This is a genomic window from Caldicellulosiruptor sp. DIB 104C, from assembly GCF_028198085.1.
Taxonomy (GTDB): Bacteria; Bacillota; Thermoanaerobacteria; order Caldicellulosiruptorales; family Caldicellulosiruptoraceae; genus Caldicellulosiruptor; species Caldicellulosiruptor saccharolyticus.
In genome coordinates this window covers 220411-335753 of the sequence record NZ_CP116337.1, presented here as the reverse complement: position 1 = coordinate 335753, position 115343 = coordinate 220411, and the positions used below count along the sequence as shown (strand labels likewise).

Sequence of the window (115343 nt, the reverse complement as noted above, 5' to 3'; positions counted from 1 at the left end):
ATTTGGATTTTTAATGGCACCTATCAATGCCCTGGTATGGTCCAAAATTGTCCCGGGTGGGATACAAACATCATGCAAGCTTGCAATTACAAAATCAAGCCTATTTAGGGCACTTTCTGGAAGGTCAACACTACCTTCATAGTCAATAATATTTGCTTCGCAACCTCTAAATACCATTATACCATCAATCTTTCTTGGCACAACAACTAAATTGTAAAAATATAAACTACTGCACGACCCTGGCATCTCAGGGCCGTGGTCAGTAATACAAATGCCTTTTAAACCTTTATTTTGGGCTTCAATGACCATTTCTTCTAAGGTATTGTAAGCATGGCCACTTGCGATTGTATGGCAGTGCGTCTCTACTTCTAAAAACATCTCTAATCAGCTCTCAGCTAAAAATTTTTTCAAAAGGCTTTTTTAGTCCTTTATCTCTGCAAGCTTGTTCTTTAAAATATCAATCTTTTTAACAGGAGTTGGATCGTTTTGATAAAGTGTTGCAAGATAGAGTGATACATAATCTCCAAGATAAATCAGTGAAAACATCCTTGCAAGTCTTGAATTTCCTATTGAATATATATCATTTACACCTGATACAATACCTTTTACTAAATCCTTTGTGATGTCCATTCTAATTGCATTTCTCTTGTGATCCTCAACATCATGAAGCATTACAATCTCAAAAAGCCCTAAGATGTGCTTTGGCGACTCTGTTCCAACTATCTCATTGTGGTTCAGTTCAGAAAAGACATTGAAATATGCAGGTGATTTTGAGTTCTCACATATCTGTCCTTTCCATCTCTCTGCAATAACCTCTGTTGTACCGCTAATTCCGTATATAATTGGTAGTTTATTCCAGAGTTTTAATGTAAGCCTTTTTGCCAAATTCTTTTCTTCTGGTACCTCTGGTTTGTACCTTTCTCTGAGATCGCTCAGAACTTTTATTGTCTCTTCAATCTGGTCATCGACAGGAGGAATAAGCCCAATTTTTACAAAAAGCATCAAAAGCGGGATAAACGAATATCCAAGCGCTGCTCGTGGTTGAAGCCCACCAGGAATTGTAATTACATAATATCCATCTTTTTCAGCCATCTCTTTTAGCTTTCCGCCTGTTGTGATAGCCACAATCTTTGCACCTTTTGCCTTTGCATCCTGGTAAGCAGAAAGTGTCTCTTCTGTATTTCCTGAATAGCTTGATGCAATCACAAGTGTCTTAGAGTCGACATATGCAGGCAGCACATAGTCTCTGTTAACAATTACAGGTACCTTGCACTGGTCTAAGACAAATACTCTTACGAGATTCCCGCCTATTGCAGAACCGCCAAGTCCAGTGATTACAACTTTATCTATATCCTCTGCCTTGATATCAACGCTGATATTTTTCCCTATCTCATAAGCCTTTTGAATCTGCTCAGGAAGATTATAAACCGCCTGAAACATACCGCTTGGGTCGTTTTGTGCAATCATCTCTAAGTTATCAAGCATAGCTCTTCATTTCTCCTTTCTTTAAATTTTCCTATTTCATAATATAATAATTTTTCAGTTTTTTCAACTTTAAAAGCCAAAACAAATGTGTTACAATATATAAAATATTCTCATTTGAACACCTCATCAACATCTATCAAAAGACCTTCAAATAAAGTGGTAGATATAATATTGCCTTTTTCATATATTATAGCTTTCCCAAACTTACCCTCACTTTCTTTTCTAAAAACAATTATTTTTTCTTCATCAGGGCTTACAATCCAGTACTCTTTAACACTATATCTTTCATAAATATTGTATTTGAGTACAAAATCAGCTGTCACACTCGACGGTGATAAAACCTCTATAACAAAATCAGGTGCACCTTTGCAATACCTTTTGCTATCTAACTTGCTCTTATCACAAACAACAAAAATGTCTGGCTGCAAAACTGTCTTGACATCAAGCTCTTCTTCCTCACCAAATAAAACATCAAAAGGTGCGATGTATACATTACAAGGCTTGTCCCTAAAAAACTGCCACAAAAGACCAAATAGGTTACCTACAACCCTCTGAAACGAACTAATATTGATATTCCCTATTGGTATTAACCCTCTCACCTCCACTCGGTCATGGTATACGTGAACGGTAATATGGAGCTTATCAAATAGCTGACGTGTTGCAATCTTGCCACCTCCGTGTATTGCAAAAGTCAATAATTCTTCCTGTTCTTGAACTTGTTTACCAGCTTCGCTAAAATCAATAGTAACTTTCTTTTCCTGTCTGGGAGTGGTAACAACTACCTCCCCTGTTTTATTGTCAATGGTTAGAGCAGTATCCCACATCATTTTTAATTCGCTTTGTAGTGCTTCGTACTCTACTTTCCAGTAACCGTTCTCAAGAGCCTGCTTGATGAAGTCTAAGTCCTTTTCGAGCTTCTGCAGGTGGCGAAGTTCATTCGTCTGGTGTTTATGCTGTTCACGAAGTTCAGCTATCTTCTTATCCAGCGTAGAAGCTTCCTTCTCGTATTCTGATACCGATATTCTTCCTTTGCGGAAGAGGTAGTTCAACCTTTCCTGCTCATCCTGCAATTCCTTCATCTGTTTTACTGAAGGCCCAACTATAAGCTCCAGTTCCCGTTTTCTTCGCTCCCAGCTTTCTAAGTGAGCCATAATCGCTTCTTTCATCTGCTCTGGTTTCTGCAAAGCTTCAAATACCTTCAGCACAACCTGTTGGTCAAGCCAGTCGGCAGGAATTCTTGGCGAATCGCATGTAGGACTCCCATCTCTGTGGTAGCGTTTAAGCCTGCCGTAACAGGAGTAAACTGCTGTTTTCCCGTGGTCATAGGTTCCTCTAAATTGCAACCCGCATATTCCACAGTGAATAATCCCAGTAAGCAAAGGCGTTTCGTGCTTTCTCTGCCAGAACTTTGCTCTGTTTCTTCTTTCTTGTGCTAACTGATAGGTGTACTCGTCTACGATGGGTGGGAATGGAATAACAATCCAGTCATCTTCAACCTTGTCTGGTTCGGCATTCTTACCATTCCTACCAAAGTAGTTTTTACCTATGTATGCCTGATGAGTAAGTATCTGTCTGACAGTAGCGTTTGACCAGTGTTTGACGTATTCACCTTTTTGACCTCTCTTACCTCTTACTCCTACCCGAACTCCACGGACAGCGGAAGGAGGAAGAACACCCATCTTCGTTAACTTATCAGCGATAGCTTCCATTCCCAGTGGCTTACCTGTCTCATCACCGTACACGTACCAGTGATAGATGAGCCTGACAATTCTCGCTTCTTCCTCGTTAATCTCGAACTCTCCGGTTAGTGGGTTTTTCCGGTAACCGTATAAGATGTGACCACCTGGGAACTGACCCATTCGTGCCTTCTGGTATTTTCCCATCTTCATCCTTTCGGTAATCATTTCTCTCTCGTGCTGTGCGAAAGCAGCGAGAATTGTGGTAAACATCTTTGATGTTGGGTCTTTAGTATTAACGAACGGTTCCTGTACACTGACAAAAGTGATACTGTTTTTCTCGAAGACATCTTCTAATAAGTATAAGGTATCTTTCGGACTTCGACTTAACCTATCAAGCTTCCACGATACAACAGTGTCAAAAGAGCGCAGGGGAATATCCGCAATCAATTGTTGAAGTGCAGGTCTGTCTAGTGAACTTGCACTGTAGCCATCATCTCGATAAATTTTGATTAATTCCCATCTCATTGCCTTACAGTAATTACTGATAGATTCTGCTTGAGCCTCAAGAGAATAACCGTGTTGCGCTTGTTCTTCCGTACTTACTCTAATGTAACCTACAGCTTTAGTCACAATGGGACACCTTCTTCCACAGCTTGCCCTCTAATTCTGGCTTTGTGCTGGAGCATATTGAAAATAGCCAACCCAGCGCAGTAGAGGGCAACGTCTTCCCGTCTGATGAACCAGCGGTCAATCCCGTCATCACCTCGTTTCTTGATACCCGGCAGTTTCTTATCCCGAAGGAGATTGGCGACCGCAATGGGCGATATTCCGAGGATTTCAGCCGTTTCATTGGTAGTAAGTAGCTCGTTCACCAGATTTCACCTCCTATGTTATTATTATAGGATGTATGCTAGCAACTTAAAAGATGGCTTCCAAAAAATCTCACAAGTTTCGACACGCCCAGCTTAGGCAATAGCTACTCTTACCGGCTGAACATTTAATGAATTACTCGTTTGCGGAACCCTCCCCCAAGTACCTCGTGAACATTTTCTATGGCTACGAAAGCGCTATCGTCAATTTCTCGGATAATAGATTTTAGTTTAGCCAATTCTAGGCGAGAAACAATGCAATAAAGAATCTCTTATCTTAGGCTACTCCAGCAGAGCTATCAAGTGCTCTTTATCTTCCTGGTAGGTCAGGATAAATAAGATATCTCCCTCCTGGATCTCCGTGTCACCCCTGGGAGGTACTATATCGTCATGTCTTACAATGGCAGTAACCAGCGTGGTCTTTGGTAGAGGGATATGCTCCAAACGCTTACCGATCAAAGAAGACCCTTTTTCCACTTCAAACTCCAACAACTCGCATTTGGTATTTTCCGTGGAGATTAACTCCAGGGAATGGGGAGAAGTCTTTTTGGTTCCAGCAAATAACTTAAGCTTGTGGGCTAAAATGTCGAGGGATGCCCCCTGGATTAAGGCTGTTAGTAAAACGATGAAGAACACGACGTTAAAAAAATAGTTGCTGTGGTCGACTCCTGCAACGTAGGGGTAAGTGGCCAGTACAATGGGGACTGCGCCCCTTATACCTCCCCAACAGAGGAATAATTTTTCCTTGAGGTTGTAATCCCAGAACAGTGTCGTTAAAAAGACCGCTGTCGGCCGTGCCACTAGCATTAGCAGCAGAGCAATAAACACCCCCTCCTTGATAAAGGCGGGAAGTTGCGAAGGAAAGACCAGCAGCCCCAGCATTAGAAAGAGAATGATGTTGCAGAAAGTGGAGGTGCCTTCTAGGAAGCGGGCTATTCCCTGCTTGTAGACGAACTTGCTGTTCCCCAGCAAATAACCAGCTATGAATACAGCGAGGAAGCCGTTGGCTTTGATTATCTCCGCTACTCCGAAGCTCAAATAGCAGAAACCGAGACTCAAAACATAGTAATAACCACCCGATTCAAGGCGGGCCCGGTTAAAGAGATAGGGTCCAAGCTTACCGAACAAGTACCCCACACCAATTCCGGCCACAATCTGCCACATTAAGTGAGCGATAAAGGGAAAAAGGTTGAAATTTGTATTCTTCATATAGTCGAGCAGAGCTATGGTCAGGATAATGGCCATTGGATCGTTGGAGGCAGATTCGGCTTTCAGGGTGGTGGCCAGTTTGGGCTGAATGCTCTTATTGCGAAAAATAGAAAAAACTGCTGCAGCATCGGTGGAAGAAACGATGGCCCCTACCAGTAGGGAGGCCTCGAGGCTGAGCCCAACGATGTAGTGGGTGGCCAGTCCTAGAGTTACAGCGGTAATAAAGACACCTACCGTCGCCAAGGTAAAAGCTGGTTTGAAGGACGACTGTAATTCCTCTCTTTTGGTATTAAAGCCACCTTCAAAAAGGATAATAATGAGGGCTACATTGGCTATCCGCTGGGCTAGTAAAGGGTCATCAAAATATATTAGGTTAAGGCCATCGCTCCCGAAAAGCATTCCCAAGCCCAAAAAAATCACTAAACCGGGAACGCCGAATCGAGAGATCAGTTTGGTCGAAAAAGTGGCCAGAAGTAACAAAATAGATAATAACAGGATCAACTATCTTCCCTCTCTTTCCATAAAAACCAAACTAAAACACCTAGTGTTCCAAAATACGTCTCCACACCCTTCTAATAGGGAAGAGCAGCTACACCTTTGTCAAAACGATAAACCAGCAACTACTTAGCTTCTTTATCGATATAAATTGGTATTTTCAATGTGTCTAGCGCCTTGATAAAGTGAGGGTCGGTAATGTTGTTAAGTTTCAAAACCTGTTTGGCATACCATTCATAATTCATTCTGAAATGCTCATTCATAAAGTACGGGTTGATAATGTCAACCAACGTATCTCCTGATTGAATGGTTATCTCCCGTACCTCTTTTAGCTCCCATACATCATTAGGTCGCTCTGAGATGTTGATACCTTCAGGTATGACTACTTCTTTAGGGAAATATTCTTCGGGTGGTATTACCTTATATCCGTCCTTAACGATATACCAAACACCGGTAGTTTTGTTAGTATACCGTCCAGTTTGTTCATCATAAATGTATCCTTCAACTACTTCCTGAACCTGATTATTTTTTGCTGGCTGTTTTGTTATCTCAGGCTTGGAAAAAATCAAGTATCCACTGGCAACAACGGCAACTATCACTACCGGGATAACAAATTTATACCAACTTTTCATCATCTACTTTCTCCTTCCCGAATTCTTCTCCGCTTGGAAGCAGGTCCACCTCTCTAAGGTACTTTATCGCAGCCCACCGGACAAGGGCAGCCAGACTACGGTCGGTCATCAACGCTGCCTTCTTAACGGCTTCGTATTCGTTTTCGGTAAAGGTAACGCTTACTAATTTAGTACGTGGTTCCGCTTTCTTAGGAGCCATGTAACCCACCTCAATCAACTTGATGTATTCTGATAGAAATTATATCAAAGTCTATCACGAAAGTCAACTACGGAAAGTAAATCGAGGTGGGTTGGGCTACTTATAGATAAAGCTGATACTTTAATGCACCAGAATTCTTCCAACGGTTGTAGTGACAGACGTAATTGCCACCGTAAGTAGCTGCTGTCTTTTCTGTAGCCTGTTTGGTAGAGGGGTTAACGAAACCCACCCGGCAGCGGGAAAGCTCTCTACTGTAGAGAGGGCAGGTCTTGCAGGTACGTATTTTCGTCATGGTATCACCTCCCAAGAAAGTTGCTAATAACCGTAGGAGTATAAAAATATTGATGAAAAAAGTTCCGTAGGGCATAGAGTCGTATAATTGGTTTGCAAGAGAGAAAAACCAGAAGGCGCCACGCTTTTCTTTACGCAACGCCTTCCTTTTTGGCTTTTTCTTGTTCAGGTTCCGGTTCTTTCTTTTCCGCTTTACGCTTGAGATAGTATCGCTGGATTTCCTGTTCTACTTCGGCAATCTTTTTTGAGTACCAGTCAACCCGTAGCCTTTGTTCCAGCATCTTCAGTTCTGCCAGTTCGTCGCCAGCTTCAAACTTCTTGCGGTAAACTTCCTCCTGCCTGATAGCGTACTGGAGGTTAGCACGGAAAGCATCTCTTTTTGACCGTAATGCTTGCAATTCCGGTGGGGTATTACCTGCTGGGATTACTAAAGACTGCCTGGGTTCAACCGGCTCGCTCTTGGTTCTTGGTGCCACGGTAATCACCTCCCCTCGTTATGTAGGAGTCGTTTCAGTCGGTTCAGGACAGTGCCTACGTCCTCTCCGGAGTGGATAAGCTGGCTGTGAATGCAGGAAAGCTCATAAACGAGAGAAGCTGGAGCCTCTTTCACGAGCATCTCCAGCTTCTTTGCAGCTACCACAGAACAGGTATCTGTAGGTAGGGTTTGTTGGTGTTCCAGACATCGGATGATGTCACGTACTCTTTTGAGTGTTTCTCGTTTGGTCATAGAATCATCTCCTTTCCTTGTTGGAAAATTTTAACATTTTATGATTATATTATAGTATAGGTCAGTCATGAATAAAAGAGGGGAACCAGATTTTTTGTCGGATAATGTCGAAAACTTTACAAGAAAAAAGAGCCTGTTTTTAAGGCTCACCGTCAGAAAACAATACCGGATAAGGAAGAGGAGGTTACTTACGAGGACGGAATTCCATCAATTTAGCTTCGATACGCTGCTGAGCTTTACGGTTTTTCAGCCAACGGATACTTGAATGGTAGCATAAACCGGAGCGGTAAGAATAGTAAAAATGGAAGAACGAGGTATGTTTTTATCCACCCACTTCAAAATGTCTTCCAGAAGGAAGCTATAGTCTTCCTGTTCTGATGGGTCACTCCAGTTACTGTATAAGAATCTTGCCTTCGTAGGTGTAATGTCAACACAGGCAAGCCATCCGTGACGCTTGCTAATTCTTTCCAGAGCCTTCATCTCGGATGGGAGAAATTTTAGTCCGGTGGATGAGAGGTCAAGGGTAACTTCGCAGTAGTTGTGTTCCGTCTGGAAATCTACAATAATCATTGGAAGACTGTTTTTGTAACATACTTGCTTGTATGTTTCAAACCTTTGATAAGAGGTAGAGTCGCAGTCGCTTATTTTAAGAACAGGGTAGGGCATAGTAATCACCTCCACAAATTCTATGTTGTACGCTCAGGCGGTTTCTTTGAGTAGTTACACTCATAGGCGTCTCTCATATCTTCGGCTGTTTCATAAAACACCCACCGCTTTGATGGACTGTGCAGAGGCTCGGCCATCTCACTGATGTGCACTACTGAAATATTAGAGGGAGCTCCCATTAGAAAATCGTAGTACTGAATGACGTAATATCCGTCACCAAGATAACTAAGAACATGCCCTTGGCGGTCAACTGTATAACAATCTTCGTCAAGGATATGGAACCACTTTCCTTCAAGACTCTTCCACTTCTCCATCCAACGTTTGAGTGCTTCTTCAGCTTTCTTGCGTTGAACATCATTACTCGTCAAGCTCATTTAATCAATCACCTACCATTTACTGTTAATGATTAAATTATAAATGGCTTGACAGGAACTTTATAGGGAGGAACTTTTTTACTTCGGAAGAGGTGGAAGTAGCAGCATTTCAGAAGAGCTTATTGTTAGCTTTGCTAGCTTAGGGCTAGCACCCGCTAGCTCGAAGCTAACAACGGCAAATATACTATTTGCAAGTATTTTACGATTCGCGCCTAGCTATATTAGGTTTTTGGGTATATCTCTATATATAGTTTTTATAAACACCTCTCTTAAAAAATTCCATATAAAGAGATATGCTAAAAAAGCTAAAAAAGCTAGCAAAAACGCTGCAAACTATTGATTTTATTGGATTTTCGATTGCTAGCTTCGTGCTAGCTTAGCTAGCTTCGATGCTAGCTAAGCTAGGTGTGAGAACCAACAGAAAAGCCCAGCCAAGCATTATCGCTTAGCTGAGCTTAAACGAGAGAACGTTTTTAGCAGGTATAATAGGTAGTGTTCTGGTCTCTTCGGTGAACTCGAATTCCAGTAACTTCTGCTACCAGCTCCTCCTGCTCCCGAATGTAACCAGCGAGTTCCTGCGGATTATGGAAGGGATAAGGTATGGTGCTTGGGCCATTGGAGTTAGCGAGTACCCAATCAGTAATTTCTCTAAGCTGGAAGATAGGTTTCTTTTGTCCTGCTTCTACTTCCTGCCTTCTTCGTACTGCAAATTCTCTCAGCACCATCAATGCGTTATCGGCTTGGTATTGTGTTTCCCGTATCACCTGTGGCAGCTTATCAACCACTGATTCCATTGTGGAAAGTAGCTGCCTGCTTTCATCAAGAGCTTCTGCCATAAGCAGCAACGCTCTCTCAAAGCCTTCAAGACGTATACTCTTACGTCGGTAGGCTTCAAATTTCGTGTCCACAAGCTGGAAGAAACGTTGAGCGGCAACGAGCATATCGGAGAGCAAGGCTTCTCTTCCCGGCGTATCATAAAGAACCTTCCACTCCCAGTCATCTACTTTTTGTCCTTCCGGTATCTTTTTGAATCGAAAAACCAACGACCTCTCCATCAAATCTGAAGCGTGGATAGGTAAACGGGTAGCAGTAATAGCGAAAGTGCAGTCTGTCTTAATTGTCACATCCGTGTTAGAGTAGAGCGGACGATATTGGATTTTCTTAAGCGTAACCGCCCTTGCGATTTCCTCTTCAAACTGTTCCCGGTAATTTCTCAGGCTACCTGGTCTGACGTTATCAAAAACGTAAATCCCACGAGCACTGGCAAGGAAAGTTCGCAACTCTTGAATATCCCTTGGAGTGACTCCGACGCCTATCTCTCCAACAAGAACTCCTGTCCGAACATAGTAAAAACGAGATTTACCTGAACCAGCTTCACCAATAGCCATTTCAACTGGCAACTCCAATCCTCTCCAGTCCCGGAAAAGAGGGGAGAGGTAACAAAGGACTTCAAGCAGTGCTCTTTGTTCTTCGTCCGTAAAAATAGAATGATTGTCAAGATTGAGAGTGTTCACTACCTGACGCCATAACCGTTTTGGTCGTGATGGCAGGTTTTGGAAGTCTATCTTAACCGGCTTAACAATTCCTTTCTTAAACAGCACTCCGTCAACGCCATTATCCTCCAAAGTGATAGCATCTTTAGTTACCTTTGCAACTGCCGAATCGCTAAGCTGAACGTATAAGGCATCCGTTGATACTTTTGGTGGTTCGCTTACGTATGAGACCCTGCGAGTCCTCACACGAGGGCAGCCCTGTATGAAAGCTGTTGACAGACGATTTATGACTTCTCTATCAGCGGTTCCAATACCGTATTTAGCTGTGATTAACTCCGCAAACTCTCCAACCCGGAAAGCATTCGCATTTTCAGTCCAGTCTACTTCGTAAAGAAGTTTATCTTTCCCGTCAAAATAGTAGAATTTTCTGTTATCCGCTTCATCACGATAACGTCGTCCTTCATAATCAAGGTCGGCTACTATTGCCGTAGCTGCCATTTCGTAATCGTCCCGGTTTAGACCTCGTTTTCTTAGGTGCCTTTGCAACCAGCTTCGCAGTTGCGGTTGTATCGGAAAACGAGCCTGTTTAGCCAATTCCCAAAAATCATCAGCGGTGTGAGTCAGCAAGAAGTCATCCAGTCCAATCTTTTCTCCTTCCTTTTCCGGATGAGGTAGAATTACCTGTTTTACATCAGCACCACGTTTGAACAACCAGAAGGCGAAATCAAAGGCTGCTTGCTGAACTTGCTCTTTGACTGGAAAGCCACTTGCTGAATCGCTGTCAAAGACGATGTATACTGTCCGCTGTCTCCAGTCAAACTCAAGAAGTTCTGGAGCCACATTTTCTTCCAGCAACTGGATAGCATCAGCATCCTTTATCGTAAAAGTGATAAAGCCTCTTTTGCTTTCTTCAATTTCGTTAGGCTTAATTCTGTACTTACCGTGCTTGACATTATTAACACCGCCAAGAGCAATAGCGGGAATGCCTTCCTGTACTGCTTTAGCAGCCTTTTTTCGCCCTCCACTATAACAAGCGGTTTAGATGTATCTTTGGCTATCTTCCATATTTCCGGTAGTACATAAACGTGAACTCCAGTATCCTTTGGTTGAGCGTATTTAATCTGTTTTCCTTCTGAATTGACCGGCGGTTGATGGTAGCGAATACGGAAGAAGGGTATTTCTTCTTTCTCACCAGTAACAAGCCGGTCATAAATGGCACTTCCATCTTTGTTGAGGTAAGGAATAACGTAACCTGTGCTTTGCGGGAATGGAGTCAAGTTCCTTTCAACGTCTGTGGCATCCCTAACGTTCATCTTCTTAATGGTTTCTTCATTTAGTCCGCTTCGTTTCAGGTCTTCCATTGATAGTGGTGAAAGTAGCTGCAGCAAGTTATCCTGAACGTTACATTCCAACGCCCTCGCTGTGTTCATTTTGACCAGCCTCCTTCTTCAATGTCTCTCGTTTAATGTAGTTAATGCGGTCTCCTAACTCTCGCATCGCTCTCACGTATTCAAATAGGTTGACGGTCAGGTTTTTATCACCCTCAAACTTCGTCCGCAAGTCCCGAAGGGTGGAGAAGTCAGCATCTGGGTAAAGGAATATCGCCCTTCTTGCCTTAAAGTATGGAATTTTGATTTCTGGTTCATAACCGTTTAACATTAAGTAAGCAGCGAAGTGCAAGTCCTTTGTATAGAAGGGCTCTCGTTGCATAGTTATCGAACCTCCTTAAATTAAGTTGGTTTTTCTTTTCACGTATAAAAATAGTTGATGAAAAAAGTTCCTAGGTGCATAGAGGCTTATAAACGTTAATCCAACGATATTTTCATGTGCTAAAATACGATTTTGTTTCTTTTCAAATAAAGATAGCCGATTCCGATTACAGATAGAGTTATCAGTGACCATATCAGCCAGAACATTCTTTATCACCATCCCTAGGTGGTCTGCCAATACGTTTTGAGCTTTTTCGCATTCCTTCAGAAATGCGTTTCCTGCGTTCTTGGTTAGCTTCTGGGTCACGGAGGTAGTTCAGATACTTTTCTCTAATCTCCGGATTTTCCCAAGCTCGCTTTACGCCCTCGATTTGTCGTGATTTTATATCCGGGTCGTTCAACGCTGCTTTTACCCCGCGACTTACTTTTTTCCGGAATTCTTCCGACTGACAAGCGCGACGAATTTTTGAGTTAGGGTCTTGCCATTGCGCTTTCAAAAAATGGCGTTTTTTCTCTCTATATTCATCGGACTGCAATTTTTGACGTAATTTTGAGTTAGGGTCTTGCCAGAGGCTCCTTACTACTTGACTTGTCTTTTTTCGCCACTCTTCATAGGCTGGAGAATTACGCCATGCTTCATATTCAGGTGTTCCTCTTTTAGGTAGAGGCATTATCTCACCTCCTTAGCTTCTTTTAATGGATAAAATTTTAGGTTATACCAACGGAACTTTATAGAGAGCAACTTTTTTTCTTCGGAGGAGAAAGTCTTATCCAGCATATTCCAGTTGCTTTTTTATATGTTGAGGTACTAACTCGTAATGGTAAGTTGCTTCGCAGCATTGCATTCCCAATGGACAGTGACGTAAAGCTTGCCATTCGTTATCTCCAAAGGCGCAGAGAAAGTCATACCCGAAATTTCCAAAACAGGTTTGAGACAACTTCTCAGCCAGTTCATCTTTCATAAGGTCATTCCACTTAATCCAGTAGAAAATGGGTAGCATCATATTCATCTCCTTTCGGTTACTCGTTAAAGATTTTTTGGTTAATCAGCCTGTTGAGTTCGTGAGAAGGTGGTAATGCTCTAAAAACACCGCTCCAGAAACCGCTATCGTCACGCTTTTCAATATCCGGTTGAAGGTTGTTAGGATACTGCCAGCGTGCCACGTTGGACAAAATTTTCAAGTCTCCGGAGAGGTAACTTCTTTCGGACTTCTCCTTTTCTACGGAAGCCTGAACTCTCTTAACGAAGGTGTACCAATTGCTGGCAAGCTCTTGGCCTCTCTTGAAGAACTCTTCCATCTCCATCTGCGTGTATGTGGCACTGTCACGTTTTCGGGTGGGCGTAGAAACCTTATCGACTGTGGCATCATCCAAAGTATCTACGGTCATCAGCATGGAGAGAATATCGGTTAGCTGTTTAGCAATCCTTTCCTTTGCGGTGGAGGTGAGTTGGTCACGATAGCTGAGAGCGTTTGGTAATTCCTTCAACCATTGGCTTAACCGTCCTTGCAAATCTTTTGCTTGCAGCGTTACTGCGCGACACATACTTGACGGGTAGGGTTCGTAATGTTCCTTATTGTCCTTAGACAGTCTTGCAAAATCATCAGGAGTAAACGGTGGACGTTTTATCCCGTAGGTATCTTCGAGGAAACGGCCGATGCGCTCCAAATCGTAGCTTCCTTCTTCAACCTCTCGCTGCAAAGCGGTAGCTCGCCTGAAATTTTTCTGGACAACATCCTTCTTAACAGAATCTAAGAGTCCCTGAAGGATTTCATCGTCTGAAAGGGCAAAGGATGTCCCTTTAACAACAGATTTCGCTACTTCGTAGTTACGGAGAACTACTTCCACGTAGCTTTCCAGAGAGTTTTTGCTGCCTCTCAATGCCTGCCATTGTTTTGCAACCTTGTCAACTTTCTTGCGGAATATCTCATCGGTTTCGTAACGCTTTCTTATCTCATTTCGCATATTTGACCCCTCCTTTTGAGATTTTGAAACAGTAACCGTGCTTGCGGTTTTAGTGATAAAATGTTGAGAGAGAAGGCGCATCAAATTGTCAATGCGTTCCACTGTTTGAGCTTCTTCTAAACTGCTTTTAACGTATTGAACGAAGGCATCTTCCTGCGGGAATTGGTTCAGTTGTTCCCGTGCTAGTTTTCGAGCGATTTCTACCTCATTGGTGGTATTTTTCTTGATTGTGCGTTTCGCAAGCGGGTCAATAAACGACTTGCCAATCTGCTCTCCGTGTGGAGCGAAAAAGGCAGTCTCGCCTGTTACTGAATTAAATCGCTTAATTGCTGGGCCGAATTCGGTATTGACTTTTTCTTCGACCCAATCAACGAACGACATCTTGAAAACACCTCCCTTGCAATGAATGATTAGGCTGCTTTAATGGTAATCAGGAAACCGATACTTGAGGGAAATTCAAGATTAGTTCGTTGATGAATTTCAGAGGGTGATGCTAAAAGATAAAGTTCACCATTTATGAGTTCATACCTTTTCCTGTCATTCAATGACACATAGTCCCTGTAAGTATAACCCTTGTTCAGTTCTGCTTCCATAAAAAACACCTGCCATATTTTTTGCTACTTTTATTCATTCCCGTTTCTACTCATCTGGCTCTGGAGCCTCTCTGTCAGAGCTTTTGCAGCGTTATAACCCATCTTCTTTTGCCTATTGTTCATCGCAGCAACCTCAACAATTATTGCCAAATTCCTCCCTGGCCGAACTGGTATCACAAGGGTAGGCACTTTTATCCCCAATATCTCTATGTATTGGTCATGAAGACCAAGTCGTTCATATTCTTTGTCAGTCTTCCAGGTTTCCAGTTGTATTACAAGGTCGATTCTCTCAGAGTCTTTTACACAACCAACGCCAAAAAGGTTTTTCACATCCAAAATGCCAATTCCTCTTATCTCTATCAAGTGCCTGATAATCTCTGGAGCTTCGCCAACAAGGGTCTTTTCAGAGACTTTTCTTATCTCAACTGCATCGTCTGCAACCAAAATATGACCTCTTTTTACAAGTTCCAAAGCAGTCTCGCTCTTTCCAACACCGCTTTCCCCAAGCATCAAAACACCCTCACCATACACATTTACAAGTGTGCCATGACGAGTTATCCTTGGTGCAAGCTCATGTGTCAAGAACGTGCTGAGGTTTGTCATAAACCTGGTTGTAACCTCACTTGTTCTCAAAAGAGGAATTCCATACTTCTTAGAAAATTCTAAAAACTCATCAAATGGCTCCTGGTTTGATGTAATTATCACACAGGGGATGTCTCTTTGAAAAAGTTTCTCAATTGCGTTTCTTCTCTGTGTTTTTGTCATTGTCTTCAAATATGCCATCTCAGAGATACCTATAATTTGAACACGTTGCTCATCAAAATATTCAAAAAATCCCATAAGCTGAAGAGCTGGACGGTTTAGGTTCATGTCCTTAATCTTTCTCTCTTCTATATTAGGTATCTCTGTCAAACACTCTAAATTTAGTTCCTTTATTATCTTCCCAACTGTTGTGTAGAACAACTTTTCATCTCATCCTTTCATTTCAGTTAGTTTTTATCCTTTTCAAAATAGTTTTTAAATGCCAATCTTTTCTTTTATCTTTAGTGCAACATCATACGGAATATCAGCAGCCTTCACAATCTCTTCTATGCTTGCCTTTCTCAGATTATCTATAGAACCAAATGTTCTGAAAAGCTTGAGTTTTCTCTTTTCGCCAATCCCTTCAATCTCGTCAAGTATAGACTCATAAAGGTGTTTTTTCCTCAGTTCTCTGTGATATTTCACTGCAAACCTGTGAGTCTCTTCTTGGATTGTAGAAATTAATTTGAAAACAAGACCATCTTTTTGGATACTAAGCTCTTGACCATTATAAATTAAATCCCTTGTCTTGTGCCTGTCATCTTTAACCATACCAGCAACTGGAATATTAAAACCTAAAGACCTCAAAACCTCAACTGCAGCATTTACCTGGTTTTGTCCACCATCTATTAAAATGAGGTCTGGTAAGCGGCCATGTTTCTCAAGGTTTGTAAATCTTCTTGTCAAAACCTCTTTCACGCTTCTTATATCATCCTGACCTTCAAAGCTCTTTATCTTAAACTTTCTGTAAAGGTCCTTGTTAAATTTACCTTCCTCAAATACAACAAGTGTTCCAACATTGTCAGCCCCCGCAAGATTAGAGATGTCATAACTTTCTATCTTTTCTATGTCATGCTCTATATTGAGCATGTTTTTGAGGCGCAAAAGAGCTTCAATGTAATAGTTTTCTATCCTCTGTTTATTGACAAGCGAAATCTCTGCGTTCTTTTTTGCCATCTCAAGAAGCTGTTTTTTCTCACCTTGTTTTGGAACAACAATTTTAGCTTTAAAACCGTATAGCTTTTCAATCATCTTTTCTATATTCTCGCCATTTCCAACCTCGTGTGGAAGTATAATCTCTTTTGGGACAGCCACAACATCTGAGTAGTACTGCTCTAAAAACCTTTCAAATACCTCTTCATCATTTTTTAAAACAAATTCCTCTTTATTGATTAGCTTTCCATTTCTGATTATCAAAACAACTATGCAAATGTTGGAAGAATCCTCTGCATAGTTTATCACATCCTCGCTTCTATCATCAGCATAAATAACCTTCTGTTTTGTAATAATCTGCTCAAGGCTTGTAATCTTGTTCTTTATCTCTTGAGCCTTTTCAAACATGAGATTGTCTGCATACTCAAACATCTTCTTTTTCAGCTCTTCAACAATCTCATCACCTTTACCACTTAGCACTTTTACTGCCTTTTCAACAAGTTTTTGATATTCTTCTTCAGGAATATCCCCTTTGCAAACCCCAAGACACCTTTCTATATAAAAATTCAAGCAAGGTCTGCCCTTGCCAAGCTGGTCAGGAAACTTTCTTTTGCAGGTCCTCAGCATAAAAAGGCTTTTTAAAAGCTCAATTGTCTGCTTAACAGAATAGCCGCTTACATATGGTCCAAAATACTTTGCGCCGTCTTTTTCAACCTTTCTTGTTGTGACAAGTCTTGGAAACATCTCATTCGTAATTTTAATATACTGATAGTTCTTGTCATCTCGCAAAAGCACATTGTATTTTGGCCTGTATTCTTTGATTAGATTGCACTCTAAAATCAAAGCTTCAACCTCTGTGTCTGTAACAATATACTCAAAGTCTTTAATTTTTTTTACCATAAGCCTTGTTTTGGGCGTCATGTCGGAGTTTTGAAAATACTGTCTTACCCTGTTTCGCAAGTTGACTGCCTTGCCCACATATATAACCTTTCCATTCTCATCTTTCATTATATAAACGCCTGGAGTTGTCGGAAGGTTTGCAAGTTTTTCCTGCAATGTCAGCATCTTTTGCCCTCTCCTTCTCTGTCTTTAAAAAACTCTTTATTGAATCATTTAACCAGAATAATCTACTGGGTTTGGTTTTTCTCTGTTATTATCACCTTTATGTAAGAAAGAGATACCTCTACATCCTCAATATTGTTCGGATTTTCAAGCACAAGTGGCAAGCTATAATTGCCTTGTGTTAAATTCGAAACATCAACATATGCTTTAAATGAGGAAAAATCAATCGAACTTTGATTGCTCTGGGAATACTTTATCTTAAGCGTCACCTTATCAGGGTTTAGCTGGGCTAAATACTGGTTGCTTAAACCTCTCACCTCAACCGGGACGGTAATTGATTTCTGGACAATTGAATCAGTATAGATTGTTATTACAACTTGCTTGACATTGTCCAAAGCTTTAATATTTTTTGGAACATTAAAATCAAACTGGAATGTTGAAATATTTTCTAACATTCGTGTGTCAATTGTTCCCACAACAATTTCATTCAAAGAATTTATATCCTCTTCTTTCCCCGCAACATTAATTGTTGACGGTTTTAGTACAATCTTTGATATAACCTTATTTGGCGGAAGCTGACCTTTGAACTTTACAGTAAGCGGTACCTGTTTTGTCTTTAAGATGTCTACATACACATCTATACTTTTTTGAGACAGATCAAAAAGTGATGTTATATCCTTGCCGTTTGAGTCTAAAATTTTAACAGGAACAGAAGCCTTAAACGACCTGTCATTAAGGCTTAAGTTTAGCTGAGCAATACACTTTGAAATCTCTTTTATATCACTCTCAGCACCTTTTATGCTTATGACGTTTGGCTCTTCTTGATAGCCATTTATTATGTACCCTTTCTTAGGATTTCCGTTTATTTCAACTGTGACATCTTTTTGGATTGTTACAAGATTGTCAATGCTTACTACTACACTTTTTGGATAAATACTCTCTATATTAATTCTATGGTAAGGATTATTTATATTTATTGGAAGTTTCATTTCACCTGTCTGTCTTACATTAGTAAAATCAACCACTGCTTGAATATTCTTCTCATCAACCTTGCTGAGCTCATCCTGAGTTCCGCTAACAACTATCCTTACTTCTTTTGTATCAGACTCTGTCATAACAAGCCCTTTTGATAAAGTGGAAATATTATAGCGTATTGGCACAATTATCTCTCTTTTCTTTATAGGATTTATGATGCTATTTATATAAAACCACAAAATGATAGCAATAAAAACTGACAAGACCTTCAGCCAGAAAGTGTCATCTTTGGGTTTTCTAAGCTCAATCTTCTTCAAATCTTAACGCCTCCACCTAAATATATTAAGACCGTTCTTCTCTTTCTCAACTTTCAAAGGCCTGAGCAGTATCTTTCTCAAAGCCTCAGGACCTAAGTTTCGTGTAAGTCCTCCGTTATACGCAACAGATATAATCCCTGTTTCCTCTGACACAACTATTGCAGTTGCATCAGAGTTTTCTGAAATACCAAGTGCCGCTCTGTGACGCGTACCAAGTTCTTTGCTTATGTACCTGTTCTCTGAAAGAGGCAAAAAACATGCAGCAGCTTTTATCTTTCCATCTCTTATAATCACTGCACCGTCGTGCAATGGTGTGTTCGGAATGAAGATATTAATAAGAAGCTGGGACGATATCTCTGAGTCAATTATTATCCCTGTGTTGATTATATCACCTATCTTTGTCTGCCCTTCAATCACAATCAATGCGCCAATTTTATTTTTTGAAAGATACATCACAGCTTTTATAATCTCCTCAACACTATTTTGCCACTTTAAAAGTGTCTCTTCGTCAGACCCAACCCAAAAAAACTTTCCCCAAATTTTGCTCCTTCCAATCTCCTCTAAAGCGCGTCTTAGCTCTGGTTGGAAGACTATCAAAAGCGCCAAAACACCGTATGAGAGCGTATTCGTCAAAAGCCAGTTTATAACATTCAGGTTCAGCCATTTGCTAACCTGAGTTATAATTATTAAAATCACAATTCCTTTTATGAGCTGATACGCTCTTGTGTCCTTTATCCACACAATTATTTTGTATATCACAAATGACACAATTGCAATGTCAATAATATCAAACGGTGTTATCCTGATAAGAGATATATTTCTTAAAAACTCCTGAATATAAAAAGAAAAGTCTTTCAACAAATCAAATTCCCCCACTGCTTTTTTAGATATTTCCTAAATATACATACATCAAATATTTCTTTGCAATTTCTCTGAGTTTAAATAACGTCTCTTTTGGCGTTGGTGGCAAAGTCATTTTATATCTCGGGAAATACCTGGTCAAATGCAAAGGAATCCTATCGTCAATTGAAGAAAGCCACTTTGCAAGATTTTCTATCCCTTCTTCAGAATCGTTTAAGGTTGGAATTATAAGCGTTGTTATCTCAATGTGAATCTTTTGGCTACAGATTTCAATAAACCTCTTGACACTTTCCAAATCGCCACTGCACACCTTCTTGTAAAACTCATCATTGAAGGCCTTCAAATCGATATTTGCAGCATCAATGACCTCAAGAAGTTCCAAAAGTGGCTCTTCATTTAAATACCCATTTGTGACAAGGACAGTTTTAAACCCCTCTTCTTTAAACTTCTTTGCAACATCTAAGACATATTCAAACCAAATTGTCGGTTCATTGTAAGTAAATGCAATGCCAATACAGTCTTTGTCTTTCTTTGCAAGCTCAATTAAACGCTCTGTATCAACTTCAAATACATTGGGAATAAGCTGGGAAATCTCAAAGTTTTGGCAGTGCTGGCACCTAAACGAACACCCAAATGTCCCTATTGAAAGTATACTTGAACCAGGGTAAAAGTGATAAAGAGGCTTTTTCTCTATTGGGTCAAACGCAATTGAAGATATATATCCATAGTTTAATGAGTAGAGCTTGCCATCAACATTTTGTCTTGCCCTGCAAAAACCAGTATTGCCAGGCAAAATCACACACCCATGCGGACAGAGCTTACACCTTACCTTTTTATTTTCCAATTTTTCATAATACCTTGCTTCTACCATTTCTCATACTTCTCCTTACTTGTGCCTTTCAACTGTAAACCTTTCTATCTCAAAATCTTCTCTGTCATAGTCAATCCCTGCTTTTCTGCAGGCTATCTTGAGCTGCTCTTCAACTGTGTCAACACCTTCTAAATCAGGAAGCAAAAGCCCTTGCCTTGCACCTTTTCGTACAATCACACCATACTTTTTGGGATCAAGTTCTGAAATTGAAGTTACCTTCTCAGGCGTGCTCAATATATCTACATCATAAACCAAGGAATCAAGCTCTTCTTCTGTGACCTCTTCGAACCTTGGATCATGAAAACCTGCCGCAACAGCGTTTCTGATTATCTCTTTTGCAATGTTTTCTTGAGTAGGATAAATTGTACCTATACATCCTCTCAAATTTCCATCCTTTTTAATTGACACAAAAACCCCTGCTCTTTCTTTTAGCATCCGTTCTGTAACATAATCTGGTATGTGGTCTAAGTACCTGCGGTGTCTTACATAGTACTCTAAGCTTTCTCTTGCAAGTCTTATATACTCATCTTCATTTTCTCTGATTTTTTTGAGTCTTTGTTCTTTTTTAATAGCTATCTCATCAAGAAGGGATGTTGTAGAACCTTTTTGGTAAAATCCGGCAACACAGTATCCTACTCCAAACGGTCCTTCATAAGAGTAAACTTTCGATTCTACCTCATAGCCGTCAAATGCCCCAATTAACACCTTTATTGACCTAAAACCACACTCTGCAGCTCTTTCATAAAATTCAGGTTCTATATCATAAAGACCCTTTATGTCACTTTTTTGCAAAAGATCAACCAATAGCTTGTCAAATTCAACACCTTCTTTAGCAAATCCATAAGGGCCATCTTCTTTTAGCTTGTGTGAAAGGTCACCAGAAGCAATAATTAAACTTCTTTTTCCATGCTTTTCAAGAGCTTTTCTTATTATCATTCCATACCTATACAGTTTTATATCATCAACCATACAGTACGCTGTGTGAATGAGTTCAAAGTCTCTATATTTTTTGGTTACAAAATACAGTGGGACCATTGCACCATGGTCAAGCTCACGTGAAATTCCATATCTTCTCTCAATCTTGTCTGTCACAAATCCAACGCTCAAACCCTCTTCTTTGCTCATCTTTGCTATATCTTCAACTATTTTGAGGTTATTGTGGAACTTAAATTCAACTCCCCGCACACCCCATCTTGTAAGGCTACCTTCAATGGTAGGCTTGTCATTTAAAAAGAAGACATCTGAAAAGATAGGCGCATGCGGTGATATAACAACAACTACATCAGGCTTGTACTCTAAAATCTCGTCTGTCACTTTTTCCAATGCTTCTAAAGTTTCCTGACATTTTTTCTCTTCTCCGTTTCCAATTTTGTCAATTAGAATTGGTGGATGTGGCAACAAATATCCTACCATTTTTGACTGCCCCTTACTTTGATTTTTTTCAAGTTTTCATATATAATATTTTACCCTTTTTTTGTGTCTGCTTCTACTATTCAAATGTTAAAAAGTTGTTACAAATTGCAAAACAAAAAGGCCAGCTTCGAAATTGATTAAAAGCCGGCCTTTATTTAAAAATTGATGTTGGATAATATTTAAATTTTATCAAGTACTCCCTTCAAATACTCAAACCCAAGCCTCAATCCCTCTTTTACTTTTTCTTCAGTCCCCTCAAATTCTGGGTCTTCATGTTCTATGCTTACAACAAAGCTATAGCCGTTTTGTTTTAGCTCTTTCAAAAATGCTTTCCAGTCAATCTCGCCACGACCTGGCATTCTGTACACCCAATATCCCATATCCCATTCATTTTTCCTTTGAATCTGGCTACCAAAAATGGAATATTTATTGAGCTTGTCTTTCAAAATCTGAGTATCCTTTGCATGGACATGGAATATTTTGTCTTTGAACTCTTTTATGACCGAAACAGGGTTAATACCAAGCCAAAGAAGGTGTGACGGGTCAAGGTTCAAACCAAAGTTGTCGTAAGGTAGCCTTGAAAACATCTCTTCCCAAAGTTCAGGTGAGTATGATATTGTCCCCATCCATCCACCATTTGGGTTCCAGCCTGGCATTGGGCAGTTTTCTATTATAATAGAAACTCCTTTTTCCTTTGCATACTCCAAAATCTCTTTAAACACAATCTCAAACTCATCAAAGTTTTCCTTGATTGTCTTGTTATAGTTTCTCCCAACAAAGGTCCCGACATACTTGACACCAAGAAGATTTGCTGCATCAATCACCTTTTTTAAATGATCATGGTAAGATTTTCTTATCACAAGGTCAGGGTGCAGGTTGTTGTCATAGTATGCAAGAGAAGAAATTTGCATATTGTTCTGCTCAAAAAGTCTTTTGATTCTTTCTGCTTCATCTTTTGTAAGGTTTGCAACATCTAAGGTTGTGCTCGAGTAGTCTCTTGTGTTTTTCACAGGCCAGCATGCAACCTCTAACATTTCAAATCCAACACCTTTTGCCCATATAACCAAATCATCTAACTTCATATTTGGAAGGCACGCTGTCAAAAATCCAAGTTTCATATTTCAAAACTCTCCTTTCACATTCAAAAGATTTATCAGCTACTAATAATCAATCTTAACAACTTTGCCAGTTTTAGCTGACTCAAAACATGCAAAAACAACCTTCATTGTCTTAAGTCCCTCTTCACCAGAAATTTTTGGCGGGGTGTTCGTCAAAATAGAGTTTATAAACTCATCCATAACACCTGACTTTGTCTGCTTCTCGTTTGTCTGCATTGTGTCAAGTTCAAAGTATGCTTTCTGTCCATTTGCATACCTTATTATCATCGAAAACTTCGGGTCACCATAAAGAGTGATTGACCCTTTTTCGCAGTATATAATTGTTGAATTGTCTTCACTCCCTGGATATGTCCAAGAAGCTGTCACAGTCCCAATTGCACCACTTTGAGTTTTTAAGATGCAAACAGCATTGTCATCAACGTCTATTAGCTCTCCGTTTGGATACCGCTTTGCAAGCGTTGTGACTAACGCAGCTGCTTCAACAAACTCTTCACCAAGTAAGAACCTCATCAAGTCAATCTTGTGAACACCCAAATCTCCCATGCTGCCAAATGTAGCTTTCTCTTTGTGGAAAAACCATGTATCGGGTTTGTCTGAACTCCAGCTCTCAGGTCCACCATGACCGAAGGTAGTTTTAAAGCTTAAAACTCTGCCAAGCTCACCACTTTGAATAATCTGCTTTGCTTTTATATGAGCTTTATTGAACCTCTGGTTGTGAGCTATCATCAAAAACTTTCCTGTCTCCTTTGCTGTATCCACCATCTTCTTACACTCGTCAATAGTTGTTGCCATTGGTTTTTCACAAAGAACGTGTGCCCCTGCTTTCAAAGCCTTTATTGTAGCATCTGCATGAATATAGTTAGGTGCAGCAACAACAACAGCATCAGGTTTTTCTTCTTTTAACATTGTCTCATAGTCAGCATACACTTTTGGTACATCAAACATCTTTGCTACTTTTTCTGCATTTATCAAATTATTATCACAAACAGCAACAAGATCAACATTTTCATTAGACTTTGCCTCAGGTGCGTGTCTGTGCTTTGTAATTGAACCACAGCCAATTATCCCAAGCCTTACTTTTAACATCTCAGCATTCCTCCCCTGCTTGTGTAAATGATTACACAATAATTATATTACAAAATGTAATCAATTACAATGAGTTTAAAAACAAAAAGTGCTTCATGCCGATTCTCTTGTTTTTATCTCATGGGGAAGAATAAACTTTTCTTTTGAAAAGCTATTTGGATTTTCTAAGCTATTTATTAAAATCTCTGCTGCCTTTTCTCCAATGTCATACATTGGCTGAGCAACTGTTGTTATGCTTGGCTCATAAAGCCTTGAAATCATAATATTGTCAAACCCTGTCACTGCAAACTCATCTGGTATTTTAAGTCCTACTGCCTTTGCTGCCTTTATTGCTCCCACTGCCATAAGGTCAGATGAACACGCTACTGCGTCATACTTTTTTGTGCAAAGAAGAGTTTTTAGCCTTTCATAAATCTCTGCCCAGCCATAGCTGCACCTTATGACATTTTCTTCTTTAAACTCTATACCATTTTTCTCAAGCGCTTGCCTGTAGCCTTCTTTTCTCTCATTTTCTGAAGGAATTCCCTCATTTCCTATTGCACAAAGGATATTCTTTTTTCCTTTTTTTATGAGATAATCTACAATGTCAAAAAAGGCCTTCTTATGGTCTATAAGTACGCATGATGTGTCTAAAAATTGGTAAAATTCGCAGGCTTGAACAATCTTTTTCGGGTCAATCTCAAGGACTGCATCTTTGTCAATCTTCGCAGAAGCAATTATTGCCCCGTCAACCTGTTTTCTTTCTATGAGCTTCAGATACTCTGAAGCAACCTCAGGACTGTTCCCTGTTGTGCAAAGAAGTATTCCATAATCGTACTTTCTTGCAGTGTCTTCAACCCCTTTTACCACACGGGCAAAATATGCATTGGCTATAGTAGGTAAAATAACTAATATCAGGTTTGATTTGTCCTTTCGGAAGTTTCTTGCAAGAAGGTTGGGCTTAAAGCCAAGCTCTTCTATAGCCTTAAGTACTCTTTGGCGTGTCTCTTCTGAGACTTTATTTGAATTGTTCAAAACCCTCGAGACTGTTGCAACAGAAACTCCTGCCTTTTTTGCAACATCCTTTACAGTTGGCATTTTACACCCCCAAAAATTTATATTACTGTCTCTATTTTATACCTTTCAAACCATCTATTCAATATCTGTTATTCTATTCCTAAAAATCATGGCTCTCTTTTGAAGAAAAATTCTTTTTTCTTCTGATCTTCTGGTAAATCAAGATTATGCAGAGCAAAGTAAAGAATGTAGCAAGCACAAAGGGAAGCAGTTTTGAAAAGCTATAACACTGCCCTGCAATTGCTCCAACTGGCATTGAAAAAAGAGATATTAAAAACATTGAAATTGAAAGAACATGTGCCCTTCTTTGGTCATCAACAGAGTTTGCAAGGATTGCATCCACAAATGAGTAATAAATTGCAGCCCCAATCGCCCCAATGATTGTGACAACTATCATGAGGAAAAAGCCAAAAGCTCCAGGCTTTGTTACTAAAATTAGAGCATTTGAAACGGTTATAAAAAGCATACCCCACAACAATATTGTATCGTGATTTTTCTCTTTCAGTTTTGGTATGAGAAAGATTATAAAAATAAGTGTGACAATACTCCACAGAGTCGGAAATAGAGAGATAATATCATCTGGGTAATTGAGCCCTTCGCTAAGATATATGTTCTTATAAGTATCTCTAAATATAAGTGCCACGTTTCCAAATATAACAACCAGAACTATTAAAAGAAGGTCTTTGTTTTTTATCATGTATTTTACGCTTTCAAGCCATTCAGAAAACTTGTGACTATCACCATTGTTGTTCTCCTCAACAAGCTTTTGTCCAACTGAGCTCTCAAGGGTTATAAGGTGTCTTACAACTATCAATATATTTACTAAAATTCCAAATACAAGCACAGTGCCTTTTGTTGCTGCAATCAACCCATATTTTGCAACAAGCACACCCATCAAAGGTGCAAAAAGGTTCCCCATGTTCCATACAAAAACGGTGACAGAGTATATTGCAACCCTTTCATTCTCTGTTGCATCTTCCATTAACAAAAGTCGCCAAGCAAGTTCAGAGATTCTCATAAGACCGTTGAAGATTGTAGCTATCAAAAACCACACAAAGCTTTTGGCAAAGAAGAAGATATAGGCATACACGCACCATGCTAAAAAATCACCTATGAGAAGGACTTTTTTTCGTCCAAACCTATTCACAAGTATACCAGCAAATGGTGAGGTAACAAGCATTACTAAGTTCAAAATTGTAGAAAGAAGGCCTATCTGATAGTCCTTTACCCCAAGCCTTGTCATGTAAAGAGAAGAGTAGATGATAAACATAGCGTAGGGAATAGTGAATATTGGCTCAAACAGCAAAATTTTTTTGGCATTTGGATTTATTTCTTTAAAAGCTGCAATTAACTGCTCTATCTGTGCCTTGATTTTTACCATAACAACCACCCCAAAAATACAAAAACACTATAGCTGGCTATTGCCTTTATCAAAGCTCTCCACTAATTTTAATATTATTAATTCCCTCTCTTTTCGCACGATTATAAATTTGGTGTAAATATTCCATTTCTAAATCCTGTATACCGCAAAGTTTGCTATCTAAAACATCAGGTGTGTATTTGTAAGGCTTTATAACATAGAGCTTTGCGTTTTTAAGCCACCTTGCAATCTCCAAGATATCCTCAATGGTATGAAGATTTTTGTTGACGGTTGTTCTAAATTCATAGTCTATTTGAGAGTTTATTAGAAGATTAACTGATTCCTCAATTTTTTTAATATCTTTAAATCCTGTAAGCTCAGGGTATTTTCTGAGTGGTGCTTTTATGTCCATTGCTACATAGTCTAAAAGATTTTCTTTCAAAAGTTTCTGTAAAACCTCTGGTCTTGAACCGTTTGTGTCAAGTTTGACAAGAAGATCTCTTTGCTTTATTTTTTTTATAAACTCTGTCAGATACTCTTCATTCAAAGTTGGCTCTCCACCTGTGATGCACACAGCGTCAACTATGCCTTTTCTTTTGTCTAAATACTCAAAAAATATACTGTCATCCATAAAATTTCCTTTGAAGTTTACAAGTTGGGAGTTGTAGCAAAATGGACACGAAAAATTGCAGCCACCAAAAAAACAAGTAGCTGCAATCTTTTTTGGATAGTCAACAGTTGATATTTTCATAAAATCAACAAGCATGGCGATTTTCTCCTTTTTGTATATTTCTAAACTTTGCACCAAAAATGCGCATATTTTATTTTAACCTTTAAACTTGAAAATTTGCAAACCTCTTAATTGGTTAAAAAAGAAAAAAAGAAGATTTATTCAAGTTTTTTTCTGACCAAAATCATGTTTTGCTCATCTTTGCAGTAAAATTCAAAATCACAGCCTGTGCAATCTTTTTTCACTATAGACTCTTCAATTAACTTTAAAACATCCTCTTTTGTCTTGATACTTCGTATTTCATCAATTGTCTTCAGAACATCCTCAAGATGCTGAGTTGCCATTTTGTATTCAAACATCTTGCCTTCTCTTAACCAACATATGGATGAATGTATATCTTTTTTCGGCTCTCTTTCTAACACTGCCTTTGTGTAAATAAATAACTGTGGAATGTACATTTCAAATTTATTGTGGTCAAAATGCAAGTTTGTTTTAAAGTCAAGAAGATAAATCTTGTCAGGAAGATGATAAATTTTATCAATTATACCGTATATTATTTGGTCACCCAGCTTTAAATAAAAAGGCGCTTCACTTTCTTCCTTTACTACCTTATTTTTGATTGAATTTACGAATGGACTTTCAAAAAAGTTGTAAACAAGATTCCTGATTAAGTTTTCATCTTCAAATCCATTTTCTGCCATTGCCAAGGCTATGTTTTGAGCAAGAGTATGTAACTTGTCAAGCGATGTAAGTTCAAGTACTCTGTGGACGGTCGTACCAAGCAGTTTTGCATTGCAAGAGAGCTCAAGTTTTGTATTTGCCTCATCAAAAATGGGCAAGCCCATTATATACTTGAAAGCAAAAAGTGCCCTGCAGTTTTTAAAATCTATTATGTGCGTAGGTGATAGATACCTGAATCTGTTTTCAAATTTATCTTTCATGATTGTGGTTGGAAGGTAAGATTTGGTATGAACCTCAAAGCTTTTGCAAAAATCTTTTTCCAATTTTTCGTTATCTTTTAAATCAATCTTCTCATATTCAATGCCTATTTCTTTTGCTGCTTCAATAATTTTGGAAAATTCAATCTCATCAGCAAATGACTTTGAGCCACCTCTTTTTTTGCCAACAGGTTTTACGGTTGAATTTACTATAAAAAGTCCTGCCATTGGCCTTGTTATTGCAACATAAAAAAGTCTTTTTAGTTCTTGTTTGTCCTGAACACTTGCAATGTCCTTTACCTCCTTATACTTATCCTTCATCCATATAGGGGCTATTACATATTCCTTGGATTGAACATTATAGCTACCCTTTAGCTTCGGATTTCTCATAACTGGCCCTTGCGTACTCTCACCAAGCCCGATTAAAAACACAATTGGAAAGCTCAATCCTTTTGCTGAATGAATGCTCATCAAAATACTACTATCACTCAAACTTTTACCAAACTGAAACCTTTCGTTCTCAAGATTTATAAATTTCTCCAGATCATCAACCGAAAAGCTTTCGCTCTCTTCTACCAGATCATAAAATAATCTGACATTTTCATATGCCGGTTTGCCAAAGATGTTGTAGACTTTGCAACTGTACTCAAAAAGTTCTTCAAACTCGTGTAGAATCTCAGACAGTTTTTTAATATAAAGGTTTTCCCGTATCTTTGAGATGAAATCTTTTAAATCATCAGGAACAAGGTTTTGTAGCTGCTCTATAGTGCTAAAAAGCGCTTGATGTTGATTTACACCAAAAATTGGGTTTAAAAGTAGTTGCATATAAGCTGATTTTTTATAAGGGTTTTGAAGCACATTCAACAGTCCCCAAAGAGGTACAACTTCTCTTTGTTGCAAAAGCCCTCTTTTGAAGTTTATCTCAAGTGGAATGTTATACTTTTCAAAAACCTCTTTGTAAATGTGCGCAATACTCTGAATTTTTCTTGAAAGAATTGCAAAATCAGAGTATTTAACCTTTCTTTTTGGTGCGCCACCAATGCTTATCTCAAATCCATTTTCCACCATTTCTTTTATTGTCTTTGCTACAAAGTGGGCTTCATTTGTAGCTCTATTCTCACTTGTTGGATTCAAAATTTCAACAATCTTCAAAAAACCATCTGCACTGTAAAAATATTTAAGAGGTTTGTAATCAGGAAAAAGGATTTTGCTGATTGCATCAATCTTTTGACCTAAAGCTGAATTTGTTCTGTAGTTTGTGTCAAGCTCATAAATTATGTTTGATGTTTGAGCTGCCTCATCAAAAACAACAGGTTCTGCACCTTGAAAACGATAAATAGACTGTTTCTTGTCACCAACATAGATTATGTTCTCACAAATATTTTCAAAGATTTCTTTTTGCAAAAAGTTTGAGTCCTGAAACTCATCAACAATGAGGTATTTAAATTTAGAATTTATATCGGCTTTGACCTCAGGAATTTGCACAAGCTTTGCAGCTTTCTCTAAAATTAGGTCGTAAGTTATTTCTCTCAAAAATTCCCTGTCCAACATTTCAGCTATGTGGTCAAAGATATAGGTAACCTCTGGGTCTAAAGGAATTGTCTTTTGAATGTACTTTGCTGAATTCGAATACTCTTCAATCAAGCCCTGAAGAAGATGAAAATATTCTTCAATAAAAAACTTTTCTAATGGTAATTTATCCAAAACAATTGGAACAACCGAAAGATAATTGTCTATGAATTTGTAATAAAGTGCATTCAGTTCAGGCACTATTTTGAAGTTTGCATCAACTTTTGCTCTCATCCAGTAAAACCTCAAAAGATAAATACAAAAAGAATGTATTGTTTTTATATGTGAACTTTGAATCTTTGAAATTGTCATGATGTCAATGTTTCTTTGGCGTGCTTTTGAGATTATCCTGCCTTTTAGCTCTCTTGCAGCCTTTTCTGTATATGTTATTGCCACTATCTGCTGTGGCAGGGCTTTGTCTTGCTTTATCAAATCTACGTACAAATTTGCTATTCTCTCTGTTTTACCACAACCGGCAGAGGCAGTATACATTGATACCTTTGGCATTTTAATCACTTTCCCCTTTTTATGTTCTTCAGAATTTTCAATATAAAATGCACACATGATTGTACTCACATCTAAAACAATTTTTTACTGGAAGGTTTTTTTGGTAAAGTTCAGGGTCATTAAGCCTTTGAAGCAGGTCTTTTAAAGTCTCCAGACACTCCTGCGATTGTCTGTCAATCCCTTCTTGAGAGCTATTTTCATATATCACAAACCTTGGCGATTCATAAAGAAATATTGCTGCAACCTTTTCCAAATTAAAAACATTCTTAGCAAGCCAGAGCTTGTCTATTTCGTTCCATTTATTTGAATGTTTTGCTTTTACAAATCCGAAAATCTCTTCATCACCTACTTTTATAGCAAAGTTTGGGAAAAGCTGAACCTCAAACCCTTCAAAGTTTTGTCTTATTAAAAGATTGTGCTGTCCAATGTTTTGTGGAATAAACTCTTTTACGCCATTTTTGAACATTCCTTCAGCTATCTCAATTGCTATCTCCAATATATTTTCTGCAGATTTCCTTTTTACAACATCATTTGCGGTATATCTTAAGTTTCGAAGAATAAAATCATAAGTTTCTTGTGGCTGAGCAAAAGACAATATTTTCTGGATACTCATATATAGCACTCTCAAGTTTGAAGAAAAGAAAGAATCATCTTCTTTTATCTGGTCAACTGAGAATTTTTTGAATGCAAATTTCAAAGGACACTCATAAAGATAAATAAGCTCTCTGTCTTTGATTTGGACAATTTCTGGCACATGTATCCTCTTTTCATCTTGACTTTTTGAAACCTTGTTTGCATTTTTAATTAGCTTATACTCTTTATGAGTAACAATTTCACGGTCTGGTAAATAGTTGTTTTCAATTCCAACAATATCAATTCCTTCTAATTCCAAAAACGGACTTTTGCCAAGATCTTGCTGATAAAAGCGTGGGTATGACATATAAACCTCATAGGAATTAAGAATACTTCTGAAACTTACTAATTCCTTTTGAAAGTTGTAATCAAAATCCTTTATCTCATCAAGGCCAAGCTCAAGCTTTATCTGATTATTCATCAAAAAATCCTCAAGCTTTGCCCTTGGGAAAATATCATCCGAAAGTCCTATAAAATATACCTTTTCATAGTCAGAACCTATCGCGTCCTGTGGCAGAAGAATGTCTATCCCATTTAAAATCTTAATAGAAACATCTACCATCTTCTGTGAAAGGACTGTCTTAAATATATCAAGAAACTCCTCAAATGTATAGTCAAATTGAAACTCGCTGCTACTTTTACAGCCATTTTCAAAAACCTCATTCAAGGCATAAAATGCCTTTAAAAACTCAATATCGTTTACAAATTCAGCAGTTTTTGTTATCCCAAGCCTTTCAAAAACTTTTTTGGTTTGCAAAAGCCATGAACTATATGGTTTTGGCGATGTTTCATAATCCTTTTTTATTCTTCTTATTCGATTATAAACTCTCTGGATTTTAACAAGATTTTCTCTTTCTTCATCAAAAGAAAATATACTAAGTAAAAACTCAAGCTCCTCCAGTACATTTCCTATTTGATCAAAATCCATAATATAAATGTCTTTAATTTTTTCAAACAAAATCTCAAAGTCTGCTTCTTCTTTGTTCAAAAATCTGTGAGTAACAAGACTTTCAAATTTCTTTTTATCAAATTCAGAACCCAAAAATTCTATCAGGTCCAAGACAAACTTGATAAATCCAAACTCTAAAAGACTTTTTTGATAGTCAAGGTTTATGGGCAAAAGTTCTTCCTGAAAGCTCTTTGCTAAAATATCTTTGTATCTGTTTATGTTTGGCACAACAACTGCTGCCTTGCTAAAGTCAATTCTGCCTTCAATACAGTCCTTTTTTAACTCTTTTACAAGAGCATTCACCTCAAGACTAATATTGCCATATGAAAAAGCTTTTAAAAAGTTCTTATTTGAATCATACGTATTTTTTGCAATGTCTAACACAGAAGTAGATGGAAAGCCAAAGATAATATCAAATCCAAGAGCTTCAAGAAATTCAACATTTTCTTGGCAAAGTTCAACGTCATCAAAATAGGGAAGGAAAATCTCTATGCTGGAAAGTTTTCTCGAAAGTAGTTTTAAAAGCCTTTTTTGATCACTTCTAAAATCAACAAAAAATGCAATCTTTGCACTATCGTATTTTTTAAGCTCAATCTTTTCCTCTTCATAAAGCCGAATTGCTAAATCCTGAAGATATGAAAAGTTAACAAGATTATTTTTATCAAGGTATTCTTTATATCTTGCAAAAAGAAGTTTTAACCAGTCATACTTTTCAAAAGAAATTGAAGATGGTAAAGAAGGATATTCTTTTGACTCCAAAAACATAAGATTTAAAAGATACAAAACCTGGCTTACAAATTCATACGTCAACACATTTTCAAAGTCTTTTTGTCCTTTGAAGATTTGTTTTAAAAGGTTAAAAACTATCAATATTTCCTGCTCTCTTGAAATAAATTTTCTCTCTTTTAAAATTTCGTTTTTTGGCGCGTTTAGCAAATCGTCAAATGTGAATATGTCAATGTCAAACAAAACTCCATTTTTTTCAACAACCCTTTCTCTTAGCTTTTTTATGCTAAAGCGTCGTGGAAGGATTATGAGCTGATTAGGTTTTACGTTCTCCAAAAGGCTTAAACTTAGATTTTTGAGAAGGTAGGTTTTTTTCATAGGTAATTCTCCTTTCCCATTATTTCTCATTATAAAATTGGAAATATTCAAGCTTGGCTCTTTTTGGTACCAAATCTGCAAAAGCTTATATTCTTTATCGATAGGTATGGAGAAAAAGTTTTGATACAAAGTACTTGCTATTATTATTTATGAAATATTATAACCCACATTTTTTATACAAATTTGTCGAACAAAGTCGATTATCAATTATTTCTTTTTATCTTTTGCCTTCTTTAATATCTTATCTCTCATAAACTAAAAAATAAAAAAGCCCAGACCATCTGTCTGAGCATTTTTTATCTCAAACGACCATCCCAATCTTCTGCTTCAAAATCTTTATGTCCACGTCATGCTCACCGTAAAGTTGTTTTGTGGCTTTGCTTGTTTCAATTAAATCTTCTATCTTCTTTTTAGCATCATCTTTAAAAGCTGTCATCTCTTCTTTGAAATTTAACATCTGGGTTCTAAATTCTACTAAAAAAGCAAGGCCATTGTAAAGTGTGTTTATGCTGTTGGTATTCTCTTGGACTGTCTGGCGCAGAGCATAAACTTCTTTGTCAAGCAGCTCAACCTGTTTTTCTAACTCTTCAACCCTCTCTTCAAGCCTACTTACCTTTTCTTCCAGCCTACTTACCCTCTCTTCAAGCCTGTCGACCCTTGCTTCAAGTCTGTCAAGCCTCTCTTCAACTCTGTCAAGCCTCTCTTCAACTCTGTCAAGCCTCTCTTCAACTCTGTCAAGCCTCTCTTCAACTCTGTCAAGTCTTAATTTGACCTCACTCACCTCAGTCTTTATCTCTCCAATACCTTCCAATATCTTTTCTAACATTTCTCTTTCTGACATCATAAAAACCCCCATTAAATTATCCTCGCATTATTCTATCAAATTGGTTTAAACATAACGATAGAATAATTTCAATATTATTCCACAATTATAACAACCCTTTTCAAGTCCTAAACCTCTTTATAATCTTTGCTGCCATCTCATATTTTTCAAAAGGTGGCATTATATAGATCCCTGAGACCATCCCTTTTATTCTATCAACAATCTCGCAAGCAATCTCTATTCCCTCTTTTACAGGGTCTTTTGAGTTCTTCATCCTCTCACGGATTTTATCTGGTATTGTTATCCCCGGCACCTCGTTGTGCAAAAACTCAGCATGTCTTGATGACCTGAGAGGCAAAACACCCCCTAAAATTGGCGGCAGTTTAAAATCCACCTTTTCAAAAAACCTCTCTAAGCTCTCCACCTCATAAATTGGCTGAGTTTCTATAAAATGCGCCCCATTTTCTATTTTTCGTTTGAGTCTCTCAATCTCCTTGTTCAAATCATCTGCGTTAAGGTTTAATGCAACGCCAATTGTAAAGTTTGTCGCCTTGCCAATTGGATTCCCCATGTAGTCTGTCCCGCTGTTGAGCTTGTTCAAAATGAGTACAAGTCCTTCAGAGTTAACATCAAAAACAGGTTTTGCCTGTGGATGATCGCCAATTGATGGTGGGTCACCTGTCAGTGCCAAAACATTTTTAACACCCAATGCTGCTGCACCTAAAAGTTCTGATTGAAGAGAAATAAGATTTCTATCTCTGCATGTAAAGTGAAGTATTGATTCCACCCCAAGCTCTTCTTTTAATATATGCGCAAGTGCAATCGGTGAGATTCTCACTCTTGCCATTGGTGAATCTGCAATATTTACCGTGTCTGCCCCCGCCTCTTTTAAAAGTCTTACACCTTCTTTTGTCTTTTCAAGCTCTATTCCCTTTGGTGGACTTATCTCAACTGTAAAGATAAACTTTTTACCAAGTTTTTGTGAAAGCTCAGAAGGTGTGTCTTTCAAAATACTCTTTTGTTCTTCTTTTTTTTCAATAACCTCAATTTCTATACTTTTGCTAATTGTCTTTATCCTCTCTTTTATAGCCTTTATATGCTCAGGTGTTGTTCCGCAGCACCCACCTATTATCTTTGCCCCATATTTTACATACTCATCTACAAACGAAGCAAAATAATTTGCAGAAGTTGAATATACAAGCCTTCCTTGCAAAAGCTGAGGATAGCCTGCATTTGGCTGGACTGAAAATGGTCCTTTTAAATGCTGGGAAAATATCTTCAAAGCCTCTAATGTCTGGTGTGGACCATTGCCACAGTTAAGGCCAACCACATCTGCATCAAGGTTTTTTAAGAACTCTATAACCCTGTAAATGTCCTCACCGTACACTGTAGTTAGCTCTCTTGAGAATGAAAACTGGACAATGTATGGAAAGTTACTGTCAAGCTCTTTTAAAGCTTCAATCGCAATAAAAACTTCATGTGTGGATGCAGCTGTCTCAAACAGAATAGCATCCACACCTTCATCTAAAAGAAAATAAAGCTGCCTTTTATAAACCTCTTTTGCTTTTTTGTCGTCTATCTCAAATCCACTGCCAACCGGCTTTCCAAGAGGTCCAACACTTCCAATAACATATGCTGTTTGCCCTGCTACCTCTTTTGCAAGCTTTACAGCGCTTCTGTTTACTTTCTCAACTTGCCCTTCAAAACCGTAAAGTTTTAGTTTGCACTCATTTGCACCAAATGTATTTGTCTCTATACACTGGCTTCCTGCTAAAATGTAGTCGTTGTGAATGTTTTTTACAAGATCTGGGTTTGAGATGTTTGCCCACTCAAGTGGAAAATCTTTGTTATAACCTCTGTTCAAAAGTTCTGTACCCATTGCACCGTCAAAAAGTACAATATCCTGCTGACTCAAAAACTCTCTAAAGCTCTTCAATCCAGCCCCTCCTCATCTTCTCTCTCAAATCTCCACTTTGATTCCGCTGCTGCCACAAAGGCTCGATACTGAACCATACACACCAAAATAGTATCTGTCAATTAAATCTGCTTGCTCTTTTGTCTTGATATTAAATATATAAGGCTTTTTTGAAAAGTCCTGTGATTCAACCAAGAAGCTTTTCAAGACATCTATCTCTACACCTTCGTTAATGTCAACAAGTATACTATCTTCTTCAATGCCAACAAGCTCAAAGACACTTTCTTGTGAAAAGTCATTTGTGAGTTTGAATTCATAAACACTAAATTTAGATGACACATCTAAAATTGAATATATTGAAGTTATAAACCTCTTTTCTGCCATGCTTTCAAACAAGATATTTTTGCCTTTTACAAGCTTTGCAATTGCCTTTATATACTCAGGATTTGTACCGCAACAACCACCATAAAGTCTAACACCGCTTTGGATAAATTCCTCTGTTGAAGATTCAAAATCAGCTATACAATCCTCGTATATAACCTTTCCATCAATCATTTTAGGGAGTCCTGCGTTTGGCTTCGTGGACAGTGGTACAAATGAAAATCCGTTCATAGACTTTATAACATCTAAAAGCTGTTTTGCCCCGCCTGAGCAGTTTGCACCAACAAGGTCTGCACCAATAAAACTAAAAAAGTAAGCTGCAACCTCAGGTGGCGTGCCCATAAGTAGTCTTTTGTTCTCTTCAAAAGTCAAAGAAACCAAACAAGCAACATCTTTGTTTGCATTTTCTTTTGCCTTTTTGTACGCCAAAAATGCAGCCTTTGCCTCTTTTATGTCAGACATCGTCTCAATAGAAACAAAATCAGCTCCCGCTTCAATTCCTGCTAAAAGTTGCTCATAAAATACAGCCTCTGCCTCATCAAAGTCCAAGTCACCAGATGGCCTCATCAGCCTTCCCGTGGGCCCAACAGAAAGTCCAACATACCCTTCATACTCTTTCGCAACATCTTTTGCAAGCAAAATGGCAGCTTTGTTTATCTTCTCAACCTCATTTTCAAGCCCGTACTTTTTTAGCTTTTCTCTGTTTGCACCAAATGTGTTTGTTTCAACACAGTCAGACCCTGCTTCAAAATAGTCTCTGTGTATCTTTGCTATAACATCCGGCTTTGTCAAAGACCACAGGTCTGGACATTCATCTCCTTTTAGCCCGTTTTGAATAAGCTGAGTGCCCATTGCACCGTCAAAAACTAAAACCTTTTTGTAAACATCATTTTTAAACAAAATGGCATCCCATCCTCTCTCTTTTTCAAAATTTTAAAAAAAGCTGCTTAAAAAAAAACACTTTTAAGCAGCCTCTGATAATCCATATCTCACTTTATTTTTCTTGTGTAATTTCTTTTGCAACCTCTTCACTAAAGTCAGAGTTTATAAGCATAACAACGGCATCTAACGCCTCTTTTTCATCTTCGCCTTCTGTAATAATTGTTATATCATCTCCATAGTTTACCATGAGCGACATCAGACCCATGATACTCTTTGCATTAGCCCTTTTTTCATCCTTTTCTATCCAAATGATGGACTTGAACTTGCTTGCAACCTGAACCAAAAGCGCTGCACCTCTGGATGAGATACCCTGAGAATTTTCAACTTTCATCTGAAGGCTTTGCATACAATATTCCTCCTTTTCTAAGTTCCTCGGCAATTTTGTCTATCTTTCTCAGTCTGTGATTGACACCAGATTTGCCAAGGGGGTTTTTGAGCATACTGCCAAGCTCTTTTAGTGAGGCATCTTTGTATTTTATCCTAAGCCTTGCAATCTCGCGCAAGTTTTCCGGAAGACTGTCAATACCAATGGTCTTTTCAATAAATTCAATATTCTCAATATGTCTCATTGAGGCATTTATAGTCTTCTCTAAATTGGCAGTCTCACAATTGACAAGACGATTGACATTGTTTCTCAGCTCTTTGACAATCCTAATATTTTCAAGCTCTAAAAGAGCTGCATGTGCACCAATTATATTTAAAAAATCTACTATTTGTTCACCTTCCTTTAAGTATACTACATAATGGGACTTTCTTTCAACAATTTTTGCCTCAAACTCAAACGATCTTAAAATCTTTTGCAAAAATTCAGCATCTTCTTTTGTTTTCATGTCAAACTCTAAATGATACATCTTCTCAGGGTTGGTAATTGAACCGCATGACAAAAACGTTGCCTGCAGGAATGCTTTTTTACAACATTTTTTTTTAACAAGCTCTTCTTTGAGAGAAAAACTTAAAACGTGCTCTTTTGAAGTCTTCTTCACAAAGTGCAGCTCTTTTAAAACCTGCAAGTTGTCAGTACTTGGTGGTAAAATTATGGTGTAAACATAGTTTTTATTAAGCTTACTGTTCTTCTTTATTGTAACTTCGCAGTGCTTGGAAAATCCATTTTTCATAAGAAGAAAAAATGCTCTTGCTGTCTGGGCATTTTCAAATGAAGCCTTAAAAGAAAATATGCCTTCTGACTGATATATTACTCCTGCAAACTTCAAAAAGGCAGCAATAGCAGCTTTTCTACAGCAAGAAGCCTGCATTAGCTTCTTTGAGACCTCTGCCTTTGCAGACGACGAAAACGACATCTTTTCTTCTCCCCCAAAAAAGCGACTTGAGAAAAAGTTAAGTTCAGCCTCTAAAAGGCTTGCTAAGATTTTTCAGTCTAAAATAACCTAACTTATACTCATGAATGACGTCTTTCCCATAGATAAGGTTGCTAATAACCCTTGCCAATTTTGCTGAGTTGTGACGAATTAGTCCATTTGATATATTCAAAAGTCCTTCTTCGATTAATACATACCCATCCTCTTTTGTCTTTTTGTCAGCGTAGACTGGCTTTGCACCGTCTTCTTCATAGCGCTGAAGCACATCAAGTGGTATTGGCTGGTTGTTTAAAATTACAATGTCAAAAATCCTGCCTTTGCAGTGGTCCTCTATTGCACGAATATGGTCATAAAGGGTATAATCGTCTGTCTCGCCAGGCTGTGTCATGATGTTTGCAATGTAAATCTTTTTTGCGTGGCTCCTCTTTATACTCTCAACCACCTCGTTAAAGAGTAGATTTGGCATTATGCTTGTATAAAGACTTCCCGGTCCGATTATTATAACATCTGCCTTTTCAATTTCTTCTAAAACCTCTGCGTTTGGCTTTGCATCAGAAGGTGTGATAAAGACTCTCTTGATTGCACTTCTTGTTTGTTTTACAACATCAGGTATTCTTGACTCACCAACAATAACCTGCCCATTTTCAAGCTCAGCACAAAGATTTATGTTATCAAGCGTAACTGGCAAGACCTTTCCTCTTACTGCCAAGACCTCGCTCATAAGTTTTACTGCCTTTTCAAAGCTTCCCGCAATGCCTGTCATTGCAGCTAAAAAGAGGTTGCCAAAACTCTGACCTTTCAGGCTTCCTTCCTTGAACCTGTAGTTTAAAAGCTCTTGCATTATCTCCTCTGTGTTTGCCAAGGCTAAAATACAGTTTCTGATATCACCGGGCGGTAGCATACCTAAATCTTCTCTGAGCTTTCCTGAACCACCACCGTCGTCTGCAACTGTGACAATAGCCGTGATATTAGCAGTAAGATTTTTTATACCTCTTAGCATTGTCGAAAGACCTGTTCCACCACCAATCGCAACAATTCTTGGTCCTTTTTCTAAAAAACCTTTTGAATAGATAGCATCAAAGATTGTCTTTTGACTTATACGATAAGGAAGACTTCTATTCAAAAGCCTGATAAAACCTCTTATCAACCCCATCAGTGAAAGGAAAAATAGTAAAATTCCAACTATAAACAAAGCAATCCTGAGGGATAGGTGAAGCTCTAAGGTAAAATTAAAGATTTCAACGTATCTATTCAATGACGCTGAAATCAATAAAATGCACAAAACCATAAGCAAAATCCATCTTTTTATATATATCCCTGGTTTTAGAAAATCAAATATCATGACTGTCACCCTTTTATATCTTTCTCTATATCTCTATGAAAAATGGACGCTTTATATCCATTATTTTTGATAAGCTCAAAAAGTTCTTCAGCAATCGTAACAGATCGATGCTTCCCACCAGTGCAGCCAATTGCAATTACAAGTTGTGCTTTCCCTTCTTCTGCATAATTTGGTATTAAGAATAAAATTAAATCAAAAAACTTTTTTAAAAATTCCTTTGTCACATCCCACTTTAGCACATATTCTTTGACCTCTTTTTCCTTTCCCGTCTTGTGTTTTAGCTCTTCTATATAAAAAGGATTAGGAATGAATCTCACATCGAATACCAGGTCGGCATCCAAAGGAAGTCCATATTTGAAACCAAAAGACATAACTGTTATTAACATAGTTTCCCGAGATTTTTGGGCAGAAAAAATCTCAAAAAGTTTTTCTTTTAAATCCCTCGGCGAAAGAGTAGAGGTATCGATGATAAAATCTGCATATCTTTTTATATCCTCAAGCTTTTCTCTTTCTTTTTGGATGGCCTCTAAAATGCTGCCGTCACTCTCAAAACTAAGAGGATGTTTTCGCCTTGTTTCTTTATATCTTTGGACCAATACATTATCATGCGCGTCTAAAAAGAGAACTTTGAAGTTGTATGTCCCTTTTTTGAGATCATTTAAAACATCCTTGAAATCATCAAAGAGCTCTCCACCGCGGATGTCAATAACTGCTGCAATCCTTGAAATCTTGTCATTGCTTGCACTTGCAAGCTCAGCAATCTTGGGCAAAAACTGTGGAGGAAGGTTGTCTATACAAAAAAATCCCATGTCTTCAAATGCCCTAATTGCCAAGCTCTTACCAGCACCAGACATTCCGGTTATTATCACTGTCTCCAACAAGATCACCCTTTTTGTTTTCTATTTTATGGGTATCTCAAAAAGTGGCGTTTCAAACTCGCCTATAAACTCTATTTCAGGTTCTAAAAGTACCCCAAACTTTTCATACACAGTCTTTTGTGTATGGTAAATAAGTTTTCTTACATCCTCTGCTAAGGCATCACCTAAGTTTACTATAAAACCTGCATGCTTTTCAGAAATAGAAGCATTGCCAACTCTATATCCTTTCAAGCCTGCATCTTCTATAAGCTTTCCTGCAAAATTCCCTGGTGGACGTTTGAAAATGGAGCCTGCACTTGGATACTGCAGCGGCTGTTTTTTTCTTCTTCTCTGGTTGTATTCATTTGCTTTTTCTATGGGCGGGACATCTTCCTCCCCCGCATATTGCAGGCGAAAAGTTGCTTTCAGCAAAATCAGCTTTTCTTCTTTTAGTCTGCTGTATCTATATGAAAATTTCATATCTGACTTTCCAAGTTTAAGGATGTTTAGATTTTCATCCAAAACCTCCGCACATTCAAACACATCTTTTATCTCACCATCGTATGCGCCTGCGTTCATATATACAGCACCGCCAACTGTACCAGGAATGCCTACTGCAAACTCCAAGCCCTTCAAGCCATTTTCGCATGCTTTTCTTGCAACCTGAGAAATCATACACCCACATTCTGCCTCAATCAAATTTTTTTCTGTTTTAAAAAAATCCATCTTAGTTGTGGTAATTATGGCACCATCAAAACCTTTGTCTGAAACAAGGACATTGGAGCAATTTCCAACTATGCGCCAACTAATTCCATTTTCTTTGGCAAGCTGTATAATTTTAATTAGCTCATCTATATTCTTCGGAAAAACAATATATCTTGCTTTCCCGCCGATTTTAAATGTTGTGAAGTCTTTTAAGAGCTTGTCTTTTGAAAATTCAATATTGAGTTTTTCAAGGCCTATTTCAAACTTCACATCAATCACCTGAATACTATCTTTTCAACATTTATTATATTATATTTAGACAAAAATTTTAATTCCTTATTTGAAAAGAGGCAAATTTTTAATCACCTATTTAGGAAATTGGTGGTATAATAATAGTTATTAGTAATTATCCTGCCTTTGAGTTTGCAGAAAACTTTTGAGGAGTGTACAAAAATGATTTTTGAAGTATTGGTAGTATCAATAATAGCTGGATTTATTGGCTCACTTTTGGGAATTGGCGGCGGGCTTATTGTAATTCCTTTTTTGTCAATTGTATTTAAACTTAACATGCACCAGGCAGCAGCAGCTGGGCTTGTGTCTGTCATTGCAACGTCATCTGGTGCTGCCTCTGCGTATGTAAAAGATAAGCTCACGCATCTTAGAATTGGAATGTTTTTGCAGCTTGCAACAGTCATTGGCGGTGTACTTGGAGCAATTTTAAGCGGTTTTTTACCCACAAAGATTTTGTCTGTAATATTTGGAATACTTCTTCTTTACAACTCTTTTTTAATGATAAAAAACAGAACGTCTGATGAAAAGCCAAGAGAATATAGCCAAGCAACAAAATGGACAAAGATTTTAAAGCTCTATGGAAGCTACTATGACAAAATTTTGAACAGAGAAATAACCTATAGCGCCCAAAACACCTTCTGGGGCTTTTTGATGATGACATTTGCAGGGCTTTTGTCTGGTCTTTTGGGAATTGGAAGTGGAATATTTAAAGTTCTGGCTCTTGATACAATAATGAAACTTCCTTTTAAGGTCTCAACTGCAACAAGCAATTTCATGATGGGCGTGACAGCCTTAGCAAGTATTAGCATATATCTTGCAAGAGGGGATATAGTCTATGACATTTGTGGTGCTGTTGCAGTAGGGGTTTTAGGCGGCTCTTTAATTGGCGCAAAGGTCATGCCGTACATAAAGTCAAAATACCTAAAAGTTGCATTTGCCATCATCCTAATTTACACATCAATTGAGATGATAAAAAAGGGGTTGTTATAAAATGGAAAGTAAAAAAAGCTTGGACATAGAAAAGGTAATAAGCTTGATTTTAAGGGTTGGGGTTGTACTTAGCATTGCTGTAATCTCTTTTGGACTTTTAGCACACATTTTAGTTAATGCTAAGGTTGCAAGTTTAATAATAAAGGTGGGGCTCTATATACTCTTTTTAACCCCATTTGCAAGATTGGTGGTCTCTCTCTTTATGTTCCTTCTTGAAAAGGATTTGATTTACTTTGTAATTACCTTAGCTATAATTGTCATTATCGTTTTGAGCAATATGATGGTTTCTTTGAGGTTTTAAAAAAAAGACCACTTCCCAAAAAAGGCGATGGTCTTTTTTATTTAACTTAATATTTTACTACCTTTTTTGAAAACAATATATTCACCGCACCTCAGCTCAAATTCCTCAGGTAGTTCAAAATTATTCAAATCAATGTTTGAAATAATTTCTGGCTTTCTGTCCCATTCACCCCAATAACAGCTATAAACTTCTATTATTTCTCCTTCAGATAAATTAGAAGAAATATAATCAAAAAGCAAATTTATCGCTTTTTTATGAGCCTTATATTTTTCATAATTAATTCTCTTTAGCCTTTCTGAAATATAAAAGTTCCCAAATATTCTGTAAACAAATTTGTTTTTAAAATGCTTTCTCACCTCTTCCTCCTCCTTGGTTATCTCTTCAACATATATCCCTGTTGCATCTTCCCATGTATCATAAACCTCAATTTCATCTTCACTTACATTTGTTAAATCAATTAGTTCAAATATTGTCCCTTTTGGTTTATTTTTTGCTTCCTCAAAAAACTTCTCAAGCCACTTTTTTCTTTTTTCACCTTCACTTTGTTTTAATCCAAAACTCCCAAGTTTCAGCTCTTTGCCAGCTGCTATGTAATGAAAAAGGCTCATTTGAAAATCTCCCCCTTTGAGCATTTATAGTTAATTGATAATAATTTTATCACAATTTAACAAGAGTTAAAAGCATGTTTAAAAATGCTCTTAGAGCAAGACAATCACAAAATGAAAATTTCAACTCCAACAGCCTAATTCTAACTTGTTCGAAAAGCTTTTCATTGACCACATTCTTCAATGTTATGACAATATTGAACATCCACACTATCAGCAAAATCCAAACAAAGGCTTTGCAAAAGGATATCTATAAAATCTGGAAGTTGAGGCTTGTGTTTATCTTGAAGCTTTCCAGTACAAATATTCCAACTGAAAATATATATGCCCAGTATGCATGGCTAAATGGAAGCTTTTTTAGCAAGTACATAAAGAGCAAAACTATCAGAGCTATTAAAATCCACGCACCAAATCCCTATAGGAAATATGACAAAACATTGAAAACAGAGACATTATTTAAAGTACCTACTGTTTTTTTTAAGCTCTGTGCCAAACTTTTTGAGCCACAATTGACACTCCAACTAACGCAAACAAAATGAATATTGTTGGAAAGCAGCCTTTTTCAATTGATCCTTGTAAAAGAAACCTTCCCTTTATTATCGACAAGTATGTTAAAAATAGCATAAATCCAATTCCAAATCCAGCTAAATTCACAAAAACTATCAAAGTAGACTGATTAGCCTGAGCATGAGATAGCTCTGTTTTGTTTATAATCTCATTTCCAAGTATTGTAACAACAAAGTTTTCCACTGGTGGCATAAAGTGAGCAAAGTTTAAAACCAAAGAGATGGACAATAAATGTCATTATGGAAAACACTGTCATCAAGAGTGTACCAACAGTGTATTTAGATATCTTCACAAAGCCCGTTGTAAAACTCATACCAAAGTATTCCTTGTTAACAAGCACATTTAGCTTTAAACTCAAAAGAAAAATTGGCATTGCTACAAAGTAATTCGATAAAAGAGAATTTTTATGTTCTTAACAACATTGTCAAACGTAACATGTCATTTTTAGATAAAAGCTTTCTACACTATCTTTTATTAGTTTCTATACGCTCTTAATAACTTTATAAATAAAATTGTGCTTTGCAAATTTCTATTTTAATGGTATTATAATGTTGTATAGAGGGGTAAAGTGGTAAAAGGGTGAAAGCGGATTCATGATACCATTGTGGGAAAAAGATGTTCCACTTTTTGACCCCCAAAATGGATTTGTACCATATTTAGAACCCTACATACTTGAAAATGGTAAGCAAAACTCATGTATAATTGTCTTTCCAGGTGGGGGATACACACACAGGGCATCACATGAAGCCGAACCTGTTGCAAAGTGGTTAAACAGTATTGGAATTTCAGCTTTTGTGCTTCATTACAGGGTATCACCTTACAAACATCCTGTTCCGCTTTTTGATGCCAAAAGAGCTGTAAGGCTTGTGAGATACAATGCAAAAAAATGGAACATAGACCCAAAAAAAATTGGGGTTTTGGGATTTTCGGCAGGTGGGCACTTGGCATCAACAGTAGGTACTCTCTTTGACCAGGGTGACAAGAAAAGCAATGACCCTGTTGAAAGGGTGTCATGTCGGCCAGATTGCATGATTTTGTGCTATCCTGTTATTAGCATGGCAGAGTTTACACATGATGGCTCAAAAAAGGCCTTGTTAGGTGACTCTCCTGACCCTGTTTTGGTTTGGACATTATCTTCCCAGAACATGGTGACTGAAAGAACACCACCAACTTTTTTGTGGCACACAAGTGACGACAGTTCAGTTAGAGTTGAAAATTCTCTTTTGTTCGCAATGGCGCTAAAAAAACACAACGTACCTTTTGAACTTCACATCTTCCCACATGGAAGACATGGCCTTGGACTTGCTAAAGACACGCCTCATATTGAGGCTTGGACAAAGCTTTGTGAAATGTGGCTTGAGAGCATTGGATTTATTGAAAAAGCACTTTGAAATTCGGCAGTAATTTAAAATTCATAATAGATTAAAGGAGGTTTTTGAGTATGCTTGAAAACACAAGCTATCAGATGAAAAGAAGAAGCGTTGATGAGCTGATTCAGCACCTTAAGACATTTGAGCTTGACCTTAAATTTTCTGTTGGTATCTGGTATTTTTCAGACCATCCAAGCAGATTCCATGCACCACTTGGCGAACCAAAAACAATTGAAGAAAGACTTGAAATCATAGCAAAGCTTAAAGACTATGGAGTTTGCGCTTTAGAGGCTCATTATCCAAACGAAATTAACGAAGACAACTTAGAGCTTTACAAAAAGTTTTCAAGAGATACAGGAATAAAGATTTTATCAGTAATTCCTAATTTGTTCTATGAAAACGATTTCGAATTTTCATCACTCGCCTCACCCATTGAAGAAGTAAGAAAAAAGGCTATCGAGAGACTTAAAACGTCTTTGATGCTAAACAAAGAGCTTGACTGCGAATTTTGTATCATCTGGCCCGGTGGAGATGGATACGAAAACCAATTTGGAATTGACTTTATAAGAATGAGAGACAGGTTTGCTGAAGGTATTGCTGAGGCAATGGATGCTGTGCCAGGTGTAAAGGTTGCAATTGAGCCAAAACCATATGAGCCAAGAGGAAGAATAATTTACGGGCTGACTGGCGAAGGTATACTTCTTGCACAAAAGGTTGAAAAATTGCTGCAAAACCCTGAAAACAAAAAGATTTTAGAGGACGACTCTTTAGTGGGTCTTAATCCTGAGGTTGGACATGTTTTGATGGGATTTGAGGATTTGGCGTATGCATTTTCACTTGCACTTGAGTATGGAAAGCTCTATCATACACACTGGAACAGCCAACCACTTGGAAATTATGACCAAGATTTAAACGTCGGTGTTATCTCACCTGAACAGGCAGAAGCAGCACTTTATGTCATGAAGATGTATGGCTACAGGGGATATTTTGGAATTGACATAAATCCAGAGAGAATGCCAGTTGAGCGAGCTGTTATAAACTCAATTGATGCGATAAAAGCAATGAATGACAGAATTAATAACCTGCCACATGAGGATATAATCGCATGCACAGAAAAGCCACACAAGAATAGAGGCTTACTTGAGGCAATTTTGATAAGAGCAAGGGCAAATAACACTTCAATCTTATCACCTATGCCAAAGGTGGAAAGGTAAAACTCAATTAAAATCAGAGCTTAAAAATTCGGCTGCAAGAGAAAAATTCTTCTTGCAGCCTTTCTTGTTAAAAATTGTATATTCCTTCCAAAATGACACTATTAAAGTTATTGAAACAATTTGAGATTTTTTAAATACCACCTTTCTGTTTTTGCATTATCTACATCTAATTTTTTGTCTGAACTAAATACATAAAAACCCTTTAAACCTTTATCATCCTCTACAATGGCAATACCTTCTGAAATCTTTGAAAAGTGATTTGGCTTTTTAATCTTTGCCTTTACTCTATCCTTCTGTCTTGCCACAGTCATATAAAAGAGTCGATTCATCTTACACCGATTTACTTATGTCTTTGGTTGCCAATAGTTACTCTGAAAGTTTGCTAATCCAAACCCTTAAAAACCTTGACTTACCTTACTCAGAGGAGGAAATATCTAAAATCAAAAATGACCTTAAAAACGAATTCCAGCTCTTTAAATAACGTGAGTTGCCCGAAAATGTCTTCGCTACTTTAAATTGATGGCTACCACTGTGAAATCAGGGACAATTCAAAAGTCAAACAGGCTACCTGCTATGTTGTTCTCGGCATCGATTTTAGATAGCAAAAAAGATATCTTTGGCATTTACACCTTCTTTGGCAAAGAAAACAAAACTGATAGGATGAAAGTCTTTAAAGATTTAATCAACAAGAGGTCCTAAAAAAGTCTTAATAATTGTAAGCGATGACTTCCCTATCAATAAATAGATGCTGTCAAAATCGCTTGCTCTTGAGCTGAGCTTAAGTTTGCTTTTGCCCACCTGCAACGTAATGTAAAACGACATATGACAAAAGAGGATAGTTCAAAATTCAATAAAGAATTAGATAAAATAAGATTATCTTCTTCTGATGTTGATGAAGCTGTCTCTGGATTCAATCAACTTTGCAATGAATACCTTCCTAAATATCCTCGCTTTTTAAAAGGACTTTTAGAAAAAGCTGAGTTTTACTTTGTTCATATAAATTATCCTGAGGAGATTAGAAAGCATATTTACACAACTGAGGCAGTAGAGAGCATAAATAGTATAATTGAAAAGATAAGAATGAAATCGGGCGGATATTTTCAATCAACAGAGATTCTTGAGATTAATATTTATTTTCAAAGAGAGAACTTTAAGCGAGGTAAATGGAAAAATGGAGTACCTCTTATTAGACACCACACTTACGAAATCTTACAACTCTTCAAATTACGCTATGAATTGGATATACAAAATTCTCGACAAGTCTCGACATTCCCATCACTCATTTAAAAACTTCCATTATCATACTTGCAGCATCCCTTCTCATCTAACATCTTCTTTATCTCTTCTATCTCCTTTTTACTCACATTAGTAGTTTCCAAAAAAGTTGCAATTACATTTCTAAAAGACCCACCAAACATCCTCTGTAAAATATCTCTTGCTTCTTCCTTTTTATAGTCCTCCTCAGTTATACTTGCCGTGTAAAAATTGAACTTCCCTTTCTTTTCTACTTTTAGAGCACCTTTTTTAGCTAAGCGATCAATTAAAGTGAATATGGTATTCTTATGCCACTTCTTGTTTGTCTCCATCACTTTTGTTACAATCTCCCTGCCACTCAAAACTCTATTTTCTTTCCATACCACTTTCATTACCTCTAACTCTGCTTTCGAAATCTTTGGAAATGATTTTTCTTTCATAATTTTTGTATACTCCTTTTTTACATGTGTAGTTTATGTTTTTATTTTACACTTGTTAATTATAATTGTCAAGTATTTTAAACAAAAATTTTTATATGTTTGTTGTAAAATTAAATGCAACAAGGTAAGAAATATTGAAGCCATAGCTTCAAACTGTGTATGATAGCAGTATAAAAAGACAAAACCATACACAGGAGGTTTGAAGTTATGACCTATGATAATCATACCACAAAGAGAAGAAGATTTAAACACCTAAGTTAAGCAGAAAGAGAAATTATAGAAAAGTTATTAGAAATTGGGATATGGCATAAGAGAGATAACAAAGGAGCTTCATAAAAAGTGCAAGTACAATTTTACGTGAAGTAAAACAAAGAATAACCACTCAAATGAGAAACTGACACAAGTAACATTTGAAAAATACTTTGCTCAAACAGGTAAAGTTGTGTATGAGATATTAAGAAGCAAAGCGTAACAGGAAAAACAAACTTTTAGAGGTGGAAAAACTTTTGAAGTTTGTAGAATAAAAGATACTGAAAGATAAATGGAATGTTATTACAGTTGTTGAATATTGTAGGCAAAAGCTTGGATTTAGCAAAGATAAGATGGGAGAGAAATTCAATAGAGTGTTCAAAAGTGTAACAAGCGACAATGGTAGTGAAGCAAGTAGGCTTGGAAAAGTCTTAAATGAATTAGGGTCGGAAGGATATTATACACACCCATATTCACATATGTGAGAGGAACAAACGAGCGGGCAAATAGAATTGATAAGGCGTTTTTTACCCAAAGGAAAAGAAATAAGCAAAATATCAAAAGAAGCTATAAAGAGGAGTTGAAGATTTTTGCAATAGACTTCCCAGAAGGATGTTTAACTACAAAAGTAGCATAGAAAAGTTTCTAGAGGAAATGAAGGGAATATGTGAAGCAGATACATTAGAGAAGTTTTTGTAGGTGGTATAGGAGATACCATCCAAATAGGAGAATATATAACACAAAATGACAGCTTTCTTCTTTCCTGCTGGGAAGCAGGCATATATTCGCAACTATTATCATACACAGTTTGTCGAGTTAATCATATTACAATTTTCGGTTCATTTTAAAAAAGTGTTGCATTAATATTGCAATTTAGAAAATTGAATTACGTACCTTGGAATTAGCAAATCTTTGCTTATATTTTTACAAACAATTTAAGAAACTAATAAATGGGGAGGTGAAATTTATGAGAAAAACATTAGCAGTTTTAAGCATTATAGTTCTTTTATCATTTTCAACAGCATTTGCACAAACAAAAACTTATACAGTTCAAGCAGGGGATACTATCTGGAGTATTGCTGTTAAAAACCAAATTGGAATAAGCGAACTTTTGAAAGCAAATCCTCAAATTAAAAATCCTAACCTTATATACCCTGGGCAAAAGATAAATATTCCAAATAGCAACAATTTAAATGTCTTAGAAAATGAAGTAATTAAACTGACAAATCAAGAGAGGGCAAAGGTAGGACTTCCTGCTTTGAAGACAAACTGGCAGCTTTGTCGCGTAGCAAGGTTTAAATCTCAAGACATGGCAAACAAAAACTATTTTTCGCACTACTCTCCTACTTACGGTTCACCTTTTAAAATGATGGAAAGTTTTGGACTAAAGTTCATGGCTGCTGGTGAAAATATTGCATACGGGCAAAGGAGTGCTCAAGAAGTTGTAAGAGCATGGATGTCTTCCCCTGGTCACAGGGCAAATATACTAAGCCCTTCTTTTACTGAGATTGGTGTTGGGGTTGCAAAAAAGAGTAATGGAGTTTTGTATTGGACACAGATGTTTATGAGACCATATTAATAGTTGATAATCTACAACATAAAGATACCGAAAACTAATAACTGGGGACCAAAAAGAGCATTTTTAAAAATGGTCCCCTGTTTTTTATTTTACATTTATTTCTACTCGTTCTATCTTGCTATTCGATATGTTAATCGTATGCGCTCCCACAATATTACTTTTTGCATTTGCATTATACATACTTTTGTACACAAGCCTGCCATTTGCGTCAAAACCATTTACTTGAATTTTTATATTTTTGTCATTTCCATAATTTGTAATAATAATATACAATTTTCTTCGCTCTCTGTCGAATAACTTTTCCTGAATCTTAACACCATCCTGCTCAGGCAAAATTGATACATTAACTTTTTTAACATATGCAGGAATATTATTTACGATACAAGTGTCAATTGTTCCTTTTCGGACTCTAAAGTTTCTCGAACCCACCCAAATTTTTTGCCCTTTTTGGTCATAGCCTTCTATCTTTACCCACAGGTTATCATCTCTTTCAGAATTATTTATGCCAACTATATACAAATTACCTTGCTTGTTCAAACACCAGTCAACAACAAATGAAGGCATAGATTTGTTTTGTACAATTTCAACCTGAATATTTTTCAAATAAGTAGGCACACCTGAAATAACACTTGTGTCAATAGTCTGCGGTTTTAACCGGACATTTCTTGAGCTTAAAAATATCTTGTTATTTCTGTCGTCGTACCCTCTTATTACTAAAAACTGCATATCCTTTTTTGTATTATTCACAGTTACAATGTATAAATTCCCTGCTTTATCTAAGCACCAGTCCACAACGTATGAAGAATCAGCCTTATTTTCGATGATTTTGACCTTTACATCCTTTATATCCGAAGGAATACCTGATATCACAGTTGTATCAATTGTTTTACTCTGAATCTGCATATTTCTTGTTGTTAAAAATACTTTATTTGATTTATCACCATATCCTTCTATTACTAAATAAAGCATATTAGCAGCAGTATTGTTCACCGCCACAACATACAAATTCCTATTTTTACTTAAACACCAATCTACAATATATGAAGAGTCAGCCTTATCCGGAACAACTTCAACTTTAACACTTCTCACATCTGGAGGAATATTTGAAATTATAGCTGTATCAATAATTCCTCGTTGAATCTGCATATTTCTGGAGCTTAAAAACACTTTATTCTGCTTTTCATCATATCCTTTTATGGCCAAAAACAGCTTATTTTCAGACGTAAAGTTAGTAGCAACTATAAATAAATCTCCTGTTTCTCTATTCAAAACCCAGTCAAGAAGATTAATAGCTTTTTCACTTGTGAAACACTCAACTTCCCACTTTTCAGGCACAACAGTTTCTGGTAAGTTAAGTTGTGCAATACATGTATCAATAGCATAACCTTCTGTACTGATTAGTTTCTTAATATCAAAAACCATGTTTCGTGAACTCAAAGCTATTTTTTTACCATTTAAGTCATACCCACTAAGTTTCAAATATAGATAGCGGTCAAACATTTGATTCCTATCTATGATAGCCTTTTTTTGTGAAATATTTTCAAAATGCGGCTCATAATATGTTGCCGTGATATACACTCTTCTTTCAATCTTGTCACAAGCCCAATCAACCACCCGAGTTGACTTAATGGTTGCATATTCAAGGTATGCTTCAATATATGCAAGATCAGAAGGTGTATCTGTTTCTATATCCAGCCTTTCCTTTCCTTCTGAAAGATTTCTAATATTCATTGATGAAACATAGCACAGCTCATTGTTTTGATTATATCCACGGACAACTATGAACGCAGGACTTATATTTGACTTTGGTTCTTTGTAAACATCAACAAAAACGGAATTTTGTAGCCACGTAACTTCTGTTATTGAAATACCGATTTTTTTATTTAAAGGATAAGCTTCCACTTTATTGACATTATTACCATCTATCTTGTACCTAAATGTTTGATTATTAACTTGGTAGAGTGTTAAATAATAATCCTCGGTGGTTTTATTTTTTCGGTAAATTCTTATCTTAATATCAATACTTTTCTTTAAAAAATCTTGTGGAAGTTTGATGTAAGCATAATTTTTGTCAAAATAACATTGAAGTTTTTTATCAACTTTTAACTCATAAAGTTTTTTGACAGGTGTATTAGTCTGCTGAGTTACGTTTTCTCCTTTTGCAATATCATTTACAATGCAGAATCTAACAATAATTACTAAAAATAGAGTTACAAAACTAATAATTAATTTCTTTGCATTAATATTTGTCACTTTTGTATCCCTCCCATTTGCGGTTTAGTAAGAGAGACTTTATTAAAGAAGGTTGTTACTATCTGGGCAATCTTTACTTTACGTTGTTATTTAGTAAATCTTTGTGTCCTTTACATGCTTTATATATTCTCTCATAAATTTTCTTTTACCAACCCTGTCAATATTATAACACATATTTCTTGAAAACGTTGCTTTTATACTGAAAAAATCATTTATTAGAATTAATAATATAATATTTTGCCAAAAAATTGAGAGAATGCATTTATTTTTTTTGTTTAATCTTACAATTGTAGTATTTGTACATGTGTGGTATAATATATTAAAAAATAAATTACTCAAGAGGTGATTAGAAAATGTTTGAAAATTAGTGGGTAAAACCTTAAGAGGGATTATAATTTTTTAATCTAAGAAAGGAGTTGATTTGTAATGCAAATTAAAAAAATGACCAATTGTAAAATTCTGAAAGCAACAATATTAATTTTATTTTTGCTTTTAGTTCCTATTTTGTACAAGTTGAATATTGTTGTTGCTGAAAGTAGATCTGAGAACAACAAAAGCGATATAGTAATTTTGAAAACAGAAGTTATTCCATCTCAAAATGGTGATAAGATAAGAAAAAATTATTTTTCAAATGGTGGTTATGAAGAAATTTGTATCGACAAAAATGGCAAAACCAAAAAATGGGTATCATATGATAAAAACGGCAATTTATTGATAGAAATAATTTATGATGATTATGGTGGTGAAATTATTCATTTACCTGATTGGTCCGTTGAATCTCTGAAAGAAAAAGGACTTTATATTGATCCTTCACAAAACAAATCTCTTTCAGATGAACCCGATGATGTTAAAATTGAATCTCAAATCCAACAAAATAAAAAAGAACAGAGTCCTGATTTTTCAACCTCTGCTATAGCAAATCCCGGAGCCTACTATGATGTAGAAACAAATCCTATTCTTTACAGAATCGAATACGTAAACGGCAAAGAAGTGAAAATTTATGCACGACATACTTTGGGTTCAAAACATGATGATAATTATTTATTGACTTATGGCGATATTTCCAGTTATCAAGGAACATCAAGTAAGAATGTGGCTTTGCCATATCGTTGGGAAGATGTCTCATATGGTACAAAAGTAGAAGTACGCAACCTACAAAATAACAAAAAACTGGTATTATATAGAAATGATTTTGGACCTAATCAAATACCAAATACTGATTTAGTCTATCGAATAATGGACATATCCTATAACTACATGAAAGAGTTGAGCGGCCAAGAAAATAATTTAGTTTATGGCCGAACATGGCTTCAGGTTAAACAATTCTTTAACTAAATACGTGGACGAAGGAGTTTAAAAAATGAAAAATAAATTAACTATAATTTTAATTATAGCCATATGCTTCCTTGTGGTAACAATTTCACCTATTAATTGCGCCAATAGAAAAAATGATTTGATTCTTTCCTGCACATGGTTAAAATCATCATTTGGAGTAAATCAAGATGCAATATTTGTTTGGGATATTAAAGAACTCTTAAGTGGTAAAAAACCTACTCTGCATCTTGTCTGGAAGGGTGGAAGAGGTACAAACCCTGAAGCAGCAATTTCACCTGATGGTAAATATATGGCAATTTCTACGTGGAATCAACAAAGAGATGCACAAAATATCATACTTTTAGACCTTAAAACAAAAAAAGAAGATTGGCTTACAAAGGATTTCAGTGAACAATTTTTTATACATTGGATAAATAACAATCTTTTGCTTATTTATAATATTCCACATAAAACAAACGGTAAGTTTAGTGTCCAGATATGGAACATTAAAAGCAAAAAAATGATAAAAGAAATTGATACCCAAAGTCTTATCAGTCCACCTAAAAATGCACAATTTGATTTAATTAATATTGCTCCATCAGAATTAGATAATCAGCTTATTTTCATAAACTGGATTCAAGAGAAGAAATTTAAAGAATATATTCACAACAACGAAAAAACTCTCTATCTTCCTATTTATCCATACCAAATTACATGGTTCGAGAAAAATAATTTTAAAATAGTAAAAAGAATTTCTTATCCTGCTATAAATAATTTGCCATATCCACCAAAACAACATTTTGATATATCACCAAATGGAACTTTTGCTTTTATAACAGATATTCTATCTACCAAAGAAGCATCCTATCCAGAAAAAAATTTAATCAGAATTATGAAATTAGAAAACAATGAAAAAACTTTTAAAACTTTATTCACCATACTACCTACAAATAATATTGTTCAATATGATTCAGTTAAATTTTTTGATAACAATTACCTCATCTTCAGTGAAAAAGAAATCAAAAACAATAAAACAAAATATTACGTGGCTGTGTACGATATTAATAATAAAAAAATGTGGAGATTTGAACCAACTTGGAATGGAAAAAATATAGCACTTGTTAATCACAAAGTAGTACCAAGAGCATTTTCTATAAATTCGTTTTTGAAAAGCAAATAAAGGACTCTTTAAAAACTTAATTTTCCATATTGCTTTCTTACTATATAGAATTCAGAAACAAAACACTAAAGTTAAGGGGCTGTCCCAAAACAATAATTTTCAATAGCCAAAACCAAGCATCTGATAGTATTAAATGTTAATATTGAACTATGAAGTAAAAAAACAAGAGGGTTGGCTGACAATTTTGCCCCAACCCTCTATTATTATCTTCGCTAACCTTTCCATGTTATAAGCAATACAAACCAAACTCTACTTTAGCTTCACGCCCTTCAAGCCCCTGAGCAGGAAACTCCTAAATCCTTTATTGTTCTTTATTATCCCAAATACTGTCTCAACTTCTATCTTCCTTCTGCTGTAAATTTCTTTGCCTTCTTTGCTCAAAAGTCTTTCTCTTACTTCATTCTTTAACCTCTTAAACCTCGGCCTTATCCTAAATCTCTTTTTCCATCTCTTGCCTCTGTAACGCTTATCCTTGTGCTCACATCCATTGCATGTATCCTCACATTCGTATATCTTCTCCCAACTTACAAATCCCCTCTCATTTACATCTACCCTCGGATATAAGTATTTCACCTTCTTACCAGCAGGACAAATATATGCATCTTCAGAGGCAATATACTCCCAATTCCTGCTATTGAACTTGTCCTTCTTAAATTTCCTTGGCTGCTCTAAGTTAAATGTGTTATACTTAAATAGAACTATTGATGCCACGTTTTTTCAAATGAAGGTAGTTTCAATCAAGCCCATAGCCACTGTCTGCTACAATGTTCTTTGGCTTGTGAGCTGTTATCTTTTCCACAAGCTCAAGATGTTCTTTTAAACACATGTAGCCGTGGGGCTTTGGTGGATGCTAAAACCTATGACAAATCGGTTCTGTGTGCCGATTTGTACATTATACCCGGCTTTTAATTCCCGTTTTTCATACGGTCATCCTTCAGCCTCATAAACGTGGCATCATTGTCTGTTTTAGAAAAACTGTTCCTGCCATTTAAAATTGCCTCATTAATTTTCATACTTTTTGAGCCTGAAAACACAATCATTTTTCAATACCTTTACCAGCTTCTTTACTCTTTTCTCTTGCTTTTAAACTCAGCCTACTCAAGTTTTTGGTTTATTTGCTCAATCTTTTCTTCTAACTGCTTGCTATCACGTCAATTTCTAACTTTACTCCCAAATCTTTCAATGCTTGTCTTCCTCTTCATTTATTTTTTCAATCTCTTCAATTATGTTTTTCACTTTCTCTCTTAACTTCTTTTCGAAAGTTCTTGTACTTTTAGCCCAAACAAATGAATGCTTGTTTGCATTAGCTTCAGGTTTTGTCCTATCAAGATAGTAATAATCGAAGTTTACATATCCTAACTGTACAAGAAGTTTAACCACCTGAGCAAAAATATTTTCAATTGTCTCTCCTAAAATTTCTTTTTTAAATCTGTTGATAGTTCTAAAATCAGGGACTTGATACTTTGAGAGCCACATAAAAGTAATATTTTCTTGTAAAGCCTGAGCTATTTTTCTTGATGAATAAATACCTTGTATGTAAGGCGTATATTAAAACTTTTAATAACATTAGTGGATGGTAACTACTTGTACCACCGCCTTTGTACCTTTCTATTGTGGTGGATATATCTATCTTATCAATGATTTTATCAATTACTCTGACCAGATGATTTTGAGGTATAAAAGCTTCTGGGTCGATAGGCGTCAAATTATGGACTGTAATTTTTGAAGACAACTTTATCATGTTTAAGAGCTATGGGTTATTACCTCATGTTATCACTTTTGATATATTATATCATAAATATATCATAATATCAATATATCAAAATTAAAGGGGCTGTCCAGTTATCTTTTTGGACAGCTCCTGAATTGCGGTTGATAAATATTCAGTTTAGGGATATAATAAAACTGGTGATGATTATAAAATTCGATTCAAATAAACATTCAGTATTTCTTCTATACTATCATTTGATTTTAGTAACGAAATATAGAAGAGATGTAATAGATGAGAAAATTTCAAAAAGACTAAAAGAAATTTTTGAGTACATTCAACCCAATTACAATATAACTCTGCTTGAGTGGAATTATGATAAAGACTATGTGCACATTTTGTTCAAGGCAACTCCTACAACACCACTTTCCAAGTTTATAAATGCTTATAAAAGTGCCTCTTCAAGACTCATAAAAAAGGAATTTCCCCAAATTAAGCAAAAATTGTGGAAGGAATATTTTTGGTCAAGAAGTTATTGTTTGCTGACAAGTGGTGGCGCTCCAGTTGAAATGATTAGAAGATACATTGAAAGTCAAGGTGAGAAAGGAAGAAGGAAGGTTCTAAAAGTTGGGAGAAAGCAATAGAAAGACTTACAAAAGAGCATGAGTATTTAAAGAATGCAAGGGAAGATTTTTTGCACAAGCTTTCCAAGGCCATCATAGACGAGAGCCAAGTCGTGGTGGTCGAAAGTATAAATATAAAGGGGCCATCAAGGGGAAACTTGGCAAAACACATTTTAGACAGTTCATGGTCGAAGTTTTTAGGATACCTTTCATACAAAGCAGATTGGTATGACAGAACAGTTGTTGTGGTAGATAGGACATTCCTAACGTCAAAAATATGCAGTAGATGTGGATATATTTACAGAAATCTCAAGTTATCGGAGCGGGTATGGGAATGTCCTGTATGTAAAGCTGTTCATGACAGGGATGAGAATGCAGCTACAAACCTGCGAAATTATGTTGCTGTTTGTGTAAATAGTCAGTAGGGTAGGGACTACCCGAATTTACGCCTGTTAAGACCTGAACCTCTACTGCTGGGAAATACTTTCCCAGCAGCAAGTCCGGTCGATGAAACAGAAAACCACCACCTCTTCAGGTGGGTGGTAGTTCACTAATGTATAAACAATCATTTGAACCTTAAAAAGGAGGCACACCATGAAAAGAAGCAAAGTTATTAAAACAAGTTTTATTTTTATTACTATCCTCATAATAGCTTTTGGTACCACATTTATACCAACATTACAACTAAAAACAAAAAATATGAAGGTAAAAATAGGAAGGTGGGCAGATGTATATTACAAAAAAGAGGAAGCAGCTGCTTTAGATTGTTTTAATTTAGCAGAACAGAGAGCAAAATATCTTATGGACAAATTAGGTATTAAAGAAAAATCTAAAATAAAAATATTTATTTATGACAAACAATCCACGTTCCAAACTAAAAAATACGGATTAATAACTCTTCTTTTTAACCTTGACTGGTATATTGGCGACAACATAGGTTCAACAGTTATATTAACCTCACCTACAAATCCAGGAAGATTACATAACTACGAAAGTATTAAACAAGCTCTTCTGCATGAAATGGTGCATACTTATCAGTATTTGATTAATCCAAAAATGAAAAAATGGCTGAAAGAGGGTGTTGCCTTATATTTAACCAACGGCGGACAACTGAAAAGAGGGGAACTGCAAAACATAAAAATCCCTTCATTCGAAGATATCCAGACAGAAAATCCAATTAAATTTGCAAACATAGGTGGATATATTTTCGCAGATACTTACATCGAATACTTAGACAAAAATTATGGCTGGTACAAGGTGTTACAATTACTAAAAACTAACAATTTCAAGAAAACCTTTGGAAAGACAGAAAAAGAAATATATGAGGAATGGGTGAATTATATCAAAACAGCTTATTGAAGAAACTTGAAAATTTTCAAAAAAGCAAGGGACTGTCAAGAATTATTTGAGATGGACAGCCCCCGCTTTATTTATTTCCCCACTTTTTCTTTGCAGAGTTTATACTCAAGCGAATCCACAAGTGCAATCCAGCTTGCATTTACAATGTCTGTTGAAACACCTACAGTTGTCCATGTGTCTTTTCCGTCTGTTGACTCAATCAGAACTCGAACCTTTGCAGCAGTTGCAGTCTCTGCATTCAGCACCCGCACTTTATAGTCAACAAGATGAACCTCTTTTAGCTCGGGATAGAACTTTTCCAAAGCTTTTCTCAAAGCATTATCTAAAGCATGTACAGGACCGTCACCTTCTGCAGCAGTGATTGCTGTAACCCCATCTACCGCAATCTTTACAATTGCAGATGAGCTGTACTCTACTGCCGGTTCATTAATGAGAACTTTAAATTCTTTGAGAGTAAAGAACGGCTGGTAAAGTCCCAGCTTTTTCCTAATTAACATCTCAAATGAAGCCTCTGCAGACTCAAACTGATACCCTTCATTCTCAAGGCGCTTTAGCTCATCAATAATCTCTTTTGTCACAGGTGAGTCTTTTGTAACTGTCGGGTCAACCTCGCGAATCTTGTCAAGAATTGTAGATCTTCCTGCAACCTCAGACAGTACTATTCTTCTTGTGTTTCCAACAACTTCTGGGTTTATATGCTCAAAAGATGCCGGGTTTTTCTTAACAGCGTCAATGTGCATACCAGCCTTATGTGTAAACGCATAAGCTCCAACATATGGTGCTCGCTCGTTTGGAACCATATTGGCAATCTCAGCAACGTACCTTGAAAGAGATGTCAGGTGTTTTATGTTCTCATCTGGTACACATTTAAAACCAAGCTTTAGCTGAAGATTTGGAATGAGCGTGATAAGGTCTGCGTTTCCACATCTCTCACCATATCCGTTGATGGTCCCCTGTACTTGACGTGCTCCTGCCAAAACTGCCATGATTGAGTTTGCAACAGCCATACCTGTGTCGTTGTGACAGTGAATTCCAATCAATGTCCCAGGAAACATCTCAACAACTTCTTTTGTGATGTTGTAAATATCCATTGGGAAGGTGCCACCGTTTGTATCGCACAGGTCCAAAGAATCTGCTCCTGCTTCCTTTGCAACCTTTAAAGTCTCCAAAGCGTATTTTCTGTTATTCTTGTACCCATCAAAAAAAGTGCTCTGCGTCAAATACAACATACTTGCCCAAAGACTTTAAATATTTTATTGTGTCATAAATCATCTGAAGATTTTCGTCCTCTGTTGTTTTCAAGACCTCTTTGACATGAAAATCCCACGACTTACCAAAGATTGCAACAGCTTCGGTGTCAGCTGCAATTAGTGACTGAATGTTAATATCATCTTTCACTTTAATCCCGACTCGTCTTGTTGAACCAAAGGCAATAAGCGTTGCATTTTTCAATTTCATCTTTTTAACCCTTGTGAAAAACTCCTGATCTTTGATGTTAGAGCCGGGATTGCCTGCTTCGATAAATTTCACACCAAATTTGTCAAGCCTCTCTACAATCTTGAGCTTATCTTCCAAAGTATATGAAATTCCCCCAGCCTGAGCACCGTCTCTTAAGGTTGAGTCATAAATGATGATGGTCTTATTATCTTCCACTTCATTTTCCCTCCTTTTTGATATCAAAAAAGCCCAGCCTGTGATTTTTTAGGCTGGGCTTTTAAAATTCAATCTCAAATTTGATTGCAAGTTCTAAAGATGCCCTAAGGGTCTTTTCAAAAACCCTCTTTGCTCATACACAGGCCAAAATGGGTGCAATGCGGCATATGAAATTTTATAAATCCACTTAATTATTCTCTTTCTAATTATTGAAATAATGCTAACTATTGTGATTGCGCCGCATATTCGTATTATCATCTTTTGCACCCCTTTGACCCTTAATTTTTATTTGTTAACTATTTTAAACCCAATTTAAAAAATTGTAAAGAGTCAATTTTACTCCTCTGAAATTTTATACAGCATCTTATTTATAGCATTTACATACGCTTTTGCGCTTGCTTCTAAAATATCTGTAGATAAGCCTCTTCCCAAAAACGCTTTGCCATCCTTCTTAATTCTTACTGTTACCTCGCCAAGAGCATCCTTGCCCTGGGTGACAGCCTTTATACTGTAATCATCAAGTTCAACCTGAAGCCCTGTTATTCTGTCAATTGCCTTGAAGATTGCATCAACAGGACCATCGCCTGTCGCCGCTTCTTCAAACTCTTCTTCGCCAGATTTTATCTTGACAGATGCTGTTGAGATTAAGTCATTTCCGCTTATTATCTGGAACCTCACAAGCTCATATGTCTCTGGAATATTGAGAGACTTTTGCTCTAAAAGTGCCTCAATGTCTTTGTCAAGTACAACCTTCTTTTTATCTGCCAAAACTTTAAATTTTTCAAATGCAGCGTCAATCTCTTCTCTTGTAAGGTCGGTGTATCCCAGCTCTTTGAGCCTCTCTTCAAACGCATGGCGACCAGAATGCTTGCCCAAAACCATCCTGTTTTTAGGAAGACCAATTGATACAGGGTCAATAATCTCATATGTTGTTCGTTCTGACAATACCCCATGCTGATGTATACCAGACTCGTGCGCAAATGCATTTGCACCAACAATTGCTTTGTTTGGCTGAACAAACACGCCTGTAAGTGATGATACAAGCTTGCTTGTTCGATAAATCTGTGTTGTATCTATCAAAACATCAACATCATAAAAATCTTTTCTTGTCTTGAGAGCCATTACAATCTCTTCTAAAGCAGCATTCCCAGCTCTTTCTCCAAGTCCGTTTATTGTACATTCAACCTGATGAACACCTTCTTCTACCGCTGCAAGTGAGTTTGCAACAGCAAGGCCAAGGTCGTTGTGGCAGTGAACTGAAATTTGAACCTTGTCAATGTCAGGAATGTTTTCTTTTATTGCTCGAATAATCCTTTTCATCTCTTCAGGTGTTGTGTAGCCTACCGTGTCTGGTATGTTTATAACTGTTGCACCAGCCTTTATAACAGCGTCAAATACCTTTATCAAAAACTCAATCCTTGAACGTGTTGCATCCTCACATGAAAATTCTACATCAGACACATATTTTTTTGCATACTTTACCATGGCAACTGCTCGCTCGAGTACCTCATCTTCTGTCATTTTGAGCTTGTATTTCATATGAATATCGCTCGTTGCAATAAAAGTATGAATCCTCGGAGATGAAGCCTTTTTGAGCGCCTCATACGCCCTATCTATATCTTTTTCAATCGCCCTTGCCAGAGATACAACAACTGCATCTTTGATGTTTTCAGAAATTGTCTTTATAGCCTCAAAATCGCCAGGAGAGGCTATTGCAAATCCTGCTTCTATGACATCAACTTTGAGCTTTTCAAGCTGTTTTGCAATCTCAAGTTTTTCATTGACGTTGAGCGACACACCCGGTGTTTGCTCACCGTCTCTGAGCGTGGTATCAAATATCTTTATAACTCTTTTTCCCATTAAAAACCCCTCACCCTTATTCTTTTATTGGCTTTATCCAAGGCATCATCTTTCTGAGCTCTTTACCAACCTGTTCAATCAAAAGATTTTGTTCTCTTCTTCTAATACTATTGAATTCAGGTCTTCCTGCCATGTTCTCCAAAATCCACTTCTTAGCAAATGTACCGTTTTGAATCTCTTCTAATATCTTTTTCATCTCTTTTCTTGTGTCTTCTGTTATAATTCTCTTACCTGTCATGTAATCGCCATACTCAGCTGTGTCGGAGATTGAGTATCTCATTAAAGAAAGTCCGCCCTGCCAAATCAAATCAACTATCAGCTTCATCTCATGCAAACACTCAAAATATGCAATCTCTGGCTGGTATCCTGCTTCAACCAATGTATCAAACCCGGCTTTGATAAGCTCTGTAAGACCACCACACAAAACAGCCTGTTCACCAAAAAGGTCTGTCTCTGTCTCCTCTTTAAATGTAGTAAGAATTATTCCAGCCCTTGATGCCCCAATACCTTTTGCATAAGCTAAAGCAATATCTAAGGCTTTTCCTGTATAGTCCTGATGTACAGCAACTAAAGCTGGTACACCTTTTCCTTCCTCATACTGGCTTCTGACTGTGTGGCCTGGTCCTTTTGGAGCTATCATTATAACATCAACGTATGGTGGTGGTACTATCTGACCAAAGTGAATATTAAAACCGTGCGCAAATGCTATTGCCTTTCCTTCTTTTAAATTTGGCTCTATACTCTCTTTGTATAGCTTTGGCTGTTTTTCATCATTTACAAGAATCATAATGATGTCTGCAGCTTTTGTTGCCTCATCAGCTGTCATAACTTTAAGACCATGACTTTCTGCCTTCGCCCAAGACTTGCTGCCATGATAAAGTCCAACCACAACGTTTACACCAGAATCTCTCAAATTCAGTGCATGTGCATGACCTTGGCTGCCAAAACCAATTACTGCAACAGTCTTGTCTTTAAGTAGGTCTAGATTACAATCTTGATCATAAAATATCTTTGCCATCTTTAATCATCCTCCTCAGACTTAGATTTTGATATAACTTTGTTTCCTCGTTCTATCGCAATAAGTCCTGTACGGACTACCTCACGAATGCCATATTGTTTTAAAAGCTCAATTAGCGCTTCAATCTTGTCCTCATCACCAGAAATTTCAATTGTAAGCGTTTCTTTTGACACATCCACAATGTTTGCCCTGAAAATCTCTGTTATTTGAATAATGTCTGAACGTGTCTGAGAATTAGCATTTACTTTGATAAGCGCAAGTTCTCTTTCAACAGCTTCTTTTGGGTTTAGCTTTTTGACTTTTATAACATCAATAAGTTTATTCAGTTGTTTTGTCACCTGCTCGACAATGTAGTCATCACCATTTACAACAATTGTCATGCGGGATATTGTAGGGTCTTCTGTAACACCAACAGCAAGGCTGTCTATATTAAAACCTCTTCTTGAAAAAAGCCCTGCAACACGAGACAGTACGCCCGGGTGGTTCTCAACCAAAACAGAAAGTGTGTACTTCACCTTCTTACATCCCCCTATCACCAAAAGTTTTAGTAAGCTCAATTAAACCCTTAAGGTATAGTTGGCTCGTCAGGACTTGTCACAACTTCAAGCAAAAACGGACCCTTGTGGCTTTTCATAATCTCAATAGCCTCTTTTAACTTTTCCTTACTCTCAAGCCTCATACTCTCAATTCCATAGGCCTTTGCCAATATCATAAAGTCAGGATTGCCATCCAAGCATGTTGCAATAAACCTGCCTGTGCATCTTTTTTTCTGAAGTTCGTATACCATTCCAAGCCTTGTATTGTTGAAAAGGACAATTTTAATGGGCACCTGCTCTCTTTTTATTGTTGCAAGTTCCTGCAAAAGCATCTGAAAACTTCCATCGCCGGTGATGCTAATTACCTCCTTATCGGGTCTTCCAAACTTTGCGCCAATTGCAGCAGGGACGCCATATCCCATTGTACCAAGTCCACCCGAAGTTATAAAGGTTCCTGGTTCTTTGATATATAGATTATGAGCTGCCCAAATCTGGTGCTGACCAACATCTGTTGTGATTATATAATCTCCATTGTATGCCCTTGAAATTTCTCTTAGCACATCATAAGGATGAAGCTTGTCATCATCTGGAAGAACTTTCTTTTGCGCTTTAATCTCATGAGCCCAAAAATCTTTTCTTTCTGAAATTCTCTTATTAATCTCTGAAAGCACCTGTTTTGCATCGCCAACAATTGGCACATTTGTATCAACATTTTTTCCTATCTCAGCAGGATCAATGTCTATATGAATAATCTTCATATTGTCAGTAACTTTTGTATCACCCAGCGCCCTGTCTGCAAGCCGCGCACCTATCACAATTAAAAGGTCTGCTTGTCTGAGCGCTAAATTTGCCTCTTTCTGACCATGTGAACCTATCATGCCAAGATAATAAGGATGGTCTGTTGGAATAGAACCAATTCCCATTAGGGTTGAAATCACAGGGATTTTCTGTTTTTCTATCAAAATTTGCAGCTCTTGTGATGCACCTGATGCAATAACTCCACCACCGCTGCATACAACAGGTCTTTTTGAGCTTTCTATTGCTTCTACTGCTCTTTTTATCTGCAGAGGATGCCCTTTTTCTTTTGGCTTGTAGCCAGGAATATCAATTTCTTTCGGAATTTCAAATTCAATCTCCTGCATCTGAACATCTATAGGAACATCTATCAAAACAGGCCCACGTCTTCCTGTTGAGGCTATATAGAATGCTTCTTTTAAAATCCTTACAATTTTTTTAGGGTCTTTTACAAGATAGTTATGCTTGGTAAACGGAGCTGTTGCCCCTGTTATATCCACTTCTTGAAACACATCTTTTCCAATTAAACTTGAATTTACCTGACCTGTGATAGCCACAATAGGAACTGAATCCATATATGCAGTTGCAATGCCAGTTATAAGATTTGTAGCACCAGGCCCAGAGGTTGCAACGCACACACCTACCTTGCCAGTTGTGCGCGCATATCCACTTGCCTCATGAACTGCTGCCTGTTCTGTGCGTACTAAGACATGCTTTATATCAGAGCTATAGAGCGCATCATAAAATGGATAGATTGCCGCACCTGGAATGCCAAATATAATCTCTACACCTTCGCTTTTTAAAACCTCTACCATTGCCCGTGCTACCGTCATCTTCGCCATCAACCAAATCCCACCCTTTATATATGAAAAGTCCGACCGTGCTACTCGAGTTTGTCGGACAATTGCTTTTACAATGGCTTCTTGCTATTTTTTCAAAATTAAATTTTGAAATATTTTAGCACGTATTTTTATTCATGTCAAGGAATTTAGGTGTTAAGGCAATTATAATCCTTTTAACCTCTTTTCAAATGCCTTTTCAACGATAAAATCTGAAATGTGTGGAAAAAGGCGGGTAAAAAGCACAAATATATAGTCTTTTTTAGATGTGTAGATCTCTTTTCTGCTTTTCTCTATACCTCTGATAATTCTTCTTGCAGCAACATCCGGCGAAAGCCTTGAAAGCCGGACTTCATCTTCTGGATATGGCTTTCCTAAAGCTTTTTTTCTAAAGCTTGTTAAAATAGAACCTGGATATGCATTTAAAATATTTATGTTATATTTTTTAAGCTCCATTCTTGCAACATCAGCTATGGTTGAAAGTGCTGCCTTTGATGCTGTGTATCCACCTGTAAATGGCACAGGTCTTTTCACACCAAGTGAACAAATATTTACAATTGTGCCTCCTCCTAGTTCTTTGAAAAAGGCTATTCCATACTTCATCATGTAAAATGCACCAAAAAAGTTAGTATCAAATACCCTTTTAAGATCAAGATCCTCTATTTCTTCCACTTCACATCTCAAGCCAACTCCTGCGTTGTTAATTAAGAAATCTGCCGTTTTTAGCTTATCTTTTATGATCTTAAATGCATCTTCACAATCTTTTCTGAAGCTCACGTCAGCCTTTATCAAAAAGAGATTTTTCGAAAAACTAATGAGCTCATTCTGAAGCCCTTTTAAAGACTCTTTTGACCTTGAAATGGCAACAACCTTTGCACCTTTTTTAAGTAAAATCTTTGTCATTTCCTTCCCCAGACCAGACGTTACCCCTGTAATAATAACTATCTTATCTTCCCAGAAATCTTTTCTCATGCGCTACTGCCACCTTTTTAAAATGTTTATATTTCAATCACATCTCCCACACCACAAACTTTTAGCTTATTTGCCATTTTATTACCAAAATGAATTAATGCTTCTGTCCCAGAGCAGTGAAGAGGTACAAGTTTATAGATTCTCTTTTCCCTGAAAAACTCACAAAGCATTTGCAAATCATCTCTTTGAAAATTCTTCAAATGAAATCCACCGATAACTGCAAAGATGCTCTGAGAAAAGCATTCTTCCACTTTTTCTATAATATTCTCAATTCCATTATGACCGCAACCAACAATAAGTATAAGTTTGTTATCTTCTTTAACTACAAGAGATTGTTCTTCTAAAAACAAATCGCTTTGAAACCGACCATCTTTGAGAATATAAAACTCACTATATTCTTTACCCGAGGTAACATTCACCACAAAAATACCATCAAATATCTCATAGACATCTTCATTGACAATCTTAAACCTTGCCATGTCAAACCTTTCAAAATTTTCACCTATAAATTTGTACTCCCCTTCTCTATTGGCAAACTTTTTCTCAAAAAATCCATTGTGCACCCAAATATTACAATCTGTTCTTTCAATAAGAAATTTAAGTCCACCTGTGTGGTCATAATGGGCATGGCTAAGGACCACAGCATCAAAATCAAAGCCCACACCCATCTTCTCAATGTTTTTCACGATGGCATTTGTCTGCCCACAGTCAAACAAAATCTTTTTGTCATCTTTTATAACCAAAATTGAAAGACCATGCTCTGCTAAATACCCGCCTTTGAACGTCCAGTTATTGACAAGTATTTTGGCTCTCAATTTTTAAAAACCTCTCTTTCTAATTGCCTTTTACTAATCTATACACAAAACATCTTAGTTTGCCCTATGGACAATTTTGAATCCAAGTAGCTGCTGTGCATTCTTCCAAAAAATCTTTTCCTTTTCTTCTTCAGAAAGTCTTAAGCTATTAACATACTCAACTTCTCTTTTTTGGTCTTTCCAGGGAGAGTCTGTTGCAAACAAAATCTTCTCTATGCCGTGTTTCCTGAAAATTTCTTCTGGATTTTGTATATCAACTTCACCAAAGAAAAAGGATGTATCAAGATACACATCTTCACCTATCAAGCACTCAAGCGTCTCACCAAAAAACCTATATCCACCCATATGCGCTGCAACAATCTTTGCACCCGAAAAATCTTTTAGGACCTTATGAAGCTTTTTTGGTGTACAATGGTAAGGTGGCATAAAAGCCGGGTCAACTCCGCTGTGAAAAAGTATAATCATATCGTTTTTTGCAATAGCATCATAAATGGGGTACATCTTTTTATCATCTACAAAAAAATCCTGATAATCAGGGTGAAATTTTATTCCAGCAAACCCGTTTTCTTTTAACCACCTTATCTCTTCTTTCCACTCATCAAACTCAGGATGAACTGTGCCAAAACAAATTATGTCCTTGTTCTCTTCCATTACCGACAAGGCCCATCTGTTTATTGTTCTTGTTTGCTGAGGTTTTGTTGCAATGGGCAGAACCACGCACATGTCAATTCCAGCTTTTTTAGCAGAGTCTTTCAGACCTGACAAAGTACCGTTGTGATAATATGGCATACCAGAATTTTGTGAAAGCTTTGACATTGCTCTTGGTGCAAGTTCATCTGGAAAACAGTGGGTGTGAAAGTCTATAATCATACTCTCCTACTCTCCTTTTTTCTTTTCTAAATTTTTCATTTGATTATTGCAAGTATTTTTCATTTTCAGGTGGCTGGAGCAAAAAATTTTTTAAAACTTATCTCTAGTTTTAATATTTTACCATAGTTTCCTTATTAGTTATTCACAAAATTTCTTTTTGTCTTCATCTAAAACTTTATTTAAAATGCTAATTGTTTTTTGCTTTTTTTTGCTAATATTAAAGTAAATAATTAACTTAAGTGGTGATTTCATTATCTAAAACTTTTGCCTTCTAATTCAACAACTTTATTCTTCTTATTCTATTTTCAAATATACCAAAGAGTCGAGGGGTGATTTACTTATGAAAAAATTTTCCCATAAATTCTTTGTCAAAATTCTAACTCCTTTTATTGCTTTTTTACTAATTCTATGGTACAATGATTTTGCATCTGCTGCTGTTATTTATGAATCAGAAAACAATAACTCTTTCTCTACTGCTAACAGTATTTCCTGTGGTGACTTAATATATGGTACTATTTATCAATCTACCAATCCTTCTCAAGATAAAGATTATTTTAAAATATACTTTAACTCTGGTGATTCTGTTGCTATTAATTTTATAAACGCTCATCCGAATGTAAACTACAACATCTATCTTTATAATTCTTCACAACAGCTGATTACTTCTTCAACCAACCCAACTGGCAAAAACGAATTTATTAGCTACTCTGTTCCAAGCAGTGGCTACTATTATATTTTAGTCTCAAGCTCTTACGGTCATTCCGGTTCAAATTATTATAGTTTACAAGTTTTAAAATCTAACTATACTAACTCAAACTCTACAAATACTAACTACAATAGAAGCGCTGCAAGAAGTTATGCTCTGAAATATGCAGAAAACCCAAACCCAGCATACGCTGATTTCTCAAATTACGGCGGGGATTGCACAAACTTCGCATCACAGGTTCTTTATGCTGGTTCTATGCCTATGATTAAATCAGCAACATCAGGTATAGAATCTAATACAGATTACTGGTTCTACAACACATCAACAAATAGATCAACTTCTTGGACTGGTGCTGAAGAATTCAGAAGACACTGGGGTAACTCTAATGGATATGGTAGAAAACGTTCTTACCAGATTAAAATTTTGCCTGTTTGGTATGCTCTTGAAAACTTCAAAACTGAAGTTTATGATTTCTTAAAAGAAGGCGATATAGTTCAGCATATAAACGCTTATAGTTCTACTTATGGTCGTGATGCTTCTTATCATTCTCAGATCGTTCATGATAAAACTAGTGCAAATGGTATCTATGATGTATTAGTTGCTCAGCATTCAGAAAATAAGTACAATGTTAGCCTATATTCGTATCTTAATGGACTTTCAAAGGCGAATTGGGTTATTCTTTACAAAGTAAGCAATAACTAAAATCTTACTGAGATTGAAAGGGTGATAATAATGAACAGAAAAAATAGAACATTAATATTTCTGCTATTAGTATTTTTACTTTCGTTGTCAATTGCAAGCGCAAAATTTTATTTTTCAAACAATAAAAATATTTCTTTGAATAATTCAAATATTGCGTATGCAGATATTGAAAAAAATAAAGATAGTAATGGTGAACAAACTCAAATTGTAGATGAAAACCTTAAAAAAGATTTTGATATTCTTCTAAAATCAGACAATTTTATGATAAATTATAAAATACCTTCCGAAATTTCACCTATTGATTTTGAAAAATACTTTTTAGACAAGAAACCCAAGAATCTTTACAGACTTATAATGTCTTACTGTCTTAGTATGAAGGATAGGTATGCATATCTTGATTACGAAACAAAGCAAACATATAAAAAAAGTTACGAAGAATATTTAAAGGAAAATCAAAACAACTTATATAATATTGAAGAGTATGCTCAATATAAAATTGATAAAGTTGCTATTTACTATTACGAAAAATTCCTCAGAGAGTTAATCAAAAAACCTTATGATTGGCAAAATATTTGGAAAGAATTTCGAACAATAGCTATTGAACATAAAGCAAGAAAAGATATTTATATGATTGATCCAGATTTTAAAAAGAGTTTGCTCTTTTTAACTCCTGAAGGTAAAGAAATAGCAAAGCAAAATAACATAACAGAAGAGCAGATAGAAAAAGAACGAGAAGAATACCAAAAGATATTAGAACAAAAGAAACAAGAAATAGCAGAACAACTTGATAAATGGGCAAGACAAAATGGAATTATTGAATAGTCTTTAATTTGAAATAAATCATAAATAACCTCAAAGGCTATCCAAAAGTTTGATCGGATAGCCTTTTGCTTTATCTTCCTTCATCACTATCCTTCTCCGATACTTTTCTCTAACAATATTAACAATATCAGAGCCATAATTTTGTATAATCCGACTATTGCTTTTTTCTTTTTTTACTAATATTAAAGTAAATAATTAACTTGAGAGGTGATTTCATCGTCTAAAACTTTTACCTTCTAATTCAACAACTTTGTTCTTCCTATTCTATTTTCAAATATATCAAAGAGTCGAGGGGTGATTTACTAAGTTCTAAGGGACTAAAAACTATAAAAGCACAAAGTACAACTTTATAGCATTCTATATTGCCATGGCATCTATAGGTTAAGTTATCCAAAAGTACAGAAGAAAGAAACATTAAAGGAAAAACTTTTTATGTAGCAGCAAAAAATTATGTGCAGAAAAAATAAAAATTGGTTTTTGTCTTTGCTAAAAGTTCTTTGGTGTTTTCGGCTTTCTGAAGTTTATTTAATTGTATGTGCCATACGGTGCAGAAGTAGAACAGTACTTATATCAGATTGTGAACAAAATACAATGTAAAAAAGGTTTCTGCTTAAATTATGAATAGCAGATATAAATACTTGAATAATGGGGGGAGAATAATTGAGTTATATAAGGTTAGCTAAAATTGAAGATGTAGCTATTATGAGTAGAATACACGCTTTAACGTGGAAAGAAGCTTATAAAGGTTTGATACCGCAAGAATATCTAAATGGGATTTCGGAAGATAAGTGGATCAAGCCATTTACCGATGCGTTATCTAATAAATTGCATGAAGCGGCGATAATAAATAATGGAGAAACTGATACTGGATGTGTTTGTTTTGGCAAATCGCGTGATGGAGAAGCTGGATATGGAGAGATCATATCTATATATGTTTTACCAGCATATTGGTCAACCAGGCAAGGTTATGAATTAATGAATTTTGCTTTAAATAGATTGAAAAAGCAAAATTTTGATTACTGTCACCTTTGGGTTTTAGAAGGCAATACGAGAGCTTTGAATTTTTATGAAAGGTATGGGTTTAGAAGTGATAATAAAGTAAGAATAATTAATATTGCAGGGGTAAATTTGAGAGAATTAAGGTATTCTATTAAATTATAATATTAGCCTGTCAAATAAAGAAGATAAAGAATTTAAAAAGGCCTATAGGATAGGAACAGAAAATAGCCTTTTGAATCATTTATATTTTTCGATATGATTTATTTTAAGTTTTTAATACAAGCTTTTGGGTATAAATATCTTTGAGAAAAAAATCTTATTAAAAGGAGAGACCTTATGATGAGCAAAAAGATTGAGAACATATTGAAGTTTGGAATGAAGATGGAGAAAAATGCGCAAGACTTTTATTCTTTCTACGCAAATAGCCTGCAGGATGAAAATCTAAAGAAACTTTTTGAAGAGTTTGTAAAGATTGAGCAAGAACATTATAAGTATCTTGAGAATATTCTAAAAAGTCTGGGCAGCCAAGAACCACCAATTTCAATTTCATGGGTTGTAGATGACCAGAACAAAATGGTAGACCCGCATATATTAGTTGATAACTCCAAAATTTTGGATACTGACTTTTCAGACCTTACAATTTTAAGGCTTGCATACCTGATTGAAAGCGATTTTGCAGCATTTTATAAACACGCTGCTGAAAAAGTTGAAGATGGCAATGTAAAAGGTTTGCTTCTACATCTTGCCAAGTGGGAAGAGGAACATGAGAAGTTTTTCAAAGATAGATACCACAGTCTTATGAAAAAGGAGTGGGAAGATCTTGATTTGTTCTAAATTGTAAGTCAAGTGTTATTACAAGTTAAATATCATTACTTGGTATGCTGCCGAAGGCAAAACTTCTTCGGCAGCTTTTTTGTTTGTGTGGTATAATAATTGATAAAAATAAAACAATCTTGGTTGCTTTTAAAAGGAGATAAACCGCGCTATGGGAAGGATAGAAAAGGATTTTTTGGGTAGTATTGAGCTTTCTGACCTTGAGCTTTATGGAATTCACACAAAACGCGCTTTTGCTAATTTCAATGTTTCTGGAAAGAGCGTTGACAAAGATTTAATAAAAGCGCTTGTCATGGTCAAAAAAGCGTGTGCAATTGCAAATTATGAAGTTGGTCTTTTGGATGAAAAAATCAAAGATGCTATTGTCTTTGCATGTGACGAAATTCTGGCTGGAAAATATGATGACCAGTTCATTGTAGACAGATTCCAGGGCGGTGCGGGAACATCTACAAATATGAATGTAAACGAAGTTATTGCAAACGTAGCCTTAATTCACATTGGAAGAAAACCGGGTGAGTATGACATAATTCATCCAATCAACCATGTCAATATGTCACAGTCAACAAATGATGTATACCCTACAGCCCTGCGAATTGCCACTATATGGAATGTAAGAGAGCTTTCAGAGGAAATAGCAGAGCTTCAAAAAAGCCTTCAGAAAAAAGAACATGAATTTGAAGATGTAATAAAAGCAGGAAGAACTCAGCTGCAGGATGCCCTGCCAGTAACACTTGGTCAGGAGTTTGGTGCATATGCCCAAGCCATCTCACGCGACAGATGGAGACTATACAAGGTTGAAGAGCGGCTCAGAGTGGTCAATCTTGGTGCAACTGCTGTTGGCACAGGAGTAAACGCACCTTTGAAATACATTTTCAAGGTGATAGAAATATTAAGAACTTTAACCAAAATCGGCTTGGCTCGTTCAGACTATCTTATGGACGCAACACAGAACGCAGACGTTTTTGTTGAATGCTCTGGGCTTTTGAAAGCCTTGGCAGTAAATCTCTCAAAGATTGCAAATGACCTTCGTCTTCTTTCCTCTGGCCCAAACACGGGCTTTAATGAGATAAACCTGCCAGCTGTTCAGGCAGGTTCAAGCATTATGCCAGGAAAGGTAAACCCCGTAATCCCTGAACTTATAAACACAATAGCTTTTCAGGTGATGGCAAACGACTTTGCAATAACTTTAGCAGCGCAGGCTGGTCAGCTTGAGCTGAATGCTTTTTTACCTCTGATAGCAAACAATCTTCTTGAAAGTCTTAAAATTCTCAAAAATGGTATTAAAATTTTCAGGCAGCAGTGTATAGATGGTATAACAGTAAACAAAGAAAAATGTTTAGAGTATGCAAAAAAGACTCCTGCTATTGCAGCAAGCTTAATAGACAAGATTGGATACGACAAGGCGGCAGAAATTGCAAAAAAGGCAATTATTGAGAACAAGCAAATAATTGATGTTGTCAAAGAGCTAAGTATTATGGATGAAAAAGAAGCACAAGAACTTTTGAATCCTTTTGAGTTTATAAAGTTTAAAGAATGAAATATTATGGAAAGGACTGACTTTAAGATGAACACAACACCGCGCAGTGAAAGGCTTCACATAGCTATATTTGGCAAGAGAAACGCAGGCAAGTCAAGTTTAATCAATGCTATAACAAACCAGCCAATTGCGATTGTGTCTGACATGCCAGGAACTACTACCGACCCTGTCTATAAATCAATGGAGATTTTGCCGCTCGGGCCTGTTGTTTTGATTGACACAGCAGGAATTGACGATGAAGGAATCCTTGGCAAGCTCAGGGTTGAAAAGACACTGGAGGTTTTGAACAAAACAGATATTGCTATTTTAGTGGTATCTGACATTGATGATTTGACGTATGAAAAGCAGCTTGTAAAACTATTTGATGAGAAAAAAGTGCCAAGAATTGGTGTTTTGAATAAGATTGACAAAGACCCAAATTATAAAGAAAAACTTTCTTTTTTGCAAACAAGCTTGGGAATGCCATTTTTAGCTGTGTCATGTGCTACTTTAAAAGGAATTGATGAGCTAAAAAGTTCACTTTCAAAGCTTGCACCAGATGTTGGAGAGGATTTGCGAATAGTAGGAGATTTGATAAACCTCGGTGACTTTGTAGTTTTAGTTGTGCCGATTGACAAGGCAGCCCCAAAAGGAAGACTTATTTTGCCTCAGCAGCAGACAATAAGAGATATTCTGGATTCTGATGCAATTGCAATTGTGACAAAGGAATACGAGCTTAAAGAAACTATCGAAAATCTTGGTAAAAAACCTGCAATTGTAATCACCGACTCGCAAGCTTTTTTAAAGGTTGACGCAGACACACCACCTGATGTTCCTCTTACATCTTTTTCAATTTTGTTTGCAAGATACAAAGGGGATTTGGTGGAGTTTGTTGAGGGAGTCAGGAAAATTAAAGATTTAAAACCTGGGGATACAGTTTTGATTGCTGAGGCATGTACACACCACAGGCAATCAGATGATATTGGAACTGTTAAAATTCCAAGATGGCTTCGCCAGATAGCTGGATTTGATATAAACTTTGAGTGGGTATCAGGCTACAATTATCCAAAAGACCTTACAAAGTACAAGCTTATAATCCACTGTGGTGGGTGCATGATAACACGAAGAGAGATGCTCTATAGAATAGAACTTGCTAAAAAACAGGGTGTGCCAATAACAAACTATGGTCTAATGATTGCATATGTTCACGGGATTTTGCCAAGAGCATTAAAGCCGTTTGGGATTGAGTTTGAATATTAAAAACCCCTTCCAACTTTCCCAGGAAACTGGAAGGGGCTTTTTGCCACTTATTTTATTATAAACTCACAGTTCACAACTGCAGTTATTTCTTTATCTATTGATGTTGTATCATTTATTCCATAGTCACTAACTTCAGTTGAATAAAGCGGAGTTATCTGGAAAACACCCATAGAAGCAGATTTTAATCTTTCAACGCTACTTCCTGTACTCTTTGCAATCTGTTTTGCTCTTCTTACAGCATCTTCTGTCGCTAAAGAAAGCATCTGGATTTTCAAATCTGCAAGCTTTGTATAATAATACTGAGGTGGCATAGACTCAAACTGAACACCGGAGTTTATAAGCTCTGTTGACTTTCGAGAAAGATCTGTAATCTTGTCTACATCTTTTGATGTAATCTGAATGCTTTGCGAAAGTTTGTAGCTATCAACTTTTGTTGAATATATTCCATTTGGAAGCATCTCGTATATTGTTTGAGTTGAAATTGAAGAAAATATTAAATCTTTTTCTGATAAACCTTTTGAAAGGAAATAATCTTTCACCTTCTTTTGACTTTCTTCTAAAAGTCTGTAAGCTTCTTTTAAATCTTTTGCCTGCACAGAATACATCCCTGTCCACTTGACAAGGTCAGACCTGAGCTGTTTTTTTGCAGAACCTGTTACTGTAATGACCTTTCTTTCTGCCCTTAAATTTATAAGGCCGTTTGATAAAAAGTAAGAAGAGATTGTAAAAGAAATCCCTATAATTAAAGCAACCAAAACATAGGTAACATTTTTATTACTCAAAATTTTGACCTCCATTTTTTTCACTTTATTACATTATATCATTAAATTCCTGAGGCTACAATCAAAATTTTATAAAAATAAAGCAACTATCTGCTCGATTATTTTTTTTCTGCTTCAAAATAACCAATTACTGTAACAATAATGCCTATAAATTTAAATGTTTTTACTATAAATCGCAAAAATTCTGCTGGATCATGACCAATTAACGTTACTTCGTAAGCAATTCCAAATAGAATAATTGCAATTCCTAACAGCATGAGTCTATAATCTTTCATTTTTAACCTCCATTAAAACAAAAATTTGAGCTTATATTTTAGTAACTTTAATAATAAAAAATAAAGTCGTTCAACTGTAATAGCAGATTTCAAAGCTGAATCAGTTTTGATTTCGCGTAAAACATAAAGATGTTACAAAAATATGCACACGTTTTGTATTATCTAATATATTATGCATCATTAATATGAAAGAACAAATGTGCTAGCGTTAGTGTAAATTGTAGCAGATGAATTATATGTTATACCCAAGCCTCTAACTGAAAAAGATATAGAATATGGCTCACCTTTTGGATTATGCATATAACTCATTATTATTCTTTTATCAGAGCCCGTACCAACTTGCGCATGACAATAAGCACATCCTTTCATTTTCATAGGCCAATCAGGTGAACCTAATTGAGCACCCGAATATTCAGCACCATTAAATCCCTGATTATTAGCAACCAAACTACCTCCAAGCGCCCAATCTGACATTGTATAGTCTTTATACCATATTTGACCACCATATTCATAGGGCCTCATAGCATCACCTAACTGGAATGAAAAACTATCTTTACCTTTTGGTTGGTGGTCTTCAGTGAATTCATACGTTGGATAGATGTATATTACATCACCAGATTTAAACGCACTTACATAAAATTTAATATCATAAAATACCTGATTAACAAGTGGTCTTATCTCTTTTGGTACAGAAGGAGATAAAGAATCTGATATATCAATGTATTTCAAATCTGATAAATTTGCATTATTTTTTAAATCATTAACTATAAATTTCTTTATATCATTATCTAATGCATCGATTTCGTCTTGTGGCATTCCTGAAGCTCGTAAAATTTCATCTTCTAAAAATTTGTCCTGTTCTTGAGCTCTTACGGATATAACATTTATAAGTAACAATATAGATAGACAAAAACATAAAAATAATCTAATTGATTTCGATATAAATAATAATTTTTTCATACGAATATCACTCCTTTTTTTCTTACTTAATTTTGAACTTTAAAAGTAAATAATCAAAGATTTAACCCTTAATTTTAAAAAAGCTTTAAAAACATAAATCTACTTCTCGTCTGTGCCAAAACATGAAGACATTATGATGTAAAACATTATCATTAAAGTTGCGAGAATGTGTGTAATATTTTTGTCATTTAAACATCATTCCTCTTTTTTTACTTTGTTATATTATATCACCAAATCTATATAATTACAACCCAAAATTTAAAAAATAAAAAAACCACCTGCCTATTCACAGGTGGTTAAGATTGACTAAAACAGATACTTTACAATCCCAATGTTACCCATGTACCAATCTGCTGAAAGCCAATCTTTCTGTATATATTAGCAGCTTTAGGGTTATCACAAAACAAACAAAGCGATTTACCCTCTTTTATTAAATCACTGCAAAGTCTTTTCATGCACATAGTAGCATATCCTCTTGAACGATACTCGTGCATTGTGCAAACACTTAAAACCATTGCCATGTCTGCAATTTCCGCACTCGTTCGTGCAGATGATACAACCATCCCATCTTCTTCTATATAATATATCCTGCTTCTTCCCATCAAAACATCCTGCCTTAGCTGTTCAAACGTTGAGGGATTTAAAAATTCTTCTATAGATTGATATAGGTATACTATCAGTTCAAGCTTGTCAAGGTTTTCTTCTAAATTGTCCTTATTTATTACCCTGACCTTTTCAAATTCTTCCTGAGAAAGTTCTAATTTATTCTTATCTACACTGCTGTCAAGCTTCATAAAAAGCTGCTCTCTTTTATTAAGCACATTCAGTGCTTTCAAAAACGGCATAATAACATCCTTTTTGCCAGAAAAAACTTTGCACCTTGTTGTAAGTATAATATTGCAAAATGAGTCAATGTCCCAGCTGTCAGAATCTGAATAGAAAATCAAATCTCTGCGATAGCGAAGAAGAACTGCTTTTAAATTCCCAGAGATAATGTCAAATTCTCCCCAAACCTCAACAACCGGTGAGTCAAAACCAAAACTCAAGATATCGCCAATTATAAATATATTCCACTCTTTTTCCTTTCGGACAAAATCCATAAGAGTTTTAAAATCAGCATTTGAAAGTTTCCTTATCATAGAACCACACTTTCCTGCTTTTTTACAATTATACTACCAAATTTAAATCTAATCAACTGCTTTTAAAATCCACATATGAGAATTAAAATCACCCCACATCTGAGGAATCATAAGTCCTATGTTCATAAGCTCATCGCCAAACCTTGTTTTTTGCTCACCTTCAATTAAATAGCTCTTGCTGGGGTCAAGACCATCTAATTTTAACCTTTTGATTGGTGGATTTGGCTGCCTTAAAATTTCAACATAGAATACAACTGCCTCTTTTTTGTCCTCTGTCACATACATCCATGCAGCGCTATTTCCCTCAAATGGAGAAATTAATCTGAACAAATCACCTTCAAACACTATATGCCATATTCTCTTGTAAAGCTCAATTTGTCTTTTAATCTCTTCTTTGTCCTCACAAGATAGCTTTGTCAAATCAAGTTCATATCCAAAACAGCCAGAAAGCGCTACAATTCCTCTTGTCTTCATTGGTGTTATCCTACCAACCTGATGGTTTGGCACAATTGATACATGAGCACCCATCGTAGATGCTGGATATACAATGCTTGTTCCAAACTGGATTTTAAGCCTCTCTATTGCATCTGTGTCATCACTCGTCCAAATTTGAGGCATGTAATACAAAATCCCAGGGTCAAACCTTCCTCCACCGCCAGAACATCCTTCAAAAAGGATGTTGGGAAATTCTGTTGTCAGCTCTTCCATCATCTGATAAAGTCCCAGAACATATCTGTGGAAGACCTCTTTTTGTCTCTCAGGTGGAAGCTCAAGCGAACCCACCTCTGTTAATGGCCTGTTCATGTCCCACTTGATATATTCAATTGGAGCTGCTTTTAGAATCTCCTTCATCATTCTCAAAATCTCTTTTCTAACATCTTCTCTTGTAATGTCCAGAACATACTGGTTCCTGCACTGCGTTAAAGTCCTTCCTCGCACCTGTATGCACCAGTCAGGGTGTTTTCTGTAAAGCTCACTGTCTGGCGAGACCATCTCAGGTTCAAACCAAAGCCCAAATTTGAGCCCCATTTCATTTAGCTTTTTGCCAAGACCATCTAAGCCATTTGGAAGCTTTCTTCTGTCAACAAACCAGTCTCCAAGCGAGCTTGTGTCATCATCTCTTTTGCCAAACCATCCATCATCAAGTACAAATAGCTCAATCCCAAGATCTTTTGCCTCTTTTGCTAAAGAAAGAAGCTTTTCTTCATCGAAATTGAAATATGTAGCTTCCCAGCTGTTTATCAGAATTGGTCTTCTCTTATCTCTATATACCCCTCTGCAAAGTCTTTTCCTGTAAAGCTTATGGTATGTGCGAGACATCCCTCCCAAGCCCTCTTGTGAATAGACAATCACAACCTCCGGTGTTTGGAAACTTTCGCCCGGTTTTAGTACCCATGTAAATTCAAAAGGATTTATACCCATTGTAACCCTAAGCATATTGTACTGGTCTTTTTCAACAATTGCAGCAAAGTTTCCACTATACACAAGCGAAAAGCCATACACATCGCCATGTTTTTCAGTTGCATCCTTTGACAAAAGCGCTATAAATGGATTGTGCTGATGTGAGCTTTCGCCTCTTGCACTTTCAATTACCTGAGTTCCGTGAATAAGTAGAGTTCTCTCGATGTATCTTTCTCTTGCCCATGAACCCCAAAGATGCAAAAGTTCAAAATCCCCTTCTGGAAAGTCAACACATGCACTCATTGCACGAAGGATTTTGAGTTTTTGTTTTCCTAAGTTCTCAAACCTTACACTCCTTGTTATTGCATCAAAATCTCTGAAAGCTGTATATATCAATGTAACTTTCAAACCAATCAAATCATCATAAAGCTCTATCTCCAGTGTCTGGGCCTCGTCAGGTGACTCAACATATGTTACCGGAAGACCTTCAAGTTTTGGCTTTCCATCATAGATTCTGTGTGTTTTATAAACAAGGTTTGTGATACGAGAACCGTCTTCCTGCTGAACTTGATAGGCAGGATGTCTGAAATCTGAATTGCCATATGCAGGGTATTCTAAAAGCATTGTATCAAATGAATATGTCTTGTCATTTGGGTCAGGTGTTGCACCAAATGCTCTTCCTCCTGTCACATCAAAATCTGTCCACCCAAACTCTCTTATCTTTTTGCCCCAGTAAACATGGGATAAAAACTTTCCTTTGAAAAGCTTTATTACATAGCTTGTATTCTTTGCTTCTATGAAAAACATGCCTGTTTGGGGGTTAAAGGTGATTGGCATCTTTTTGGCCTCCTTTTTTTAAGCTTGTATTTTCAAAATTTATAATATCATTAATGAAAAATGTTTTGCTATATTCACTTAAAAAAATTAAATAAACATTAAAATCTTGATATGTTTTTTTAAAAGCAGCTGTGCAAATTCTTAATTTTCCTGATAAAATATCTCTATGGAAAACAAAACTTCATTTTAAGGAAAGGGAGAAAACCATGCGAATAAAAGTAGACTTTGAATCCCAAAACCCAATTGAACTTCCTATTCATTACAACTACTTTGTTCAGTCCATGATATACAATACTATTGACGACAAAATCTATGCAACATTTTTACATGACAAAGGTTATGAGGTTGATTTGAAAAACTTTAAACTCTTTTCATTTTCTCGCTTAGAAGGACCATTTAAGATTGTCGGAGAAGGCTTAAATAAAAAAATAATATTTGACAAAAAGGTTTCACTTACAGTGTCATCACCTGTTGAGGATTTTGTCGTAAAGTTTTCAACCGGACTTTTAAAAAAAGACCAAATCTATCTAAAAGATAATATACTATATGTGACATCTGCAAACATGCTCAAAAGACCAAAATTTTCAAGTTTCCATAAAATAAAAATGTTATCTCCTATGTGTGCATACAAAACAATCAGAAATGAAAATTCAGAATACAAGCACTTTTTTACTCCTTTTGAGGATGAGTTTTATAACCTCATTTCCCAAAACCTGATGAAAAAATGCAAGCTTTTAATAAAAGACTTTGACGAAAAAAGTTTTAGATTTGATTTAAAACCATTAAAGGTTGAAGAAAAAACACACTTTAAACCCATGCTTTTTAAAAAGACGCCCATAAAAGGCTGGCTTGGTTTTTATACAATTGAAACTGACCCAATAATAATGGAAGTTGCATATTACTGCGGACTTGGCTCAAAAAACTCTCAGGGATTCGGACTTTTTGAAATCATTGAGTAAGTTTTTCAAGGAGATGATTAAATGGAATATTTGATAAGGCTTGTGAAGATGGCAAGACCATACTGGAAATATCTTATTATCTCTGGTATCTCCATGCTTGCTATCACAGCATTAAACCTTCTTGGTCCGTGGCTTGTGAGGGATTTGACAGGAATAATTACAAATATTAGCAAGTACCCAAATGCAAAGAGAATGATAATCAATATCTCTCTTATATTGATTTTATCTTACATTTTAAGGATTGTATTTCAGTTTTTAAATAGTTATCTTTCACATTATGCAGCATGGAATTTAGTTGCACATGTGAGAACTTTGGTTTATAGTAAGCTCCAGCAACTTTCTTTCGGATATTTCGTAGACAAACAAACAGGGCAGCTTATGTCAAGAGTTGTAAATGATACTGCAAACTTTGAAGTCTTGATTGCTCATGCAGTACCAGAGCTATTTACGAATTCTCTTATAATACTTGGTGTTGCATCCATTCTTTTTATCATAAATCCTGTTCTTGCTGCGCTATCTTTAATTCCTATACCATTTTTGATTTTAAGCGGTACAGTCTTTGCCAAAAAGATTTTGCCAAATTTTAGAGAAGCTCAAAAAGCCTTAGCAGATTTAAATGCCGACTTGCAAGACAATCTCTCAGGTATCCGTGAAATACAGATTTTCAACAAGCAGGAAAAAGAGCTTTTAAAAATAAAAGAAAAAATTTATAGGCACATTAACGCGCTTTTGAGTGCTCTCAAGCTCTCAGCAGTATTTCATCCAACTGTAAGTTTTCTAAGCTCTGTTGGAACAGTGATAGTAGTTTCTGTTGGTGGACTTATGGCTCTAAAGGGAAAAGTGCCTGTGCAAGATATCGTTGGATTTATTTTGTATCTTAGCATGTTCTATCAACCGGTGACTCAGCTATCTCAAGTTATTGAAAACGTTCAGCAAGCTTTGGCAGGCGCTGAGAGAGTTTTTGAGATTCTTCAGACAGAGTCTGAGATAAAAGAAAAAGAGAATGCGCAGAAACTTAAAAACGTCCAAGGTAAAATCACATTCGAAAATGTTTCTTTTTCTTACAATCCTGAAGTTCAGGTTTTAAAAAATATATCATTTGAGATTCTGCCAGGACAAATGGTTGCATTTGTTGGCCCAACAGGTGTTGGAAAGACAACAATTATGTATCTTTTAAATCGCTTTTATGACCCAGACTCAGGTACAATCAAGATTGATGATATCGATATAAGGGATGTCACATTGAAGTCCCTACACGACAATATCAGTATGGTAATGCAAGATGTCTTCTTGTTCAATGGAACAGTTGCTCAAAACATTGCATACGGAAAAGAGGATGCTACCATGGATGAAATAATTCAAGCAGCAAAAATTGCCTGTGCTCACGACTTTATCCAAAATCTTCCTCAGGGTTACAATACGGTAATTGGCGAAAGAGGAGTAAAGCTCTCTGGAGGCCAAAAACAGCGTTTGGCAATTGCAAGAGCTGTCTTGAAAAATGCACCGATATTAATCTTAGATGAAGCAACTTCTTCTGTTGATACAGAAACAGAAAAAGAAATTCAAGAAGCCATAAACAACTTAGCAGGTACAAGGACAATTTTAATTATTGCTCACAGGTTATCTACTGTAAAAAAGGCAGATAAGATTATAGTTTTGAAAGATGGCGAAATTGTGGAAATGGGCACACATGAAGAGCTTTTTGCTAAAAAAGGACTTTATTATCATTTGTGTTCTGTGCAGTTAATTGATGAAAATGATAGCTTAATAAGGGAGGTATAAAAATATGAAATACAGAAGGCTTGGTAGGACAAATATTGAGGTTTTCCCAATAGCATTTGGTGGAATACCAATACAAAGAATCGATGAGGAGTCTGCTATAAGATTAATCAGAAGAGCAATTGAACTTGGAATTAATTTGATTGACACTGCAAGAGGTTATACTGATAGTGAAATAAAAATTGGTAAGGCTTTGAAAGGAACTAACAAAAAAGTATACTTGGCATCTAAATCGCAAAATAGAACAAAAGAAGGAATTTTGAAGGATATTGAAATAAGCCTTAAAAACCTTGGTGTCGAACAAATTGATATTTATCAGCTACATGGTGTTAATGATATAGATACATTCAATAGGGTTTTTGCTGAAGATGGAGCTTACTGGGGACTGGTTGAGGCAAAGGAAAAAGGACTTATTAGATTTATCGGCGCTTCAAGCCACAGTACAGAAATTCTTGAAAAGTTAATAAATACAGATAAATTTGATGTGATCCAACTTTGCTATAATATAATAGAAACAGATGTAGAAGACAAAGTTTTCCCATTAGCACTCCAAAAAGATATTGGAATAATTGCAATGAAGCCAGTTGGTGGCGGTGTTATTCCAAACGCTGCTCTATCTTTAAAATACGTCTTGCAAAAAGAATTTGTCGTACCTGACCCTGGAATAGAAACCATTAAGGAATTGGATGAAAATGTTAATGTTGCTATGAATCTCAGTGCTTTGACTGACGATGAAATGAAAGAAATAGAAAGGATACGAAAAGAGCTTGGTAAAGAATTTTGCAGAAGATGCAATTATTGTCAACCATGCCCTCAACAAATTCCTATTTGGGTAATACTCCATGCAGATTCTGCAATGAAAAGATTGCCTTTTAATACTCTAAAGTCTGGCTGGTTTTATGATGCATATCAAAAAGCAAAAAATTGCATTAAATGTGGAGTTTGCGTAACAAGATGCCCATACAATTTGCCAATACCTGATATGATTGAGAAAAAGCTTGAGATTATTCGAGCAACAATCGGCGATTAATCTAGTCTTTAAGCTTCTTTCCTTGAAAATTTAAGGGATGAGGTTTTTTGTTTTGGATAAGAGAATTGAGCATTTCTAATAATTTTTAGATTACTGAATAAAGTTCATTTTTTGATAAAATCAATGTGGATGAAAAGCTCTATAAATGCAAAAAGGATGTGAAAAACAATGTCTTTAGAACTTGATTATCAAACAATTGTGCAGTTTCTCTCAGAGCAAAAACTTGCATATTTTGCAAAAAACAGAAAAGCCTTTGAAAAGGGAATTGACCTTGCTCGAAAAATTAAAAAAGAAAATATTCAGTATGACCAAGAAGAAAATGCAATATTTGCAAAAGTAGAAGATGGCAAGAACGAATACTGGGTTTTTATCGATTTTGCTCTGCCTTTATATATGTCTCAGGACTTCTTTGGAAATATTGAGATTGAAAACATAATTATAACTGCTGCATGTTCATGCAGTTTAGAAAATATCACTTTTGAATCAGAAGAAGAAATAGATATTGAAGATTTTGTTCAGTCTGAAGATTTTTGCCGGCACATAATTGCTGTGTTAAAAAGTTTTGCTGACGGTAAATATATTCTCAATAGCCTAAATAAAATGCAAGAATCTTTGCTTCAAATGTTAGAACAAAAATTAAATGAGGCTATTGAGAAGGAAAGAAGACAAAATTCCCGGATTTATCAATTTTTTGCAAACAATTTTGAAGAAAATTATATTAAGTTTTCACTTGATAATTTGTCTGTAAAGTCTCCTAATATATTTTTAGAAAAATATTTCGGATCTTCTACTAACGATTTAGTAACTTTAAAATTAAAAATAAAAACCTTAGATTTGAAAAGAGACTATGTTGTTTCATATATACCAGAATTTTTAAAAGCGTATGAGCAAAAACAACCATTTCAGTTTGGAAAGAATTTTGTGTACAATCCTACTTATCATTTTTTTGGTGAAAAAGACAAAAAATTTTTGGATGTACTGTTGAAGTATCTGAACTTTTTAGATTTAGAAACAGAAAGAAATACTATTTACTTACCTGTCAAAATTGCAAATGAAATAATTGAAATCCTTGACAATGAAGAAATTTTTATATCTTTTGATTACTTTGTAGCAAATTATTATGATGCTCATAAAGTAAAAGTTGATCTTTGCACTAAGGTAAAACCAAAGATTTTATTAAAACTTGAGGACAATCAGGTAAGACTTTATAGTGATTTAATAGATATTGCTAACAGAAAATTTTTATATAGCGACGGAAGTTATTTTGTTTCAGATGGTACTCTTTACAAGCTTACACCAGAGCAAAAGATATTTTCTTCAATAATTAAAAAAATGGCTGAAGCAAATAGAGTATTTAATTTTTTTAAAGTTGAATACATTAAATTTTTTACCCTTAATAAAGAAGACTTTTGTGACTTTATGAATAAATATTATCTATTTTTAGACCAGCACTTTGAATTAGAAATTGACCCTGACCTCAAAAAATTTATTTTAGAAGATTATATTATTAAACCCAAATTATATTTGGAATTTGAGAATGAAAGGTTTGTTGCAAGAATCAGTGGAATGAATGAAATATTTGATACAATTTCAAAAACCAAGAAAGTTCCATTATTTGATTATTTTAGTTTGTTTGAAATTCAAAGTATTTTGTTTGCTTATGGGTTTAATGAGATAAAATCTGACCAAGAATTTTATTATGAATGTCTTGACCCCGATATGTTCATGGAATTCTTAGCAGAAGGTGTTTCGCAAATCCAAAAGATAACTGACGTTTATTATTCAGAAGATTTTAAAAAGCTTAAAATTAAAAAAGATGTAAAAATTATCCCCTGCTTAAAATATTCTAAACATTCAATTGACTTCTGGCTTGAAAGTGATGAGCTTGAGAGTTCAGAGCTTAAAAATATTCTTGATGCAATAAAGAAAAAGAAAAAGTATTACAAACTCAAAGATGGTTCAATTTTGATTTTAGATAGTCCAAATATGAAAAAATTAGTTTCATTTATAGATTCTGCATCTGACATAGACCAGGTTATAAAAGAAAAAGCTGAGCTTTCTTTACAAGAAGCAGTGGCTGTAACAAAACTTTTAGATGAAAGCGGAATTCAGGCAAATGGAGTTGAAAGTGTTAAAAGCATTATCGAAAAGATAGAAAATATTGAAGAAATTGATATTCAAATCCCGGTTGAGCTTCAAGGTGTGTTAAGAGATTATCAGAAACTTGGAATAAAATGGTTATCTTCTCTATTTGAAAATGAACTTGGTGGAATTTTAGCTGATGATATGGGGCTTGGAAAAACTCTACAGGTACTTGGCTTTATTCTTGCAAATAAGCAAAAAATTAAAAAGCCGGTATTAGCCATTGTGCCAACATCACTTATTTATAACTGGAAACAAGAGATTGAAAAATTCGCACCAGGTCTGAAAACTTTAATTATTGACTCAACACCTGCAAAGCGCAAAAAAGCAATAGAAAAAATACCAGAATATGATATTGTAATTACATCATATGCACTTTTGAGAAAAGATATAGAACTTTATAAAGACATCGATTTTAGTGTTTGTATCTTAGATGAAGCACAGTACATAAAAAATCCTCACTCACAAATAAAGCTGGCTGTAAAAGAAATCTGTGCAGATGCTAAATTTGCCCTGACAGGTACACCAATCGAAAATAATCTCATAGAACTGTGGTCAATCTTTGATTTTATACTTCCTGGGTATTTAGGAGGAGCTGAGAAATTTGTTGAGCGTTTTGCGATGCCAATTTATAGTGGAAACAATAATGCATTGGAAAAATTGAAAAAACTGATAAAACCGTTTGTTTTAAGAAGAGTAAAACAAGATGTATTAAATGAACTTCCTGAACTAATAGAAACAAATATTCAAGTTGCAATGAGCCCTGAACAGGAAAAAATCTACAAGCAATTTTTAGTCTCAGCCAAAAAAGAGATTGAAAAAGAAATAGATTCAGCTGGGTTTGAAAAAAGTCAAATAAAAATATTTTCCTTATTAACAAGACTAAGACAGATCTGCTGTCATCCAAAGCTTGTATTTGAAGATTACAAAGGAAGCTCTGGTAAGATGGAAGCACTGAAAGAAATTTTACAAGACAGCTTAGAAAGTGGGCACAGAGTAATTATATATTCTCAGTGGACTTCAATGCTATCTATTATCAAAAAAATGCTTGACAAGGAAAAGATTTTATACTTTTATTTAGACGGTACAACAAAGGCTGAAGACAGAGTTGAAATGGTGAACAGGTTCAACAGTGGAGAGAGAAATGTCTTTTTGCTTTCGCTAAAAGCTGGTGGATTTGGACTCAATATTACTGGGGCAGACGTTGTTATTCACTTTGATGCATGGTGGAACCCGGCAGTTGAAAACCAGGCAACAGCAAGAGCACACAGGCTGGGCCAGAAAAATGTTGTTCAGTCATTTAAGATTATAACCAAAAATTCAATAGAAGAAAAAATACTTGTTCTACAACAGAAAAAGAAAGACCTATTTGATAGCTTAATCGAAGCAAGTCAATCGTTTATAGGAAAATTTTCTAAAGAGGAAATATTGGAGTTGTTGGAGTAAAGCGATACTTTATGAACTAAGGATTAACAGAATTTTGTATTTAAATATGGCTTTACTTTTTTAGTTTTAAAAATCTAAAACACGGAAGGACTAGATTTGACAAAATAAGAACCTAAATTTTTTCACTACATTATTTACTTATGTACGTTCTAAATATTCCTTGTATGTGCTTAGATTTTTGCTGTTTTTAGCTTCTTTGCATTCAGTGTCTCTCCAGTTCCTCCTTGTGCTTTTTGTTAATTTTGTCTTATCTTTCAACATTGTTTTAATAATGTATATCAAATTTATCGTTTTTATTATTTTCTAATGATATATTTATTTACTTTTTTCAAAATATATTTCAATGTCCTCTGTAATAAAAATACAAAAAACATATTATATTATAAATTGTGCTTTTTTCAGAATTTTATTTTTTTGCATATTACATACATTAGCTTATATTGAAGCTTTTACAATATTAAAAAACTAAGAACATCTACTCAATGTTAACAATATTTTATCTTTATGTCTTTATACCAAAGATACTTTTCAATTTCTTTTGGTAAAGTTACTGTTGAAAACACAAAACTTATGCTATCAATATCAATACACTTTATAGTACCGTTTTTCTTGAAATTTGTTTCCATAACAGCTAATACAACTTCACTTGCAACCTTTGCCAAGGTCTTTTTTGTACTTGCCACAATCTCATCGTCCTCTGTTACACCTTTTTCTAAGCTAAAACCTGTGCAGCTAATAATTGCTTTGTCTGCTCTCAAACTTTTTACAAATTCCTGTGCTAACACCCCAATATATGAACCTGTTTTCCTGTCAAGTTTGCCATCTACACAAATTAGCTCAACATTCTTTTCATCCATTAGTTCATTTACAACCTTTACATAATTCGTTATAACAGTTATTCCTATTCCCTTTTCCTTTATCTTCTTTGCTATTTCTAAAGAAACTTCACTGTTGTCAAGAACAATTACGCTACCTTCTTCGATTTCCCTTACTATCGCACTTGCCAACCTTTCTGCTTCTGTTAAAAACTGGTCCTTAACTTCTTCCTCAAAATAATTGAATTTCTTTTCAAATCCCTCTTTCAAAACTGCCCCACCATATGCTTTTATTATTATGCCTTCTTTCTCAAATTTCTTTAAATCATTCCTTACTGTCTCTGGTGACACATTAAATATTTCACTAAGTTTACTAACCTTTACACTTTTTGGAAAATAACAACGACAATATCTTTTGTTGCCTCTCTAATGCAAGCATAGGGCATAATCACTCCCAGTATCAACATTATAATAAAGTAAATTTTAAAAATAGGGCGGCTCAAAACCGCTCCATTTACATTCCTCATATTTTCTTAAATTCAAATTTGTAGTTACCTGAACCAATTGATATCTTAATAATATTTTCATTTATTGTAATATCTTTTATCCCTGTTTCGGAGCCTGAATTTTCTTGACTCAATATTTTAAAAGTATCAGTATCAATCTTTTCAAGTTCCACAATTGCCTCTGTGTTTGCAGGAACAATTAACTCAAGTTTGATATTCTTATCTTGTCTATCCCATCTGATAAAAATATCACCATACAGCGATTTATATCTCAACTTAACATAATCAAAGTGCTCAAAATAAGGTTTAACTAAGAATTTCTTAAATCCAGGTTCTAAGATATTTAGTCCACCTAAAACACTATACATCCAATCACCAATTGAACCATAAGCATAGTGATTAAACGAATTCATATTCGCATCCCAAAATGTTCCATCTTCTTTTATTCCGTCCCAATGTTCCCATATAGTTGTCGCACCTTTTAATACTTGATATAACCAAGATGGATATTTCTTTCGAAGCAAAAGCTTTAATGCAATATCACTTCGTCCATACTTTGTCAATACATGACACAAATATGGAGTGCCTACAAACCCAGTTGTCAGTGCATAATCTACCTTGCTTGCATCCGTAATATCTATTTCTTTTAGTAGTTCAATTAGCATTTCAACATTCTTTTCAACGTCTTTCTTTTCAAGCAAATCAAACATTAAAGCCAAAACGTGAGCAGTTTGTGTATGTGCAGCAAGTCTTCCATTTGGTGTTACAAATTCTTTCCTAAACTCTGTTACAATGTTGTGATATAGTTTTGTATACTCCTCAACATCTTCAACATAGCCCAAAACCTTAGCTGTTTGACTCAATATCCATGTTGAATATGCATAAAATGCAGTAGCAATCAAATCCTTTGGTGTGGCACCAATATAACTACCTTCTATAGTATCTAATGCAACCCAATCGCCAAAGTGAAAGCCAGTATTCCACAAATATTCATTGTCTCCCTGTTTTCTAATATATTCAACCCACTTTTTCATACTTTGATATTGCTGCTCAAGAAGCCTTTTGTCTGCATAATACTGGTAAATAGTCCATGGGCAGATTGTTGCGGCATCACCCCAAGCTGAAGAAGAATGTTCATCTCCGAATGATTGAGTTTTGGAAAAGAAAATATTTGGAATTACAAAAGGCACACCACCATTTTCAAACTGGTCTGCTGCCAAATCATGCAACCACTTGGTGAAGAAAAGTGCAACATCCATATTAAAGCAAGCTGTTTTAATAAACACCTGAGCATCTCCTGTCCACCCAAGTCTTTCGTCTCTTTGTGGACAATCTGTTGGAACATCAACAAAATTTCCTTTCTGACTCCATACTATATTCTTTTGAAGTCTATTTACAAGATCATCTGAACATTCAAATTCTCCTGTTGTTTCCATCCCTGAATAGATCACAATCCCTTCAAAATTGTTTATATCAACCTTTCCTGGATATTCTTCAACTTTTACATATCTAAAACCTTGGTAAGTAAAGTGAGGCTCAAATATCTCTTCATAATCGCCTTTTAAAATATATTCAATAGTTTGCTTTGCTTTTCTGAGATTATCAGTGTAAAAATTTCCCTCTTTGTCTAATACCTCTGCATGTTTTAGCACAACTCTATCTCCAGCATTTCCTTTAACTTTAAATCTAACAAAACCCACCATATTCTGTCCAAAATCTATAACAGTTTCTCTCTTGGGAGTTGTAATAATAGCTACTGGCTTGATTACTTCCATTTTTCTTGCTGGAATATTCTCCTGAGCTACTAATATATCTTTTCTGTATTCTATAACTTTAGCCTTTTTCCAGTCTTTATCATAAAGTGCTGGATTCATCCATTCTTGCAGTTCCAGACGTGCATCATAAATCTCACCATCATAAAATTCAGAAAATAAAATTGGTCCCAATTTATATTCCCACTTTTCATCAGTAGAAATTATCTCTTCAGTTCCATCTGCATAATAAAGATGCAATTGTGCCAAAAAAGCCAATCTATCTCCGTAGATATTTTTCTTGCCTTCCCACCCTAATGTTCCTTTATACCAGCCTGCTCCTAAAATTGCACCTATCACATTCTGTCCTATTTTAATATCTTGAGTAACATCATAGGCCTGATACTGAATTCTTTTATGATAAGATGTCCAACCTGGTGTAAAGTAATAGTCACTTACTCTTTTGTTATTTAGCCAAGCTTCGTATAACCCGAGTGCTGTTGCATATAGTATGGCTCTTTTTAGAGGTTTTCTTACCTCAAATCTATATCTAAAATATGGTGACCTTTCGCAGTTGTCATCATCATATGTTGATATCCAATCAGCTATCCATTTACTGTTATCAAGAATTCCTACTTCAAAATAATTCGTTTTTGACCAATCTGAAACATTGCCATGGTTATCCCATATTCTAACTTTATAATAATATCTCTGACATTCTTCAAGCTCAGGGCCATTATATTCCACATGGACTGATTGTTCAGAAGATATAATACCTGTATCATAAATTATATCCTCAAAATTTTCATCTCTTGCAAACACCATCTGATATGCTGTCTGCTTTGTTGCAGGTATATCAGAATTTATTATCCACGAAAATCTTGGTTTTTTTGTCCCAAGCCCTATTGGATTTTTTCTATATTCACATTTGACTTCTTTTATTTCTAATACCATTTTGCATTCTCCTTTGTTTTTCTTATGATTGATTTTAATCAATCAAATACAATTTCTCAATTACCAATAATTGATTTATATACTTAAATCATTATGAAATTATCTTTAAGCCTTTATAGCCCCTGCCACCATTCCACTTATTATTTTTCTGTTGAAGAATATAAACAATATTAATGGAGGTATAGAAATCAAAACAACATCCGCAAAGAGTAAGTTCCAAGATGTATTGTATCTACTCATAAAATTATATAAAGTTAATTGAACTGTTGGATTTTCAGCACCTGGTAAAAAGTAAAGAGGGTTTACAAAATCATTATAAATAGATATTGAAGATAATATTACTATTGTGGCTGTAACTGGCTTTAACAAAGGAAATATTATTCGGAAAAATAGCTGATAGCTATTACAACCATCTATCAGTGCGCTTTCGTCTATCTCTTGAGGAATTGTTGATAAGAAATTACTATAAAGCAGTGTTGCAAACGGCAAACCTAAAGCAACTTCAATCAAAACAATCCCTGGCAGAGTTTTGAAAAGTCCTAATAATTTTAATATCCATATTGTGGGAACAACAGATGGCGGAAGTATTAAACCTATTAAAATCAAGAAACTTATAAATGTCATCGTTCTATTTTTTCTTCTTTGAATTATAAATCCTGTCATTGATGCAACAAAAACTAAAACTATCACTGAAAATACTGTAATCAATGTACTATTTATAAATGCTCTGACAACAACTCCATCCTGTTCAGCTAAAACTGATTTATAATTTTCTATTAAAAGCACCTGTTTAGGAAAACTCAAGTCTAAACTTGCTGCTTCGCCTTTACTCTTCACAGAGTTAATGAATATAAAGAAGAATGGGATACCATAAATTATTAATACCAAAGCTAAAGCAATAACTTCTGCAATACTTCGCTTTATTTTCTGTGCTCTCATAATTCCACCTCGCTTACTTGTAGATATCAATTCATCTAAGATATATTCAATATCATATCTTTTCATTTCTGAATTTAATTGTTCTGCTGCAAATATTATTACATTGCGAAATAAACTACTAACTATAATAAGTGGAACTTTTTGTTCTTTCAATTTATCTAAAACTCTCTCTAATTCCTTTTCTAAACTCTCTACCATCAAATTTGAAATATAATATGAGAATTTCTTTTCAATTTCTCTTTGATTAATATCACTTTCTTTACTTAATAAAGTACTGCTACTATTATTTGGGTTGTAGTGTATAATTTGTGTATATCCAAGTACAATATTTAAATCCAAAAACCTTAAAGTTTTCATAAGCATGTCTTTTAACTGAAATAATTCAAAGGAATAATCTACAATCACACTTGTAAAATAAAGTCCTCCGTCTTTTTTGCTCTCAAAAATTTTTTTAAATAACTCAACTACTGTCAGTTTATTACCTGTATCTGGCGTTATTAGTATTAACTCTTGGTCATCTCGTCCAAAAAACTGCCAATATAAAGCATTTTCAAATTTAGACGGACTAATTTCCGATGCTGTTTCAAAATTAATTTCGTTAATAAATTTTGTCTTTGAAGAATACTTGAGAGGAATACCTCCTTCTCTCAATATGCATAAGAAATATTTATCCCATGGTAGAAACTTTTTTATTTCTTTCTCATCTATTTTGATATCAGCTATTATTTTCTTTAATAGTAATATTTGTTTGTCATAATATTTCTTCTCTATTTTTTCTTTCAAACGATTTAAGAGATTAACAAAACTATCCACATCTATGGGTTTTAAAACATAGTCACAAACTCCCTCGCGAATTGCTCTCTGGGCATATTCAAAATCCTTATATCCGCTTATTAAAACATATTCAATATCAGGAAAATTAATTTTTGCCTTTGATACAAGGTCAAGTCCATTACAAAGAGGCATTTTAATATCTGTTATAACTATATCAGGCTCACTTTTCTCTATTTTTTTTAATGCCTCCTCACCATCTTGAGCAATATCAGCTATCTCAAAGTCTTTTGAATATTCTTGAAATATTGTCAACAAATACTTAATTGCTGCTGGTTCATCATCAACAATTAAAACTTTTAGTCTCATTTATCTTTCACCTTCCTCACGATTTACTTCAATCTCACCACCCAACAATACAACAGCACCACCATTTTCATTACTATTACCTATATCAAAAACAAATTTATTTTTATAAAATATCATCATCCGCGCATATGTATTTAAAAGTCCAATTTTACCAATCTCAAATCCTTCTATTTCTTCGTTATAATTGAAACTCCTTTTGATATTTTCAATTTCTCTTTTAATGTTTATAAGTGCTTCATCATCAAAACCTTGTCCATTATCTTTTACCTCAACGTACCACCAGTTATCCTTTTCATACCCTTTAATCCAAACCTTCATTTTATCAGTTTTGTTCTCAAAACCATGAGTAAACGAATTTTCTACAATCGGTTGTAGAATAAGCTTTGGAACTTTTTGGTTTAAAACCTCTTCTTGAAATTCTATAAAATATTCTAATTTATCTTCATATCTTTTTTTCATAAGATTCAGATAATTTCTAACATGCTCAACCTCGTCTTTTAATGTAGCAATTCTACTACTTGCTGAAGTTGAATATCTAAGCATTGAAGCTAAACTACTGCAAATTTCGCAAATCTCTTTGTCTTTGTTAAGCAAACCCCTGTGCGAAATGATATTAAGTATATTGTAAATAAAATGGGGATTGACCTGAGCTTGCAGCGCTTCAAGATTTGCTTTCATCTGTAATAACTTGTATTTCATTTCTTTATTTATTGCTTCATTTAACCTATCTAATAAATTCTGAAAGGCTTTATTTAATGCTTTAATTTCATCATTTGTATTTTCCAATACAATTCTTTGGCTAAGATTATTTATGTTAATTTTGTCCACTTTACTCTTGAGCTCGCGAATAGGTTTGGTAAATTGGTTAGTCATAAAGTATATAAAAAAGAGTGAAATAAATATAATAAGTAATCCAAAGAGCAAAACAGAATTTCTACTAATTTTTAATGGGCGTTCAATCAATGTTCTATCAAAAATTAAAAAAATAGCAATTTTTTGTTTAGGTAAATATCTTATCGCTATTAGTTCATTGTCATTTTTATCAAGACTGCTAAAATCTATTTCTACATTAGTAAATTTGCTTAAAAGTTTATAATAATCTTTCATCTCTGTTTCTGATATATTACGTGCATAAAATACATTTTTATCAGCTGTCATTAATATTTTTACATTTTTTAAAGATTCATCATTAAAAATATTCTCTATATTCGAATACAACATTTGAACCTCTATGTAACCTAATCCGTTTTCATATCCACCTAAGAAACGCACTTTTGAAAAAACTTTCACATTTTTATCATCACGCCATGGGTCATAATATTGAGGTATTATTATATTTCCTTGCACTTTTTCTGACAAGGTAAACCACTTTGTTTTATTAATCAACTGGTTTACCCTGTCCTCCTGAGGAAATGGAGACTTAAAATTACTTGTAATAAAATCCCCCTTCTTATTAAAATAGCTTACTCTATAAAACCTTCTAATTATAAGATAATTATAAAGTATTCCTTCGATTGTTTTTTTTGCTTCATTCACGTATACTAGATTACTATTATTCTTTCTATTCAGTGCGTTAAGTGTTATTGTTGATTCTACAAAATCATTGTTAGATATCAAAAAGTCTATTATAAAATCCATTTAATTCAATAAACTTGAAACTTCTTGTGCAACCTTGTCTGAAACTGCATTTAATTTTGCTACAACATCTTCCTCCATCACGCGAAGATTATATGTATAGAATGCAATGCCTACAATAAATGCCAAAAATATAATTAATAGCGAATAAGCTAAGAATAATTTTTTACTAAAACTCATAATCATCACCCATTTCTTTTGTTAAAAATTTTTCACTAATTTTATTATAACATCTATAACCTATCCATCTCACATAGAATAATTTACTATCATTTCTAAACAAAAAAGGCTGCATAATAGCAGCCCCAGCAAACTTTTTATTTCATTTACTGCTTATTTAACTCCCTGAGCCACATTTCAATTTTTTCTTCACTAATCAATCCTCGAGTAAATGAAACCAAGCTCCTTAAAGGAGTTTGCAATAGAAACATCATAATCGTATCATCAGCATTTGAAGAAGAAAAATTAAAACTCTTTTTAATCATTTCAACAATTTCATTATAAATTTCTTTACCTTTAGGGTCATCTTTTAAATCATATAAAATTGTATTTCTTGTATATGTTTTTGGCAATTTTCTCAGGGATTTTACATATACTTTCTCACTCAAAACAATATCTCTTGAAGATTTTCCAACCAAAATATTATACTCACCTTCTTCAACATACCAATCTTGAACATCCACTTCATAATATGCAAAAGCTCTTTTATCAAGGGTAAATTCTATCTCTTTTACTTCACCAGGTTCTAAGTAAACTTTTTTAAATGCTTTTAATTCCTTTTCTGGTCGCATTACATTACTCTCTTTTTTGCTTACATATATTTGAACAATCTCTTTTCCTGCTATTTTTCCACTATTTTTGACTCTAACAAAAACTTTCAAAATTTGATTTTCATCTAACTCTTTTTTATCCACTCTAATGTCAAGATAATCAAATTTAGTATAACTCAATCCATATCCAAATGGGAAAAGCACATCCATTTCTTTTTTATCATAATATCTATAACCAACAAATAGCCCTTCGCGGTATTCAACTCTATCTTTTTCACCTGGGTAGTTTAAATGTGCTGGATTGTCGCTAAGTTTTATTGGAAAAGTTTCGGCTAACTTACCACAAGGATTAGCAATTCCGAATAAAAGCTCAGCAATAGCTTTACCAACGCCTTGGCCTGCTAAATAACATTCAAAAATACCTTTTACTTTATCTATCCATGGCATTTCAACTGCCGAACCATTCATCAATACAACTACAACATTGCTATTTTCTTTAAGAACTTCATTTATGATTATATTATGTCCGTCTGGTAATTTTAAATGCTGCCTATCAAGCCCTTCAGAATCAAAACTTTCTGGAAGACCTGCAAAGATTACAACAACATCAGACTTCTTTGCTACTTCTTTTGCTTCTGAAATATAATTGACATTTGTCTCGCCAGTTTGCAAATCATAACCCTGGGCATACAAAACTTTTGCCTTGTCTCCTACAATATTCAATATCTCATCAAGAGGAATAGATAACTTTGTTGGATTTAGATGAGAACTACCACCACCCTGATATTGTGGCTGTTTTGCAAAGCCGCCAATGATTCCAATTGTGCCTTGAGCTTTTAAAGGCAAGATGTTATCCTCATTCTTTAAAAGTACCATGCTTTCTCTTGCAACTTTAATTGCTAATTCATGATGAGCCTCTTTATCATAAGTAAAACCTTCTTTTTTATTCTCTACTGCCTTAAAAACTATTTTGAGTATTCTTTCCACAGCTCTATCAAGTACTTCTTCTGAAAGCTTTCCACTTTTCACTGCCTCTACAATCTTTTTATCATCTATGCCTCCGTTTCCTGGCATCTGCAGATCAAGTCCTGCTTCTAAAGCTTTTACTCTATCATCAACTGCTCCCCAATCAGAAACAACAACCCCTTCAAATCCCCATTCTTCTTTTAAAATCTTTGTAAGAAGATACTCATTTTGAGTACAATATTCACCATTGACTTTATTGTATGCAGCCATTACTGTCCATGGCTTTGCTTCTTTTATAGCCTTCTCAAAACTTGCAAGGTAAATCTCTCTAAGTGTTCTCTCATCAACCCTTGCATCAACTACAAGCCTTCTATACTCTTGATTGTTAGCAGCAAAATGTTTGATAGAAGTCCCTACGCCCTGGCTTTGTACACCTTTAATAAATGAAGCTGCTAATTCGGAAGACAGGAGCGGGTCTTCCGAATAATATTCGAAATTTCTTCCACAAAGTGGTGTACGTTTGATATTTACACCAGGTCCTAAAAGAATCGAAACACCCTCAGCTTGACACTCTTCCCCAATTGCCGCTCCAACTTCTTGCAGCAAATTCCTATCCCATGAACTTGCCATACATGCTGCTGTTGGAAAACAGGTGGATGGTACAGTTTCGTTCAAATTAAATCCATTAGATTTTCTTACTCCATGGGGTCCATCTGTCATCATTATTGAAGGTATGCCTAATCTTTCAATAGTTTTTGTGTGCCATGCATCAAACCCTGAACACAAGCTTGCTTTTTCTTCAAGGGTCATTTTTGATATCAACTCTTTTATTTTATCTGACATTTTCTAAAGCCCCCCTTGGATTTATTTCTGGGTTGTAATTGTGTATTTTTTAATAGTTACTAAATTTATATTAAACCTTTTTTGTCTGTTCGATATTTTCTATGTTATTTGTTCTTTTCTGAAATACAATAAAAAATAGGACCTGCACCATCTCTTTATAAGTCCGTTAAAATAAGATTCTTGAACATATCATTTCAATTTGACATCTGCTTGTATTTACTTACTAAACTCTCTAACCTTTTAAATATTTCTAGTGACAATGTCATGTCTTCAAAAATATTCAAATAACTAAAACAACTTTTATCGCCTATTGAGAAAGTTCTGTACATTTTTCTAAATTGAGAAGGAGTCATATTATAGTGTTCCTTAAAGCACTTAATTAATAATTTTTCATCAGAAAACCCATTTTTTAGTGCTATTTCTATCAATGACAAATCAGTATTTAGAATGTCTTTTACAGCATGTTCTAATCGTTTTTTGGTTATATATTCTTTCAACGTTATACCAACATTATTTTTGAAATATTTTGATAGATATGAGAGGCTTAGATGTTCCCTTCTTGCTATTTCATTAACAGAAATAGTGTCATAATTTTCATCGATAAGTTTAATAATTCTTTGCAATCTTTCTCTCTGGCATTCCTTTTTCTCTTCCAAAGAGATTTTTTCACAGTTATCTTTAAAATAAGAAGTCAGTAAATATAATAAATGATATAATTTACTTTTTATTTCAAGCCCTACACTTTCATCTTTTTTATTATGCAGAAGCATAATTTCAAGCACAGATTTCTTTATTTCATTTACTTTATCAACATCAAACTTACTCTCAGGAATTGACAACAGTGAATTAAATGTGATTTTCTCAACACCCGTATTTTCTTTAATAAAACGCGGGGATATTTGAAGAACAAGAATGATACCACTATTACTCAAATATGTTGTATGAATTTCATTGTAGTTAACTAATAATATATCTTCACTACCTAATTTATATATCATTCCATTCTTGACAACAGTCACATTACCACAAACAACAAAAATCAACTCCAACGCTTCGTGCCAGTGATGTTGAATAAACGGAAGATTGTGATAAAATATCTTTAAAGGCAATCTATCATCAAAGTCTATAACCTCGTAAATGCATTTTTGAGCAGTTGAATCCTTATCTCTTTTTTGAGTTTGAATATTAACTACAAACATAAATACTTTCACCATTTGTTAAGGTTTCTAAATATATTATACAACATTTTTTCATCTTACCAAAATAGATTTGTAAATGTATTATAAAAATCATAAAGAATTTGCTACAAACCTTCTGTTTTTTTATTTATCCGATAATTTAATAGCTCTGTAAAAAGCGTCAAAATAAAAAGCAAGATCAGCAGATATAATGGTAACACATAAACTCCAATCATTGATATAACAATTCCAAATAGCAAAGGAGCAAGTGCGCTGCCCAAATATCCGGCAGCCATTTGCATACTTATTACAATGTGCGAAATATCTTCACCAAATCTTTTTGGCGTTTCATGCATCATTGTTGGGAAAATAGGTGCACAGCCAAAACCAATTAGTGCAAAACCAAATAAGTATATCATTTGTGGAACATCTGTTAATAAAACAAAAATACCAGTGAATAATAAAGCCAAGGATAACCTGATAATTTTTTTACCGCTCAACTTCATGCTCACAAATCCAGACAAAATTCTTCCTATTGTTATTCCAAAGAAAAAGGAAGATGTTCCTTTTGCAGCAATAGAAGGAGAAATATGCTTGTAATTTACTAAAAAACTGCTTGCCCACAACCCTGTCGTGGTTTCAATAGCACAATAGAAGAAAAATGTAATTATTGATATTGCTGCACTTGCAAACAGCAATGATTTTTTGCGCTCATTTTTCCTAATATTTGAGCTTTTATTATTATTGTCTTTTTCATATATATTCCACACCGGAAGCAAAATAAAAAATAACGTTGCTAACAAAAGTTGAAACGCCGAAACAACTAAATATCCCTTTCTCCAACCCTCTGGATATACTATAAAAATCGAAATTATATAAGAACCTAAAGTTGTCCCAACACCCCACAACGAGTGCAGCCAATTCATATGTTTTGCCTGATAATGCAAAGCTACAAAATTATTCAAAGCTGCATCAATACTTCCTCCTCCCAAGCCTATAAGTACTGCACTAAGGCCCAGGAAAACAAATGAAGGTGCATGTGAAAAAGTAAATAGTCCAATAGAAGAAAATAAGGTACTTATAACAACAATTTTACCTGTTCCTATTTTCTTTACGATAAATGGGTTTAACATGCTTGAAACAACAGTGGAACATGTTATGGTCAAAGAAATAATACCAGCCGTATAAACTGGCAAATTCAAATCGCTTCTTATAACAGGCCAAGCAGCGCCTAACATTGAGTCAGGTAAGCCTAAACTAATAAACGATATGTAAATAAAAGCTAATAAAAGTATGGCCATTTTTGTGGCTTAGTTTATCTATGATACTGCTATTTATAAACTAAGCCTTTACCCTCCTTTCAATTGCCCAACCAAGTTTGGTGTAAACAATGTTAGTTAATTGAGTTTTTTCCTCATATCTAATGTCAGATTATACAATTTTAACATTAACGTTTCATTGAAATATTTGTCATAAAAATTCTAACTTTTTGTTGGATTTTTGAAATTCAAATTTTAAAATTATCCTGTATAGCTAAAAGCAACCAAACAGATTATTTGAGACCCTAATCCATTAAGCTTCTATTAAAATTCAACTTCATCAAATCCTTCTCTACAGGAACAATTTTTGATTCATAATCTTTAATTTTGTAATTTAGCTTCTCCAAAGCCTTTTTTATCTCTTCCATTCGCAAAATAAGTTTATCTCTTTGTTTTATCAAAAGTTGCCTTCTTTGCTCTATTGTTTCATCACCTCGGTGTAGAAGATTTACATACTCAAGTAGTGTCTCAATTTCAACCCCAGCCTTTCGCATACATAGTATAAATTCAATCCATCTGCAGTCTTCTTCTGTATAATATCTAATCCCATTTTCATTCCTTTTTGCCTTAGGTATCAAACCAATTCGCTCATAATACCTTAGTGCATGAGTCGAAATACCATACTTTTTGCTTACTTCTGTTATTGTCATTTATTACACACCTCCCAATACCTATTTTAATTTATTGTTAGCAAATAAACAAAACAAAAAAATAGGCTCCATTAAAAGAGCCTAATCTAAATTTTTTACTGCTCAGATTTAAGTTGAAAATAGTATTCATCATCAACAGGTTCTAACCATTCTACTTCGCCTTTATCAGGGTTTGTTGTAATGGCAATATGAGAAAGAAAATTATCTGGCATTGCACCATGCCAGTGTTTCACATTCGGCGGAATTACAACAACATCCCCTTCTTTTATTATCTTTGCAGACTTTCCTTCTTCTTGATAATACCCTTTTCCACCAGTAACTAATAAAATCTGTCCACCTGGGTGCCTGTGCCAATTATTCCTTGCACCTTTCTCAAAAGTAACATTATAAATTGCACAGTTCATAGTTTTATCATAAGCTACTAATGTTTCAACCCAAACGGTTCCAATAAAATAGCTATTTTGGACTTTAGTACCTAATGGAAAAATTGGTTTTTTAGCTCCATCCATTTGAATCCTCACCTCTCTTTTAAGTTAATAAACCAAGCCTTGATAACCAGTTTTGAATATCATTATCAGCTTGGTTAACACTGCTCCCTCTAATAGCTAATCCTGGCAATACATTTGCTTTTGGGCACAGTTTTTTTATATCCCTTTCACTGCTCCCAAGTCCACTTCCTTCATGTGTGCAAAATGGAGCGATGGTCTTTCCTGCAAAATCATAAGACTCTAAAAAAGTAAATACTGCCATTGGCATTGTTCCCCACCAGTTAGGATAACCGAGGAAAACCACTTCATATGGGCTTATATCCTCGAGTTCATTTGCAAGTTCTGGTCTGGCATTTTTTCTTTTTTCTTCCTTTGCTACTTCTGTCATTTCGTAGTAATCTTCTGGATACTGTTTTGCTGGTTTAATCTCGAATAAATCACCACCCGTTAATTTTTGTATTTTTTGAGCTACTATTTCTGTATTTCCAATCGGCAAGTTTGTAATTCTGCCATTGAGATAATTGTTCCCTTTACGAGAAAAATAGGCGATGAGAATTTTGGAATGAGCCATTGTCTGCCCCTCCTCATTTCACCTCTGTCAGTTCACTGTTAACTTTTTTAAGAAGGGAAGGAATTTCTAATCTTTGCGGACACTTACTAAGGCACTCCCCACACTCTTTGCAAAAAGATGCAGCTGTCTTTTGTCCCTCAAGCCATTTGTATATTCCTCTTCCACCTTTCCAATCTCCAAACATAACAGTTTCATTATACAGTCTGAAATTTTCGGGAATATCAACAGCGCTTGGACACGGCATGCAGTAGCCACATTCTGTGCAGTTTATCACTGCAAAAGACCCCAGTGTCTTTCTTGCTTCCTCAATCATTTTCAAGTCTTCTTCAGTCAAGTTGTTGGGGGTTACATTTTTCATGATTTCAACATTCTCTTTCACATGTTCCAAAGTGCTCATTCCACTTAGTATAACAGAAACCTCCGGAAAGTTTCCAAGCCATCTTAAACTCCACTCTACTGCAGACCAGTTTTTCCCACTTCTTTTGAAAATATCTTGCACTTTCTGTGGAAGCTTTGCTAATTTCCCACCCTTTAATGGTTCCATTATCACTACTGCAAGTCCCTTAGAAGCAGGGTACTTTAAGCCTCTGACGCCTACCTGGTAGTTGACATCCATGTAGTTTAATTGGATTTGGCAAAAATCCCATCCATCATAACCATCCACTATCTCTTTAAATGTGGGGTATTTGTCATGAAAGGAAAATCCTGTAAATCTTATTTTCCCTTGTGCTTTTGCTTTTTCAAAGAATTCAAAGAACCTCAAAGCCTTTATTTTTTCCCATCTCTCTTTGTTGAGAGCATGCATAAGATACATGTCCACATGGTCAGTTTGAAGTTTTTCCAGCTGCTCATCCAAAAATCTCTCAAAATCTTCGTGTTTTTCGACTTGCCATACAGGAGACTTGGTTGCAAGGAAGACCTTTTCTCTGTAACCATTTTGCAAAGCTTTTCCAACTACCTTTTCGCTGTTCCCTCCATGATATGGATATGCAGTATCAACGTAATTCACACCATGCTCGATGGCAAACCTTATCATCTCTATTGCCTTTTCTTCATCGATCTGAGATGCATCTTCATTTAATGTAGGAAGTCTCATCGCACCAAACCCAAGAAGAGATGTTCTCATGCCTGTTTTCCCAAAATCTCTGTATTGCATTATTTATTCTACCTCCATTATCAATCTACTCTGTTTTCAATTTTCTTGTTTAAAATTATATCTGTTAGAGTTAACTATAAGTCAAGAGAAATAAACCATACATTGTAGAAATTAATAGAATGATTGTTCTGAAATAAAAAAAGCAAACTCTTTGGATATTTAAATAATATCGAATATAAAAAATGTTGAGAATGGCAAAATAATGGTTCTTGATTATTTGAAACCAATGCAATATTAGATAAGGAAAAAGATAAGAGAGGAAAAACTTGAAGAGAAAGCCAAAATTTAAATAAGCAAATGGGTACTGAAAGTTGACAAATTGCTATAACTAATATATAATAAAAGTTTGCAAAGAAATATAAATTGCAACCAAACGTAGGAGTTGAATTAAATGGCTGAAAAGAATAAACAAGACGATATAAAAGTCATTGCAACAAACCGCAAAGCCTATCATGATTATTTCATTGAAGAGACAATCGAAGCAGGAATTGAGCTAAAAGGCACTGAAGTAAAGTCTGTGCGCCTTGGTCATGTAAACTTGAAAGACAGTTTTGCCAGGGTTGAAAACGGTGAGGTTTTTCTCTACAATATGCACATAAGCCCTTACGAAAAGGGCAACATCTTCAACGTAGACCCTATGAGAGACAGAAAACTCCTTCTTCACAAGTCTGAAATAAACCGCTTAGCAGGTTATGTGCAACAAAAAGGTTACACTTTAATCCCATTGAAGATTTACCTCAAAAGAGGTAAAATAAAAGTAGAGCTTGCAGTTGCAAAAGGTAAAAAACTTTTTGATAAGCGTGAAGCAATAGCAAAAAGAGATGCTGAGCTTGAGATAAGAAAGAAGATGAAGGAATATTTAAGATAAGGGGGCGTGTTTTGGAATTCGACGGGGGCAGTCGGATTCCAAATAGCGGGTAGTGGTTTTCTCGGTACCACTATAAAAAACCGAGAAGAAAAATAACTGCAGACAAAGCTGAACTCGCTTTAGCTGCCTAAAGCGCAGCTAACGTCCGCCGGAGGTGCCCACGGCCTCCGAGTCGGGCGCCAACCCACGTGGGGCACCGAAAGTAAGGTCGCCTGAGCCTTACTTTTGGGTCAAATCTCAGGCTGGGGAAGAAAAAGCCTGTCAGTGGGCGTTTTCTTCCCGAGAATTTAAGTACACTGACTGCACCCGGAGAAGTTTGGGGTTCGATGCCTTCGGACGGGGGTTCAAATCCCCCCGCCTCCACCAAAATAAACAACTCTACAATGTTTTAGGATTATGAGACTACACTTCTAAGAAGAACTCCCATTAGAAAAATAACGAGGTATAGTATATTAATTCAGAGGTGAAATTAGTGAAAGCAAATAAAAATCTTTTATTAAAGCTAATTGAGGAAATCCCAGAAAGTCAACTTGAAGAAGTTATTGACTTTATTTTGTTTTTAAAACACAAGCAAGATAAAAAGTTATTAAGTGATTTGGTGTCCGCCAGTGAGAGTAGCATAGATTTTTGGAACAACGATATTGACGATGAGGTATGGAACAATGTATAGACAAGGCGATATTTTATTAATTCCCATACCTTTCAGTGATTTGACATCGAATAAAAAACGTCCTGTTCTTGTTTTATCTAATGATGATTACAACAACAGAACAGAAGATATATTAGTTGCAGCTATTACTTCAAACCTAACAGCAAAAGATTATATTGTTATGTTGACAAATCATGACCTTGCTGAAGGGACTCTTAAGGTGGACTCTTGTATAAGAGTGGACAAAATCTATACTTTATCGCAAAGTATTGTAATAAATAAGTTTGGTTCAGTGAAAAAACACATTATTGAGAGAGTTAAAGAAAAACTCTATGAGCTAATCTAACCAACAATTAAGTAGATGAGTTAAAAGAAGGAATTTGCTAATAACTGATAAATACATCTACTTAGTAATTTTTAAGCCTATAAAAAATGTTGGATAAAAAATTAGTAAAAACAAAACTCGACGCAGTGGATAGTACACTATCTAATTTGGTAGAACTATTTTATGTAGATTGCTTATTTTTGACAAAAAGTTCTTCATTATCTTCAAAAAAGATTAGCAGTACCCTGAGGTGTATAGGTTGCGTGAATAGGATTAAAATATTAAGAAATTAATCTTACTGTAAATTATTTTGTGACATATATATGTTCTGCTTTAATGGGATTAGAAGGATTGTTATTTATATATATTACAAATGCTTCTAAAAGTTTTAACAGCAAATTCATGAAAATATAAGGAAAATTTAAAGAGAATATCTTCAATTGGTTTAAAGTAGAATGGATTAAGATATAGGTAGAAAAAGAATTTTTAGTTGATAAAAGAGCAAAACCTTGCTTCAATAATACAATTGAATATTTGCAAACTATGCAGCTTTTTTATTTTGTTACTATACTTAAAAATGAAATTTTTAACAAGTCTATTTCGCTTTTGGTATCAACTCAAGTCCTTTTTCTCCCCAGCCTTCCTTATCTTTTCAACGAATATGTCTTCTTTATCAGTTTGGTACACATTTAAGAGTTCTTCTGTATAGTCATTTACCTTTTCCCAAAATCCTTCTCTCTCATAAACACTGCCAAAATTTTGAAATCTTTAAACCTAAAAAATGTTTTATATCTTTTGCTTTGATATGTTACATTCGGAATTTGATATTGCAATAACATTTCTTCTTTCATAAGAATCTAAACAGTTCATTGTCAGTTTATCTTACTGTATACATTTCCGCCTGTTAATAGGAGTACTATATATTTTATTACTAAATACCTAAAAAATATGAATATTTACACTTTTATTTAACATAAGCTGAACCAAATTTTTTACTTGATTTGTCAAAGATGTATCAGCATATCCAATCTTCTTTCCTCTTAATACTAAATACAGTAATATAATTTCTATAAAAATGCATCATGATAATTTACAATTATTGTCCGAGTACGTTAGCACCAAAACACAGTAGAATGTTGAACTCGGTAGGTTTCATTTTTTTCACACTTTAATTTCCTTTATAATAAACTGCTTTATCCAGTTGCCGTAACAAAAATGATATGAAACTTAAAAGATCAAGGCAATCGTCTTTTGATATAGGCCAATCAAGTGCAGGTTCATGAGCTGTTGGGTTTCTAATAGCTCTCATTAAACCTGCTGACAAAAACTTAAGTCCTTCCTGAACATTTTTATCAGTTTCTGTTTTGCAAGGAGTAACCTTTAAAACCCCTTTAAAGGCCCATACATCCATCATTAATTCATAACCATCTTTATCGCTTTGCGCTTTCTCTTTAACCATTTTGTTATAAACCTTTGCTGCTTCAAACACAGCGTGAAAGTAATTTTTCTGTTTGTAAAGTTGGAGACAATGTTTACAAATTAGATAATGATAATTTCTGGAATAGAATTCATTTAAAGCATCGTCTATATGCAAATTTACACCCGCTTCCCTTAAAATTTTCTCTACCTCGGCTACTTTATCTTCAGGAGTAATAAGGCGCAAAAATTTCCTTAACAACCCATTGCGTTCATCATTGTTCATTTTCTGTTTGGCTAATGTAAGTATCCAGTCATGAATCAATTTTGCTCTCTCTGATGTAATAGCTTCATTTGGAAAATCTTCTCGTTGAAAATTAAAAACAGAGTTAGCTGCACGTTCTATATCATTTTTGGATGTATCATATTTTAAAACATCCCCTACTTGAATTGCTATCATTCGGTAATTCATTTTCTAGTCCCCCTCATTTAAATAATTTCCTTCGGAATTTTTACTTCGCGCTGGAACAAATTTTTAATTCACACTGATTTTATGTAATTGTGAGTTTGTTAATTCAGATCTCCATCTGCTTCTTTTTACATGATTTTCCTCCATTATCTTTTTAGATAATATTCAATATTCAAATTTCTATAGCCTACAGACCAAATTTTGGACCAAATTTTGAGCGTATCTAAAACCCTGCGAAAGTTGGATTTATTTGATATAGCTAAACCAGACAATTATGGCACACGAATTAATATAGTTCTTTTCTTCGTTGCTTCATTTATTTAGCTTAATATATCAACCAGGTCTACTATAAAGATAATAAAGTATCATTATTTGTCATTTTTATAAAAGATAGATTTTTCATTAAAATATCTTGCTGTTGCTTCTTAAGATTTATTATAGAACAAATATAAAGCACGAAAAAGTATAATGTTAAGTTTCCACAAATCTGATATAGTTAAAATTTTGGAAAAACACTTTTTATCAGATTTCTCAATGTCCAATTACATTTTATATACTACATTATTTTGATATTCTTGAAGATATTAGCTACTAAGTGATTTTGTTTTCCATTATTGTCAAATTAAACATATTTGAAATGACATTTAAAATTTCTACCTATTACTTGAAGTTTTCTTCTAAATATTATAAAATATAAATTACTTGCGGAAAAGATACAAGGAATTTTAAAGACAACAAAAAAACTTTGCCTTACGAGTAAGCTCAAGTTAAGTTCGGATATATAGTGTTATTGAACTTTAATAGCAAACTTTAAAAGTTATGTACAGCGAGATAGTAATTTGAGCAATCATTTAGAAATACTTCTAAAGTTTCATAAGAAAGCAATTGTCATATTGTATACAAAGGTATCTGCTATTTTGTACAATATGATTTTCCACAATCCCTATGAGGTAAATCTTATCAAGATAATGTGAAAAGTGCAACAATAACAACCGTAAATAAAGTATTTTATTAATAGCCGAAGATATTCTTTTATGACCCAGTTTTAGCTACAGTTATTTTAGATAGATTTGTTCATCCCTGTCATTTTGTAGTTATTAAAGGTGAAAGCTGCAGAGTTAAATACAGGAAAAAACCTATAATTTTCTTTTGAAGCATAATTACCATTAACTGAAATAATCTTTCATGAAAATAACCACAAGGCCCCTTACACGTAGAAAAGCAGCCCTATTCTTTTTGGGTTTTTACTCCCTCAGCTGCTTCTTTTGTAAAGATTGTTTTTAAGGTCAACAGTAAAATCTTGATGTCCAAAAAAACAGAGTAATTCTTTATATATATCAAATCAAGCCTGAGCTTATCTTCTGGGCTTGTTGCATACTTGCCGTAAACCTGTGCAAGTCCTGTGAGCCCTGCCTTTACATTGTGACGAAGCGAATACTCAGGATAGAGTTTTTTAAACTGCTCAACAAAGTAAGGACGTTCTGGCCTTGGCCCTATAAAGCTCATCTCACCTTTTAAAATATTTATAAGCTGTGGAAGCTCATCAAGCCGGGTTGCGCGCAAAAATCTCCCAACCCTTGTTATCCTTGGGTCGTTCTCTGTTGCCAGAACAGGTCCTGTCATCTTCTCTGCATCTTTTACCATCGTCCTGAACTTTAAAACATAAAATTCTCTTTCACCTTCTGTAACCCTTTTTTGTTTGTAAATTACTGGTCCTTCTGAATCAAGTTTTATGGCAATTGCAATTAAAATCATTATAGGAAAAGAAATAACCAGCGCGACTGAAGCAAGAAGAATATCACACACCCTCTTAATTAACTTTTGCTCAGATGTCAGCTCTGGTTGCTCGATAGAAAGTGTTGCAACATCGTCAAACTGAATTACCCTTGCACGTGAAACCAAGATATCTCTAAAATCAGGTGTAATAAAAATGTGCTTTTTAAATTCTATGGCTTTTCTTACAATCTCGCTCTTTAAATTCTCATCCATCTTTGAATATACATAGATTGTGTCAACAGCCTTTATATATGGAATCAGCTGATCGATAGAATTTGGTTCAACCACATACTTTACTTCAATCCAGCCTTTTGAGATATTTTGAAGCTTCTGGGCAAACTCCTGTGCTTTCATCTTTTCACCAATCACCATCACATGCTTGACACCCTGCACTCTTTTGAAAACATATAAAACAAGTCCTCTCCATCCGAGGAGTAGCAGAAACTGGATAAAAAATGCAATTATAAATATACTTCTTGGGAATGCAAAGTGCCTGTAAAAGAAGGTAGAAACAACTGTTAAAAATTGTAAGAGCATAAGGGCTAAAACCATCGAAAATGCTATCTCGCTTATCGTTTTCATTGTGATTGTGTAAAGACCATAAATGTTCAATAGTACAAGAGCAAATAGAGTTATTTGCGGAATCAATGTATAGTATGGCATAAAGTTTCGCTTTGGGAATGTAAAATTGAACTTTATAATATATGCCAAGATATACCCTGCATGAATTAGCAGAAGGTCCATAACCACGACAAAAAACTTACTGAGTTTATGATAGCTTTTTATATACGACCTCATCGATTACCATCTCCATTTATAATTTGTTCTAATCTATCTGCAAGTTTTCTGATGTCGTGATATTTTTCAACATACTCTCTTCCCTTTTGCCCAATCCTCTTTCTCTCATCTTCATCCATCTCGTAAAGTTTTATAATCTTCTGAGCAAATGCCTTTGAATCATAGGCATCACAAGAAAACCCCGCACCTGAGTCTTTGACAATGTCATTTGCAACATTACCTGCAAACACTATTGGCTTTGCAGCACACAAATAATCAAAAAGTTTATTAAGAGATATCCCAAACCTGTAAACTTTTAGATTGTGCATAGAAACAAGCGTTATATCAACGCGTTCAAGTAAGCTTGGTACAGAAAGTTTTGATATTGGATCATAAAAAAATACATTTGAAAGTTTAAATTTTTTGACCATCTTCTGAAGTTTTTCTTTCTCAGGACCATCTCCTATTATCAGAAAATGGATCTTGTCACCTACTTCGTCTTGCACGTACTTTGCAGCCTCAATTATTGTTTCCATTGCATTAGCTTGACCAAGCGCACCTAAATAGCAAGCTTTAAAATACCCCTCATGTTCACCTAAAATCTTCTTTACCTCATCGGGCATTGTATTTTTCAGAAGGTCAAACCTCTCAATATCACAACCATTTGGAATATGTACAATTTTTTCTTTATTTATTCCGAGGCTCTGAATGTATTCATCTGCTTTTGGCAAAACTGTTATTACATACTTTGCTTTTGTGTATATGAACTTCTCAAGCCTTCGCAAAAGTCTAACTATCAGGCTTCCTTCCTTGAAAGCACCAAGGTCAATTCCACTTTGTGGCCAAAGGTCACGCACTTCTGCTACAAATTCAGCCTTTTTCCCCTTTGCTAACCTATATCCCACAACCCATGTAAGTGGATGAAAAGAGGATGCTATAATTGTATCTGGTTTTTCAAATTTTCTTGCTATAAAATAGAGGTTTTTAGCAAACGAAAATATGTTTACAACCCTTTTGAAATCGTTTTTCTTGTATGGGGTTGTCTTTATCCAAACGAACTTTACACCACTGTAGTCTTCTATTTTAAATTTTTCTCCTTTTTGAAGCAGTTCAACTCTTTGCTTATGGTCAAAACTGGAGGCAAAAATACTTACATCATATCCTCTTTTTACAAGCTCCTTTGCATAGTCAAAATGTCTTGTAATTCCGCCCATTGTAGGTGGAATTGCGTAGTGGTTTAAAATCCATATTTTCTTTTTCAAAGTTGTTCTCCCTTTCTACCTACTGCATAAATTTTTGATTAGGTATTCATAATTGAGTATATCATAATTCTTCCTGATAATTAATATCTACATTCTATATACCTTCGAAAAATTCTTAGAGCAAAATAGTACAAAATTAAGGCAAAATAATTAAAAGATTGATTATGGTCAAAAGGTATAATTAAGATGATAGGCAAAAGTGAAAATCATAATTTGCAAAAGAAGGGAGACTGATAACTTTGAAATTTGGTTATTTTGATGACAATAAAAGAGAGTATGTCATAACAACTCCACTTACTCCTTTTCCGTGGATCAACTATCTCGGCATGAAAGACTTTCTTTCTTTAATCTCAAACCATGCAGGTGGTTATTGTTTTTACAAAGATGCAAGACTCAGAAGAATAACAAGGTTCCGTTATAACAATGTTCCACTTGATATGGGCGGAAGATATTTCTATATAAAAGACAATGAGGATTTCTGGTCACCCTCATGGATGCCAACAAGAAAAGTTCTTGAGTTTTATGAATGTCGCCATGGTCTTGGATATACAATCATAACAGGAAGAAGAAATGGCGTTGAGGTGGAGCAAACATTTTTTGTGCCAGTTGATGAAAACTGTGAGATACACTATCTTAAGATAACAAACAAATCTACCCAGCCAAAGGATTTGACACTCTTTTCATTGATTGAGTTTTGTCTTTGGAACGCGCTTGACGATATGACAAACTTCCAAAGAAATTTAAGTACAGGTGAGGTTGAAATAGAAGGTTCTGTGATTTACCATAAAACAGAGTACAGAGAGCGTAGAAATCATTATTCTTTTTATTCTGTAAACGTTCCAATCGATGGATTTGACACTGACAGGGACACATTTCTTGGTCTTTACAGAGGGTTTGATGCACCTTTAGCAGTTGAAAATGGAAAGAGTTTTAATTCAGAAGCTCACGGCTGGGCACCTATTGCATCGCATATGATAAAAATCTCTTTGCAGCCAGGGGAGGCAAAAGAGCTTGTATTTGTGCTGGGTTATGTAGAAAATGATGAAGACAAAAAATGGCTTAAAAAAGGTGTTATAAACAAAGAAAAGGCTTACAAAATGATAGAAAAATTCAAAAACCCAGAAGACGTCCAAAGATCATTCGAAAATTTGAGGCTATTTTGGAGCAATCTACTGAACAAGTTTAACGTTCTGACTGGCATAGACAAGGTAGATAGAATGGTAAACATCTGGAACCAGTATCAGTGTATGGTAACATTCAACCTGTCAAGAAGTGCTTCATACTTTGAGTCTGGAATAGGAAGAGGAATGGGGTTCAGAGATTCTAACCAAGATATTCTTGGTTTTGTTCACCAGATACCAGAACGGGCAAGAGAAAGAATATTGGATTTAGCCGCAACCCAGCTTGAAGATGGCGGTGCTTACCATCAATATCAGCCTCTTACAAAAAGAGGCAACAATGAAATAGGCAGTAATTTCAACGACGACCCGTTGTGGCTCATACTCTCAACTGCACATTACATCAAGGAAACAGGAGACTGGTCCATTCTTGATGAAATTGTTCCTTTTGAAAATGACCCGCAAAAGGCTGCTTCAATGTTCGAACACCTGAGAAGGGCATTTTACCATGTTGTGAACAACTTAGGACCGCATGGACTTCCACTCATAGGCAGGGCTGACTGGAATGATTGCTTGAACTTAAACGCATTTTCAACAAACCCTGATGAGTCGTTCCAGACATGTGATAACAAAGACGGCAAAACTGCAGAATCTGTTATGATAGCAGGGATGTTTGTCTATGTTGGAAAGGAATTTGTAAAGATTTGTGAAAGGTTGGGTAAAGAAGATATTGCAAAAGATGCACAATACCACATTGAAAAGATGAAAGAGGCAATTTTAAATTATGGTTACGATGGCGAGTGGTTTTTAAGAGCATATGACTACTTTGGAAACAAAGTTGGAAGCAAAGAAAATGACGAAGGTAAGATATTTATTGAAACACAAGGTTTTTGTGTAATGGCAGGAATAGGACTTGATGATGGAAAAGCTATTTCTGCGCTCGATTCTGTTAAAAAGTATCTTGATACAGAACATGGAATAGTTCTTGTTCAGCCAGCTTTTACAGAGTACAAAATTCATCTTGGTGAGATTACAAGCTATCCGCCGGGCTACAAAGAAAATGCAGCGGTGTTTTGTCACAATAACCCATGGATTATGATTGCAGAGTGTATTGTTGGAAGAGGAGATAGAGCATTTGAGTACTGGTCAAAGATTGCTCCATCATATAGAGAAGAGATAAGCGATGTGCACAAGCTTGAACCATATGTATACTGCCAGATGATTGCTGGAAAAGATGCGTACAAGCCAGGTGAGGCTAAGAATTCATGGCTCACAGGCTCTGCTGCATGGAACTTTGTTGCAATGACACAGTGGATTTTGGGAATAAGACCTGATTATGACGGTCTTTTAATAGACCCTTGCATACCAAGAGAGTGGAAAGGATTTACTGTAAAAAGAGTGTTCAGAAATGCAATTTACAATATACAAGTAAAGAACCCTGATGGCGTTTCAAAAGGTGTTAAAAAAGTTGTTGTTGATGGCAAAGAAATGTCTTCCAATTTAATACCAGCTTTCTCAGATGGCAAAGAACATTTTGTTGAAGTGATAATGGGATAGAAAAATTTTAAGGAGGGTATTTTTTATGAACTATGGGTACTTTGATTCTCAAAGTAGAGAGTATGTTATAACAAATCCCAAAACACCAACTTCATGGGTAAATTATTTGGGGACAAGTGACTATTGTCTTATAATCTCAAACAATGCGTCAGGTTATTCTTTTTACAAATCCCCTAAGCTTGGAAGGGTCACTCGTTTCAGGTTCAATAGCATCCCAATGGACAGACCTGGAAGATATGTATATATCAAAGACGAAGAAACAAAAGACTTCTGGTCAATAAGCTGGCAACCTGTTGGAAAGCCTCTTGAAAGTTTTAACAGCATCTGTCGACACGGTCTTGGATATTCAATATTTGAAAGTAAATATAGCAACATAACCTCATCTTTAAAAATCTTTGTGCCAGTAGACAAGCCAATTGAAATCTGGGAAGTTAAAATCAAGAATGAGTCAGGTAAGAAAAAGGAACTATCGGTATTTACTTATACAGAGTTCTGTCTTTGGAATTCCATGCTTGACATGATGGATTTTCAGTATATTCTTTACACCTGCAGAATGGGTTACAACAAAGAAGATGAAATTGTAGATTATTCTATCAAGCTCTGGAGTCCTTATGAACCAAAAGCTTTTTTCACATGCACAAATAAAAAGATTGAAAGTTTTGATACAGACAGAGATGTGTTTATTGGTCCATATAACAGTGAAGCTAATCCAGAAGCTATTCAAAATGGCAGGTGTTTTGGGTCAATTGCAATAGGTGGAAACCCATGCGCTGCAACACAGGTAAAAATTGAACTTCAGCCCGGTCAGGAAGAATATTTAGTGTTTGTACTGGGAATAGGAGATGCATATAAGGAAGGAAAAGAATATAAAAAACTATTTGCATCAAAAGAAAATATCCAAAGAGAATTTGAAAAGGTGCAAAAGTACTGGGATGACCGGCTTAGCAAGTTCAAATGCTCAACACCAAGCGAGAAGATGAATTTGATGTTGAACATATGGAATCAGTATCAGTGCCATACAACATTTAACTGGTCAAGGTCTGCATCATTTATAGAGGCTGGAGGAAGAGACGGACTTGGCTTTAGAGATTCTTCACAGGACATTCTGGGCGTTGCACATTCAATCCCTCAAGAGGTAAGAAAAAGACTTATTGAACTTTTGAAGGCTCAGCTTTCTGAAGGATATGCGATGCATCATTTCCAGCCTCTTACATGGGCTCAAGGAGAACATAATATACCTCCACGAGATAGAATTTATTCAGATGACCATTTATGGCTTTTGATTGCTGTGCCACACTATATAAAAGAAACAGGTGATTTTTCTATCTTAGATGAAGTTGTTGAGTATGCGGACAAGTCAAGTGCTTCTGTTTATGAGCATTTAAAACAAGCTTTGGAGTTTTCATGGAATCACAGAGGAAAACATGGACTTTTGCTTGGTCTTGCTGCTGACTGGAATGATTGTATCAACCTCAAAGACGGTGGCGAGAGTACATGGTCGACCCAGCTTTATTATAAGGCTTTATCTGAATTTATAGAACTTGCTGAGTACATCGGAAAGACTGAGGATGCTGAAAAGTATAAAGCTTATAGAGACGAAATCAAAAAGGCAATGGATGAGTATACATGGGATGGCGAGTGGTTTGTAAGAGGGTATTTGGCAAGCGGTAAAAAACTTGGATCAAAAGAAAGTGATCAGAGCAAGATTTTCCTAAATTCTCAGTCATGGTCAGTATTCTCTGGCGCTTTTGTTGATGAAAAAGGCAAAATGGCAATGGACAGTGTCAAAAAGTATCTCGCAACAGAACATGGATGTGTCAAAAACTGGCCAGCTTATGTTGATTATATTATAGAGGTTGGGGCTGTAACCTCTTTCCCGCCGGGATTAAAAGAAAATGCTGCTATTTTCTGTCATGCTAATACATGGGTAATTATTGCAGAGGCTGTACTTGGAAGAGGCGATTATGCTTTTGAATACTATATGTCGTTCCTTCCTGCAAACAAAAATGATATTGCTGAAATCTATACCACAGAACCTTATGTTTATTCCCAGTTTATCACCGGAAAAGAACATCCATATTATTTTGGTCGTGCGCGAAATCCATGGTTGACAGGTACTGCAACATGGGCATTTGTTGCAGCAACACAGTATATCCTAGGGGTTCGCCCACACTACAAAGGTCTTATTATTGACCCATGTATACCATCATGTTGGGACGGTTTTGAAGTTGAGAGAGTTTTCAGAGGAAGA

General features: G+C 35.5%; 97 protein-coding genes, 1 other RNA gene and 6 pseudogenes (2 of these 104 only partly in view). 29 read left to right on the top strand and 75 right to left on the bottom strand.

Annotated features, from left to right (window positions below; translation table 11 throughout):
* The 40 genes and pseudogenes from PGC14_RS01475 to murB all read right to left on the bottom strand — a co-directional run.
* On the bottom strand, positions 1 to 378 hold the 5' portion of the coding sequence (locus tag PGC14_RS01475; protein ID WP_039763470.1) for a phosphatase. The gene continues 342 nt to the left of window position 1, outside the view; only the first 378 of its 720 coding nucleotides appear in the window; it begins with the start codon at positions 376 to 378; the stop codon falls past the left edge of the window.
* 42 nt (positions 379 to 420) lie between these two features.
* Entirely contained in the window at positions 421 to 1485 is a 1065-nt protein-coding gene (locus tag PGC14_RS01470) for a bifunctional phosphoglucose/phosphomannose isomerase (protein ID WP_039763472.1), read from the bottom strand.
* A gap of 110 nt (positions 1486 to 1595) precedes the next feature.
* Positions 1596 to 3794, bottom strand: coding sequence for a recombinase family protein (locus PGC14_RS01465; protein ID WP_271629346.1), 2199 nt, complete (start codon positions 3792 to 3794; stop codon positions 1596 to 1598).
* Complete coding sequence (locus PGC14_RS01460) at positions 3791 to 4036, bottom strand: helix-turn-helix domain-containing protein (RefSeq protein WP_022587841.1); 246 nt, start codon at positions 4034 to 4036, stop codon at positions 3791 to 3793. The genes PGC14_RS01465 and PGC14_RS01460 overlap by 4 nt, the downstream gene beginning before the upstream one ends.
* A 125-nt stretch (positions 4037 to 4161) precedes the next feature.
* A pseudogene (locus PGC14_RS13445) lies at positions 4162 to 4305 on the bottom strand (YitT family protein); the annotation flags it as partial.
* 10 nt (positions 4306 to 4315) lie between these two features.
* The gene (locus PGC14_RS01450; RefSeq protein WP_271629345.1) at positions 4316 to 5743 is read right to left on the bottom strand and encodes a potassium/proton antiporter; all 1428 of its coding nucleotides are present in this window, start codon (positions 5741 to 5743) and stop codon (positions 4316 to 4318) included.
* 119 nt (positions 5744 to 5862) lie between these two features.
* On the bottom strand, positions 5863 to 6369 hold the full coding sequence (locus PGC14_RS01445) for an OCRE domain-containing protein (RefSeq protein WP_271629344.1): 507 nt from the start codon (positions 6367 to 6369) through the stop codon (positions 5863 to 5865).
* On the bottom strand, positions 6353 to 6568 hold the full coding sequence (locus tag PGC14_RS01440) for a hypothetical protein (RefSeq protein WP_271629343.1): 216 nt from the start codon (positions 6566 to 6568) through the stop codon (positions 6353 to 6355). Before PGC14_RS01440 ends, PGC14_RS01445 begins: the two co-directional genes overlap by 17 nt.
* A 422-nt stretch (positions 6569 to 6990) precedes the next feature.
* Positions 6991 to 7335 (bottom strand): hypothetical protein, encoded by a 345-nt coding sequence (locus PGC14_RS01435; RefSeq protein ID WP_271629342.1) that lies wholly within the window; start codon positions 7333 to 7335, stop codon positions 6991 to 6993.
* A gap of 5 nt (positions 7336 to 7340) precedes the next feature.
* Complete coding sequence (locus PGC14_RS01430) at positions 7341 to 7586, bottom strand: hypothetical protein (RefSeq protein WP_026486637.1); 246 nt, start codon at positions 7584 to 7586, stop codon at positions 7341 to 7343.
* Positions 7587 to 7832: 246 nt separating this feature from the next.
* Complete coding sequence (locus PGC14_RS01425) at positions 7833 to 8252, bottom strand: hypothetical protein (protein WP_026486638.1); 420 nt, start codon at positions 8250 to 8252, stop codon at positions 7833 to 7835.
* A gap of 20 nt (positions 8253 to 8272) precedes the next feature.
* Positions 8273 to 8626 (bottom strand): hypothetical protein, encoded by a 354-nt coding sequence (locus PGC14_RS01420; protein ID WP_026486639.1) that lies wholly within the window; start codon positions 8624 to 8626, stop codon positions 8273 to 8275.
* Positions 8627 to 9099: 473 nt separating this feature from the next.
* Positions 9100 to 11094: a DUF3854 domain-containing protein gene (locus PGC14_RS01415; RefSeq protein WP_271629849.1), complete on the bottom strand. Its 1995-nt coding sequence runs from the start codon at positions 11092 to 11094 to the stop codon at positions 9100 to 9102.
* Positions 10995 to 11549 carry a hypothetical protein gene (locus PGC14_RS01410; protein WP_271629341.1) on the bottom strand — a complete coding sequence of 185 codons (555 nt, stop codon included), beginning with the start codon at positions 11547 to 11549 and terminating at the stop codon, positions 10995 to 10997. The genes PGC14_RS01415 and PGC14_RS01410 overlap by 100 nt, the downstream gene beginning before the upstream one ends.
* Positions 11521 to 11829, bottom strand: a complete 309-nt coding sequence (locus PGC14_RS01405) for a hypothetical protein (RefSeq protein WP_022587831.1) — start codon at positions 11827 to 11829, stop codon at positions 11521 to 11523. Before PGC14_RS01405 ends, PGC14_RS01410 begins: the two co-directional genes overlap by 29 nt.
* 193 nt (positions 11830 to 12022) lie before the next feature.
* Positions 12023 to 12499 (bottom strand): hypothetical protein, encoded by a 477-nt coding sequence (locus PGC14_RS01400; protein WP_022587830.1) that lies wholly within the window; start codon positions 12497 to 12499, stop codon positions 12023 to 12025.
* A 96-nt stretch (positions 12500 to 12595) separates the two neighbouring features.
* Complete coding sequence (locus tag PGC14_RS01395) at positions 12596 to 12790, bottom strand: hypothetical protein (RefSeq protein ID WP_156823672.1); 195 nt, start codon at positions 12788 to 12790, stop codon at positions 12596 to 12598.
* Positions 12791 to 12848: 58 nt separating this feature from the next.
* Positions 12849 to 14174 carry a hypothetical protein gene (locus tag PGC14_RS01390; RefSeq protein WP_271629340.1) on the bottom strand — a complete coding sequence of 442 codons (1326 nt, stop codon included), beginning with the start codon at positions 14172 to 14174 and terminating at the stop codon, positions 12849 to 12851.
* A gap of 29 nt (positions 14175 to 14203) precedes the next feature.
* Entirely contained in the window at positions 14204 to 14386 is a 183-nt protein-coding gene (locus PGC14_RS01385; RefSeq protein ID WP_039767589.1) for a hypothetical protein, read from the bottom strand.
* Between the two features lie 30 nt (positions 14387 to 14416).
* On the bottom strand, positions 14417 to 15349 hold the full coding sequence (hprK, locus tag PGC14_RS01380) for an HPr(Ser) kinase/phosphatase (protein ID WP_271629339.1): 933 nt from the start codon (positions 15347 to 15349) through the stop codon (positions 14417 to 14419).
* A gap of 54 nt (positions 15350 to 15403) precedes the next feature.
* A complete protein-coding gene (gene uvrC / locus PGC14_RS01375) occupies positions 15404 to 17185 on the bottom strand; it encodes an excinuclease ABC subunit UvrC (protein WP_271629338.1) in 1782 nt (593 codons plus the stop codon).
* 62 nt (positions 17186 to 17247) lie between these two features.
* Entirely contained in the window at positions 17248 to 18474 is a 1227-nt protein-coding gene (locus PGC14_RS01370) for a CdaR family protein (protein WP_271629337.1), read from the bottom strand.
* Positions 18475 to 18477: 3 nt separating this feature from the next.
* Positions 18478 to 19335, bottom strand: a complete 858-nt coding sequence (gene cdaA / locus PGC14_RS01365) for a diadenylate cyclase CdaA (RefSeq protein WP_011916722.1) — start codon at positions 19333 to 19335, stop codon at positions 18478 to 18480.
* 22 nt (positions 19336 to 19357) lie between these two features.
* Positions 19358 to 20206 carry an AmmeMemoRadiSam system radical SAM enzyme gene (gene amrS / locus PGC14_RS01360; RefSeq protein ID WP_271629335.1) on the bottom strand — a complete coding sequence of 283 codons (849 nt, stop codon included), beginning with the start codon at positions 20204 to 20206 and terminating at the stop codon, positions 19358 to 19360.
* A gap of 15 nt (positions 20207 to 20221) precedes the next feature.
* Positions 20222 to 21619 carry an AmmeMemoRadiSam system protein A gene (gene amrA, locus PGC14_RS01355; protein ID WP_271629334.1) on the bottom strand — a complete coding sequence of 466 codons (1398 nt, stop codon included), beginning with the start codon at positions 21617 to 21619 and terminating at the stop codon, positions 20222 to 20224.
* Between the two features lie 179 nt (positions 21620 to 21798).
* On the bottom strand, positions 21799 to 22737 hold the full coding sequence (locus PGC14_RS01350) for a sugar phosphate isomerase/epimerase family protein (protein WP_271629333.1): 939 nt from the start codon (positions 22735 to 22737) through the stop codon (positions 21799 to 21801).
* Between the two features lie 42 nt (positions 22738 to 22779).
* The gene (locus PGC14_RS01345) at positions 22780 to 23823 is read right to left on the bottom strand and encodes a Gfo/Idh/MocA family protein (protein WP_271629332.1); all 1044 of its coding nucleotides are present in this window, start codon (positions 23821 to 23823) and stop codon (positions 22780 to 22782) included.
* Between the two features lie 93 nt (positions 23824 to 23916).
* Complete coding sequence (locus tag PGC14_RS01340; RefSeq protein ID WP_127351275.1) at positions 23917 to 24900, bottom strand: LacI family DNA-binding transcriptional regulator; 984 nt, start codon at positions 24898 to 24900, stop codon at positions 23917 to 23919.
* Positions 24901 to 24979: 79 nt separating this feature from the next.
* Complete coding sequence (locus PGC14_RS01335) at positions 24980 to 26260, bottom strand: MFS transporter (RefSeq protein WP_271629331.1); 1281 nt, start codon at positions 26258 to 26260, stop codon at positions 24980 to 24982.
* A gap of 49 nt (positions 26261 to 26309) precedes the next feature.
* A complete protein-coding gene (locus PGC14_RS01330; protein ID WP_271629330.1) occupies positions 26310 to 27005 on the bottom strand; it encodes an anaerobic ribonucleoside-triphosphate reductase activating protein in 696 nt (231 codons plus the stop codon).
* 122 nt (positions 27006 to 27127) lie between these two features.
* Complete coding sequence (locus tag PGC14_RS01325; protein WP_271629329.1) at positions 27128 to 29983, bottom strand: ATP-dependent DNA helicase; 2856 nt, start codon at positions 29981 to 29983, stop codon at positions 27128 to 27130.
* A gap of 37 nt (positions 29984 to 30020) precedes the next feature.
* Positions 30021 to 32669: a 3'-5' exonuclease gene (locus PGC14_RS01320; RefSeq protein WP_271629328.1), complete on the bottom strand. Its 2649-nt coding sequence runs from the start codon at positions 32667 to 32669 to the stop codon at positions 30021 to 30023.
* A gap of 301 nt (positions 32670 to 32970) precedes the next feature.
* A complete protein-coding gene (locus tag PGC14_RS01315) occupies positions 32971 to 33510 on the bottom strand; it encodes a coiled-coil domain-containing protein (RefSeq protein WP_271629327.1) in 540 nt (179 codons plus the stop codon).
* A 103-nt stretch (positions 33511 to 33613) separates the two neighbouring features.
* The gene (locus PGC14_RS01310) at positions 33614 to 35428 is read right to left on the bottom strand and encodes a bifunctional homocysteine S-methyltransferase/methylenetetrahydrofolate reductase (protein WP_271629326.1); all 1815 of its coding nucleotides are present in this window, start codon (positions 35426 to 35428) and stop codon (positions 33614 to 33616) included.
* Between the two features lie 24 nt (positions 35429 to 35452).
* A complete protein-coding gene (locus PGC14_RS01305; protein ID WP_271629325.1) occupies positions 35453 to 36688 on the bottom strand; it encodes a homocysteine S-methyltransferase family protein in 1236 nt (411 codons plus the stop codon).
* 94 nt (positions 36689 to 36782) lie between these two features.
* Positions 36783 to 37076 (bottom strand): HPr family phosphocarrier protein, encoded by a 294-nt coding sequence (locus PGC14_RS01300; protein ID WP_039767604.1) that lies wholly within the window; start codon positions 37074 to 37076, stop codon positions 36783 to 36785.
* Complete coding sequence (gene whiA, locus PGC14_RS01295) at positions 37051 to 38028, bottom strand: DNA-binding protein WhiA (RefSeq protein ID WP_271629324.1); 978 nt, start codon at positions 38026 to 38028, stop codon at positions 37051 to 37053. Before whiA ends, PGC14_RS01300 begins: the two co-directional genes overlap by 26 nt.
* Positions 38029 to 38071: 43 nt before the next feature.
* Positions 38072 to 39388, bottom strand: a complete 1317-nt coding sequence (locus PGC14_RS01290) for a gluconeogenesis factor YvcK family protein (RefSeq protein ID WP_271629323.1) — start codon at positions 39386 to 39388, stop codon at positions 38072 to 38074.
* A gap of 5 nt (positions 39389 to 39393) precedes the next feature.
* Positions 39394 to 40266: an RNase adapter RapZ gene (rapZ, locus tag PGC14_RS01285; protein ID WP_271629322.1), complete on the bottom strand. Its 873-nt coding sequence runs from the start codon at positions 40264 to 40266 to the stop codon at positions 39394 to 39396.
* Between the two features lie 21 nt (positions 40267 to 40287).
* The gene (gene murB / locus PGC14_RS01280; protein ID WP_271629848.1) at positions 40288 to 41220 is read right to left on the bottom strand and encodes a UDP-N-acetylmuramate dehydrogenase; all 933 of its coding nucleotides are present in this window, start codon (positions 41218 to 41220) and stop codon (positions 40288 to 40290) included.
* Positions 41221 to 41403: 183 nt separating this feature from the next.
* On the opposite strand from murB, the gene PGC14_RS01275 reads away from it, so the two are divergent.
* Both PGC14_RS01275 and PGC14_RS01270 read left to right on the top strand, forming a co-directional pair.
* Positions 41404 to 42231 (top strand): sulfite exporter TauE/SafE family protein, encoded by an 828-nt coding sequence (locus PGC14_RS01275; RefSeq protein WP_039767609.1) that lies wholly within the window; start codon positions 41404 to 41406, stop codon positions 42229 to 42231.
* Position 42232: 1 nt separating this feature from the next.
* Positions 42233 to 42532 carry a DUF1634 domain-containing protein gene (locus PGC14_RS01270; RefSeq protein ID WP_271629321.1) on the top strand — a complete coding sequence of 100 codons (300 nt, stop codon included), beginning with the start codon at positions 42233 to 42235 and terminating at the stop codon, positions 42530 to 42532.
* Positions 42533 to 42573: 41 nt separating this feature from the next.
* Here PGC14_RS01270 and PGC14_RS01265 read toward each other — a convergent pair whose 3' ends face one another.
* Positions 42574 to 43140 carry a hypothetical protein gene (locus tag PGC14_RS01265; protein WP_271629320.1) on the bottom strand — a complete coding sequence of 189 codons (567 nt, stop codon included), beginning with the start codon at positions 43138 to 43140 and terminating at the stop codon, positions 42574 to 42576.
* Positions 43141 to 43614: 474 nt separating this feature from the next.
* A complete protein-coding gene (locus PGC14_RS01260; RefSeq protein WP_271629319.1) occupies positions 43615 to 43896 on the bottom strand; it encodes a hypothetical protein in 282 nt (93 codons plus the stop codon).
* 401 nt (positions 43897 to 44297) lie between these two features.
* Here PGC14_RS01260 and PGC14_RS01255 point away from each other — a divergent pair, with 401 nt between their 5' ends.
* Entirely contained in the window at positions 44298 to 45095 is a 798-nt protein-coding gene (locus PGC14_RS01255) for an alpha/beta hydrolase (protein WP_271629318.1), read from the top strand.
* Between the two features lie 50 nt (positions 45096 to 45145).
* Positions 45146 to 46288, top strand: a complete 1143-nt coding sequence (locus tag PGC14_RS01250) for a TIM barrel protein (protein WP_039767612.1) — start codon at positions 45146 to 45148, stop codon at positions 46286 to 46288.
* Between the two features lie 107 nt (positions 46289 to 46395).
* On the opposite strand, the gene PGC14_RS01245 is transcribed toward PGC14_RS01250, so the two are convergent.
* A complete protein-coding gene (locus PGC14_RS01245; RefSeq protein WP_039767613.1) occupies positions 46396 to 46599 on the bottom strand; it encodes a hypothetical protein in 204 nt (67 codons plus the stop codon).
* Between PGC14_RS01245 and PGC14_RS01240 the strand changes: the two are divergent.
* Positions 46578 to 47575, top strand: a pseudogene (locus tag PGC14_RS01240) (IS256 family transposase); the annotation flags it as partial. The gene PGC14_RS01245 and the pseudogene PGC14_RS01240 overlap by 22 nt on opposite strands.
* On the opposite strand, the gene PGC14_RS01235 reads toward PGC14_RS01240, so the two are convergent.
* Positions 47572 to 47982, bottom strand: a complete 411-nt coding sequence (locus PGC14_RS01235; protein ID WP_039767615.1) for a BlaI/MecI/CopY family transcriptional regulator — start codon at positions 47980 to 47982, stop codon at positions 47572 to 47574. The pseudogene PGC14_RS01240 and the gene PGC14_RS01235 overlap by 4 nt on opposite strands.
* Positions 47983 to 48189: 207 nt before the next feature.
* Here PGC14_RS01235 and PGC14_RS13440 point away from each other — a divergent pair.
* Together PGC14_RS13440 and safA are read left to right on the top strand one after the other, a co-directional pair.
* A pseudogene (locus tag PGC14_RS13440) lies at positions 48190 to 48930 on the top strand (IS30 family transposase).
* A 268-nt stretch (positions 48931 to 49198) separates the two neighbouring features.
* On the top strand, positions 49199 to 49810 hold the full coding sequence (gene safA, locus PGC14_RS01230; protein WP_039767616.1) for a SafA/ExsA family spore coat assembly protein: 612 nt from the start codon (positions 49199 to 49201) through the stop codon (positions 49808 to 49810).
* Positions 49811 to 49894: 84 nt separating this feature from the next.
* Here the strand turns inward: safA and PGC14_RS01225 are convergent, their stop codons facing one another.
* Positions 49895 to 52063 (bottom strand): hypothetical protein, encoded by a 2169-nt coding sequence (locus PGC14_RS01225; protein WP_271629317.1) that lies wholly within the window; start codon positions 52061 to 52063, stop codon positions 49895 to 49897.
* A 426-nt stretch (positions 52064 to 52489) separates the two neighbouring features.
* Between PGC14_RS01225 and PGC14_RS01220 the strand changes: the two genes are divergently transcribed.
* Both PGC14_RS01220 and PGC14_RS01215 read left to right on the top strand, forming a co-directional pair.
* Positions 52490 to 53398 carry a hypothetical protein gene (locus PGC14_RS01220; protein WP_271629316.1) on the top strand — a complete coding sequence of 303 codons (909 nt, stop codon included), beginning with the start codon at positions 52490 to 52492 and terminating at the stop codon, positions 53396 to 53398.
* Between the two features lie 25 nt (positions 53399 to 53423).
* Positions 53424 to 54557: a hypothetical protein gene (locus PGC14_RS01215; protein ID WP_237738236.1), complete on the top strand. Its 1134-nt coding sequence runs from the start codon at positions 53424 to 53426 to the stop codon at positions 54555 to 54557.
* Positions 54558 to 54628: 71 nt separating this feature from the next.
* Here the strand turns inward: PGC14_RS01215 and PGC14_RS01210 are convergent.
* A pseudogene (locus PGC14_RS01210) lies at positions 54629 to 56311 on the bottom strand (IS1182 family transposase).
* A 163-nt stretch (positions 56312 to 56474) separates the two neighbouring features.
* Here PGC14_RS01210 and tnpA point away from each other — a divergent pair.
* The 3 genes and pseudogenes from tnpA (at position 56475) to PGC14_RS01195 (ending at position 58247) form a co-directional block, all read left to right on the top strand.
* On the top strand, positions 56475 to 56909 hold the full coding sequence (gene tnpA, locus PGC14_RS01205; RefSeq protein WP_039766240.1) for an IS200/IS605 family transposase: 435 nt from the start codon (positions 56475 to 56477) through the stop codon (positions 56907 to 56909).
* Positions 56870 to 57313: pseudogene (locus tag PGC14_RS01200) on the top strand (RNA-guided endonuclease TnpB family protein); the annotation flags it as partial. The gene tnpA and the pseudogene PGC14_RS01200, both read left to right, overlap by 40 nt.
* Before the next feature lie 169 nt (positions 57314 to 57482).
* Entirely contained in the window at positions 57483 to 58247 is a 765-nt protein-coding gene (locus tag PGC14_RS01195; RefSeq protein ID WP_271629315.1) for a hypothetical protein, read from the top strand.
* Between the two features lie 71 nt (positions 58248 to 58318).
* Here the strand turns inward: PGC14_RS01195 and cimA are convergent.
* The 9 genes and pseudogenes from cimA to PGC14_RS01150 form a co-directional block, all read right to left on the bottom strand.
* Positions 58319 to 59900, bottom strand: a pseudogene (gene cimA, locus PGC14_RS01190) (citramalate synthase).
* Between the two features lie 93 nt (positions 59901 to 59993).
* Entirely contained in the window at positions 59994 to 60158 is a 165-nt protein-coding gene (locus tag PGC14_RS01185; protein WP_013404015.1) for a hypothetical protein, read from the bottom strand.
* A 78-nt stretch (positions 60159 to 60236) separates the two neighbouring features.
* Complete coding sequence (locus PGC14_RS01180; protein ID WP_039766587.1) at positions 60237 to 61760, bottom strand: 2-isopropylmalate synthase; 1524 nt, start codon at positions 61758 to 61760, stop codon at positions 60237 to 60239.
* Positions 61761 to 61776: 16 nt separating this feature from the next.
* Positions 61777 to 62778: a ketol-acid reductoisomerase gene (gene ilvC, locus PGC14_RS01175; RefSeq protein WP_271629314.1), complete on the bottom strand. Its 1002-nt coding sequence runs from the start codon at positions 62776 to 62778 to the stop codon at positions 61777 to 61779.
* 2 nt (positions 62779 to 62780) lie between these two features.
* A complete protein-coding gene (gene ilvN / locus PGC14_RS01170) occupies positions 62781 to 63293 on the bottom strand; it encodes an acetolactate synthase small subunit (protein ID WP_011916693.1) in 513 nt (170 codons plus the stop codon).
* Positions 63294 to 63343: 50 nt separating this feature from the next.
* Positions 63344 to 64951 carry a biosynthetic-type acetolactate synthase large subunit gene (gene ilvB, locus PGC14_RS01165; protein WP_271629313.1) on the bottom strand — a complete coding sequence of 536 codons (1608 nt, stop codon included), beginning with the start codon at positions 64949 to 64951 and terminating at the stop codon, positions 63344 to 63346.
* A gap of 162 nt (positions 64952 to 65113) precedes the next feature.
* Entirely contained in the window at positions 65114 to 65920 is an 807-nt protein-coding gene (locus PGC14_RS01160; protein WP_011916691.1) for an SDR family NAD(P)-dependent oxidoreductase, read from the bottom strand.
* A gap of 26 nt (positions 65921 to 65946) precedes the next feature.
* Complete coding sequence (locus tag PGC14_RS01155; protein ID WP_271629312.1) at positions 65947 to 66735, bottom strand: MBL fold metallo-hydrolase; 789 nt, start codon at positions 66733 to 66735, stop codon at positions 65947 to 65949.
* A gap of 54 nt (positions 66736 to 66789) precedes the next feature.
* Complete coding sequence (locus PGC14_RS01150; RefSeq protein WP_271629311.1) at positions 66790 to 67605, bottom strand: amidohydrolase family protein; 816 nt, start codon at positions 67603 to 67605, stop codon at positions 66790 to 66792.
* Positions 67606 to 67945: 340 nt separating this feature from the next.
* Here PGC14_RS01150 and PGC14_RS01145 point away from each other — a divergent pair, with 340 nt between their 5' ends.
* The 6 genes from PGC14_RS01145 (at position 67946) to hydF (ending at position 74444) form a co-directional block, all read left to right on the top strand.
* The gene (locus PGC14_RS01145; protein ID WP_039764124.1) at positions 67946 to 69013 is read left to right on the top strand and encodes an amidase domain-containing protein; all 1068 of its coding nucleotides are present in this window, start codon (positions 67946 to 67948) and stop codon (positions 69011 to 69013) included.
* A gap of 30 nt (positions 69014 to 69043) precedes the next feature.
* The gene (locus PGC14_RS01140) at positions 69044 to 69835 is read left to right on the top strand and encodes a hypothetical protein (protein WP_039764126.1); all 792 of its coding nucleotides are present in this window, start codon (positions 69044 to 69046) and stop codon (positions 69833 to 69835) included.
* A 660-nt stretch (positions 69836 to 70495) separates the two neighbouring features.
* Positions 70496 to 70996, top strand: a complete 501-nt coding sequence (locus PGC14_RS01135; RefSeq protein ID WP_039764127.1) for a GNAT family N-acetyltransferase — start codon at positions 70496 to 70498, stop codon at positions 70994 to 70996.
* A 177-nt stretch (positions 70997 to 71173) separates the two neighbouring features.
* Positions 71174 to 71668, top strand: coding sequence for a ferritin-like domain-containing protein (locus PGC14_RS01130; protein WP_039764128.1), 495 nt, complete (start codon positions 71174 to 71176; stop codon positions 71666 to 71668).
* 151 nt (positions 71669 to 71819) lie between these two features.
* A complete protein-coding gene (locus tag PGC14_RS01125; RefSeq protein WP_039764130.1) occupies positions 71820 to 73205 on the top strand; it encodes an aspartate ammonia-lyase in 1386 nt (461 codons plus the stop codon).
* A gap of 27 nt (positions 73206 to 73232) precedes the next feature.
* Entirely contained in the window at positions 73233 to 74444 is a 1212-nt protein-coding gene (gene hydF, locus PGC14_RS01120; protein ID WP_271629847.1) for a [FeFe] hydrogenase H-cluster maturation GTPase HydF, read from the top strand.
* 47 nt (positions 74445 to 74491) lie between these two features.
* Here hydF and PGC14_RS01115 read toward each other — a convergent pair whose 3' ends face one another.
* The 5 genes from PGC14_RS01115 to PGC14_RS01095 all read right to left on the bottom strand — a co-directional run bounded on the left by PGC14_RS01115 (position 74492) and on the right by PGC14_RS01095 (position 79838).
* Positions 74492 to 75226, bottom strand: a complete 735-nt coding sequence (locus PGC14_RS01115) for an SIMPL domain-containing protein (protein WP_271629310.1) — start codon at positions 75224 to 75226, stop codon at positions 74492 to 74494.
* A gap of 98 nt (positions 75227 to 75324) precedes the next feature.
* Positions 75325 to 75501 carry a hypothetical protein gene (locus PGC14_RS01110; protein ID WP_271629309.1) on the bottom strand — a complete coding sequence of 59 codons (177 nt, stop codon included), beginning with the start codon at positions 75499 to 75501 and terminating at the stop codon, positions 75325 to 75327.
* Between the two features lie 180 nt (positions 75502 to 75681).
* Positions 75682 to 76461: a hypothetical protein gene (locus PGC14_RS01105; protein WP_271629308.1), complete on the bottom strand. Its 780-nt coding sequence runs from the start codon at positions 76459 to 76461 to the stop codon at positions 75682 to 75684.
* A 320-nt stretch (positions 76462 to 76781) separates the two neighbouring features.
* Positions 76782 to 77600: a GNAT family N-acetyltransferase gene (locus tag PGC14_RS01100; RefSeq protein ID WP_271629307.1), complete on the bottom strand. Its 819-nt coding sequence runs from the start codon at positions 77598 to 77600 to the stop codon at positions 76782 to 76784.
* Between the two features lie 48 nt (positions 77601 to 77648).
* Entirely contained in the window at positions 77649 to 79838 is a 2190-nt protein-coding gene (locus PGC14_RS01095) for an alpha-galactosidase (RefSeq protein WP_271629306.1), read from the bottom strand.
* A gap of 206 nt (positions 79839 to 80044) precedes the next feature.
* On the opposite strand from PGC14_RS01095, the gene cas6 reads away from it, so the two are divergent.
* From cas6 to PGC14_RS01075, 4 genes are all read left to right on the top strand, one after another.
* On the top strand, positions 80045 to 80797 hold the full coding sequence (gene cas6, locus PGC14_RS01090) for a CRISPR-associated endoribonuclease Cas6 (RefSeq protein WP_271629305.1): 753 nt from the start codon (positions 80045 to 80047) through the stop codon (positions 80795 to 80797).
* Positions 80798 to 80818: 21 nt separating this feature from the next.
* A complete protein-coding gene (locus PGC14_RS01085) occupies positions 80819 to 82579 on the top strand; it encodes an ABC transporter ATP-binding protein (RefSeq protein WP_271629304.1) in 1761 nt (586 codons plus the stop codon).
* 4 nt (positions 82580 to 82583) lie between these two features.
* Positions 82584 to 83606: an aldo/keto reductase gene (locus PGC14_RS01080; protein WP_271629303.1), complete on the top strand. Its 1023-nt coding sequence runs from the start codon at positions 82584 to 82586 to the stop codon at positions 83604 to 83606.
* 168 nt (positions 83607 to 83774) lie between these two features.
* The gene (locus PGC14_RS01075; RefSeq protein WP_271629302.1) at positions 83775 to 87194 is read left to right on the top strand and encodes an SNF2-related protein; all 3420 of its coding nucleotides are present in this window, start codon (positions 83775 to 83777) and stop codon (positions 87192 to 87194) included.
* 485 nt (positions 87195 to 87679) lie between these two features.
* On the opposite strand, the gene PGC14_RS01070 is transcribed toward PGC14_RS01075, so the two are convergent.
* The 12 genes from PGC14_RS01070 to PGC14_RS01015 form a co-directional block, all read right to left on the bottom strand.
* Positions 87680 to 88360, bottom strand: coding sequence for a DeoR/GlpR family DNA-binding transcription regulator (locus tag PGC14_RS01070; RefSeq protein WP_271629301.1), 681 nt, complete (start codon positions 88358 to 88360; stop codon positions 87680 to 87682).
* A gap of 172 nt (positions 88361 to 88532) precedes the next feature.
* Positions 88533 to 91220: an alpha-L-rhamnosidase gene (locus tag PGC14_RS01065; protein WP_271629300.1), complete on the bottom strand. Its 2688-nt coding sequence runs from the start codon at positions 91218 to 91220 to the stop codon at positions 88533 to 88535.
* Positions 91221 to 91325: 105 nt separating this feature from the next.
* Positions 91326 to 93299 (bottom strand): response regulator, encoded by a 1974-nt coding sequence (locus PGC14_RS01060; protein WP_271629299.1) that lies wholly within the window; start codon positions 93297 to 93299, stop codon positions 91326 to 91328.
* Positions 93300 to 94685 (bottom strand): sensor histidine kinase, encoded by a 1386-nt coding sequence (locus tag PGC14_RS01055; RefSeq protein WP_271629298.1) that lies wholly within the window; start codon positions 94683 to 94685, stop codon positions 93300 to 93302.
* Between the two features lie 252 nt (positions 94686 to 94937).
* Entirely contained in the window at positions 94938 to 95114 is a 177-nt protein-coding gene (locus PGC14_RS01050) for a hypothetical protein (RefSeq protein WP_271629297.1), read from the bottom strand.
* 146 nt (positions 95115 to 95260) lie between these two features.
* On the bottom strand, positions 95261 to 97513 hold the full coding sequence (locus PGC14_RS01045) for a glycoside hydrolase family 3 C-terminal domain-containing protein (protein WP_271629296.1): 2253 nt from the start codon (positions 97511 to 97513) through the stop codon (positions 95261 to 95263).
* A gap of 194 nt (positions 97514 to 97707) precedes the next feature.
* Positions 97708 to 98712, bottom strand: a complete 1005-nt coding sequence (locus PGC14_RS01040; protein WP_039764156.1) for an AraC family transcriptional regulator — start codon at positions 98710 to 98712, stop codon at positions 97708 to 97710.
* A 104-nt stretch (positions 98713 to 98816) separates the two neighbouring features.
* Positions 98817 to 99992, bottom strand: a complete 1176-nt coding sequence (locus tag PGC14_RS01035; RefSeq protein WP_271629295.1) for an MFS transporter — start codon at positions 99990 to 99992, stop codon at positions 98817 to 98819.
* Positions 99993 to 100255: 263 nt separating this feature from the next.
* On the bottom strand, positions 100256 to 100660 hold the full coding sequence (locus PGC14_RS01030) for a MerR family transcriptional regulator (RefSeq protein ID WP_271629294.1): 405 nt from the start codon (positions 100658 to 100660) through the stop codon (positions 100256 to 100258).
* 95 nt (positions 100661 to 100755) lie between these two features.
* Entirely contained in the window at positions 100756 to 101169 is a 414-nt protein-coding gene (locus tag PGC14_RS01025) for a (R)-mandelonitrile lyase (RefSeq protein WP_039764162.1), read from the bottom strand.
* Between the two features lie 19 nt (positions 101170 to 101188).
* Complete coding sequence (locus PGC14_RS01020) at positions 101189 to 101719, bottom strand: flavodoxin (protein WP_039764165.1); 531 nt, start codon at positions 101717 to 101719, stop codon at positions 101189 to 101191.
* A gap of 13 nt (positions 101720 to 101732) precedes the next feature.
* Positions 101733 to 102875 carry an aldo/keto reductase gene (locus PGC14_RS01015; RefSeq protein WP_271629293.1) on the bottom strand — a complete coding sequence of 381 codons (1143 nt, stop codon included), beginning with the start codon at positions 102873 to 102875 and terminating at the stop codon, positions 101733 to 101735.
* Positions 102876 to 103266: 391 nt separating this feature from the next.
* Here PGC14_RS01015 and smpB point away from each other — a divergent pair, with 391 nt between their 5' ends.
* From smpB to PGC14_RS00995, 4 genes are all read left to right on the top strand, one after another.
* Positions 103267 to 103743 carry an SsrA-binding protein SmpB gene (gene smpB, locus PGC14_RS01010; protein ID WP_011916654.1) on the top strand — a complete coding sequence of 159 codons (477 nt, stop codon included), beginning with the start codon at positions 103267 to 103269 and terminating at the stop codon, positions 103741 to 103743.
* Positions 103744 to 104109, top strand: a transfer-messenger RNA (tmRNA) gene (ssrA, locus tag PGC14_RS01005). It abuts the gene before it with no gap.
* A 106-nt stretch (positions 104110 to 104215) separates the two neighbouring features.
* Positions 104216 to 104413, top strand: coding sequence for a DUF2281 domain-containing protein (locus PGC14_RS01000; protein ID WP_271629292.1), 198 nt, complete (start codon positions 104216 to 104218; stop codon positions 104411 to 104413).
* A complete protein-coding gene (locus tag PGC14_RS00995; protein ID WP_271629291.1) occupies positions 104406 to 104738 on the top strand; it encodes a type II toxin-antitoxin system PemK/MazF family toxin in 333 nt (110 codons plus the stop codon). Before PGC14_RS01000 ends, PGC14_RS00995 begins: the two co-directional genes overlap by 8 nt.
* 1147 nt (positions 104739 to 105885) lie before the next feature.
* Here PGC14_RS00995 and PGC14_RS00990 read toward each other — a convergent pair.
* Positions 105886 to 106605: a TIGR02391 family protein gene (locus tag PGC14_RS00990; protein ID WP_271629290.1), complete on the bottom strand. Its 720-nt coding sequence runs from the start codon at positions 106603 to 106605 to the stop codon at positions 105886 to 105888.
* 1021 nt (positions 106606 to 107626) lie between these two features.
* Between PGC14_RS00990 and PGC14_RS13435 the strand changes: the two genes are divergently transcribed.
* A complete protein-coding gene (locus PGC14_RS13435) occupies positions 107627 to 107755 on the top strand; it encodes an ATP-binding protein (protein WP_307742502.1) in 129 nt (42 codons plus the stop codon).
* Positions 107756 to 107829: 74 nt separating this feature from the next.
* Here PGC14_RS13435 and PGC14_RS00985 read toward each other — a convergent pair whose 3' ends face one another.
* Positions 107830 to 109176 carry a sugar transferase gene (locus tag PGC14_RS00985; protein WP_011916652.1) on the bottom strand — a complete coding sequence of 449 codons (1347 nt, stop codon included), beginning with the start codon at positions 109174 to 109176 and terminating at the stop codon, positions 107830 to 107832.
* A complete protein-coding gene (locus PGC14_RS00980) occupies positions 109173 to 110417 on the bottom strand; it encodes a glycosyltransferase family 4 protein (RefSeq protein ID WP_271629289.1) in 1245 nt (414 codons plus the stop codon). Before PGC14_RS00980 ends, PGC14_RS00985 begins: the two co-directional genes overlap by 4 nt.
* A 239-nt stretch (positions 110418 to 110656) precedes the next feature.
* Here PGC14_RS00980 and PGC14_RS00975 point away from each other — a divergent pair, with 239 nt between their 5' ends.
* A complete protein-coding gene (locus tag PGC14_RS00975; RefSeq protein ID WP_271629288.1) occupies positions 110657 to 113092 on the top strand; it encodes a GH36-type glycosyl hydrolase domain-containing protein in 2436 nt (811 codons plus the stop codon).
* Between the two features lie 25 nt (positions 113093 to 113117).
* Positions 113118 to 115343: the 5' portion of a GH36-type glycosyl hydrolase domain-containing protein gene (locus PGC14_RS00970; RefSeq protein ID WP_271629287.1), read on the top strand. It continues 147 nt past the right edge of the window; the window shows 2226 of its 2373 coding nt (coding positions 1-2226); it begins with the start codon at positions 113118 to 113120; its stop codon lies beyond the right edge, outside the window.

Excerpts from the sequence above, each read along its gene's own strand:
- PGC14_RS01385 (WP_039767589.1), bottom strand. The coding sequence starts at position 14,386 with ATGGAAGCAGAACTGAACAAGGGTTATACTTACAGGGACTATGTGTCA.
- PGC14_RS01160 (WP_011916691.1), bottom strand. The coding sequence starts at position 65,920 with ATGAGAAAAGATTTCTGGGAAGATAAGATAGTTATTATTACAGGGGTA.
- PGC14_RS01430 (WP_026486637.1), bottom strand. The coding sequence starts at position 7,586 with ATGACCAAACGAGAAACACTCAAAAGAGTACGTGACATCATCCGATGT.
- hydF (WP_271629847.1), top strand. The coding sequence starts at position 73,233 with ATGAACACAACACCGCGCAGTGAAAGGCTTCACATAGCTATATTTGGC.
- PGC14_RS01195 (WP_271629315.1), top strand. The coding sequence starts at position 57,483 with ATGAAAAGAAGCAAAGTTATTAAAACAAGTTTTATTTTTATTACTATC.
- PGC14_RS01320 (WP_271629328.1), bottom strand. The coding sequence starts at position 32,669 with ATGAAAAAAACCTACCTTCTCAAAAATCTAAGTTTAAGCCTTTTGGAG.
- PGC14_RS01140 (WP_039764126.1), top strand. The coding sequence starts at position 69,044 with ATGAACAGAAAAAATAGAACATTAATATTTCTGCTATTAGTATTTTTA.
- PGC14_RS01410 (WP_271629341.1), bottom strand. The coding sequence starts at position 11,549 with ATGAACACAGCGAGGGCGTTGGAATGTAACGTTCAGGATAACTTGCTG.
- PGC14_RS01250 (WP_039767612.1), top strand. The coding sequence starts at position 45,146 with ATGCTTGAAAACACAAGCTATCAGATGAAAAGAAGAAGCGTTGATGAG.
- whiA (WP_271629324.1), bottom strand. The coding sequence starts at position 38,028 with ATGTCGTTTTCGTCGTCTGCAAAGGCAGAGGTCTCAAAGAAGCTAATG.
- PGC14_RS01150 (WP_271629311.1), bottom strand. The coding sequence starts at position 67,605 with ATGATTATAGACTTTCACACCCACTGTTTTCCAGATGAACTTGCACCA.
- PGC14_RS01405 (WP_022587831.1), bottom strand. The coding sequence starts at position 11,829 with ATGCAACGAGAGCCCTTCTATACAAAGGACTTGCACTTCGCTGCTTAC.
- PGC14_RS01270 (WP_271629321.1), top strand. The coding sequence starts at position 42,233 with ATGGAAAGTAAAAAAAGCTTGGACATAGAAAAGGTAATAAGCTTGATT.
- PGC14_RS01255 (WP_271629318.1), top strand. The coding sequence starts at position 44,298 with ATGATACCATTGTGGGAAAAAGATGTTCCACTTTTTGACCCCCAAAAT.
- PGC14_RS01300 (WP_039767604.1), bottom strand. The coding sequence starts at position 37,076 with ATGCAAAGCCTTCAGATGAAAGTTGAAAATTCTCAGGGTATCTCATCC.
- PGC14_RS01145 (WP_039764124.1), top strand. The coding sequence starts at position 67,946 with ATGAAAAAATTTTCCCATAAATTCTTTGTCAAAATTCTAACTCCTTTT.
- PGC14_RS01085 (WP_271629304.1), top strand. The coding sequence starts at position 80,819 with ATGGAATATTTGATAAGGCTTGTGAAGATGGCAAGACCATACTGGAAA.
- PGC14_RS01130 (WP_039764128.1), top strand. The coding sequence starts at position 71,174 with ATGAGCAAAAAGATTGAGAACATATTGAAGTTTGGAATGAAGATGGAG.
- PGC14_RS01075 (WP_271629302.1), top strand. The coding sequence starts at position 83,775 with ATGTCTTTAGAACTTGATTATCAAACAATTGTGCAGTTTCTCTCAGAG.
- PGC14_RS01025 (WP_039764162.1), bottom strand. The coding sequence starts at position 101,169 with ATGGATGGAGCTAAAAAACCAATTTTTCCATTAGGTACTAAAGTCCAA.
- PGC14_RS01220 (WP_271629316.1), top strand. The coding sequence starts at position 52,490 with ATGCAAATTAAAAAAATGACCAATTGTAAAATTCTGAAAGCAACAATA.
- PGC14_RS01185 (WP_013404015.1), bottom strand. The coding sequence starts at position 60,158 with ATGATAATACGAATATGCGGCGCAATCACAATAGTTAGCATTATTTCA.
- PGC14_RS01050 (WP_271629297.1), bottom strand. The coding sequence starts at position 95,114 with ATGAGTTTTAGTAAAAAATTATTCTTAGCTTATTCGCTATTAATTATA.
- PGC14_RS01030 (WP_271629294.1), bottom strand. The coding sequence starts at position 100,660 with ATGACAATAACAGAAGTAAGCAAAAAGTATGGTATTTCGACTCATGCA.
- PGC14_RS00985 (WP_011916652.1), bottom strand. The coding sequence starts at position 109,176 with ATGAGGTCGTATATAAAAAGCTATCATAAACTCAGTAAGTTTTTTGTC.
- PGC14_RS01275 (WP_039767609.1), top strand. The coding sequence starts at position 41,404 with ATGATTTTTGAAGTATTGGTAGTATCAATAATAGCTGGATTTATTGGC.
- smpB (WP_011916654.1), top strand. The coding sequence starts at position 103,267 with ATGGCTGAAAAGAATAAACAAGACGATATAAAAGTCATTGCAACAAAC.
- PGC14_RS01420 (WP_026486639.1), bottom strand. The coding sequence starts at position 8,626 with ATGAGCTTGACGAGTAATGATGTTCAACGCAAGAAAGCTGAAGAAGCA.
- PGC14_RS01290 (WP_271629323.1), bottom strand. The coding sequence starts at position 39,388 with ATGATATTTGATTTTCTAAAACCAGGGATATATATAAAAAGATGGATT.
- PGC14_RS01125 (WP_039764130.1), top strand. The coding sequence starts at position 71,820 with ATGGGAAGGATAGAAAAGGATTTTTTGGGTAGTATTGAGCTTTCTGAC.
- PGC14_RS00990 (WP_271629290.1), bottom strand. The coding sequence starts at position 106,605 with ATGAATTACCGAATGATAGCAATTCAAGTAGGGGATGTTTTAAAATAT.
- PGC14_RS00995 (WP_271629291.1), top strand. The coding sequence starts at position 104,406 with ATGTATAGACAAGGCGATATTTTATTAATTCCCATACCTTTCAGTGAT.
- PGC14_RS01245 (WP_039767613.1), bottom strand. The coding sequence starts at position 46,599 with ATGACTGTGGCAAGACAGAAGGATAGAGTAAAGGCAAAGATTAAAAAG.
- amrA (WP_271629334.1), bottom strand. The coding sequence starts at position 21,619 with ATGGTAGGATATTTGTTGCCACATCCACCAATTCTAATTGACAAAATT.
- PGC14_RS01340 (WP_127351275.1), bottom strand. The coding sequence starts at position 24,900 with ATGCCAACTGTAAAGGATGTTGCAAAAAAGGCAGGAGTTTCTGTTGCA.
- uvrC (WP_271629338.1), bottom strand. The coding sequence starts at position 17,185 with ATGCTGACATTGCAGGAAAAACTTGCAAACCTTCCGACAACTCCAGGC.
- PGC14_RS01180 (WP_039766587.1), bottom strand. The coding sequence starts at position 61,760 with ATGGGAAAAAGAGTTATAAAGATATTTGATACCACGCTCAGAGACGGT.
- PGC14_RS01015 (WP_271629293.1), bottom strand. The coding sequence starts at position 102,875 with ATGCAATACAGAGATTTTGGGAAAACAGGCATGAGAACATCTCTTCTT.
- PGC14_RS01445 (WP_271629344.1), bottom strand. The coding sequence starts at position 6,369 with ATGAAAAGTTGGTATAAATTTGTTATCCCGGTAGTGATAGTTGCCGTT.
- PGC14_RS01045 (WP_271629296.1), bottom strand. The coding sequence starts at position 97,513 with ATGTCAGATAAAATAAAAGAGTTGATATCAAAAATGACCCTTGAAGAA.
- PGC14_RS01335 (WP_271629331.1), bottom strand. The coding sequence starts at position 26,260 with ATGGTAAAAATCAAGGCACAGATAGAGCAGTTAATTGCAGCTTTTAAA.
- PGC14_RS01215 (WP_237738236.1), top strand. The coding sequence starts at position 53,424 with ATGAAAAATAAATTAACTATAATTTTAATTATAGCCATATGCTTCCTT.
- PGC14_RS01095 (WP_271629306.1), bottom strand. The coding sequence starts at position 79,838 with ATGCCAATCACCTTTAACCCCCAAACAGGCATGTTTTTCATAGAAGCA.
- PGC14_RS01315 (WP_271629327.1), bottom strand. The coding sequence starts at position 33,510 with ATGTCAGAAAGAGAAATGTTAGAAAAGATATTGGAAGGTATTGGAGAG.
- cas6 (WP_271629305.1), top strand. The coding sequence starts at position 80,045 with ATGCGAATAAAAGTAGACTTTGAATCCCAAAACCCAATTGAACTTCCT.
- PGC14_RS01040 (WP_039764156.1), bottom strand. The coding sequence starts at position 98,712 with ATGTTTGTAGTTAATATTCAAACTCAAAAAAGAGATAAGGATTCAACT.
- PGC14_RS01020 (WP_039764165.1), bottom strand. The coding sequence starts at position 101,719 with ATGGCTCATTCCAAAATTCTCATCGCCTATTTTTCTCGTAAAGGGAAC.
- PGC14_RS01390 (WP_271629340.1), bottom strand. The coding sequence starts at position 14,174 with ATGTCGTTCGTTGATTGGGTCGAAGAAAAAGTCAATACCGAATTCGGC.
- PGC14_RS01060 (WP_271629299.1), bottom strand. The coding sequence starts at position 93,299 with ATGAGACTAAAAGTTTTAATTGTTGATGATGAACCAGCAGCAATTAAG.
- PGC14_RS01260 (WP_271629319.1), bottom strand. The coding sequence starts at position 43,896 with ATGCCACCAGTGGAAAACTTTGTTGTTACAATACTTGGAAATGAGATT.
- amrS (WP_271629335.1), bottom strand. The coding sequence starts at position 20,206 with ATGGTAGAAGCAAGGTATTATGAAAAATTGGAAAATAAAAAGGTAAGG.
- PGC14_RS01325 (WP_271629329.1), bottom strand. The coding sequence starts at position 29,983 with ATGCCAAAGGTATCAATGTATACTGCCTCTGCCGGTTGTGGTAAAACA.
- PGC14_RS01235 (WP_039767615.1), bottom strand. The coding sequence starts at position 47,982 with ATGAAAGAAAAATCATTTCCAAAGATTTCGAAAGCAGAGTTAGAGGTA.
- PGC14_RS01105 (WP_271629308.1), bottom strand. The coding sequence starts at position 76,461 with ATGAAAAAATTATTATTTATATCGAAATCAATTAGATTATTTTTATGT.
- PGC14_RS01470 (WP_039763472.1), bottom strand. The coding sequence starts at position 1,485 with ATGCTTGATAACTTAGAGATGATTGCACAAAACGACCCAAGCGGTATG.
- PGC14_RS01065 (WP_271629300.1), bottom strand. The coding sequence starts at position 91,220 with ATGGTATTAGAAATAAAAGAAGTCAAATGTGAATATAGAAAAAATCCA.
- safA (WP_039767616.1), top strand. The coding sequence starts at position 49,199 with ATGAGAAAAACATTAGCAGTTTTAAGCATTATAGTTCTTTTATCATTT.
- PGC14_RS01400 (WP_022587830.1), bottom strand. The coding sequence starts at position 12,499 with ATGCCTCTACCTAAAAGAGGAACACCTGAATATGAAGCATGGCGTAAT.
- PGC14_RS01345 (WP_271629332.1), bottom strand. The coding sequence starts at position 23,823 with ATGTTAAAAGTAAGGCTTGGGATAATTGGCTGTGGTTCAATTACAAAG.
- PGC14_RS01265 (WP_271629320.1), bottom strand. The coding sequence starts at position 43,140 with ATGAGCCTTTTTCATTACATAGCAGCTGGCAAAGAGCTGAAACTTGGG.
- PGC14_RS01425 (WP_026486638.1), bottom strand. The coding sequence starts at position 8,252 with ATGCCCTACCCTGTTCTTAAAATAAGCGACTGCGACTCTACCTCTTAT.
- PGC14_RS01110 (WP_271629309.1), bottom strand. The coding sequence starts at position 75,501 with ATGAAAGATTATAGACTCATGCTGTTAGGAATTGCAATTATTCTATTT.
- PGC14_RS01330 (WP_271629330.1), bottom strand. The coding sequence starts at position 27,005 with ATGCTTGTTGATTTTATGAAAATATCAACTGTTGACTATCCAAAAAAG.
- ilvB (WP_271629313.1), bottom strand. The coding sequence starts at position 64,951 with ATGGCGAAGATGACGGTAGCACGGGCAATGGTAGAGGTTTTAAAAAGC.
- PGC14_RS01350 (WP_271629333.1), bottom strand. The coding sequence starts at position 22,737 with ATGAAACTTGGATTTTTGACAGCGTGCCTTCCAAATATGAAGTTAGAT.
- PGC14_RS01035 (WP_271629295.1), bottom strand. The coding sequence starts at position 99,992 with ATGGCCATACTTTTATTAGCTTTTATTTACATATCGTTTATTAGTTTA.
- PGC14_RS01100 (WP_271629307.1), bottom strand. The coding sequence starts at position 77,600 with ATGATAAGGAAACTTTCAAATGCTGATTTTAAAACTCTTATGGATTTT.
- PGC14_RS01080 (WP_271629303.1), top strand. The coding sequence starts at position 82,584 with ATGAAATACAGAAGGCTTGGTAGGACAAATATTGAGGTTTTCCCAATA.
- ilvC (WP_271629314.1), bottom strand. The coding sequence starts at position 62,778 with ATGGCAAAGATATTTTATGATCAAGATTGTAATCTAGACCTACTTAAA.
- PGC14_RS01440 (WP_271629343.1), bottom strand. The coding sequence starts at position 6,568 with ATGGCTCCTAAGAAAGCGGAACCACGTACTAAATTAGTAAGCGTTACC.
- PGC14_RS01395 (WP_156823672.1), bottom strand. The coding sequence starts at position 12,790 with ATGAAAGATGAACTGGCTGAGAAGTTGTCTCAAACCTGTTTTGGAAAT.